87 protein-coding genes and 1 pseudogene (2 of these 88 only partly in view) are annotated in these 115,343 nt (G+C 69.6%); 44 read left to right on the forward strand and 44 right to left on the reverse strand.

Translation table 11 applies throughout. From position 1 onward, the window contains the following. From leuD to nadC, 7 genes are all read left to right on the forward strand, one after another. Positions 1–415: the 3' portion of a 3-isopropylmalate dehydratase small subunit gene (gene leuD, locus ACI7BZ_RS07555; RefSeq protein ID WP_414116541.1), read on the forward strand. Its footprint begins 191 nt before the window's first position; only the last 415 of its 606 coding nucleotides appear in the window; its start codon lies off the left edge, out of view; it ends in the stop codon at positions 413–415. A 19-nt stretch (positions 416–434) separates the two neighbouring features. Continuing rightward, a complete protein-coding gene (locus ACI7BZ_RS07560) occupies positions 435–1,058 on the forward strand; it encodes a chemotaxis protein CheB (RefSeq protein ID WP_414116542.1) in 624 nt (207 codons plus the stop codon). Next, positions 1,055–2,077: a two-component system response regulator gene (locus tag ACI7BZ_RS07565; protein ID WP_414116543.1), complete on the forward strand. Its 1,023-nt coding sequence runs from the start codon at positions 1,055–1,057 to the stop codon at positions 2,075–2,077. Before ACI7BZ_RS07560 ends, ACI7BZ_RS07565 begins: the two co-directional genes overlap by 4 nt. An 85-nt stretch (positions 2,078–2,162) precedes the next feature. Continuing rightward, the gene (locus tag ACI7BZ_RS07570; RefSeq protein WP_414116544.1) at positions 2,163–3,092 is read left to right on the forward strand and encodes an NUDIX hydrolase; all 930 of its coding nucleotides are present in this window, start codon (positions 2,163–2,165) and stop codon (positions 3,090–3,092) included. 58 nt (positions 3,093–3,150) lie between these two features. Continuing rightward, the gene (nadA, locus tag ACI7BZ_RS07575; RefSeq protein WP_414116545.1) at positions 3,151–4,134 is read left to right on the forward strand and encodes a quinolinate synthase NadA; all 984 of its coding nucleotides are present in this window, start codon (positions 3,151–3,153) and stop codon (positions 4,132–4,134) included. Beyond that, positions 4,131–5,672, forward strand: coding sequence for an L-aspartate oxidase (locus ACI7BZ_RS07580; protein ID WP_414116546.1), 1,542 nt, complete (start codon positions 4,131–4,133; stop codon positions 5,670–5,672). Before nadA ends, ACI7BZ_RS07580 begins: the two co-directional genes overlap by 4 nt. A 10-nt stretch (positions 5,673–5,682) precedes the next feature. Continuing rightward, positions 5,683–6,549 (forward strand): carboxylating nicotinate-nucleotide diphosphorylase, encoded by an 867-nt coding sequence (gene nadC, locus ACI7BZ_RS07585; protein WP_414116547.1) that lies wholly within the window; start codon positions 5,683–5,685, stop codon positions 6,547–6,549. A 7-nt stretch (positions 6,550–6,556) separates the two neighbouring features. Here nadC and ACI7BZ_RS07590 read toward each other — a convergent pair whose 3' ends face one another. After that, positions 6,557–9,163 carry a ligase-associated DNA damage response DEXH box helicase gene (locus tag ACI7BZ_RS07590; RefSeq protein ID WP_414116548.1) on the reverse strand — a complete coding sequence of 869 codons (2,607 nt, stop codon included), beginning with the start codon at positions 9,161–9,163 and terminating at the stop codon, positions 6,557–6,559. Positions 9,164–9,282: 119 nt separating this feature from the next. On the opposite strand from ACI7BZ_RS07590, the gene ftsW reads away from it, so the two are divergent. The 3 genes from ftsW (at position 9,283) to murC (ending at position 13,124) form a co-directional block, all read left to right on the forward strand. Continuing rightward, entirely contained in the window at positions 9,283–10,491 is a 1,209-nt protein-coding gene (gene ftsW, locus ACI7BZ_RS07595; protein WP_414116549.1) for a putative lipid II flippase FtsW, read from the forward strand. 90 nt (positions 10,492–10,581) lie between these two features. Then, positions 10,582–11,715 carry an undecaprenyldiphospho-muramoylpentapeptide beta-N-acetylglucosaminyltransferase gene (gene murG, locus ACI7BZ_RS07600; RefSeq protein WP_414116550.1) on the forward strand — a complete coding sequence of 378 codons (1,134 nt, stop codon included), beginning with the start codon at positions 10,582–10,584 and terminating at the stop codon, positions 11,713–11,715. Continuing rightward, positions 11,712–13,124 (forward strand): UDP-N-acetylmuramate--L-alanine ligase, encoded by a 1,413-nt coding sequence (gene murC, locus ACI7BZ_RS07605; RefSeq protein WP_414116551.1) that lies wholly within the window; start codon positions 11,712–11,714, stop codon positions 13,122–13,124. The genes murG and murC overlap by 4 nt, the downstream gene beginning before the upstream one ends. A 213-nt stretch (positions 13,125–13,337) precedes the next feature. Here murC and ccrA read toward each other — a convergent pair whose 3' ends face one another. Continuing rightward, complete coding sequence (ccrA, locus tag ACI7BZ_RS07610) at positions 13,338–14,621, reverse strand: crotonyl-CoA carboxylase/reductase (RefSeq protein ID WP_414116552.1); 1,284 nt, start codon at positions 14,619–14,621, stop codon at positions 13,338–13,340. A gap of 272 nt (positions 14,622–14,893) precedes the next feature. Here ccrA and ACI7BZ_RS07615 point away from each other — a divergent pair, with 272 nt between their 5' ends. Further along, on the forward strand, positions 14,894–15,130 hold the full coding sequence (locus ACI7BZ_RS07615) for a GlsB/YeaQ/YmgE family stress response membrane protein (protein WP_414116553.1): 237 nt from the start codon (positions 14,894–14,896) through the stop codon (positions 15,128–15,130). A gap of 36 nt (positions 15,131–15,166) precedes the next feature. On the opposite strand, the gene ACI7BZ_RS07620 is transcribed toward ACI7BZ_RS07615, so the two are convergent. Continuing rightward, on the reverse strand, positions 15,167–15,538 hold the full coding sequence (locus ACI7BZ_RS07620) for a hypothetical protein (protein WP_414116554.1): 372 nt from the start codon (positions 15,536–15,538) through the stop codon (positions 15,167–15,169). Positions 15,539–15,728: 190 nt separating this feature from the next. Between ACI7BZ_RS07620 and ACI7BZ_RS07625 the strand changes: the two genes are divergently transcribed. From ACI7BZ_RS07625 to ACI7BZ_RS07645, 5 genes are all read left to right on the forward strand, one after another. After that, a complete protein-coding gene (locus tag ACI7BZ_RS07625; RefSeq protein ID WP_414119112.1) occupies positions 15,729–17,756 on the forward strand; it encodes a methylmalonyl-CoA mutase family protein in 2,028 nt (675 codons plus the stop codon). Between the two features lie 206 nt (positions 17,757–17,962). Next, positions 17,963–18,859, forward strand: a complete 897-nt coding sequence (locus ACI7BZ_RS07630; protein ID WP_414116555.1) for a VOC family protein — start codon at positions 17,963–17,965, stop codon at positions 18,857–18,859. Between the two features lie 162 nt (positions 18,860–19,021). Then, positions 19,022–19,177 (forward strand): DUF5993 family protein, encoded by a 156-nt coding sequence (locus tag ACI7BZ_RS07635; RefSeq protein WP_414116556.1) that lies wholly within the window; start codon positions 19,022–19,024, stop codon positions 19,175–19,177. 53 nt (positions 19,178–19,230) lie between these two features. After that, a complete protein-coding gene (locus ACI7BZ_RS07640) occupies positions 19,231–19,863 on the forward strand; it encodes a disulfide bond formation protein B (RefSeq protein WP_414116557.1) in 633 nt (210 codons plus the stop codon). 295 nt (positions 19,864–20,158) lie between these two features. Further along, positions 20,159–21,094 (forward strand): DMT family transporter, encoded by a 936-nt coding sequence (locus ACI7BZ_RS07645; protein ID WP_414116558.1) that lies wholly within the window; start codon positions 20,159–20,161, stop codon positions 21,092–21,094. A 36-nt stretch (positions 21,095–21,130) separates the two neighbouring features. Here ACI7BZ_RS07645 and serA read toward each other — a convergent pair whose 3' ends face one another. The 11 genes from serA to ACI7BZ_RS07700 form a co-directional block, all read right to left on the reverse strand. After that, entirely contained in the window at positions 21,131–22,717 is a 1,587-nt protein-coding gene (gene serA / locus ACI7BZ_RS07650) for a phosphoglycerate dehydrogenase (RefSeq protein ID WP_414116559.1), read from the reverse strand. 237 nt (positions 22,718–22,954) lie between these two features. Continuing rightward, positions 22,955–24,130: a phosphoserine transaminase gene (locus ACI7BZ_RS07655; protein WP_414116560.1), complete on the reverse strand. Its 1,176-nt coding sequence runs from the start codon at positions 24,128–24,130 to the stop codon at positions 22,955–22,957. Between the two features lie 115 nt (positions 24,131–24,245). After that, positions 24,246–24,881 carry a hypothetical protein gene (locus tag ACI7BZ_RS07660; RefSeq protein ID WP_414116561.1) on the reverse strand — a complete coding sequence of 212 codons (636 nt, stop codon included), beginning with the start codon at positions 24,879–24,881 and terminating at the stop codon, positions 24,246–24,248. 17 nt (positions 24,882–24,898) lie between these two features. After that, entirely contained in the window at positions 24,899–25,720 is an 822-nt protein-coding gene (locus tag ACI7BZ_RS07665; protein ID WP_414116562.1) for a metal ABC transporter permease, read from the reverse strand. Next, entirely contained in the window at positions 25,717–26,583 is an 867-nt protein-coding gene (locus ACI7BZ_RS07670; RefSeq protein ID WP_414116563.1) for a metal ABC transporter permease, read from the reverse strand. The genes ACI7BZ_RS07665 and ACI7BZ_RS07670 overlap by 4 nt, the downstream gene beginning before the upstream one ends. Next, a complete protein-coding gene (locus ACI7BZ_RS07675; protein ID WP_414116564.1) occupies positions 26,583–27,476 on the reverse strand; it encodes a manganese/iron ABC transporter ATP-binding protein in 894 nt (297 codons plus the stop codon). Before ACI7BZ_RS07675 ends, ACI7BZ_RS07670 begins: the two co-directional genes overlap by 1 nt. Next, entirely contained in the window at positions 27,473–28,441 is a 969-nt protein-coding gene (locus ACI7BZ_RS07680) for a metal ABC transporter substrate-binding protein (protein ID WP_414116565.1), read from the reverse strand. Before ACI7BZ_RS07680 ends, ACI7BZ_RS07675 begins: the two co-directional genes overlap by 4 nt. A gap of 96 nt (positions 28,442–28,537) precedes the next feature. After that, entirely contained in the window at positions 28,538–30,400 is a 1,863-nt protein-coding gene (ybaL, locus tag ACI7BZ_RS07685) for a YbaL family putative K(+) efflux transporter (protein ID WP_414116566.1), read from the reverse strand. 698 nt (positions 30,401–31,098) lie between these two features. After that, complete coding sequence (locus ACI7BZ_RS07690) at positions 31,099–32,103, reverse strand: Hsp33 family molecular chaperone (protein ID WP_414116567.1); 1,005 nt, start codon at positions 32,101–32,103, stop codon at positions 31,099–31,101. 9 nt (positions 32,104–32,112) lie between these two features. Then, on the reverse strand, positions 32,113–33,039 hold the full coding sequence (gene argF / locus ACI7BZ_RS07695; protein ID WP_414119113.1) for an ornithine carbamoyltransferase: 927 nt from the start codon (positions 33,037–33,039) through the stop codon (positions 32,113–32,115). Then, positions 33,039–34,247: an aspartate aminotransferase family protein gene (locus tag ACI7BZ_RS07700; RefSeq protein ID WP_414116568.1), complete on the reverse strand. Its 1,209-nt coding sequence runs from the start codon at positions 34,245–34,247 to the stop codon at positions 33,039–33,041. Before ACI7BZ_RS07700 ends, argF begins: the two co-directional genes overlap by 1 nt. Positions 34,248–34,741: 494 nt before the next feature. On the opposite strand from ACI7BZ_RS07700, the gene ACI7BZ_RS07705 reads away from it, so the two are divergent. Then, complete coding sequence (locus ACI7BZ_RS07705; RefSeq protein ID WP_414116569.1) at positions 34,742–35,266, forward strand: GcrA family cell cycle regulator; 525 nt, start codon at positions 34,742–34,744, stop codon at positions 35,264–35,266. Between the two features lie 87 nt (positions 35,267–35,353). Here ACI7BZ_RS07705 and hisS read toward each other — a convergent pair whose 3' ends face one another. From hisS to ACI7BZ_RS07740, 7 genes are all read right to left on the reverse strand, one after another. Beyond that, the gene (gene hisS, locus ACI7BZ_RS07710; RefSeq protein ID WP_414116570.1) at positions 35,354–36,883 is read right to left on the reverse strand and encodes a histidine--tRNA ligase; all 1,530 of its coding nucleotides are present in this window, start codon (positions 36,881–36,883) and stop codon (positions 35,354–35,356) included. A 92-nt stretch (positions 36,884–36,975) separates the two neighbouring features. After that, the gene (locus tag ACI7BZ_RS07715; protein ID WP_414116571.1) at positions 36,976–37,734 is read right to left on the reverse strand and encodes a L,D-transpeptidase; all 759 of its coding nucleotides are present in this window, start codon (positions 37,732–37,734) and stop codon (positions 36,976–36,978) included. Between the two features lie 271 nt (positions 37,735–38,005). Beyond that, on the reverse strand, positions 38,006–38,722 hold the full coding sequence (gene arsH, locus ACI7BZ_RS07720) for an arsenical resistance protein ArsH (RefSeq protein ID WP_414116572.1): 717 nt from the start codon (positions 38,720–38,722) through the stop codon (positions 38,006–38,008). Further along, positions 38,719–39,786, reverse strand: a complete 1,068-nt coding sequence (arsB, locus tag ACI7BZ_RS07725; RefSeq protein ID WP_414116573.1) for an ACR3 family arsenite efflux transporter — start codon at positions 39,784–39,786, stop codon at positions 38,719–38,721. The genes arsH and arsB overlap by 4 nt, the downstream gene beginning before the upstream one ends. A 36-nt stretch (positions 39,787–39,822) precedes the next feature. Continuing rightward, positions 39,823–40,248 (reverse strand): arsenate reductase (glutaredoxin), encoded by a 426-nt coding sequence (arsC, locus tag ACI7BZ_RS07730; RefSeq protein WP_414116574.1) that lies wholly within the window; start codon positions 40,246–40,248, stop codon positions 39,823–39,825. A gap of 10 nt (positions 40,249–40,258) precedes the next feature. After that, complete coding sequence (locus tag ACI7BZ_RS07735; RefSeq protein ID WP_414116575.1) at positions 40,259–40,798, reverse strand: arsenate reductase ArsC; 540 nt, start codon at positions 40,796–40,798, stop codon at positions 40,259–40,261. Then, positions 40,791–41,150, reverse strand: coding sequence for an ArsR/SmtB family transcription factor (locus ACI7BZ_RS07740; protein ID WP_414116576.1), 360 nt, complete (start codon positions 41,148–41,150; stop codon positions 40,791–40,793). Before ACI7BZ_RS07740 ends, ACI7BZ_RS07735 begins: the two co-directional genes overlap by 8 nt. Before the next feature lie 956 nt (positions 41,151–42,106). Here ACI7BZ_RS07740 and ACI7BZ_RS07745 point away from each other — a divergent pair. The 3 genes and pseudogenes from ACI7BZ_RS07745 to ACI7BZ_RS07755 all read left to right on the forward strand — a co-directional run. After that, positions 42,107–42,625: pseudogene (locus ACI7BZ_RS07745) on the forward strand (GAF domain-containing protein); the annotation flags it as partial. A 244-nt stretch (positions 42,626–42,869) separates the two neighbouring features. Further along, positions 42,870–45,041, forward strand: a complete 2,172-nt coding sequence (locus ACI7BZ_RS07750; RefSeq protein ID WP_414116577.1) for a response regulator — start codon at positions 42,870–42,872, stop codon at positions 45,039–45,041. Further along, positions 45,038–45,892 (forward strand): CheR family methyltransferase, encoded by an 855-nt coding sequence (locus tag ACI7BZ_RS07755; protein WP_414116578.1) that lies wholly within the window; start codon positions 45,038–45,040, stop codon positions 45,890–45,892. The genes ACI7BZ_RS07750 and ACI7BZ_RS07755 overlap by 4 nt, the downstream gene beginning before the upstream one ends. Before the next feature lie 50 nt (positions 45,893–45,942). Here ACI7BZ_RS07755 and ACI7BZ_RS07760 read toward each other — a convergent pair whose 3' ends face one another. Then, complete coding sequence (locus tag ACI7BZ_RS07760) at positions 45,943–47,172, reverse strand: ArgE/DapE family deacylase (RefSeq protein WP_414116579.1); 1,230 nt, start codon at positions 47,170–47,172, stop codon at positions 45,943–45,945. Between the two features lie 69 nt (positions 47,173–47,241). Then, positions 47,242–48,465 carry a urate hydroxylase PuuD gene (locus ACI7BZ_RS07765; protein ID WP_414116580.1) on the reverse strand — a complete coding sequence of 408 codons (1,224 nt, stop codon included), beginning with the start codon at positions 48,463–48,465 and terminating at the stop codon, positions 47,242–47,244. An 87-nt stretch (positions 48,466–48,552) separates the two neighbouring features. Here ACI7BZ_RS07765 and ACI7BZ_RS07770 point away from each other — a divergent pair, with 87 nt between their 5' ends. Continuing rightward, positions 48,553–49,521 (forward strand): LysR family transcriptional regulator, encoded by a 969-nt coding sequence (locus ACI7BZ_RS07770; RefSeq protein WP_414116581.1) that lies wholly within the window; start codon positions 48,553–48,555, stop codon positions 49,519–49,521. Between the two features lie 93 nt (positions 49,522–49,614). Here ACI7BZ_RS07770 and ACI7BZ_RS07775 read toward each other — a convergent pair whose 3' ends face one another. Then, the gene (locus ACI7BZ_RS07775) at positions 49,615–51,006 is read right to left on the reverse strand and encodes a nucleobase:cation symporter-2 family protein (RefSeq protein ID WP_414116582.1); all 1,392 of its coding nucleotides are present in this window, start codon (positions 51,004–51,006) and stop codon (positions 49,615–49,617) included. A 352-nt stretch (positions 51,007–51,358) separates the two neighbouring features. Between ACI7BZ_RS07775 and uraH the strand changes: the two genes are divergently transcribed. From uraH to ACI7BZ_RS07805, 6 genes are all read left to right on the forward strand, one after another. Then, on the forward strand, positions 51,359–51,712 hold the full coding sequence (uraH, locus tag ACI7BZ_RS07780; protein ID WP_414116583.1) for a hydroxyisourate hydrolase: 354 nt from the start codon (positions 51,359–51,361) through the stop codon (positions 51,710–51,712). Between the two features lie 3 nt (positions 51,713–51,715). Next, positions 51,716–53,179, forward strand: a complete 1,464-nt coding sequence (puuE, locus tag ACI7BZ_RS07785; RefSeq protein ID WP_414116584.1) for an allantoinase PuuE — start codon at positions 51,716–51,718, stop codon at positions 53,177–53,179. After that, complete coding sequence (locus ACI7BZ_RS07790) at positions 53,176–54,468, forward strand: allantoate amidohydrolase (protein WP_414116585.1); 1,293 nt, start codon at positions 53,176–53,178, stop codon at positions 54,466–54,468. Before puuE ends, ACI7BZ_RS07790 begins: the two co-directional genes overlap by 4 nt. 358 nt (positions 54,469–54,826) lie before the next feature. After that, on the forward strand, positions 54,827–55,102 hold the full coding sequence (gene sciP / locus ACI7BZ_RS07795) for a CtrA inhibitor SciP (protein WP_012113328.1): 276 nt from the start codon (positions 54,827–54,829) through the stop codon (positions 55,100–55,102). Next, entirely contained in the window at positions 55,014–56,228 is a 1,215-nt protein-coding gene (locus tag ACI7BZ_RS07800; RefSeq protein ID WP_414116586.1) for an HlyD family type I secretion periplasmic adaptor subunit, read from the forward strand. Before sciP ends, ACI7BZ_RS07800 begins: the two co-directional genes overlap by 89 nt. Positions 56,229–57,319: 1,091 nt before the next feature. Next, entirely contained in the window at positions 57,320–58,996 is a 1,677-nt protein-coding gene (locus tag ACI7BZ_RS07805; protein ID WP_414116587.1) for an SPM autocatalytic domain-containing protein, read from the forward strand. A 4-nt stretch (positions 58,997–59,000) separates the two neighbouring features. On the opposite strand, the gene ACI7BZ_RS07810 is transcribed toward ACI7BZ_RS07805, so the two are convergent. From ACI7BZ_RS07810 to ACI7BZ_RS07820, 3 genes are all read right to left on the reverse strand, one after another. Continuing rightward, the gene (locus ACI7BZ_RS07810; RefSeq protein ID WP_414116588.1) at positions 59,001–61,673 is read right to left on the reverse strand and encodes a bifunctional diguanylate cyclase/phosphodiesterase; all 2,673 of its coding nucleotides are present in this window, start codon (positions 61,671–61,673) and stop codon (positions 59,001–59,003) included. Positions 61,674–61,702: 29 nt separating this feature from the next. Further along, the gene (locus ACI7BZ_RS07815) at positions 61,703–62,803 is read right to left on the reverse strand and encodes a TRAP transporter substrate-binding protein (protein WP_414116589.1); all 1,101 of its coding nucleotides are present in this window, start codon (positions 62,801–62,803) and stop codon (positions 61,703–61,705) included. Positions 62,804–62,998: 195 nt separating this feature from the next. Continuing rightward, the gene (locus tag ACI7BZ_RS07820; RefSeq protein WP_414116590.1) at positions 62,999–64,621 is read right to left on the reverse strand and encodes an ABC-F family ATP-binding cassette domain-containing protein; all 1,623 of its coding nucleotides are present in this window, start codon (positions 64,619–64,621) and stop codon (positions 62,999–63,001) included. Positions 64,622–64,870: 249 nt separating this feature from the next. Between ACI7BZ_RS07820 and ACI7BZ_RS07825 the strand changes: the two genes are divergently transcribed. The 8 genes from ACI7BZ_RS07825 (at position 64,871) to ACI7BZ_RS07860 (ending at position 75,493) form a co-directional block, all read left to right on the forward strand. After that, complete coding sequence (locus ACI7BZ_RS07825; RefSeq protein ID WP_414116591.1) at positions 64,871–67,876, forward strand: DNA translocase FtsK; 3,006 nt, start codon at positions 64,871–64,873, stop codon at positions 67,874–67,876. A 172-nt stretch (positions 67,877–68,048) separates the two neighbouring features. Continuing rightward, positions 68,049–68,327: a transcriptional regulator gene (locus tag ACI7BZ_RS07830; RefSeq protein ID WP_414116592.1), complete on the forward strand. Its 279-nt coding sequence runs from the start codon at positions 68,049–68,051 to the stop codon at positions 68,325–68,327. A 3-nt stretch (positions 68,328–68,330) separates the two neighbouring features. Continuing rightward, positions 68,331–70,388, forward strand: coding sequence for a hydrogenase 4 subunit B (hyfB, locus tag ACI7BZ_RS07835; protein ID WP_414116593.1), 2,058 nt, complete (start codon positions 68,331–68,333; stop codon positions 70,386–70,388). After that, positions 70,379–71,332 (forward strand): respiratory chain complex I subunit 1 family protein, encoded by a 954-nt coding sequence (locus ACI7BZ_RS07840; RefSeq protein ID WP_414116594.1) that lies wholly within the window; start codon positions 70,379–70,381, stop codon positions 71,330–71,332. Before hyfB ends, ACI7BZ_RS07840 begins: the two co-directional genes overlap by 10 nt. Positions 71,333–71,335: 3 nt before the next feature. After that, on the forward strand, positions 71,336–72,013 hold the full coding sequence (locus ACI7BZ_RS07845; RefSeq protein ID WP_414116595.1) for a hydrogenase-4 component E: 678 nt from the start codon (positions 71,336–71,338) through the stop codon (positions 72,011–72,013). 2 nt (positions 72,014–72,015) lie between these two features. Beyond that, positions 72,016–73,458 carry a hydrogenase 4 subunit F gene (locus ACI7BZ_RS07850; protein ID WP_414119114.1) on the forward strand — a complete coding sequence of 481 codons (1,443 nt, stop codon included), beginning with the start codon at positions 72,016–72,018 and terminating at the stop codon, positions 73,456–73,458. Positions 73,459–73,466: 8 nt separating this feature from the next. After that, on the forward strand, positions 73,467–74,972 hold the full coding sequence (locus ACI7BZ_RS07855; protein ID WP_414116596.1) for a hydrogenase large subunit: 1,506 nt from the start codon (positions 73,467–73,469) through the stop codon (positions 74,970–74,972). Positions 74,973–74,980: 8 nt separating this feature from the next. Beyond that, entirely contained in the window at positions 74,981–75,493 is a 513-nt protein-coding gene (locus ACI7BZ_RS07860) for an NADH-quinone oxidoreductase subunit B family protein (RefSeq protein WP_414116597.1), read from the forward strand. Positions 75,494–75,641: 148 nt separating this feature from the next. Here the strand turns inward: ACI7BZ_RS07860 and adh are convergent, their stop codons facing one another. Continuing rightward, positions 75,642–77,162 (reverse strand): aldehyde dehydrogenase, encoded by a 1,521-nt coding sequence (adh, locus tag ACI7BZ_RS07865; RefSeq protein WP_414116598.1) that lies wholly within the window; start codon positions 77,160–77,162, stop codon positions 75,642–75,644. Positions 77,163–77,421: 259 nt separating this feature from the next. On the opposite strand from adh, the gene ACI7BZ_RS07870 reads away from it, so the two are divergent. Beyond that, positions 77,422–79,347, forward strand: a complete 1,926-nt coding sequence (locus ACI7BZ_RS07870; RefSeq protein WP_414116599.1) for a sigma-54-dependent Fis family transcriptional regulator — start codon at positions 77,422–77,424, stop codon at positions 79,345–79,347. 70 nt (positions 79,348–79,417) lie between these two features. Here the strand turns inward: ACI7BZ_RS07870 and ACI7BZ_RS07875 are convergent, their stop codons facing one another. From ACI7BZ_RS07875 to ACI7BZ_RS07895, 5 genes are all read right to left on the reverse strand, one after another. Continuing rightward, entirely contained in the window at positions 79,418–80,551 is a 1,134-nt protein-coding gene (locus ACI7BZ_RS07875; protein ID WP_414116600.1) for a hypothetical protein, read from the reverse strand. Between the two features lie 96 nt (positions 80,552–80,647). Then, positions 80,648–81,181 carry a winged helix DNA-binding protein gene (locus ACI7BZ_RS07880; protein WP_414116601.1) on the reverse strand — a complete coding sequence of 178 codons (534 nt, stop codon included), beginning with the start codon at positions 81,179–81,181 and terminating at the stop codon, positions 80,648–80,650. Between the two features lie 3 nt (positions 81,182–81,184). Continuing rightward, entirely contained in the window at positions 81,185–82,489 is a 1,305-nt protein-coding gene (locus ACI7BZ_RS07885) for a TRAP transporter large permease (protein ID WP_414116602.1), read from the reverse strand. A gap of 3 nt (positions 82,490–82,492) precedes the next feature. Then, complete coding sequence (locus ACI7BZ_RS07890; protein WP_414116603.1) at positions 82,493–83,050, reverse strand: TRAP transporter small permease; 558 nt, start codon at positions 83,048–83,050, stop codon at positions 82,493–82,495. 224 nt (positions 83,051–83,274) lie between these two features. Then, complete coding sequence (locus tag ACI7BZ_RS07895; protein WP_414116604.1) at positions 83,275–84,267, reverse strand: TRAP transporter substrate-binding protein; 993 nt, start codon at positions 84,265–84,267, stop codon at positions 83,275–83,277. A gap of 274 nt (positions 84,268–84,541) precedes the next feature. Here ACI7BZ_RS07895 and ACI7BZ_RS07900 point away from each other — a divergent pair, with 274 nt between their 5' ends. Next, entirely contained in the window at positions 84,542–88,207 is a 3,666-nt protein-coding gene (locus tag ACI7BZ_RS07900) for a hydantoinase B/oxoprolinase family protein (RefSeq protein ID WP_414116605.1), read from the forward strand. Between the two features lie 81 nt (positions 88,208–88,288). On the opposite strand, the gene ACI7BZ_RS07905 is transcribed toward ACI7BZ_RS07900, so the two are convergent. From ACI7BZ_RS07905 to ACI7BZ_RS07915, 3 genes are all read right to left on the reverse strand, one after another. Continuing rightward, the gene (locus ACI7BZ_RS07905) at positions 88,289–88,657 is read right to left on the reverse strand and encodes a hypothetical protein (protein ID WP_414116606.1); all 369 of its coding nucleotides are present in this window, start codon (positions 88,655–88,657) and stop codon (positions 88,289–88,291) included. 157 nt (positions 88,658–88,814) lie between these two features. Continuing rightward, complete coding sequence (locus ACI7BZ_RS07910; protein WP_414116608.1) at positions 88,815–89,651, reverse strand: sterol desaturase family protein; 837 nt, start codon at positions 89,649–89,651, stop codon at positions 88,815–88,817. A gap of 114 nt (positions 89,652–89,765) precedes the next feature. Further along, positions 89,766–90,074, reverse strand: a complete 309-nt coding sequence (locus ACI7BZ_RS07915; RefSeq protein WP_414116609.1) for a hypothetical protein — start codon at positions 90,072–90,074, stop codon at positions 89,766–89,768. 166 nt (positions 90,075–90,240) lie between these two features. On the opposite strand from ACI7BZ_RS07915, the gene ACI7BZ_RS07920 reads away from it, so the two are divergent. Next, positions 90,241–90,954, forward strand: a complete 714-nt coding sequence (locus ACI7BZ_RS07920) for a response regulator (protein WP_414116610.1) — start codon at positions 90,241–90,243, stop codon at positions 90,952–90,954. Further along, positions 90,944–92,356 carry a sensor histidine kinase gene (locus ACI7BZ_RS07925; protein ID WP_414116611.1) on the forward strand — a complete coding sequence of 471 codons (1,413 nt, stop codon included), beginning with the start codon at positions 90,944–90,946 and terminating at the stop codon, positions 92,354–92,356. The genes ACI7BZ_RS07920 and ACI7BZ_RS07925 overlap by 11 nt, the downstream gene beginning before the upstream one ends. Here the strand turns inward: ACI7BZ_RS07925 and ACI7BZ_RS07930 are convergent. From ACI7BZ_RS07930 to ACI7BZ_RS07940, 3 genes are read right to left on the reverse strand one after another with little or no spacing between them, the layout of a single operon-like run. Next, the gene (locus ACI7BZ_RS07930; protein WP_414116612.1) at positions 92,338–92,718 is read right to left on the reverse strand and encodes a cupin; all 381 of its coding nucleotides are present in this window, start codon (positions 92,716–92,718) and stop codon (positions 92,338–92,340) included. The genes ACI7BZ_RS07925 and ACI7BZ_RS07930 overlap by 19 nt on opposite strands. A 32-nt stretch (positions 92,719–92,750) precedes the next feature. Continuing rightward, entirely contained in the window at positions 92,751–94,238 is a 1,488-nt protein-coding gene (locus tag ACI7BZ_RS07935; RefSeq protein WP_414116613.1) for a 4-hydroxyphenylacetate 3-hydroxylase family protein, read from the reverse strand. A gap of 24 nt (positions 94,239–94,262) precedes the next feature. Further along, positions 94,263–94,847, reverse strand: a complete 585-nt coding sequence (locus ACI7BZ_RS07940; RefSeq protein ID WP_414116614.1) for a flavin reductase family protein — start codon at positions 94,845–94,847, stop codon at positions 94,263–94,265. Between the two features lie 160 nt (positions 94,848–95,007). Here ACI7BZ_RS07940 and ACI7BZ_RS07945 point away from each other — a divergent pair, with 160 nt between their 5' ends. Beyond that, complete coding sequence (locus tag ACI7BZ_RS07945; RefSeq protein WP_414116615.1) at positions 95,008–95,556, forward strand: MarR family winged helix-turn-helix transcriptional regulator; 549 nt, start codon at positions 95,008–95,010, stop codon at positions 95,554–95,556. Positions 95,557–95,592: 36 nt separating this feature from the next. Here the strand turns inward: ACI7BZ_RS07945 and ACI7BZ_RS07950 are convergent, their stop codons facing one another. From ACI7BZ_RS07950 to ACI7BZ_RS07970, 5 genes are all read right to left on the reverse strand, one after another. Beyond that, positions 95,593–96,333 carry an ABC transporter ATP-binding protein gene (locus ACI7BZ_RS07950; protein ID WP_414116616.1) on the reverse strand — a complete coding sequence of 247 codons (741 nt, stop codon included), beginning with the start codon at positions 96,331–96,333 and terminating at the stop codon, positions 95,593–95,595. Continuing rightward, positions 96,330–97,475, reverse strand: a complete 1,146-nt coding sequence (locus tag ACI7BZ_RS07955; RefSeq protein ID WP_414116617.1) for an ABC transporter permease — start codon at positions 97,473–97,475, stop codon at positions 96,330–96,332. The genes ACI7BZ_RS07950 and ACI7BZ_RS07955 overlap by 4 nt, the downstream gene beginning before the upstream one ends. Positions 97,476–97,511: 36 nt before the next feature. Further along, positions 97,512–98,702: an efflux RND transporter periplasmic adaptor subunit gene (locus tag ACI7BZ_RS07960; protein WP_414116618.1), complete on the reverse strand. Its 1,191-nt coding sequence runs from the start codon at positions 98,700–98,702 to the stop codon at positions 97,512–97,514. A 52-nt stretch (positions 98,703–98,754) separates the two neighbouring features. Beyond that, on the reverse strand, positions 98,755–108,003 hold the full coding sequence (locus ACI7BZ_RS07965; RefSeq protein ID WP_414116619.1) for an SDR family NAD(P)-dependent oxidoreductase: 9,249 nt from the start codon (positions 108,001–108,003) through the stop codon (positions 98,755–98,757). A 341-nt stretch (positions 108,004–108,344) separates the two neighbouring features. Then, positions 108,345–109,820: a peroxidase family protein gene (locus ACI7BZ_RS07970; protein ID WP_414116620.1), complete on the reverse strand. Its 1,476-nt coding sequence runs from the start codon at positions 109,818–109,820 to the stop codon at positions 108,345–108,347. Positions 109,821–110,241: 421 nt separating this feature from the next. On the opposite strand from ACI7BZ_RS07970, the gene ACI7BZ_RS07975 reads away from it, so the two are divergent. The 4 genes from ACI7BZ_RS07975 to cobT form a co-directional block, all read left to right on the forward strand. Further along, positions 110,242–111,378 (forward strand): helix-turn-helix transcriptional regulator, encoded by a 1,137-nt coding sequence (locus tag ACI7BZ_RS07975; RefSeq protein ID WP_414116621.1) that lies wholly within the window; start codon positions 110,242–110,244, stop codon positions 111,376–111,378. Positions 111,379–111,739: 361 nt separating this feature from the next. Beyond that, positions 111,740–113,506 (forward strand): di-heme-cytochrome C peroxidase, encoded by a 1,767-nt coding sequence (locus tag ACI7BZ_RS07980; RefSeq protein ID WP_414116622.1) that lies wholly within the window; start codon positions 111,740–111,742, stop codon positions 113,504–113,506. Further along, positions 113,490–114,749, forward strand: coding sequence for a cytochrome P450 (locus ACI7BZ_RS07985; RefSeq protein WP_414116623.1), 1,260 nt, complete (start codon positions 113,490–113,492; stop codon positions 114,747–114,749). The genes ACI7BZ_RS07980 and ACI7BZ_RS07985 overlap by 17 nt, the downstream gene beginning before the upstream one ends. Before the next feature lie 98 nt (positions 114,750–114,847). Beyond that, positions 114,848–115,343, forward strand: partial view of a nicotinate-nucleotide--dimethylbenzimidazole phosphoribosyltransferase gene (cobT, locus tag ACI7BZ_RS07990; protein WP_414116624.1) — the 5' end (the start) only. Its footprint extends 530 nt past the window's final position; only the first 496 of its 1,026 coding nucleotides appear in the window; the start codon lies at positions 114,848–114,850; its stop codon lies off the right edge, out of view.

The following is a 115,343-nucleotide window of genomic DNA, read 5'->3' on the forward strand; positions in this document are numbered from 1 at the left end:
CTATCGCAACGCGCGCATCCTGGTGGCCGGCGACAATTTCGGCTGCGGCTCGTCGCGCGAGCATGCGCCCTGGGCGCTGCTGGACTTCGGCATCCGCTGCGTCATCTCGACCTCGTTTGCCGACATTTTCTACAACAACTGCTTCAAGAACGGCATCCTGCCGGTGGTCGTCTCCCAGGAGGACCTCGACAAGCTGTTCGACGACGCCGAGCGCGGCGCCAATGCCACCCTGACGGTGGACCTCGGCGCCCAGGAGATCCGCGGCCCCGACGGCGGTGTGGTGCGCTTCGAGATCGACCCCTTCCGCAAGCGCTGCCTGATGGAGGGGCTGGACGACATCGGCCTCACCCTGGAAAAGGCGGCCTCCATCGCCACCTACGAAACCGCAAAGGGGGTCGAGCGCCCCTGGCTGTGATCCCGGCTGTCGGCTCGCCATGACGCCGCGCTCCGCCACTGCCGAAACGCGCCGCGCCGCGGCCGCCCTGTGCGGACCTGCGCGGCGCGCGGTGGTGATCGGCGCGTCGGCCGGCGGCCCCAGCGCCCTGCAGCGGCTGCTGCCCGACCTCGACCCGGACCTCGATGCCGCGGTGGTGGTGGTGGTGCACCTGGGGCCGGACGGGCCGGACCTCCTGCCCTCGATCCTGGATGCATCCTCCGCCCTGCCCGTGGTGCTTGCGGAGGAGCGCCGGCCGGTCGTCTCCGGTCTGGTGCAGGTCGCGCCGAGCGGCTACCACCTTCTGGTTGACCGTGAGTGGCATTTTAACCTCACAACCGACGAGAGGGTGTGCTACTCGCGTCCCTCCATCGACGTGCTGTTCAAGAGTGCAGGTGAAGCGTATCAGGATCTGGTGGCAGGGGTCGTGCTCACCGGCGCCAGCAGCGACGGGGCGGACGGACTGAGGCGGATCCGGGAACTGGGAGGCGTTGCGCTGATTCAGGAGCCAGCCGAAGCCGAGGTGGACACCATGCCGCGCGCCGCCCTGGAGCGCGCCGGCGCGGATTTCTGCGGCCCCCTGGCGTTGATTGCCGCGCGCATCAACAGGTACGGACGGCGATGACGACGGAGGATCTCCCGAAAATCCTCGTGGTGGACGACGTGAAGGCGAATCTCGCCAGCATGCGCCGCCTGCTGACTCCGGTGCGGGCCGAAATCTTCGAGGCGCGCTCGGGCAACGAGGCGCTGGCCCTGTGCCTCGACCACCGCTTCGCTCTGATCCTGCTGGACGTGCAGATGCCGGACATGGACGGCTTCGAGGTGGCCTCGCTGCTCAACAACGATCCCAATACCTGCGATGTGCCCATCGTCTTCGTCACCGCAGCCTATCTGGACGATATCAACCGCCTGAAGGGCTATACGTTCGGCGCTGTGGACTACATCGCCAAGCCGATCAACGATGCGGTGCTGCTTTCCAAGGTCACGGTCTTTCTCGACCTGCACATCTCCAAGTTGCGCCTCAAGGTGGCGCTGGAGGAGCTGGAGAAGCGCAATCGCCAGCTGGAGGTGGAGATCGAGGAGCGGCGGCGGGTGGAAAAGCAGGTCCGCCACATGGCCACCCACGACGCCCTGACCGGGCTCGGCAACCGCATTCTCTTCGTGGAATATCTCTCGCGCGTGCGCTCGCACGCGGAACGGCACGGCAAGTCGTTCGCGCTGCTCTATATCGACATCGACGGATTCAAGCAGGTCAACGACAAGCACGGCCACGGCATGGGCGACAAGCTGCTGTGCGCCATCGCCCAGCGGCTGCGGGCCAACCTGCGCCATGAGGATTTCGCCGTGCGCCTGTCCGGCGACGAGTTCGCCGTCATCATGGTGGAACTGGCGGATGCCGACGTGGCCCTGCAGCAGGGCGAGCGGCTGTGCGCCACCCTGCGGGAGCCCTATGTCCTCTCCCATGGGTCGCGCAATGCGACGGTCTCGGTCGGTGCCAGCATCGGCGTCGCGATCTATCCCGACCATGGGACGGAGGAGGCCGAGCTCATCCGGCTGGCCGATACCGCCATGTACCAGGTGAAGCAGCAGGGCAAGGACGGGGTGCGGCTCGCCTCGCCGCGCCTGCTCATCCCCGGCAGCTGAGGCCGGCTGCCGCGCTTTCATCGCGTCGCGTCGTCGTGCTATCGGGGAGCGTGCCGGCATCCCCGGCTGTCCTTCCGGGAGCTTCATGACGGGCCTCCAGCGCTCCAGTCGATCCGTTGCGGTGGACCTTATCGCGGTGCTCGCGGCGGTCACGGCCGGCGAGCCGCGCGTCATGACGGTGCAGCAGGGCGGCGCCCTGCCGTCCGGGCCGTTCGAGCTGGCCCATCGCTCGCTCCAGCACGGCCTGCGGGCCTGGGTGGAGGCGCAGACCCACCATCCCCTCGGCTATCTGGAGCAGCTCTATACCTTCGCCGACAAGGACCGGGGGGGAGCCGAAAGCGGCCCGCGCACCATCTCCATCAGCTATCTGGGGCTCACCCGCGAGGAGGGCGCCACCGAAGCGGGCTGGCACGGCTGGTACCTTTACTTCCCCTGGGAGGATCACCGCGCGGGCCCGCCCCCGGTGGTGGCCCGCACCCTTGCCCCGGCCCTCGAAGCCTGGGCCGGGGAGGGGCTGAGCGCGGCGGAGCGGGCGCGGCGGCGCCAGCGGGCGGCCGTCACCTTCGGGCTCGGCGGGGAGGCCTGGAACGAGGAGCTGACGCTGCAGCGCTACGAGCTCCTCTACGAGGCCGGCATCGTTGCCGAGCGGCTGCGGCGGGAGGGGCGGGACGATGCAGGGGGCGCCGGCCGGCCGATGATCGCGGACCACCGCCGCATCCTCGCCACCGCCATCGCCCGGCTGCGGGCCAAGATCAAGTATCGGCCCGTCGTGTTCGAGCTGATGCCGCCCACCTTCACCCTGCTCCAGCTGCAGCGCTGCGTGGAGGCCATCGCCGGACGCACCCTGCACAAGCAGAATTTTCGCCGCCTCATGGAACAGCAGGAACTGGTGGAGGAAGCCGGCGGCGCCACCACGGAAACCCTTGGCCGGCCGGCAAAACTCTTCCGCTTCCGCCATGCGGTGCTGGAGGAGCGCGCCCTTTCGGGAACCAAGCTGCCCCTCGCCCGCTCTTGACAGAACTTATGCTCAGGATAAGCATATGGCCGACATATGCTCAAACTGAGTATAGACAATGGTCGCAGCCGCTGAAACCCTCGCCCGCACCGCCCCCCTCTATGAGCGGGTGCGCCGTGTCGTTCCGCCCGCCGACTGGGCCTTCTTCGCCGACGATGCCGAGGCCATCCTGCGCCTGAAGCGCGAGCGCAACGCGGTGATCCTGGCGCACAATTACCAGACGCCGGAGATTTTCCACTGCGTGGCCGACATCGTTGGCGACAGCCTGGCGCTGGCCCGCGAGGCCATGCGGGTGGATGCCGATGTCATCGTGCTGGCCGGGGTCTACTTCATGGCCGAGACGGCGAAGCTGCTCAACCCGGGCAAGACCGTCCTCATTCCCGATGCGGGCGCCGGCTGCTCCCTGGCGGATTCCATCACGCCGCAGGATGTGCGGCTCATGCGCGCCGCCCATCCCGGCCTGCCAGTCATCGCTTATGTGAACACCTCGGCGGCGGTGAAGGCGGAGGTGGACGTGTGCTGCACCTCGGGCAATGCTGCGCGGGTGGTGAAGTCCTTCGGCGTGCCCAAGGTCATCATGCTGCCGGACCAGTATCTGGCCAAGAACGTGGCGGCCGAGACCGGGGTGGAGATCATCTCCTGGGCCGGCCAGTGCGAGGTGCACGAGCGCTTCACCGCCGCCGACGTGCGCGAGCTGCGCGAAGCCAATCCCGGCGTGACCGTGCTGGTGCACCCCGAATGCCCGCCGGAGGTGGTGGCCGAAGCCGACTTCGCCGGTTCCACCGCCGCCATGAGCGATTATGTGGGCCGCCGCCGCCCGCCCCGGGTGGTGCTGCTCACCGAATGCTCCATGAGCGACAATGTGGCCGTGCATTACCCGGACATCGACTTCGTGCGGCCGTGCAACCTGTGCCCGCACATGAAGAAGATCACCCTGGCCAACATCCGCGCGGCGCTGGAGCAGAACCGCCATGAAGTGACCATCGCGGATGCCGTGGCGGCCCGTGCCCGCGGCTCGGTGGAACGGATGCTGGCGCTGTGACCGCCCTTGAGCAACTGGCGGGGCGTCCCGTCGTCGTCGGCGGCGGCATCGCCGGGCTCACCGCCGCCCTGTTCCTGGCGCCCGAACCGGTGGTGCTGGTGACGCGGGCGCCGCTCGGAACCGACGGCTCCAGCCCGCTGGCCCAGGGCGGCATGGCGGCGAGCGTGGGGGCGGACGACGATGCCGACCTCCATCTCGCCGACACGCTGGCGGCGGGGGATGGCCTGTGCGATCCGCAGGTGGCCCGCCGCATCCTCGCCGCCGGGCCCGAGGCGGTGGCGGAGCTGGAGCGCCTCGGCGTCGCCTTCGACCGGGCGGCCGACGGCGGCCTGATGCTGGGCCTGGAAGCCGCCCACAGCCGGCGCCGCATCGTCCATGCGGATGGCGACGCCACCGGCCGCGCGCTGGTGCGCGCGCTTTCGGCGGCGGCAGCGGCCTGCCCGTCCATCACCGTGGTGGAGGCGGAGGCGCGGCGCATCCTGATAGACGACGGCGGCGTGGCGGGGGTGATGATCGCCGGTGCCGCCGGCGGCGCCATCCTGCCCACGCGGCGCCTGGTGCTGGCCACCGGCGGCATCGGCGCGCTCTATGAGCACACCACCAATCCCGCCGCCTCCTTCGGCATCGGCCTGGCGCTGGCGGCTGAGGCGGGGGCGGAGCTTTCCGACCTCGAATTCGTGCAGTTCCACCCCACGGCGCTGGCGACGCCCGCGCGGCCGCTGGCGCTGATTTCGGAAGCGGTGCGCGGGGAGGGGGCGATCCTGGTGGACGGCGCCGGCCGCCGCTTCCTCGCCGGCGTGCCCGGGGCGGAGCTGGCCCCCCGCGACGTGGTGGCTCGCGCGGTCTGGCGCGAGCTTTCCGCCGGGCGCGAGGTGTATCTGGATGCCCGCGTGAGCCTCGGGGCGCGCTTCTCGGCGCGCTTCCCCTCGGTGGCGGCCGGCTGTCTGGCCGCCGGCATCGACCCCGCCACCGATCTCGTACCCATCCGGCCGGCCGCGCATTATCACATGGGGGGCATCGCCGTGGATGGGGACGGGCGCAGCACCGTTCCCGGCCTGTGGGCCTGCGGCGAGGTGGCGGCCACCGGGCTGCACGGCGCCAACCGGCTCGCCAGCAATTCCCTGCTGGAGGCGGTGGTGTGCGGCCGGGAGGTGGCGCGCAGCATCGCCGGAACCCGCGCCGGCCCGCCCGCCCGCCGCGCACCGGCGGTGATGCCGCCGCAGCCGGACGCGGCTGCCGTGCGGCCCATCGTCTCCCGCCTCATCGGCGTCACCCGCGATGCGGCAGGGCTGGCGGCGGCGGTCTGCGCTCTGCTGCCGCTGGCCGAAGCCGGCGGAGCCGCGCGCGCGCCGGCCCTGGTGGGCCTGATGATGGCGGTGGCGGCCCACGCCCGCACCGAGAGCCGCGGCGCCCATGCCCGCACGGACCATCCCGCCCCGGCCGCGGTGGCGCGGCGCTCGCGCTCCACCCTCGACACGACACTGGCCGCCGCCCGGCGCATCGCCGCGCCCGGCCCCGCCCGCGCCGCCTTCAACTGACGGAGCCCCCATGGCATTCGATGCACCGGTTCACGCCCCGCTGCCGGACCTGATGGTGGAGCCCATCATCCGGGCGGCCCTGCTGGAGGACCTCGGCCGCGCCGGCGACATCACCACCGAGGCGCTGGTTCCGGCCGACCACCGCAGCCGCCTCGTGCTCGCGGCCCGCCAGGCGGGCGTGGCGGCGGGGCTGGATTGCGCCCGCATCGCCTTCGGCCTGCTGTCGCCGGACGTACGCTTCACCCGTCGTGTGGCGGATGGGCAGGCGGTGGCGCCGGGTACCGTGCTGGCGCAGGTGGAGGGGCCTTCCCGCGCGCTGCTGACCGGCGAGCGCACCGGGCTCAACCTCGCCTGCCGCCTCTCCGGCATCGCCACCGCGACCGCCGGGCTGGTGCAGGCGGTGGCCGGCCACAAGGCGCAGATCGTCTGCACCCGCAAGACCACGCCGGGGCTCAGGGCGCTGGAGAAGTACGCGGTGCGGGCCGGCGGCGGCGCCAACCACCGCTTCGGCCTCGATGATGCGGTGCTGGTGAAGGACAATCACGTGGCCATCGCCGGCTCGGTGGCCGAGGCGGTGAAGCGGGTGCGCGAGCGCGCCGGCCATATGGTGAAGATCGAGGTGGAGGTGGATACCCTCGCCCAGCTGGAGGAGCTTTTGCCCCTCGGCGCGGATGCCGTGCTGCTGGACAACATGTCGCCGCCGATGCTGGCGGAGGCGGTAAAGATGGTGGGCGGGCGCATGCTCACCGAGGCGTCGGGCCGGGTCAGCCGGGAAACGGCGCCGGCCATCGCGGCGTCGGGGGTGGATCTCATCTCCGTCGGCTGGCTCACCCACAGCGCGCCCATCCTCGATATCGGGCTGGACTGGGCGGGATAGGGGCGCCTTAACCCATGGCGGTGCGCACCAGCTCTTCCGCCACCTCCGCCAACAGCGCGTCGCTGGCCTCGCCGCCGACGCTCTCCTGCCCGATCTCCAGCAGCACCGGCACCGCCAGCGGCGAAACGCGGTCCAGCGGCTGGTGGACGATGCGGCCGCGGATGCGCGCCAGCATCTCGCCCAGCCGCTTCACGTCGAGCAGGCCGCTCGCCGCGTCCGCCCGTGCGGCCCGCAGCAGCAGGTGGTCGCTCTGGTGCCGGCGCAGCACGTCATAGATGAGGTCGGTGGAGACGGTGACCTGCCGCGAGGTCTTCTCCTTGCCGGGAAAGCGCCGCTCGATGAGCCCGGCGATGATCGCGCAATGGCGGAACGTGCGCTTCATGAGGGCGCTCTCGGCCAGCCAGGCCTCCAGATCGTCCCCCAGCATGTCCTCGTCGAACAGGTCGGCGAGGGATAGCCGCCCCTGCCGGACCGCAAGGCCCATGTCGCCGGCGGCATAGACCGCAAGGGCATAATCATTGGCGACGAAACCCAGGGGCTTCAGCCGCGCCCGCTCCAGCCGCCGGGTCAGGAGCATGCCCAGCGTCTGGTGGGCAAGCCGGCCCTCGAACGGGTAGGTGACCAGATAGTGCCGCCCCGACTGCTCGAAGCTCTCCACCAGGAGATCGTCGCGTCCCGGCAGGCGGGAGCGCAGGCGCTGCAGTTCCAGCCATTCGCGCACCTGCGCCGGCAGCGCCGCCCAGCGCTCGGGTGAGGCCAGGAGGGCGCGCACCCCGGCGGCGAGGAAGGTGGAGAGGGGGAATTTTCCGCCGGCATAGGCCGGCACCCGCGGTTCCTTGGCGGTGGTGCGGGAGACATAGACCTCGTCCTCCACCAGCGCCTCGTAGCGCAGGATCTCGCCGGCGAACACGAAGGTGTCGCCCGGTACCATGGTCTCGACGAAATATTCCTCCACCTCCCCCAGCGTCCGCCCGCCGAAGCGCACGCGCCCCGCCACTCCCGTGCGCGGCGCGCCGCGGGCGGAGACGAGGCGCACCTTGAGCATGGAGGCTTCCACGATGGTGCCGACATTGAGCCGGTAGGCCTGCGCCACCATGGGGTTGGCCACCCGCCACAGGCCCTCTCTGGTGCGGCGGATCCGGGCATAGCGCTCATAGGCGCGCAGCGCGTAGCCGCCGGTGGCCACGAAGTCCACCGCCGCATCGAACTCCGCCCGGGGCAGGGCGCGGTAGGGAGCGGCGGAGCGCACTTCCCGGAACAGCGCGTCCGCATCGAAGGGGGCAGCGCAGGCCATGCCGAGGATATGCTGGGCCAGCACGTCCAGGGCGCCCTGCCGTTCCGGCGGGGTATCCTGCGCCCCCGCCTTCACCGCCTCCAGCGCCGCGCGGCATTCCAGCACCTCGAACCGGTTGGCGGGCACCAGCACGGCGCGGGAGGGCTCGTCGAGCCGGTGGTTGGCGCGGCCGATGCGTTGCATGAGCCGCGAGGCGCCCTTGGGCGCCCCCACATTGACCACCAGGTCCACGTCGCCCCAGTCGATGCCGAGGTCCAGGGACGAGGTGGCCACCACAGCCTTCAGCTTCCCCGCCGCCATGGCCGCTTCCACCCTGCGCCGCTGCTCCACGGCCAGCGAGCCGTGATGCAGGGCGATGGGCAGGTCGAGGTCGTTGATGCGCCACAGCTCCTGGAAGATGAACTCGGCCTGCCGGCGGGTGTTGACGAAGATAAGGGACAGCCGGTTCGCCGCCAGCAGCCCGTAGATGTCGCGCACGGCGTGGAGCGCCATGTGGCTGGCCCAGGGCATGGGGGCGGCGGTTTCCATCATGCGCACGTCGGGCGGGGCGCCGCCCTGCGCCATCACCAGCTCCGCGAGGTCGCCGGCCTCGTCCTGCGGCACCAGGTAGCGGCGCAGGTCGTCGGGGGCCGCCACGGTCGCGGACAGGCCGACGCATTGCAGGCCGGGCGCGATGGCTCGCAGCCGCGCCAGCGCCAGCGCCAGCAGGTCGCCGCGCTTGGAGGTGACGAGGGCGTGCAACTCGTCCAGCACCACGCGCCTGAGGCCGGAAAAGAGGTGCTCGGCATCCTTCGAGGCCAGAAGCAGGGAGATCTGCTCGGGGGTGGTGAGCAGGATGTCCGGCGGGTCGCGGCGCTGCCGCTGGCGCCGGGCGGCGGGGGTGTCGCCGGTGCGGGTCTCCACCCGGATGGGAAGGCCCATCTCGGCGATGGGTGTTTCCAGATTGCGGGCAATGTCCACCGCCAGCGCCTTCAGCGGGGAGATATAGAGCGTGTGCAGCGGCGAGGCCTGGCGTTCCGCCTGCCAGCGGGCGAAGGCGCGGGCGGGCCCGCTGGCGTCGGCAGCCGGGGGAATGAGGAGGGGCGGGGCGGGGTGTTCCGGCCACTTCGCCCGCCCGCCGGCGAGTTCCAGCAATGTGGGCAGGAAGCCGGCCAGGGTCTTGCCGGCGCCGGTGGGGGCGATGAGCAGCGCCGAGCGCCCGGCCTGGGCGGCTGCAAGCAGGTGGAGCTGGTGCGCCCGCGGCGTCCATCCCCGCGCGCGGAACCAGCTCTCGAACGGTTCGGGGAGGGCATCCGCCCCCTTGCGCTTCGCCTTGGCCACCGCCCCAAGATAGGCAGCGGCGGGCGATTGTGCGATGGGTGGGCTTGGCGGTCTTAATCGCCCGTCAACCCTCCCGGACGCATGGTGCGGGCCATGTCTCGTCCCGGAGTTGCCCGCCCATGATGTCGCGCGCCGACCGCACCGTCCTCAGCGAATGGTGGTGGACGGTGGACCGCGCCCTGCTCGCTGCCCTGGTGGGGCTGATGGTGATCGGCATCATCCTGTGCCTCGCCGCCAGCCCGGCCGTGGCCGCCCGCCTGAACATCGCGGACCCGTTCCATTTCGTGAACCGGCAGGTGCTGTTCCTGGTGCCCGCCGTCGTGGTCATGGTGGCCACCTCCTTCCTGTCGCCGCGCGCCATCCGCCGCATAGCGGTGGTGGTGTTCGCGGTCTTCTTCGTGCTGCTGCTGGCCACATTGGTGGCGGGGCCGGAGGTGAAGGGCGCGCGGCGCTGGCTCACCCTTGCCGGCATTACCGTGCAGCCGTCCGAATTCATCAAGCCGGCCTTCGTCATCCTCGCGGCCTGGCTGTTCGCCGAGAGCACCCGGCGGCCGGAGATGCCGGCGCAGCTGTTCGCCTTCGCCCTGCTGGCGAGCGTGCTCGGGCCGCTGGTGAAGCAGCCGGACTTCGGCCAGAGCCTGCTCATCTGCCTGGTGTGGGCCTCGCTCTTCTTCCTCGCCGGCCTCCGCTGGATCTGGATGGTGGGGCTGGTGGGCGTCGGCGCCGGCGGCGGCTTCATCGCCTACATGACCGTGTCCCACGTGCAGAAGCGCATCAACCGCTTCCTCAATCCCGATTCGGGCGACACCTACCAGATCGACGCGGCGCTCAATTCCTTCCGCAATGGCGGCTGGTTCGGCCAGGGGCCGGGCGAAGGCACCATGAAGCGGATGCTGCCCGACGGGCATACGGACTTCGTGTTCGCCGTGGCGGGGGAGGAGTTCGGCATCATCTTGTGCCTCATCATCCTTGCGCTGTTCGCCTTCATCATCCTGCGCGCGCTGTCGCGTGCCACCCGGGAGAGCGACCCCTTCACCCGCTTCGCCATCACCGGCCTGGCGCTGCTGTTCGGGCTGCAGGCGGCCATCAACATGGCGGTGAACGTGCATATCGCCCCGGCCAAGGGCATGACGCTGCCGTTCATTTCCTATGGCGGCTCCTCGCTCATCTCCATCGCCTTCGGCATGGGCATGCTGCTGGCCCTGTCGCGCAAGCGGCCGGGTGCGGCGGCGCTGGCGGCGCTCACCGACACGCGGCCGGCCGCCGAGCCGCTGGCGCGCCCGCGCGTTGTCGCGCCGCCTTCGGATGCGCTGGCCGGCCCGGCCTGATCCCGTCCCCGGAAAGGCCGCATTGGCAGGGCAGCAAGGCCGCGCCCGCACAAGGCTGCCGAACCGGCAATTCCCGCGCGGCCATCGAGGGTGGAAGTGACCAAGCTCGTTCTCCTCGCCGCCGGCGGCACCGGCGGCCATCTGTTTCCGGCCGAGGCCCTCGCCGGCGCCCTCACCGCGCGCGGGGTCAGCGTGGACCTTGCCACCGATGCCCGGGCCGCGCGCTATGCCGGCCACTTTCCCGCCCGTGAACTGCACGTGCTGCCGGCCGATACGGTGCGCGGCCGCTCGCCGGTGGCGCTGGCCCGCACCGGCTTGGCGCTGGCCACCGGCCTCGTGTCCTCCCTCGCCCTGCTGCGCCGGCTGAAGCCGGCGGTGGTGGTGGGGTTCGGCGGCTACCCCACCGTGCCGCCGCTGCTGGCGGCCTCCCTGCTGGGGGTGCCGTGCCTGATCCATGAGGCGAACGGGGTGATGGGCCGGGCGAACCGCATGCTGGCGCGGCGAGTGTCGGCCATCGCCACCGGCTTTCCGGGCCTGGTGAAGGGCGATCCCGCCCTTGCGCCCAAGGCGGTGTGGACCGGCAATCCCCTGCGCCCGGCGGTGATCGCCGCCGCAGCGGCGCCTTATGACCCGCCCGTTCCCGGCGGCGCCCTGCATCTTCTGGTGTTCGGCGGCAGCCAGGGGGCAAGGGTGATGTCGGACGTGGTGCCGCAGGCGGTGGAGCGGCTCGGCGCCGACCTGCGGGCGCGCCTGGTGGTGACCCAGCAGGCCCGCGAGGAGGACCTGGAGCGGGTCACCGCCACCTATGCCCGGCTCGGGGTGCAGGCCCACGTGGCCGCCTTCTTCGACGACCTGCCGGCGCGCATGGCCAGGGCCCATCTCGTCATTGCGCGCTCGGGCGCGGGAACCGTGGCGGAGCTGGCGGCCATGGGCCGGCCCTCCATCCTGGTGCCGCTGCCCCACGCCCTCGACCAGGACCAGGCCGCCAACGCCCGCACCCTTGCCGATGTGGGCGCGGCCCTGGTGCTGCGGCAGGTGGAGTTCGATCCCGATCGGCTCGCCCTGGAACTCAACACTTTTGCCGGCGAGCCCGCGTCATTGACGCGGATGGCCGACAAGGCCAGAAGCCAGAGCGTGCTCGACGCCGCCGGGCGGCTGGCCGATCTGGTCCAGCACCTTTCGGCAGGCGAAACGGTGGAAACCTTCAGGGGAAGCAAGGCATGAAGCTGCCGTCCGGTCTCGGCTCCATCCATTTCGTCGGCATCGGCGGCATCGGCATGAGCGGCATTGCCGAGGTGCTGCACAATCTCGGCTACGAGGTGCAGGGCTCGGACGTGGCGGAGAGCGCCAACGTGAAGCGCCTGCGCGACCGCGGCATCACGGTGGTGGTGGGTCACCAGGCCTCGAATGTGGACGATGCCGACGTGCTGGTGGTGTCCTCCGCCATCAAGCGCGACAATCCCGAGCTGGTCGCCGCCCGCGCCCGCCGCCTGCCGGTGGTGCGCCGGGCCGAGATGCTGGCCGAGCTGATGCGGCTGAAGAGCTGCGTGTCCATTGCCGGCACCCACGGCAAGACCACCACCACGTCGCTGGTGGCGGCGCTGCTGGATGCGGGGGCGTTCGACCCCACCGTCATCAATGGCGGCATCATCAATGCCTATGGCACCAATGCCCGCCTCGGCGAGGGCAACTGGATGGTGGTGGAGGCGGACGAGAGCGACGGCACCTTCCTGAAGCTGCCGACGGAAGTGGCCATCGTCACCAATATCGACCCCGAGCACCTCGACCACTTCAAGACCTTCGACAAGGTTCAGGAGGCCTTCAAGACCTTCGTGGAGAATGTGCCCTTCTACGGCTTCGCGGTCATGTGCATTGACCATCCGGTGGTGCAGGCCCTGGTGGGCCGCATCGAGGACCGGCGCGTCATCACCTATGGCGAGAACCCGCAGGCGGACGTGCGGCTGGTGGACGTGGACCTGAAGGGCGGCATCACCAAGTTCGGTGTGGTGTTCCGCAACCGGGCGGGGGAGACCGTGCACGAAATCCGCGGCCTCAAGCTGCCCATGCCCGGCAAGCACAATGCGCTGAATGCCACCGCCGCCATCGCCGTGGCCCATGAACTGAAGGTGCCGGACGCGAAGATCATCGAGGCCATTTCCCAGTTCGGCGGCGTGAAGCGGCGCTTCACCCGCACGGGCGAGTGGAATGGCGTCGCCGTGTTCGACGATTACGGCCATCATCCGGTGGAGATCGCCGCCGTGCTCAAGGCGGCGCGGGCGGCCAGCGAGGGGCAGGTGATCGCGGTGGTGCAGCCGCACCGCTATACCCGCCTTGCGTCCCTGTTCGACGATTTCTGCACCTGCTTCAACGATGCCGACCATGTGGTGGTGGCGCCGGTCTACACGGCGGGGGAAGCGCCTATCGAGGGGGCGGACCGGGACCATCTGGTCCGCGGCCTCATCGCCCACGGTCACCGCTCGGTGACGGCGCTGGAGGGGCCGGAGCAGCTGGCGGGCGTGGTGGCCGGGCTGGCCAAGCCGGGGGATTATGTGATCTGCCTCGGCGCCGGCTCCATCTCGGGCTGGGCCTATGCCCTGCCGGGGGAACTTCAGGCGCTCAAGCCGGCGGCGTGAGGCAGGAGCCGGAGCGGCCTTTTCAACAAGGGTCAGTCACGGCCGTCATGCTCCGGCTTGACCGGAGCATTCATCTCGCGGCTGGACACGGTGCCCCGGCCCGGCATGGACCCCCGGTCAAGTCGGAGGGCGACGGGGGGAGCGAGGGGCCTCGGGAGGGGAGTGATGCTCTCTCCCCTCCCTCTCCCCTGGCGGTGGCGAAGACCGCCCCTCTCACGTCTTCGCGCAGGCTTCGATCACGTCCTCGAAGGTCCGAAGCCCGGTGCGGGGTGCATTCACCAGCACGGCCATGTTGCCGGGGGCGTGCTGGTTCTTCCACATCTTGGTGTGCGCCTCGGGAATGCGGTCCCAGGGGAACACTTCCGACATGCAGGGGTCCACGCGCCGGTCGATGATGAACTGGTTGGCGGCGGAGGCCTGCTTCAGGTGGGCGAAGTGGGAGCCCTGGATGCGCTTCTGCCGCATCCACACATAGCGGGCGTCGAAGGTGATGTTGAAGCCGGTGGTGCCGGCGCAGAACACGATCATGCCGCCGCGCTTGCCCACCAGGGTGGAGACCGGGAAGGTCTGCTCGCCGGGATGCTCGAACACGATGTCCACGTCGCGCTTGCCGGTGATGTCCCAGATGGCCTTGCCGAACTTGCGCGCTTCCTTGGTCCACTCGGTGTATTCGGGCGAGTTGACCTTGGGCAGCTGGCCCCAGCACTTGAAGTCCTTGCGGTTGATCACGCCCTTGGCGCCGAGGCCGAGCACGTAGTCCCGCTTGGTCTCGTCGGAGATGACGCCGATCACATGCGCGCCGGAGGCGGCGGCAAGCTGCACGCCGAACACGCCGAGCCCGCCCGAGGCGCCCCACACCAGCACATAGTCGCCCGGCTTCACCGTGTGCGGCGGGTGGCCGAACAGCATGCGGTAGGCGGTGGCCATGGTCAGAGTGTAGCAGGCGCTCTCCTCCCAGGTCAGGTGCATGGGGCGCGGCATCAGCTGGCGCGCCTGCACCCGGCAGAACTGGGCGAAGGAGCCGTCCGGCGTCTCATAGCCCCAGATGCGCTGGGAGGGGGAGAACATCGGGTCGCCGCCGTTGCACTCCTCGTCGTCCCCGTCGTCCTGGTTGCAGTGAACGACCACCTCGTCGCCCACCTTCCAGCGCTTCACCTTGGAGCCCACCGCCCAGACGATGCCCGAGGCATCGGAGCCGGCGATGTGATAGGGCACCTTGTGCACGTCGAACACGGAGATGGGCTCGCCCAGGCCGGCCCAGATGCCGTTGTAGTTCACGCCCGCCGCCATCACGAGCACCAGAACGTCCTGCTCGCCCAGCTCCCAGGTGGGCACCACCTCCAGCTGGAACGACTGCTCGGGCGGGCCATGGCGGTCGCGCCGGATGGCCCAGGCATACATTTTCGAGGGGACATGGCCGAGCGGCGGGATCTCGCCCAGCTCGTAGAGGTCCTTAAGGGTGCCGTCGTTTTCGTTAACGGTAGCCGTCTGGCCCATAGCGTCCTGTCCTCTCCTTGTTTGCGGACCGTTCGGTCACGTCGTTCGGGCTTGCTCGCGGGTCTTTCGCGGGTTTTTCTCGCAGTGCAGCGTAGCAGAGAAAAATTCCAATGCGATAGCCCCCCTTCGGAGCATGTGGCCCGGCGGGCACGCAGGCGTGAACCGTTGCGGCCGCGCTCGCGTTGTTGTTCCCGTGCGGCGTGCGCCCGGTTAGATTGAACGTGCCATGGACGGGCGCGGCGGTTCGGCTCGGACAGGAGCGGGAGACGGACATGGGTATCTTGTGGATGGTCATCGTCGGCGCCATCGCCGGCTTTCTCGCCGGCCAGCTCTTCCAGGGCTATGGTTTCGGCATCGTGGGCAACATCGCCGTGGGCATCGTCGGTGCGCTCATCGGCGGCTTTCTCTTCGGCAATGTCTTCCTGGTGGGCGGCGTGCTCGGCCAGATCATCTCCGCCACCATCGGCGCGGTGATCCTGCTGTTCGTGATCTCGCTGGTGAAAAGGTAGAGGCAGCCACAGCCTTTGCGGCCGCCGCCCGGCGCGTCAGGACGCCTTCTGGGCGTCCTCGCGCTGGAAGGAAATGCCGCATTTCTTCTGGATGGACACCTGCTCGATGGCGTCCATCTCCCCCTTCAGCCGGGCCAGCTCCGCGGTCTGGGCATCGTCGCCGCCCACAAGGAAGGCGGCGGGCCAGAAGATGACCACCGCCACGGTGGTGGCCACCGCATCGCTGGTGGCGCGGTTGTTCTGGGCGCCGGTGAGGGCGATGGCGCGGGCCGAAATGCGTTCGGCCTCCTGCGCGAGCTGCTGGCAGCTGTAGCCCTGGAACTGGATGGGAGACACGTAGGCGGCCGACACCCTGTCGGCCGTCTTTGCGCAGGCGCCCAATGCGAGCGCCGCCACGAGAGCCACCATGTACCGCACGTTCAACCCCCGGATGTGAAGCCGGAGGGACGCTAGCACCGATACAATCAAAAAGAGATAGTGCTTAATAATACAATTATGGATGGCGCCGGCGGCGCCGGCCGGCAGGCCCCAAACGGGGCCGCTGCCACGAAAACAAGCCGGCGTCGCCCGAGAAAAATTTCCCATCGACTGGGCGCACATTGCGACGCACAATCACGCCAAACACCCAAAATCGACTGATGGGGATGAGGAAATGGTGGTCCGCGACAAACCCTGGCTTTTCCGCACCTATGCGGGGCACTCGACGGCCACGGAATCCAACAAGCTCTATCGCTCCAACCTCGCCAAGGGCCAGACCGGCCTCTCCGTCGCCTTCGACCTGCCGACCCAGACCGGCTACGATTCGGACCACCCCCTCGCCCGCGGCGAAGTGGGCAAGGTGGGCGTTCCCATCTCCCACCTCGGCGACATGCGCACCCTGTTCGACGGCATCCCGCTGGCCGAGATGAACACGTCCATGACCATCAACGCCTGCGCGGCATGGCTGCTGGCGCTCTACATCGCCGCCGCCGACGAGCAGGGCGCGGACCGGTCCAGGCTGCAGGGCACGACGCAGAACGACATCATCAAGGAATATCTCTCGCGCGGCACCTATGTGTTCCCGCCCGCGCCCTCCATGCGGCTCACCAAGGACACCATCATCTACACCACCGAGCACCTGCCCCGGTGGAACCCCATGAACGTGTGCTCCTACCACCTGCAGGAGGCCGGGGCGACGCCGGTGCAGGAACTGGCCTTCGCGCTCGCCAACGCCATCGCCATCCTCGACACGGTGAAGAAGTCGGGCGAGGCGGAAGGCCCGGTGTTCGGCGAGGTGGTGGGGCGCATCTCCTTCTTCGTGAATGCGGGCATGCGGTTCATCACCGAGATGTGCAAGATGCGCGCGTTCGTGGACCTGTGGGACGAGATCTGCGTCAACCGCTACGGCATCACCGACGCCAAGCAGAAGCTGTTCCGCTACGGCGTGCAGGTGAACTCGCTGGGCCTCACCGAGCAGCAGCCGGAGAACAACGTCTACCGCATCCTGCTTGAGATGCTGGCCGTCACCCTCTCCAAGAAGGCCCGTGCCCGCGCCGTGCAGCTGCCGGCGTGGAACGAGGCGCTCGGCCTGCCGCGTTCGTTCGACCAGCAATGGTCCCTGCGCATGCAGCAGGTGGTGGCCTATGAGACCGACCTGCTCGAATATGGCGACATCTTCGACGGCTCCACCGAGATCGCCAAGAAGGTGGAGGAACTGAAGGAGCAGGCCCGCGCCGAGCTGGCCCGGATCGACGCCATGGGCGGCGCGGTGGCGGCCATCGAGAATTCCTACATGAAGCAGCAGCTGGTGGAATCCAACACCCGCCGGCTGGAGGCCATCGAGCGCGGCGAGCAGGTGGTGGTGGGCGTCAACCGCTGGACCGAGACCGAGCCCTCGCCGCTGACCACGGGGGAGGGCGCCATCCTCACCGTGCCGGAAGGGGTGGAGGCGGAGCAGATCGCCCGGCTCCAGGCCTGGCGCGCGGCGCGTGACCCCAAGGCGGTGGAGGCGGCGCTGGCGGCGCTGAAAAGCGCGGCGCAGGAAGGCCGCAACATCATGGAGCCCTCCATCGTCTGCGCCAAGGCGGGCATCACCACCGGCGAATGGGGCACCTGCCTGCGCGAGGTGTTCGGCGAATACCGCGCCCCCACCGGCGTCGGCCGCGCCGCCCGGGTGGACACCCAGGGCCTCGACGAAGTGCGCAGGAATGTGGATGCGGTGTCCGAGAAGATCGGCCGGCGCATCAAGTTCCTGGTGGGCAAGCCGGGCCTCGACGGCCATTCCAACGGCGCCGAGCAGATCGCCGTGCGCGCCCGCGACTGCGGCATGGAGGTGGTCTATGAGGGCATCCGCCTGACCCCCGCCGAGATCGTCAATGCCGCCCTGGAAGAGAGCGTGCACGTCATCGGCCTGTCCATCCTCTCCGGCTCCCACGTGCCGCTGGTGCGCGACGTGATGGAGCGGCTGCGGGCCGAGGGGCTTTCCGACATTCCCGTGGTGGTGGGCGGCATCATCCCGCCGGAAGACGAGGTGCAGCTGAAGGGCTTCGGCGTCGCCGCGGTCTATACGCCGAAGAATTTCGAGCTGAACCGCATCATGGCCGACATCGTCGCCATCGTGGACCGGGAGAGCCAGAAGGCGGCGTGAGTCCCCGGCCGGAGGGCGGTCAACGCCCTCCGGCCGCGCCATGGACGCGGGACGGCCGAAGGGCACGCCCGCGCCCGTTTGCATTCGTGCAATGGCAAAGGCGGAGGCCGGCGCTCATATTGGGGTCAGCGCCCCGGTGCCCGAGCGATCCCTGCCGGGCGGTGCGAGGGCGAAGATCCCGTCCGGTGATCGCCCGAGTGACCTCCATGACCGTCTCCCCCTTCGGCTTGCCGCGGGCAGATGCGCCGGCTTCCCCCGCCGGGCCTGCCGCGGCGCTGCCCCGCCTCGCGCCCGGCGCCGTGACCCTCGCCAGCGCGAACCCCGACCGCCTCATCCCCTTCTATCGCGACGCCCTCGGGCTCGACCTCATGGCTTCCGGCGACACGACCGTCCTTGGTGCCGGCGGCCGCGCCCTGGTGGAGATCGTCCGCCAGGGCGATGCCGCGCCCTCGCCGCGCCGCGCGCCGGGCCTGTTCCACATGGCCATCCGCGTGCCGGACCGCGCCAGCCTCGGCACCCGCCTGCGGGCGCTGGCCGGCCGCGGCTTGCGCCCCGGGGCCTCCGACCATCTGGTCAGCGAGGCGCTCTATGTGGACGACCCGGACGGCAACGGCGTCGAGATCTACCGCGACCGGCCGCCAGCCGAATGGCCGCGCAATGCCGACGGCTCCATCGCCATGGCCACCCTGCCCCTGGACCTTGCCGCCCTCGCCCGGGAGGCCCCCGCCGATGCCGGTCCTGCCCCAGCCGCCACCGACATGGGCCATGTGCACCTGAAGGTGTCGGACCTCGATGCGGCGCGGCGCTTCTGGGTGGATACGGTGGGGCTCGCCATCATGGCGCGCTATCCCGGCGCCCTGTTCGTCAGCGCCGGCGGCTACCATCACCATCTGGGGCTGAACATCTGGCAGTCGGCCGGCGCGGCCGCCCCGCCCGCCGGCACGGCCGGGCTGCGCCATTTCACCCTGCATGTGCCGGCGGCGGCGCTTGACGGCCTCGGCGAACGGCTGTCGGCGGCGGGCGTGCCGTTCGCCCGCCGTGCCGACGGGGCCATCGCCGCCGCGGACCCGTCCGGCAATCACGCCCTCTTCGCCGCCCTCTGACCGCGGCGGCCGGGGTGCCTTTGCCGCAGCGCAAGGATGACGCCCGGCCCCCCTTCGGCTACGCTTGCGCCAGGTGAGCCGGCGCCGGCGCGGGCGGGTTTCCACCGGCGCGCGGCGTGCCGGCGGGCGTGCCGCGCAAAGGCCCGGGAGGGAGGCGCCGCCATGATGTCCCTGCCGTTCTTCGGGGTCTTCCTTGCCCTTCTCGCCACGCTGACGGGCGAGCGGGTGATCGCGCTCATCCTGTGGGCGGTGTCCATGGCCGCCATGCTGGCCCTGTTCCGCATGCATGCGAGCGATCCGCTCCACATCGTTCTCTGATTCGATCGAGCGCCGGGCCGGTTCAACACGTCAAAAGGCGAGGCAGGAAACCCATGAGCACCCCCATGCCGGCGGCCGAACGCTTCCGCCTCCTCAACGCCCTTGGCCTTCTGGCGGTGGGGGCGGTGCTGGTGGCGGCCTTCGTGGACCAGATCGCCTTCAATGATCTTCCCTGCCCGCTCTGCATCCTGCAGCGGGCGGGCTTCCTCGGGGTGGCGGCGGGCCTCGCCCTCAATGTGAAGTTCGGGCCGCGGCCGTCCCATTATGGGGTGATGCTGCTCTCGGCCCTGGCCGGCGGCGCGGTCTCCATGCGCCAGACGCTGCTGCACATCATTCCCGGCGAGGGGGCCTATGGCGATGCCTTCTTCGGCCTGCATTTCTATGCCTGGGCGCTGATCTTGTTCATCGTCTGCATCGCCGGCACCGCCGTGCTGCTGTTGTTCGACCGGCAGTTCGAGCCGCCGGGGACGGCGCCGGTGCGGCGCCGGGGGCTGCTGCCGTTCGGCGCCGTCACCATCGTTCTGGCCCTGCTGCTGGCCCTCGCCAACGGCGGCTCCACGGTGATCGAATGCGGCGGCGGCCTGTGCCCGGACAATCCCACGAGCTACAGGCTCATCGACGACGGCACCATCGACGCCCTGTTTGGCCCGGTGCTCGGCCCCCTGCGGGACCTTGTGGGGCGGTGATCGCGCCCCGATCCATCACCGGGCGTGATGGATGGACGACGAAATTCGATTTCCCACCTGCGCCCGAACCCGCTACAGGCGTGATCGCCCGTATCTGCGGCGCCGCGGGGCGTGCGGCGGCCCGGATTGCGCGGCACCCTGACCTGAGCCGGCTGCGCTCACGCTGGACCGGCCCGAGGGGGCGCCTGCGGATCGCAGGCGGGACCTCCTTTCCGGTCGGATCGGCAGGCCGTCCGGCCGCCGCCGTCTCCAGAACGAGCCGGGCGCCGCCGACGGGCGCGCGGCGGGAGGAATCATGTCGGCTGCCCCGTCTCGCCCCGCCTACCTGTCCTTCCTCGATGCGCCCTATCTCCTGCTCACGCTCACGGCGCTGTTGTGGGCCATCAACATCGTCATCGGGCGCTACATCGCCGGCCATGTGCCGCCGGTGAGCCTGGCGCTGGTGCGCTGGGTGGGGGCGACCCTCATTCTGCTGCCGTTCGCGCTGAAGCAGATTGTGCGCGACCTGCCCATCATCCGCCGCCACTTCTGGCTGCTGGTGCTGCTGGCGGCCACCGGCATCGCCTCCTACAACGCCATGAGCTATTACGGGCTGCAATATACCGAGGCGGTGAACGGCCTTCTGGTGCAGTCCACGGCGCCCCTGCTGGTGGCGGTGTGGAGCTTCGTGCTGTTCCGCGACAGGTTGAGCATGGGCCAGCTGGCGGGGGTGACGACCTCGTTGGCCGGGGTGGTGGTGATCATCAGCCGGGGCGACCTCGACACGCTGCTGCACCTCAAGCCCAATGTGGGCGACGTGATCATCATCGTGGCGCTGGTGATCTATGCCTTCTACGCGGCGATCCTGCGCAAGCGCCCGCCGCTGGGGCCGCTGTCCTTCCTTGCCGTCATCATGGCGCTGGGGGCGGTGCTGCTGGTGCCCTTCGCCTTGGTGGAACTGGCCCTGGGCCGGGTGCTGCACTTCGACCGGGTGACACTTTCGGTGCTGGCCTATGTGATGATCGGGCCGTCGCTGGTGGCCTATCTCTTCTTCAACCGGGCGGTGGAGCTGGTGGGCGCCAACGCCGCCGCGCCCTTCCTGCACCTGATGCCGGTGTTCGGCACGGCGCTGGCCATCTTGTTCCTTGGCGAGCATATCGCCTGGTACCATTTCGCCGGCTATGCCCTCGTCATCGCCGGCATCGCGCTGGCCACCCTCTCGGCCCGGGCGGCGGCCCGCCGGCGCGGGTGAAAGCGGGGCCGCGTCGGCCCCGCCCCCGGCGTGCCTTCAGAAGGCGAGGGCTTTTGCCGCCTTCACCTGTTCCAGTTCCTGCACCTTGCCGAGCACGCCGGCGGGCACGGCGCCATCCACGGCCACCAGGGCGATGGCGTCGCCGCCCGCATGGTCGCGCCCCAGGGCGAAGGTGGCGATGTTCACCCCCGCATCGCCCAGCAGTCCGGCGAAGCGGCCGATGAAGCCCGGCTTGTCCTTGTTGGTGACATAGATCATGGAGGGTGCGAATTCCGCGTCCACCTTGATGCCCTTGATGGCGACGATGCGTGGCCGGCCATCGGCGAACACCGTGCCGGAGATGGAGCGCTCGTAGGCGTCGGTGACGACGGTGACGGTGATGAGGCTCTCATAGTCGCCGGTGGCGGCGCGGGTGGTCTCCTCGATCACCACGCCGCGTTCCTTGGCGACGGAGGGGGCCGACACCACGTTCACGTCGGCCAGCACCGGGCGCAGCAGGCCGGCCACGGCGGCGCAGGTCAGCGCCTTCACCTTCAGCTCGGCCACCGCGCCCTCATAGACGATGCGGCAGGTCTTAATGTCCGTGTCGGTCAGCTGGCCGGCGAACGAGCCGAGCTTTTCCGCCAGCTCGATGAAGGGCTTCAGCTTCGGCGCTTCCTCGGCGGTGATGGAGGGGAAGTTCACCGCATTGGAGATGGCGCCGGTGTTGAGATAATCGCTCATCTGCTCGGCCACCTGCAGGGCCACATTCTCCTGTGCCTCGGTGGTGGCGGCGCCCAGATGCGGGGTGCACACCACGTTGGCGCGGCCGAACAGCGGGCTGGCTTCGGCCGGCTCCTCCAGGAACACGTCGAGGGCGGCGCCGGCCACATGGCCGGAATCGAGGGCTGCGGCGAGCGCCGCCTCGTCCAAAAGGCCGCCGCGGGCGCAATTGATGATGCGCACGCCCTTCTTCGTGCGGGCGATGTTCTGCGCCGAGAGGATGTTGCGGGTCTTGTCGGTGAGCGGGGTATGCAGGGTGATGAAATCGGCGCGGGCGAGAAGCTCGTCCAGCTCCACCTTCTCCACCCCGAGGTCGAGGGCCCGTTCCACCGAGAGGAAGGGATCGAAGGCGATCACCTTCATCTTCAGCCCCAGGCCGCGCTCGGCGACGATGGAGCCGATGTTGCCGCAGCCGATGATGCCGAGGGTCTTTGCCGTCAGCTCCACGCCCATGAAGCGGTTCTTCTCCCACTTGCCGGCCTGGGTGGAGGCATCCGCCGCAGGGATCTCCCGGGCGAGGGCGAACATCAAGGCGATGGCATGCTCGGCGGTGGTGATGGAATTACCGAACGGCGTGTTCATCACGATCACGCCGCGGGCGGTGGCGGCGGGCAGGTCCACATTGTCCACGCCGATGCCGGCGCGGCCGATGACCTTCAGGCGGGTGGCCTTTTCCAGGATCTTCGGGGTGACCTTGGTGGCCGAGCGGATGGCGAGGCCGTCATAAGTGCCGATGATCTCGGCGAGCTTGTCCTTGTCCTTGCCGAGGTCGGGCTGGAAATCCACCTCGATGCCGCGATCCTTGAAGATCTGGACGGCAGCGGGCGAGAGCTTGTCGGAGATGAGGACGCGGGGTGCCATGGCGGGCTCCGTTTCGCGAATGGGATGGGCCGGGCATGCGCGCTCCATCGCGGCTTCACCGGCGTGAACCCTCTCCCGCCGCTTGCGGGGGAGGGCAGGGAGGGGGACGGCGGTTGGGGCCGGGAGCCGCGGGTTCTTCCGGGGAGGGCGAAGGCCCCCTCCCCACCCCTCCCCCGCAGGCGGGAGAGGGAGCCGGCGGCTCAGGCGCTCACGCGGCCAGACCTCACGCGGGCAACTTTACGCAGCTTGGGGCAGCGCCGCCTTGGCTTCGGTGAAGGCCCAGTCCAACCAGTGGGTCAGGGCTTCCACGTCGGCGCGCTCCACGGTGGCGCCGCACCAGATGCGCAGGCCGGGAGGGGCGTCGCGATACGCACCGATGTCATAGGCGATGCCGCCCTTCTCCAGGCCGGAGGCGATGGCCTTGGCGAAGGCCGCCTGGGCGTCGGCGGGAAGGGTGGTCACGTCCGGGTCCACCACCTTCAGGCACACGGAGGTGTTGGAGCGCGTCACCGGATCGCTGGCCAGGAAGTCCACCCACGCCGTCCGATGCACCCATTGGGCGATGGTCTCGAAATTGCGGTTGGAGCGCTCCTGCAAGGCGGGAAGACCGCCGATGTTCTTCGCCCACTTCAGCGCATCGAGATAGTCTTCCACGCACAGCATGGACGGGGTGTTGATGGTCTCGCCCTCGAAGATGCCTTCAATGAGCTTGCCGCCCTTGGTCATGCGGAAGATCTTGGGCAGCGGCCACGCCGGCTTGTAGCTCTCCAGCCGCTCCACCGCGCGGGGGGAGAGGATGAGCATGCCGTGGGCCGCCTCGCCGCCGAGCACCTTCTGCCAGGAGAAGGTGACCACATCGAGCTTGGCGAAATCGAGCTTCTGCGCGAACGCCGCCGAGGTGGCGTCGCAGATGGTCAGGCCCTCGCGGTCGGCCGGGATCCAGTCCGCGTCCGGCACCATGACGCCGGAGGTGGTGCCGTTCCAGGTGAAGACCACGTCGTGGCTGAAATCGACGCTCTTCAGGTCCGGCAGCGCGCCATAGGGGGCGGTCAGCGTGCGGGCGTCGGCCAGCTTGAGCTGCTTGACGACATCCGTCACCCAGCCCTCGCCGAAGCTTTCCCAGGCCAGCATGTCCACCGGGCGCGCGCCGAGCACGGACCACAGCACCATTTCCACGGCGCCGGTATCGGAAGCGGGGACGATGCCGATGCGGTAGCCGGCGGGAACTTCCAGCACCTCACGGGTGAGGTCGATGGCCTCCTTCAGCTTCACCTTGCCCACCTTGGCGCGGTGCGAACGGCCGAGAGGGGCGTCGGAAAGCCCTTCCAGCGTCCATCCGGGACGCTTGGCGCAGGGGCCGGAGGAAAAATTGGGGTTCTCCGGGCGCATGGCCGGAGCGGGATTCGTCGTCATGTGGTCCATCCTTACAGATGGGCGCCTCCCGTTGGGGGGAGGTGTCCCACGGATGGGGTTACGACTTTCGGCGAGGGGGCGTCAAGGGTGATGCTTGGCTTAGCTCAATATCGCTTCAGGTCGGACGTTTCACCTGTTTCAATAACCAGCTTCGAAATATCTCAAATAATTCCCAACATTCTGAGTCGAAATTCTTGTCTTTTCTGTACCAAGTTGCAATGTCTTTTGGATTGCCTCCAGCTTCGCGATGTCTTGGATTATACACGCGTCCAATCAGAATTACATCTGGAGCATCCAGCCATCTATCAATTTGTCCGTAACACCATAATTGGATTTTTAGATTTGGCCATTTACGCGGAATAGCTGTTGAGCATTTATTTTCGACTATAATAATTTTTCTACTTTCTATATGCTTATAAACAATATCTGGGCCTCCGCGGAGGGGAGAATTGCCAATTTTAAGGCGCGACATCGCAAATGCATCGCCAGTTCCATCTAAGGGGTCGCGATATTCAAGCGTTGCGAATTGATCTGAAATGTCCGCCGCGCGTTCGCGGGCTATTTGTAGCAATCCTTTCTCAAATTCCTCACCCTGCCGCCTTTCATATAAAAACATATCTCGTTTAGATGAAGGTATATATTCATGAGATAAATCAAATATCCAACTTGTAAACGCGGAAACGGTTGGCTCAAGTATGGCAGGCCGATACCTGCTAGCTAGCTCGCAAATTTTGTGATGATCTAGTATCATGCGCCAATAATTTCAGGTTATATTTCAATAGTATGGCTACTCATCCGCACCCCCACGAACGACGCGATGAACACGCCAGTCATCAGCAGCACGATGGTCGGGGCAGGCGCGCTGTCGAGGAAGAAGGAGAGGTAGACGCCGGCGAGCGCGCACCCAACCGCCACCGCCACCGCCGTCACCAGCATCCAGCCGAAGCGCTTCGTCACCAGGAAGGCGATGGCCCCCGGCGCGATCAGCAGGGCCACGGCGAGGATGATGCCCACGGCTTTGAGCGCCGCGACGATGGTCAGCGACAGCATAATCAGCAGCGCATAGTGCAGCAGCTTCACCGGCAGCCCCACGGCCCGCGCCTGGGCGGGATCGAACGCATTCAGCAGCAGGTCGCGCCATTTGGCGAGGATGAAGAGGGTGACGAGGCCGCAGATCGCCGCGCTCTCGGCGATGTCGTCCCAGCCCACCCCCAGAATGTCGCCGAACAAGATGTGGTCGAGGTGCACGTCCGACTGGATCTTGGTGTAGAGCACGAGGCCCAGCCCGAACATGCCGGAGAACACCACGCCCATCACCGTGTCTTCCTTGATACGGCTGTTGTCCTTCAGATATCCGGTGCCCAGCGCGCAGATCATGCCGGCCACGAAGGCGCCGAAGGCCAGCGGCAGGCCGGCCATATAGGCCAGCACCACCCCCGGCAGCACCGCGTGGGAGACGGCATCGCCCATGAGCGACCAGCCCTTCAGCACCAGGAAGCAGGAGAGCAGCGCCATGGGCACCGCCACCAGAGCGGCGATGACGAGGGCGCTCACCATGAAATCGAACTGGAAGGGTGCCAGCAGGCTCATGCCGCGCCCCCTTCCCTCAAGGCCGCCGCCGCCTGCCGCCGCGCCGCCAGCAAGCCATGCTTGGGAGCGAAGACGAAGGCGCACAGGAAGATGAGCGTCTGCAGCACCACGATGATGCCGCCGGTGGCGCCATCGAGGAAATAGGAGAGATAGGCCCCCACGAAGCTCGTTCCCGCGCCGATCATCACGGCAAGGGCGATGAGCCGGGGGAAGCGGTCCGTCAGCAGGTAGGCGGTGGCCCCCGGCGTCACCACCATGGCGATGACCAGGAAGGCCCCCACCGTCTGCAGCGCCGCCACCGTGCAGGCGGACAGCAAGGTGAAGAACATGATCTTCAGGAAGGTGGGGTTGAGGCCGATGGACCGGGCGTGGCTCTCGTCGAAGAAGGTCACCATCAGGTCCTTCCAGAACACCAGCAGCAGCGCCAGCGAGACAAAGCCGATGAGCGCCAGTTGCAGCGTGTCCTCCGGCGAGATGGCGAGGATGTTGCCGAGCACGATGGTCTGCACGTTCACCGAGGTGGGCGAGAGCGAGACCATGAACAGGCCGAGCCCGAAGAAGGAGGTGAAGATGAGGCCGATGACGGCATCTTCCTTCAGCTTGGTGCGCTCCTGCAGAAACAGCATGGCCCCCGCCGCCAGCGCGCCGGAGAAGAAGGCGCCGATGGAGAAGGGCAGGCCCAGCATGTAGGCCCCCGCCACTCCTGGAACGATGGCATGGGACAACGCATCGCCGATGAGCGACCAGCCCTTCAGCATGAGAAAGGCGGAGAGGAAGGCGCACACCGCCCCCACCAGCGCCGACACCCACATGGCGTTGACCATGTAGCCGTAGGAAAAGGGCTCCAGCAGCACAGCGCCCATCAGCCGATTCCTTCGGAGGACCCGGCCGTGCCGCTGGAGGCCGGCCGGTCCTTGTAGAGCACGAGGGGGCGCTCGTCGTCGGTGAGCACGCCGAGCATGCCGGGGGTGGCGGCGTGGGTCTCGTCCAGCACGAAGTGGCGCAGCACGCCGCCGAAGGCCTTTTCCAGATTGGCCTGGGTGAAGATCTCCGAGGTCAGCCCATAGGCCAGCACGGTGCCCTTCAGCAGCACGGTGCGGTCGCAGAATTCCGGCACCGAGCCCAGGTTGTGGGTGGACACCAGCATCACCCGCCCCTCGTCGCGCAGGGCCTTGAGCAGGGTGATGATGGCGTCCTCGGTCTTCACGTCCACGCCGGTGAAGGGCTCGTCCAGAAGGATCACCCGGGCGTCCTGGGCCAGCGCCCGGGCCAGGAACACGCGCTTCCTCTGGCCGCCGGAGAGCTCGCCGATCTGCCGCTTGCGGAAGTCCAGCATGTTGACGCGCGCGAGCGCCGCCGTCACTGCCGCCTGGTCGGCGGCGGCGGGAATGCGCAGCATGTTCATGTGGCCGTAGCGGCCCATCATCACCACGTCTTCCACCAGCACGGGGAAGTTCCAGTCCACCTCCTCGGCCTGGGGCACATAGGCCACCACATTGCGCTTCAGCGCCTGCGGCACGGTGAGGCCGAGGATGGTGACGGCGCCCCGCGCCGCCTTCAGGAAGCCCATGATGGTCTTGAACAGGGTGGACTTGCCGGAGCCGTTCACCCCCACCAGGGCGGTGATGGTGCCGGTGGGGATCTCGAAGCTGGCGTCGCGCAGGGCGGTGTGGCCGTTGCGGTAGGTCACGGTCACATGGGAAACGCAGATGCCGGCGCCGGCAAGGGCGGCCGCGGGGGAGACGGGCGCGTTCATTTTCCCCGTGCCTCCGCCGCCTTGGTGCCTTCGGCGAGGCCCCGGGCGATGGTCCCGGAGGTGACGCGCAGGAGGTCGAGATAGGTGGGCACGGGACCCGTGGCGTCGCTCAGGGAATCCACATAGAGCACGCCGCCATATAGCGCCCCGGTTTCCCGCGCCACCTGCCTGGCCGGCTCGGCGGAGATGGTGCTTTCGGAGAAGATGACGGGGATCTTGTCGGCCCGCATGCGGTCGATCACCCGGCGTACCTGCTGGGGGGTGCCCTGCTGGTCCGCATTGATGGGCCACAGGTAGAGCGGCTTCAGGTCGAAATCCCGCGCCAGATAGGAAAAGGCCCCCTCGCTGGTGACGAGCCAGCGCTTTTCCGGCGGCACGGACTTCAGCTCGTCGCGGATGGGGGCGATGGCGGCGGTGATCTTCTGCTTGTAGGCGTCGGCATTGGCCTTGTAGATCGCGGCATTGGCCGGATCATACTTCACCAAAGCATCGCGGATGTTGTCCACATAGATGAGGGCGGCGGTGGGCGACATCCAGGCATGGGGATTGGGCTTGCCGGAATAGGGCCCCTCGGTGATGCCCATGGGCTCCACGCCGGCCGACACCACCACGCTCGGCACCCCTTTGAGGCGGCGGAAGAACTTCTCGAACCACAATTCCAGATTGAGCCCGTTCCACAAGATGAGGTTGGCGTCCTGGGCCTTGATCAGGTCGCCGGGGGTGGGCTGGTAATTGTGGATCTCCGCCCCGGGCTTGGTGATGGATTCCACCAATGCCGCATCACCCGCCACGTTCTTCGCCATGTCGGCGATGACGGTGAAGGTGGTGACCACCTTGAACTTGGCCCCGGCGGGCGGCGTGGCTGCCGGCGCGGGCGCCGCAAAGAGCGCGGCGAAAACCGCGGCGCCGGCAAGGGTGGCCGCCGCCGAAAACAGGCGGCCGGGGAGACGAATAAAGCAGCGCATGCAGGCGCTCCCATCGGGCTATGCCGTCGTGTTGCGAGACATTCGCAAAATAGGTCGGCCTAACTGCAATTGCAACTTATTTGCATTTAGGTGGATCTACCCAATCTCCTTTTGCGGCGCACCGGCGGTTTCCGCAAGGGCTTCCGGTGCCGCCGCAGGGGCTTCGGACCCCTCGGCGTGCGGCTGCGAAACCGGGGCCTCGCCCGCAGACGGCGCGGGCATTGCCGGCGCCGCTGCGACCGGCGTCGCATGTGCGGCGGGGATGGCGGCGTTGCGGCCCAGCACATGCACCAGCATGCCGCGGGCCACCTCGCGCTCGCCCATGATGATGAAATTGGCCCCGCTCTGCCGCAGGTGCTCCACCTCCGCATCGGAATGGGCGCGGGCGACGATCTCGATGGCGGGATTGGCCTGGCGCGCCTTGCGCAGCAGCCGGCTGGCCTCGAACCCGTCGGGAATGGCGAGGATGAGGCGCCGCGCGCCGGCAAGGTTCGCGGCCTCGATGGTCTGGGCGGCGGCCGCATTGGCGTCGATGGTCTCGATGCCCAGGCCGCGCAGCTCCTCCACCCGGTCGTCCTGGTCCTCGATGACGAGGAAGGGCCATCCGGCCGCTTTCAGCCCTTCCGCCACCAGCCGGCCCACGCGGCCGTAGCCCACCAGAACCGTGTGCGCCTTCAGCGTGGTGAGGGGCAGGCTGGGCGCGGGCGGCGCCGGCTCCGGCTTGCCGGCGGGCGCCGCGGCCATGGCCACCGCGGCCCGCGTGCGGTAGCGGTCGAGGATGAGGAAGAAGAAAGGGTTGATGAGGATCGAGAGGATGGCGGCCGCCAGGATAAGGTCGCGCCCCTCCTGCGGCAGCAGCCGCAGCTCCAGGCCCAGCGCCACCAGGATGAAGGAGAACTCGCCGATCTGCGCCAACGATGCCGAGATGGTCAGCGCCGTGAGGTTGCCGAAGCCGAACGCCCGCACGATCAGGAACGCCGCCAGCGACTTGCCGATGAGTACGATGAGCACGGTGGCGAGGAGCGGCAGCGGGCTCTTGATGACGATGGACGGGTCCACCAGCATGCCCACCGAGACGAAGAACAGCACCGCGAAGGCGTCGCGCAGCGGCAGCGTTTCCTCGGCCGCGCGGTGGGAGAGGGGGGATTCGCTCAGCACCATGCCGGCGAAGAAGGCGCCCAGGGCGAAGGAGACGCCGAACAGCTTGGCCGAGCCGTAGGCGACCCCGAGGGCGATGGCGAGCACGGCGAGGCGGAACAGCTCGCGCGAGCCGATATGCGCCACCCAGTGCATCACCCCGGGGATCACCCGCCGGCCCACCACCAGCATCAGCACCACGAAGCCGGCCACCTTGGCGAGGGTGAAGGCGAGGGTGAGCCACACGTCGTCGCCGCCGAGCCATTCGGCGGTGGGCGTGGTCACCGCCTGTCCGCCCAGCGCCCCGGAGAAGGCGGGCAGCAGCACCAGCGCCAGCACCATGGCGAGGTCTTCCACGATGAGCCAGCCCACCGCGATGCGGCCCTGCTCGCTCTCGATCATGCGGCGCTCCTGCAGGGCGCGCAGCAGCACCACCGTGCTCGCCACCGACAGCGCGATGCCGAACACCAGCCCGGCGCCGACCCCCCAGCCCATCGCCCACGCCAGCCCCATGCCCATGAGGGTGGCCACCGCGATCTGCGCCATGGCGCCGGGAATGGCGATGGCGCGCACGGAAAGCAGGTCGCTTAAGGAGAAGTGCAGGCCCACGCCGAACATCAGCAGGATGACGCCGATCTCCGCCAGCTCCAGCGCCATGTGCGGGTCGGCGACGAAGCCGGGGGTGAAGGGACCCACCATCACGCCGGCCAGCAGGTAGCCCACCAGCGGCGAAAGGCGCAGGCGCTGGGCCAGGGCGCCGAATACGAAGGCCAGGACAAAGGCACCGACGAGTGTCGCGATCAGCGGCGTTTCATGCGGCACCTTCACGTCTCCTTCACGGCAAAAGGGCCCCGTTCTGCGCAGCGCGGCGCAGGCAGGCCCGGGAAAATGGCAGGGCATCAGTCTAGAGCGCGATCCGATCAAATTGAATCAATTTGATCGGTGAATCGCCCTCTCACTTAAGGATAGAGAACGCGTGATCCGACCAGCTTGCGATGCAAGCTGGTCGGCGCGTGCTCTAGGCGCGATCCGATCAAATTGAATCAATTTGATCGGTGAATCGCCCTCTCACTTAAGGATAGAGAACGCGTGATCCGACCAGCTTGCGATGCAAGCTGGTCGGCGCGTGCTCTAGGCGCGATCCGATCAAATTGAATCAATTTGATCGGTGAATCGCCCTCTCACTTAAGGATAGAGAACGCGTGATCCGACCAGCTTGCGATGCAAGCTGGTCGGCGCGTGCTCTAGGCGCGATCCGATCAAATTGAATCAATTTGATCGGTGGGGTCTGTCCCGGCGTGGAAGCGAACGGGGCCACCGGGCGACCTGACGCGCCCCTCTCCCGCTGGCGGGGAAGGGCGTTTCGGCGCCGCCAAATTTTCAAAGTGAGACAGGGCCGGTCGGTGGGGCGCCGTCTTGCTCCGAGAGGGAGCACGCCCCCATCCGTTCCGGCGGAACGCCGCCGCCGCGGCCTTGGCAGCGGTGAAGCGGACCCATGCGGCGGCGCCCGCGCCGCGCGGTCAGGAATCCGTGTGGCCGCCGAGCACGTCCTCGGCCGCGAAGCCATAGACCCGGCCGCAGAATTCGCAGGTGACGGTGATCCGGCCATCGTCCTGGATCATGTCGCGGCGCTCGTCCGCCGAGAAGGCGGCGAGCACGCCGGACACCCGCTCGCGCGAGCAGGAGCAGTGCGCCTCCATCGCCAGCGGATCGAACACGCGCACCCCGCGTTCGTGGAACAGGCGGTAGAGCAGCCGCTCGCTGGACAGCTCGCGGTCGATCAGCTCCACGTCCTCCAGGGTGCCCACGAGGGAACGCGCCTCCACCCAGGCGTCGTCCTCGTCCATCTCGTGCGCGGCGGTGCCTTCGGGCGCGTCCCCCGGCGCAAGGTCGGTCATGCGCGCGCGGGCGGCATCCTGCGGCAGGAACTGGGCGAGCAGGCCGCCGGCCCGCCAGGAGGAGGCCGCCCCGCCGGGGCGCAACTCCTCGCCCACGGCGAGGCGCACCCGGGTGGGGATCTGCTCCGACTGCTGGAAATACTCGTGCGCCGCCGCCTCCAGCCCCGAGCCGTCGAGGGCGACGACGCCCTGGTAGCGGTTGGCCGAGAGACCCTGGTCGATGGTCATGGCGAGGTGCCCGCGCCCGAGCAGGGCCGCCGGCGAGGTGGCGTTGCGGGTTTCCGCTTCCGCCAGCGCATCCTTGTCGAAGCGGGCATAGGCGCGGATCTTGTCGGGGCTGACGAAATCCGCCACCACCATGTCCACCGGCCCGTCGGTCTGGGTCTGCAGGATGAAGCGGCCCTCGAACTTCAGCGAGGAGCCCAGCAGCACGGCGAGCGTCACCGCTTCCCCCACCACGCGCTTCACCGCGGGCGGGTAGTCGTGGTGGGCCAGCACCGCGTCCAGGGTCGCGCCGAGGCGCACGGTGCGGCCGCGCAGGTCGAGCGCATCCACCTGGAAGGCGGTGACGATATCGTCCCGCGCGCCCGCCTCACCCTTCGCCGCGCCCGACCGCCTCGCGCTCATGACGTCTCCTCACTCTCCGGCCGCGTTGAAGCACCAGGCCAGGATGCCCTTCTGGGCATGGAGCCGGTTCTCCGCCTCATCGAACACCACCGACTGCGGGCCGTCCATCACCTCGTCGGTCACTTCCTCGCCGCGATGGGCGGGCAGGCAGTGCATGAAGATGGCGTCCTTGTCGGCGCGGGCCATGAGGGCGGAATTGACCTGGTAGGGCTTGAGCAGATTGTGGCGCCGCTCCGCCTCCTTGTCGCCCATGGAGACCCAGGTGTCGGTGAGCACGCAGTCGGCGCCCTCCACCGCGTCCTCCGGGTCGCGCATGAACTTCACCTTGGCCTTGGTGCGCTTCACGAAATCCTTCAGCGCCTGGCGCGGGCCGAGCTCCTTGGGGGTGGCGACCTTCATGGAGAAGTCGAACCGCTCCGCCGCATGCACCCAGGAGGCGAGCACATTGTTGGCGTCGCCGGTCCAGGCCACCGAGCGGCCGGTGATAGGGCCGCGATGCTCCTCGAAGGTGAGCACGTCCGCCATCACCTGGCAGGGGTGGGAGATGCGGGTAAGGCCGTTGATCACCGGCACGGTGGCATATTCGGCCAGCTCCAGCAGGTCCTCATGGTCGAGGATGCGGATCATGATGGCATCCACGAAGCGCGAGAGCACCCGGGCGGTGTCGGCGATGGTCTCGCCGCGCCCCAGCTGCATCTCCTGCCCCGTGAGCATGATCGTCTCGCCGCCCAGCTGGCGCATGGCGAGGTCGAACGACACGCGGGTGCGCGTCGAGGGCTTGTCGAACACCATGGCCAGGGTCTTGCCGGCGAGCGGCCGGTTTTCCTCCCCGGCCTTGCGCCGCGCCTTGAGGTCCTTGGACAGGTCGATGACCCGGCGCAGCTCGCCGGCCGGGATCTCCGAAAGGTCGAGAAAGTGCCGCACCCCGTTCCCCATCATTCCGCGGCTCCCATCACCGGAGCGGCCGGAAGGCGCTCCTCGATGCGCCGGCAGGCGGCCGCGATCTTTTCGGCCGCGATGCCGATCTCGTCCGCGCTCACGATGAGCGGCGGCAGGAGCCGCACCACATTGTCGCTTGCGCCTGGCGCCAGAAGGCCTTCCTCGCGCAGCGCCACCACCAGGTCCGCCGCCGGCACCTGCGCCTTGATGCCCATCAGCAGGCCCTGTCCGCGCACCTCGGCGATGACCGCCGGGTGGCGGTCGCGGATCTCGGCGAGGCGCTGGACCAGCAGCGTGGACATGGCGTTCACATGGTCGAGGAAGCCCTCGGCCAGCACCAGGTCGAGCACCGCATTGCCCACCGCCATGGCCAGGGGATTGCCGCCATAGGTGGAGCCGTGGGTTCCCAGGGTCATGCCCTTGGCGGCCTCTTCGGTGGCGAGGCACGCGCCCATGGGGAAGCCGCCGCCGATGCCCTTGGCCACCGCCATGATGTCTGGGGTGATGCCGGCCCATTCATGGGCGAACAGCCGGCCGGTGCGCGCCACGCCGCTCTGCACCTCGTCGAGCACGAGGAGGATGCCCTTCTCGTCGGCAAGCGCGCGCAGGCCCTTCAGGAAGGCCGGCGGGGGCACGCGCACCCCGCCTTCGCCCTGCACCGGCTCCACCAGGATGGCGGCGGTCTGCGGCGTCACGGCGGCGCGGGCGGCTTCGAGGTCGCCGAACGGCACCTGGTCGAAGCCCGGCATGGCCGGCTCGAAGCCCTCCAGATACTTGGCGTTGCCGCCGGCGGCGATGGTGGCGAGGGTGCGCCCGTGGAAGGCGCCCTCGAAGGTGATGATGCGGTTCTTCTCCGGGTGGCCGCTCGCATACTGGTATTTGCGGGCCATCTTGATGGCGCATTCCAGCGCTTCCGCGCCGGAATTGGTGAAGAACATGGTGTCCGCGAAGGTGACCGCCTTCAGGCGCGCGGCCAGCGCCTCGCCGCCGGGGATGCGGAACAGGTTGGAGGTGTGCCAGAGCTTGTGCGCCTGCTCGGAGAGCTTTTCGGCGAGGTAGGGGTGGGCGTGGCCCAGCACGTTCACGGCGATGCCGGCGGTGAAATCGAGGAAACGTCGCCCGTCCGTCGTGACGAGCCAGCAGCCCTCTCCCCGCTCGAATTCGAGGTCGATGCGCGCATAGGTCGGCAGAACGGCGGTGATCACGGAACCCTCCTTGCAGGGTACTTCTTCCCCTCGGGCCGAGGCGCGCCACATGGCCGCCTCTTCGACGCACAAACTAAAAAAGGCCGCCCAAGCGGGGGCGGCCCGACGGCGACGGATTCTAATGATCACGCGCGCGAGGTCAACTCATGCGCAACCGCCGCCCGCACCGGGGCCGGATGCGCCGGGGCGCGGAGGCGCGGCCGGTTAACGGAGCCTTAAGGAGCTGGGGAAAACAGGCTTGACGACGCCCCCGACTCTATATTGAGCACCAGCCATATTGTAGGTTCATTCCCGTCAGCCACGAGATGTCGTGCGCCAGAGACGCCAGGACCGAATTTCCAGGACCTTGGACGAGGGTCTTCCCGCACGTGTGCATGTGCGGGATCGGGGAAGGAGTCCGGCGGCCTGTGCAGCCTGGCAGTGTCGCGACGGCGGGCTGGCTTCGGCGTCGTGCATTTCCGGCGCCCCCGAGATGCGGCAAATGGAGAAGAGCGATGAGCTGGAATGACGAGCGCGTCGAACTCTTGAAAAAGCTCTGGAGCGAAGGCCTCTCCGCGAGCCAGATCGCAAGTGAGCTTGGCGAGGTTACCCGCAATGCGGTGATCGGCAAGGTGCACCGGCTGGGCTTGTCCGGGCGCGCCAAGTCGGCCACCCCGGCGGCCGGTGCGGCGCGTGCGCGCAAGGCGCGGCCGGAGGGGCAGGGCCAGCGCCCGCAACGCCCGGCAACCCTTGGCAATACAGCGCTTGCGGCCGATCCCGACGAGATGCCGGAGGAGGCTCCGGCCCCTGCGCCCGCGCCGGCGGCGGCGGACAATGTGGTGACCATGGGCCAGCGCTGCACCATCATGAACCTGACGGAATCCACCTGCCGCTGGCCCCAGGGCGAGCCGGGAACCGACAGCTTCCATTTCTGCGGCGCCAAGAGCAATCCGGGCATGCCCTATTGCGCGCACCATGCCCGCATCGCCTACCAGCCGGTGCAGGACCGGCGCCGCGACCGGCGCATCGCCTATCTCTGAGGCGGTCGTCAACATATTGAGTTTGAACGTGTTTCCGCCATCCCTCCCCTGGGCGGCCCGGGGGAGGGAAGGGGCCGGGGCGCGGGTTCAGTCGGCGAGGCCGAGGGTCGGGGCGGCGCGGCGTTCCAGCACATCGCGGATGGCGCTCACCAGATCCTCCTCCTTCACCGCAAACTGTGCGGGCCGGGCGGCGCGGTATTCGGCATTGTCGGCGATGGATGCGGCAATCTTCGCGCCCTCCACCAGATCCTTGATCTGCACCTCTCCAGCGGCCTTTTCATTGGAGCCCTGGATGATGACTGCGGGCGCGTGGCGCCGGTCGGCATATTTCATCTGCGCCTTCATGCCGGCGCCGCCCAGATACATCTCGGCGCGGATGCCGTTGGCGCGCAGGTCCGCCACCATCTTCATATAATCGGCGATGCGCGCCGGCTCCTTGTCCATGGCAAGCACCACGACCGGGCCAACCTCTTGCGCCGCATCCATTTTTCCAAGGAAGGCGAGGGCGGCCAGCAGCCGCGACACGCCGATGGAGAAGCCGGTGGCCGGCACCTTCTCGCCACGGAAACGGGCCACCAGCCCGTCATAGCGCCCGCCCCCGGCGACCGAGCCGAAGCGCACCGGGCGGCCGTCTTCATCCTTGATTTCAAAGGTTAATTCGGCCTCGTAGACGGGGCCGGTGTAATATTCCAGGCCGCGCACCACGGAGGGGTCGATCTTCACCCGGTCCTCATAGCCGGCGGCGGCCACCAAAGCGGCGATGTCGCGCAGTTCCGCCATGCCTTCCAGGAAGGCGGAATTGGCGGCGAGGGCGGCGGCGAGTTCAACATCACCGCCGAGTTCCACTTCAACGCCCACGTCCGTTGCGCGCAGGCCGGCGCCGGTGAGCATGGCGACCACCACCGCGCTCTGTCGCTCGGTCAGCCCCGCCCCCTTGGTGAAGTCGCCGCTCTCGTCGCGGCGGCCGGGGCCGAGCAGCAGTTCCACGCCTTCGATGCCGAACTTGTCGAACTTGTCGATGGCCCGCAGCACGGTGAGGCGGCGGCCGGAATTTTCATCCCCGCCGAGGCCGATGGCCTCCATCACCCCGTCGAGCACCTTGCGGTTGTTCACCCGGATCAGGAACGAGCCGCGGGGCACCCCCACCGCCTCCAGGGTGTCGGCGGCCATCATGCAGATCTCCGCGTCCGCCGCCACGGAAGGGGCGCCCACCGTGTCGGCGTCGAACTGCATGAACTGGCGGAAGCGGCCGGGGCCGGGCTTTTCGTTGCGGAAGACGTAGCCGGCCCGGTAGGAGCGGTAGGGCTTGGGCAGCGCCTCGAAATGCTCGGCCACGTAGCGGGCCAAAGGCGCGGTGAGGTCGTAGCGCAGGGAGAGCCACTGCTCGTCGTCGTCCTGGAAGGAGAAGACGCCCGCATTGGGCCGGTCCTGGTCGGGCAGGAACTTGCCCAGCGCGTCGGTATATTCGAAGGCCGGGGTTTCCAGCGCCTCGAAGCCGTACAGCTCATAGACGGCGCGGATCTTCTCCAGCATGGCGCGGGTGGCGGAAAGCTCCGCGCCGGTGCGGTCGGCAAGGCCGCGGGGAAGCCGCGCCTTCGGCTTGAAGTCTTTCGCCATGGTACGATAAAACCGCTCTGGAGTGTCGCAAACGTGGCCGCGTCTTAGAGGACGGGGCGCCCCCCCGCAAGGCGCGCCGCCCCTCTCCGCTCTCAGCCCTTCACGAATACCCGGGTGCCCAGGGGCACGCGCTCGTAGAGGTCGATGATGTCCTGGTTGAGCAGGCGGATGCAGCCGGACGACACCTGCTGGCCGATGCTCCACGGCTCGATGGTGCCATGGATGCGGAACAGGGTGTCGCGGTCGCCGTCATAGAGATAGAGCGCGCGCGGGCCGAGCGGGTTCTCCTCCCCGCCCGGCAGGCCGGCGGCATAGGGGCCGTAGCGGGCCGGCTGCAGGCGCACCATGTTGGCGGTGGGCGTCCAGTGGGGCCACTTCTCCTTGCGCTTGATGGTGGCCCAGCCCTTGAAGGAATAGCCCTGCTTGCCCACCCCCACGCCATAGCGGATGGCGCGGCCGTCCTTGCCGATGAGGTAGAGGAAGCGGTCGCCCACATCCACCACGATGGTGCCGGGCGCATAGCCGGCAGGCGCGCTCACCTCCTGCCGCAGGTAGACGGGGTCCACCTCGGAGATGTCCACCCCGTCCACCGGGTGCGGCTCGCCGTCCACCGGCCCATACATCATCGCCGCGCGGCTGGCGGGGGCCGGCGGCGGATTGGTGACGCAGGCGGCCAGCGCCAGCGGCGCGCCGAGCACGAACAGCCGGCGGGACAGCCGTTGCGGCCCGCAGCCCGGGGCGGCCGGCGCCGGGAAGGGGCCGCCCGGCTGGCCGGAAGCGACAGGCTGGTCTGAGACTTGGGGCGTGTCTGAGACTTGGGGCGTGTTCGTCATGGGGGGCTGACTTGCCATGATCTGTCCACTCGGGAACGAAACGGATGTGGTCGTGCATCAACGCACGGCGCAGGCGCGGGGTTTCGCCTGCGGTCCGATGCATTGAAACGGGATGTGGTGGCGTTAAGGTTAACGCCGCCCTTCCGAGGCACCGGAAGGGCGGCTTCACCAGCCATGTACCACCCTTGTTGCGCTGCGGGGTGGCCTTTGCGCCACACTGCGCCCCGGAAAAACATCGCGCGAACGTGATGTCGCGCCGCCATGCAAGATCAGGCGTCCGCCCCTGCGCTCACCGCACGGCGCCGAGGGCGAGCCGCGCTTCCAGCGCTTCCGCCGCTTCCCTGCGCTCGCTGTAGCGTGCGGTCAGCTCGCCGGCCGCGTCGCGGGTGAGCAGGGTGAATTTGACGAGCTCCTCCATCACGTCCACCACGCGGTCGTAATAAGCGGAGGGCTTCATGCGCCCGGCGGGGTCGAACTCGTCATAGGCCCGCGCCACCGACGACTGGTTGGGAATGGTGAACATGCGCATCCACCGCCCCAATATCCGCATCTGGTTGACAGCATTGAAGGATTGCGAGCCGCCGCACACCTGCATCAGCGCCAGCGTGCGCCCCTGGGTGGGGCGGATGGCCCCCAGCGCCAGGGGAATCCAGTCGATCTGCGCCTTGAGCACCGCGCTCATGGCGCCGTGCCGCTCCGGGCTGCACCACACCTGCCCCTCCGACCACGAGGCCAGGTCGCGCAATTCCTGGACCTTGGGGTGCTCCGCCGTCGCGCCGTCGGGCAACGGCAGGTCGTGCGGGTCGAACACCCGGGTCTGCGCGCCCATGTGCTGCAGCAGCCGCTCGGCCTCCAGCACCAGGAGGCGGCTGTAGGAGCGCTCCCGCAGGGAGCCGTAGAGCAGCAGGATGCGCGGGGGATGCCGGGAGGGCGCGGCCGGCAGCAGCCGGTCGAGGGCGGGCAGGGGGAGGAGCTTCTCCTCCAGGTTGGGCAGGGTGGGGTTCATCGCACCGCCTCCGGGGGCTGGGCCGGCGCCGCGCGGCCGGCGGCGCCGCGCTCGTACCACCCCTTGGAGCGGTTCACGATCCACACCACCGAGAGCATCACCGGGACCTCGATGAGCACGCCCACCACCGTGGCCAGCGCCGCGCCCGAGTGGAAGCCGAACAGGCTGATGGCCGCGGCCACCGCCAGCTCGAAGAAATTGGATGCGCCGATGAGGGCCGAGGGGCCGGCGACGCAATGCTGCTCCCCGGCCATGCGGTTCAGGAGATAGGCGAGGCCGGAGTTGAAATAGACCTGGATCAGGATCGGCACCGCCAGCAGGACGATGACCAGGGGCTGGGCGATGATCTGCTCCCCCTGGAAGCCGAACAGCAGCACCAGGGTGGCCAGCAGCGCCACCAGCGAGAGCGGGCCGAGCCGCGCCAGCAGCCGCTCCAGCGCCGCCGGGCCGCCGGTGGCCAGCAGGCGGCGGCGCACCAGCTGCGCCACGATCACCGGGATGATGATGTAGAGCGCCACCGACAGCACCAGCGTGCCCCACGGCACGGTGATGGCGGACAGACCCAGCAGCAGGCCGACGATGGGCGCGAACGCCACCACCATGATGGCATCGTTGAGCGCCACCTGGCTGAGGGTGAAGTGGGGCTCGCCGCGGGTCAGGTTCGACCACACGAACACCATGGCGGTGCACGGCGCGGCGGCCAGGATGATGAGGCCGGCGATGTAGCTGTCGATCTGATCGGCCGGAAGATAGGGCCGGAACAGCCAGCCGATGAACAGCCAGCCCAGCAGTGCCATGGAGAACGGCTTCACCGCCCAGTTCACCAGCAATGTCACGCCGATGCCGCGCCAGTGCCGGCCCACCTCGCCCAAAGCGGCGAAATCGATGCGCAGCAGCATGGGCACCACCATGAGCCAGATGAGCACCGCCACCGGCAGGTTCACCTGCGCGATCTCGGCGGCGCCGATGGCCTGGAACACGGAGGGAAAGACATGGCCGAGGGCGACGCCGGCGACGATGCACAGGGCGACCCAGACGGTGAGGTAGCGCTCGAAGGTGGACATGGTTCTGGCTTTCTGCGGGCAGGATTTCGCGGGGTTTCAGCCGGAGGTGATGCGGTGGCCGGCGGCGTCCATCACGTGCTCGCCATCCTCCTTGGTGAAGGGGCCCAGCTGCGGCGGCAGCAGGTCCGGCACCTTTTCGCAGGGGCGGCACATAGGCGCGCCCAGAGGGGAGACCACGATGGGCCGGTTGATGAGGATGGGGTGGGCCATCATGGCATCCAGCAGCGCATCGTCGCCCAGGGCGGGGCCGGCGCGCCCCGGCTCGGCATAGGGCGTGCCCTTCTGCCGGATCACGTCGCGCACGGTGAGGCCGGCCTTGGCGATCAGCTCCATCAGTCGCGCGCGGGTGGGCGGCGTCTTCAGATATTCGATCACCTGCGGCTCGATGCCCGCATTGCGGATCATGGCCAAAGTGTTGCGCGCGGTGCCGCAGGCCGGGGTGTGATCGACGGTCACGTCCATGGCCGCTCCCTCACGCCACGTCCGGACGCCGGGTGCTGGCGCCGTCGAGGCGGCCGATCTCGTTGAGCTTGGCCCCCAGGGTGAGGTGATCGAGCTTGGCGATGGGCAAAGCGGCGAACACGGAAATCCGGTTCTTCAGATAGCGGAAGGCGGAGACGAAGGCCGCTTCCTTCTCGATGTCGGTGCCCGCCACCGCTGCGGGGTCCTCGATGCCCCAGTGCGCCGTCATGGGCTGGCCCGGCCACAGCGGGCAGGCCTCGCCGGCGGCGTTGTCGCAGACCGTGAACACGAAATCCATCACCGGCGCGTCCGGCGCGGCGAACTCCCCCCAGCTCTTGGAGCGCAGGCCGGCGGTGGGATAGCCGTAGGCCTCCAGCACCTTCAGCGTGAAGGGGTTGACCGCTCCCCTGGGCTGGCTGCCGGCGGAAAAGGCGCGAAAGCGCCCGCCGCCGTCCCGGGTGAGGATGCTCTCGGCCAGCAGGGAGCGGGCCGAATTGCCGGTGCACAGGAACAGCACGTTGTAGACGTGGCCGTGAACGCTCTCAGGCATGGGGGGTCCCTTCTTCGGCACAACAGGTTGAAAGGGCGGCCATGGCCGGGGCGCACACCTCGGGATGGCCGTTGCAGCAGTCCTTCATCAGGAAGGCGACGAGATCGGACAGGGCCGGATAGGCGGCGCTGTAGATGATGGAGCGGCCTTCGCGGCGGGAGCTGACCAGCCCCGCCTGCTCCAGCTGGCTCAGGTGGAAGGACATGCGGGAGGACGACGCCCCCTCCATGGCCTCCCCGATGGCGCCGGCGGCCATGCCCTGCGGCCCGGCCTTCACCAGCAGGCGCACCACGCACAGTCGCGTTTCCTGCGCGAGGGCGGCAAAGGCGGCGAGGGCGAGGGAGTCTTCCATATCTCAATATCTCAACAGATGTTGAAATATAGGTAGCACGCCCCTCCGTGCGCCGCAAGGCCGATGTCGCCCCCCGTGCCTTGGCGGGGGCGTTTCGACGCAGGCCCCCATCCCGCCGCCCAAGCCGCGGCCGCCCGCTCCCCGCCCCCTGTGCAGGGAGCTGCGCCGGCGTGATTTTTCGCTTCAGGTCGGCGCCATTCCCGGGCATTCATGGCGGCGCCGTGCATGCGGGGGGAGGGGAAGCGCCGATGTCCGACCAGCGTTCGAAGGGGCCGGAGCGTTCGTGGTTCGCGGACCTGTCCCTGCAATGGAAGGCGGGGCTCCTCGTCTGCACCCTCATCGGCCTGTTCGTGTTTCTGTTGTCCGTCAACAGCCTCGCCACCCTGGCCGGCGACACGCACCAGCGGCGCGCCGACGAGATGACCCGCGTGATCGATCTTGGGCACGACGTGGCGCGGCTGGCGGGCCACCGGCAGACCGAGCTGGTGAACGCCGCCGTGCTGGACCCGGCCGGCCTTTCCACCCGCCTCGCCGCGGGGGATGCCGCCATCGGCGCCGCCTTCGCCCGCCTCAGGGAGGCGGTGAGCACCGAGCCGGCCCTGCGGGCGGCGGTGGAACGCGCGGTGCGCATCGACACCCGCTGGGACGAGGCGGTGGCCGCCCCGTTCCTGGCCCTGATGGATCGCGGCACCGCCGGCACCACCGACGCCCTCAAGACGCTGCTGGCGGCGGAGGCCGGGCCCGACGGCACCCGCGCCATCGTCGCCGCCCTCGATGACCTCGCCGCCGCCGCCCATGCCGATCTCGCCGCGGCCCGCGCCACGCTCTCGGGCTTCGAGGCGGGCATCTGGATCATCGACATCGTGGCGCTGCTGGCCACCGTCGGTGCTGGCCTTGCCGGCGTGCTTCTCAGCGTGCGCTTCGTCACCGGCCCGCTGCAGCGCCTCTCCGGGCTGATGGAGCAACTGGCGAACCGCGACCTCACCATCGAGGTGCCCTATGCCGAGCGCCGCGACGAGGTGGGCACCATCGCCCGCGCGCTGGCCGTGTTCAAGGCCATGGCGGTGGAAACCCACGACAATGCCTGGGTGAAGGCCGGCGTCGGCGAGGTTTCCGCCCGGCTGCAGGCCTGCACCGATTTGCGCGGCTACGCCGACGCCCTGCTGCGCGAGCTGGCCCCGCGGGTGGAGGCCGGCGTCGGCGTGTTCTACGGCTTCGATGCGGAAGCGGGCACGCTGTCGCTGGAAGGCACCTACGCCTTCACCGAGCGGCGCCACCTTGCCACCACCTACCGCCTGGGGGAGGGGCTGGTGGGGCAGGCGGCGCTGGAGCGCAAGCCGATCCTGCTCTCACCGCTGCCCGACGATTACGTGCGCATCCAGTCCGGCACCGGCGAGGGGCGGCCCCTTGCCGCCATCGCCCTGCCGGTGGTCTCCAAAGACGGGCTCTCGGGGGTGATCGAGCTGGCCAGCTTCGGCCCCATCGGCGGGGTCCGCGCGCGGCTGCTGCAGGAGGTGCTGCCCCTCGTCGCCCTCTCCCTCGACAACCTCACCCGCGCCATCCGCACCCGCGAACTGCTGGAGCGCAGCCAGAAGCAGGCCACCGAGCTGCGCGTCGCCGAGGAGGAGTTGCGCACCCAGCAGGAGGAGCTGCGCGCCACCAACGAGCAGCTCCACGGCCAGCAGCAGAAGCTGGCCGCCTCCGAGGAGGAATTTGCGGGTGCAGGCGGAGGAGCTGCAGGCCTCCAACGACGTGCTGCGCCGCTCCTCCCAGGAGCTGGAGACCCAGAAGGCCCAGCTGGAATCCCTGAACGAGCAGATGCAGGTGCGCGCCGAGGAACTCACCCGCGCCAACCAGTACAAGTCGCAATTCCTCGCCAACATGTCCCACGAGCTGCGCACGCCGCTCAACAGCCTGTTGATCCTGTCCCACGATTTGGCCGAGAACCGCGACGGCAACCTTGCCCCCGACCAGGTGGAGGCGGCCAGCATCATCCATGCCTCCGGCGGCAACCTGCTGCGGCTCATCAACGACATCCTCGACCTGTCCAAGGTCGAGGCCGGGAAGATGGACGTGGTGCGCGAGCCGGTGAGCATCGCCGCCTTCTCCCAAAGGCTGGAGCGCAATTTCCGGCGGCTGGCCCAGGAGCGCAAGCTGCGCTTCTCCGTCACCGCCGCCGAGGCCCCGGAGGAGGTCTATACCGATGCCGGCAAGCTGGAGCAGATCCTCACCAACCTCATCGGCAACGCCCTGAAGTTCACCGTCCAGGGCCGCGTCTCGGTGGTGTTCTCAACGGCCGACGAGGGCCGCACCCTGAAGGCGGCCGTCACCGACAGCGGCATCGGCATTCCCGAGGACAAGCTGGATGCCGTGTTCGAGGCCTTCGAGCAGGTGGATGCCAGCACCCGCCGCCAGTTCGGCGGCACCGGGCTGGGGCTCGCCATCACCCAGCGCCTGGCCAACCTGCTGGGGGGCGAGGTGACGGTGGACAGCAAGCTCGGCCAGGGCTCCACCTTCACCCTGTCCATTCCCGTGGGCGAGCCGCCCGCCCTCGACGACGCGGCGCTCGAGGAGGAACTGGCGGCCGAGGCGCAGGCCGCCGCCCGGGCGCAGGCCCCCGCCCCGGCGCGCCCGGCGCCCGCCAGCCCGGCGGGAGCCGAGCGGGCCGCCTCCGGCCTCTCGCCCCTGTCGCGCGCCTCCGCGCCGGCCGTGGCCGACGACCGCGAGGCGCTCACCCCCGGCGCCACCGTCATCCTGGTGGTGGAGGACGATCCCGTCTTCGCCCGCACCCTGGTGGGCCTCGTCCGCCGCAAGGGCTACCAGGTGCTGGTGGCCGGCGACGGCGAGAGCGCCCTCGACCTTGCCCAGCGCTATCGCCCCACCGGCATCCTCCTGGACGTGATGCTGCCGGGCATGGACGGCTGGACCGTGATCGAGCGCCTGAAGGCGGACCCCGCCACCCGCCACATCCCGGTGCATTTCGTCTCGGCCCTGGACGAGGGACGCCGCGGCCGCGACCTCGGCGCGGTGGGCTTCCTCACCAAGCCGGTGAGCGCCGACCAGCTGGGCGAGGCCCTCTCGCTGCTCACCCACTTCTCCGCCGACCGGCCCCGCCGGGTGCTGGTGGTGGATGACGACGCCGCCGCCCGCCATGCGGTGCGCACCCTGCTCGGCCGCGAGAAGGCGCAGATCATCGAGGCGGCCAGCGGCGAGGAGGCCCTGGAGGTGGTGGCCAAGACCCCCCTCGATTGCATGGTGCTGGACCTCGGCCTGCCGGGCATGTCCGGCTTCGACCTCATCGAGCGCTTGGCGGAAGGCCACCACCACGTGCCGGTGGTGGTCTATTCCGGGCGCGACCTCACCACCGCGGAAAGCCTGCGGCTGCGCGCCTTCACCGACAGTATCGTGGTGAAGGGCGCGCTCTCGCCCGAGCGGCTGCTGGACGAGGTGAGCCTGTTCCTCCACTCGGTGCAGCACGAGCCCAAGGCCCTGCCGGCGGTGCCCGACGGCGACCTGGAGGGCCGCAAGCTGCTGCTGGTGGACGACGACATGCGCAACATCTACGCTCTCGCCAAGGTGCTGCGCGGGCGCGGCATCGATGTGGTGCTGGCGCAGGACGGGCAGAAGGCGCTGGCCCAGCTGGACGAGCAGCCCGACATCGAGATCGTGCTCATGGACGTGATGATGCCGGTGATGGACGGCTACGAGGCCATGACCGAGATCCGCAAGCTGCCGCACCTCGCCAAGCTGCCCATCATCGCCCTCACCGCCAAGGCCATGAAGGACGACCGCGAGAAGTGCCTCGCCGCCGGGGCCAGCGACTATCTGGCCAAGCCGGTGGACGTGCCCAAGCTGCTCTCCATGATCCGCGCCTGGCTGCCGCCCAAATGAACCTCCCGCCCGAGGCGGCGAGGGACGACCTCGCCCTGGAAGAGATCGAGGTGGACCTGTTCGTGGAGGCGCTCAACCGCCGCTACGGCTACGACTTCCGCGACTATTCCCGCGCGTCCCTGACCCGGCGGGTGCGCAACCTCGTCGTCACCTTCGGCGCCGGCTCGGTGGCCGACCTCACCGCCCTTGTGCTGCACACCCCCGGCCGGGTGGGCGAGGTGATCGCCGGCCTGTCCGTGCCGGTGTCGGAATTCTTCCGCGATCCCCACGTCTTCCTGGCGCTGAAGGAAAAGGTGTTTCCGCATCTGGCCTCCTACCCGGAGGTCAATGTGTGGCAGGCGGGCTGCGCCCATGGGGAGGAGGTCTATTCCCTGGCCATCCTGCTCAGCGAGGCGGGGCTCTACGAGCGCACCCGCATCTATGCCACCGACATCTCGGCGGCGGCGCTGGCGCGGGCGCGGGAGGGCATCTTCCCCCTCGCCGATGCCCGCGACGCCGCCCGGCGCTACCTGGCCAGCGGCGGCGCCGGCAGCTTCTCGGACTATTACCACGCCCGCTACGACCTGATGAAGCTGGACGAGCGGCTGATCTCCCGCGTCACCTTCGCCGAGCACAATCTGGTCACCGACGGGGTGTTCTGCGAGGCGCACCTCATCTTGTGCCGCAACGTGCTCATCTATTTCAACACGCCGTTGCAGGACAAGGTGCTGCACGGCTTCGCCCAGAGCCTGGTGCGCGGCGGCTTCCTGTGCGTGGGCACCCGGGAGAACCTGGAATTCTCCTCCGCCCGCAGCCAGTTCCAGGTGGCGGATGCGGCCGCCCAGCTCTACCGGCTGAAGGCCGGCAAATAGCCGGCGGGGGAAGCCCCCGACCGGCTCCGTTCCATGCGTCGCAGCGCGGGTCAGGCCAGCAGCTCGCGGGCGGCGAGGGCGATGACGAGGGTGGCCTTGTCCAGGTCGTCCAGCTTCAGGTTCTCGTCGGCGCGGTGGCCGTTGGCCTCCTCGATGGTGCGCGGCCCGGCGCCGTAGAGCACCACCGGCACGCCGGCTTCCGCATAGAGGCGGGCGTCGGTGTAGAGCGGCACGCCGGTGGGCCTCACCTCTTCCCCCACCACCGCGGCGGCGTTGCGGCAGATGATGTCCGCCAGGCGCAGGGTCGCGTCCCCCGGCACCAGCGGGCGGGCCAGCAGCACGCGGCGCACCTCCACCGTCGCCTTCGGGAAGGCGGCGGCGGCCTGGGCGATCACCGCGCGCACCTGCGCTTCCACCCCCTCCGGCGTCTCGCCGGGCACGATGCGCCGGTCGAGGCGGAAGGTCACCCGGTCGGGCACCACATTGGTGTTGATGCCGCCGGCGATGAGGCCGACCGTGAGCTGCGGCGCGCCGATGCCGGCCACCTCCGACACCTTGTCCTGCAGCGTGTCGCGATAGGCATACAGGGCGCCGAGCACATGGGTCGCCGCCTCCAGCGCGTCGATGCCGGTGAAGGGCAGGGCGGCGTGGGCCGACTTGCCGATCACCTCCACCTCCAGGTGCAGGCAGCCGTTATGGGCCACCACCACCGCATAGGAGAAGCCGGCGGAAACCGCGTAGTCGGGCCGGGTGAGGCCCTGTTCCAGGAGCCAGCCCGGCCCCACCTCGCCGCCGATCTCCTCGTCATAGGTGAAATGCAGCTCCACCGTGCCCTTCAGGGGCAGGCCCGAGCGCTTCAGGGCGTCGAGGGCGAAGGCATAGGTGGCGAAATCGGACTTGGAGACGGCGACGCCGCGGCCATACATGCGCCCGTCCGCCACCTCGGCGCCATAGGGGTCGCGGGTCCAGCCCTCGCCCGGGGGCACCACGTCGCCATGGGCGTTCAGGGCGAGGGTGGGCCCGTCGCCGAAGCGGTGGCGGACGATGAGGTTGGTGACGGAGACCATGCCCGCCGCCTTCACCCGGTCCGCGGGCACCGTGTGGCGCTCCACCTGAAAGCCGAGCCCTTCCAGTAGATCGGCGGCGCGCGCCGCGTGGGGGGCGCAATCGCCGGGGGGATTGTCCGAGGGCACCTTCACCAGCTCGGCAAGGAACCGGTGCTGGGCGTCCGCGCGCTCGGCGATGAGGCGGCGCAGGAGGTCGGCATCGGGGGAGGTCATGGGGTCTTCCTCAGTCTGATACGGGTCGTGGTTCAGGTGCTGGAACGCGGGCCGGGCGGCTGCCGGCCGTCACCGGCCGCTCGCCCAGGCCTTCAGCATGGCCCGGTCCTCCGCGCTCAGCTCGGTGAGGTTGTTGGGGGGCATGGCATGGGTGAGGGCGGATTGCACCAGGATGAGATGGCGGTTGCGGGCGATGGCCTCCGGCGTGTCGAGCATCACCCCGCGCGGGGCGATGACGATGCCTTCATAGACCGGTTCCGCCGCGTGGCACATGGAGCAGCGGCCCATGACGATGTTCTGCACCTCCTCCGGCACCGCCACCGGCGGCCCGCTGCTGGCGAGGGCGGTGGACACCAGCGGCGGCAGGCCGAGGGCGGCGCGCCCCGCCGGGGTGGTGGTGGCCGACAGGACGATGCCCGCCGCCAGGCACAGGGCCGCCACCAGCCAGCACCAGGCCTTGTCGCCCCGGCCCGCGTGCCGCTCGTTGTAGTAATAGCGGATCACCGTTCCCGCCACGAGCGCCAGCGCCACCATGACATAGGCATAGGGCGTGGAATAGGTGAGGGGATAGTGGTTGGAGATCATCAGGAAGACGACCGGCAGGGTGAAGTAGTTGTTGTGCCCGGAGCGCAGCTTGGCGGTCTTGCCGTAATACGGGTCCGGCACCTCGCCCGCCTTCAGCGCCGCCACCACTTTGTGCTGGTTGGGGATGATGACGAAGAAGACGTTGGCGCTCATGATGGTGGCCATCAGCGCGCCGGTATGGATGAAGGCGGCGCGGGGCGAGAACACCTGCTGGAACAGATAGGCCGCCAGCACCACGCCGGCGAACACGATGGCCCCCACCACTGCCGGCGTGTCGCCGAGCTTCGAGCGGCACAGCCGGTCGTAGGCGACCCAGCCCGCCGCCAGCCCGCCGAGGCCGATCAGCAGCGCCACCAGCGGCTTCAGCTCCATCACCGCCGGGTCGATGAGATAGATCGACGACTGGTAGTAATAGATCCAGATCAGCAGGAAGAAGCCGGTGATCCAGGTGGCGTAGGACTGCCACTTGTGCCAGGTGAGGTGCTCGGGCAGGAAATCGGGGGCCACCAGATACTTCTTCACCTGGTAGAAGCCGCCGCCATGCACCTCCCACGCCTCGCCGCCCTTGCCGGCGGGAATGTCGGGAACCTGCCGCAGGCTGGCGTCCAGGTGCATGAAGTAAAAGGACGAGCCGATCCACGCCATGCCGGCGATGATGTGCGTCCAGCGCAGCAGCAGGCTGCCCCATTCGTGGAGGATTGGTTCCATGGCCGTTCAGGTTCCGTAGCGGGAAAAGGAAAGGGCGTCTGCCGTCGAGCACCGCACCGAGCGGCACCATTGGCGCCGCCGTCGGCCTTGCGTATCGTTCAACGGGTGTTCGTCAAGGGGCGCGGCGTCGTGCTGGAGAATATGAAGGCGTTCGTCGCCTCGGTGGAGAGCGAGAGCTTCTCGCAGGCCGCCCGCCGCCTGCGCCTGTCGGCGAACGTGGTGAGCCACCGCATCCAGATGCTGGAGAAGCATCTGGGCTGCCGGCTGTTCAACCGCACCACCCGGCGCATGAGCCTGACCGAGCAGGGGCGGGTCTATTACGAGGCCATCACCGAGGCGCTGCGCCTCATCGACGCCGCCGAAAGCAACGTCTCCGAGCTGGGCGCCCTGCCGCGCGGGGCGCTGCGCGTCACCGCCCCGCTGCATCTGGGCCGGCGGCTGGTGGCGCAGGTGGCGGCGCGCTACCAGGAGGCGCACCCGCAGATCGACGTGCGCCTGCGCCTCTCCGAGCACACCCTCGACCTCGTGGCCGAATCCATCGACGTGGCGCTGCGCCTCGCCACGTTCGAGGATTCCTCCATGATCATGCGCAAGGTGGCGCAGGTGGACCGCATCCTGTGCGCCGCCCCCGCCTATCTGGACCGGGCCGGGGTGCCGGCCCGCCCGCAGGATCTGCTCACCCATCACTGCCTGCTCCTGCGTTTCGCCAGCCTGCGGGAACTGCGCTGGATGCTCACCGACGACGGCCGCGACCTCGCCGTTCCCGTCACCGGGCACCTGGAGGCCGACGACGGCGACGTGCTCACGGTGTGGGCGCTGGAAGGGCGGGGCATCGTGGTGAAGCCCCGCTTCGAGGTGGCGGATGCGCTGGCCGCGGGCCGGCTGGTGCCGGTGCTGGAGACCCATCCGCCGCGCCCGGCCACCCTTGCGGTGCTCTACCCCGCCCGCCAGCTGGTGCCGCTGAAGGTGAAGGCCTTCGCCGACATGCTGGTGGATGAGGGCCGCCGCTACATCGCCCATGAGCTGGGAAAGATCGGGGAAGGGGTGCCGGCCTGAGCGCGTCGCCGCGCCCCGCCGCCCCGGCCCCTCACGTCAGGAGGACGGCCCGGTATCCGCTCCGCTTGCGGTGCAAGCGGATCGGCGCGCGCTCTAATGCGCTTCGGCCTGCTTGGCCGCCGCGACGATCTCCGCGGTGGAGGCCTTGCTCACGCCGTTGAAGAAGACGTTGAGCCCCACCGCCACGATGGCGCACAAAAGGATGCCGCTCTCCAGGAGGGGATGCAGCTCGTGCGGCAGCGCCTTGAAGAAGTTGGGCGACACCAGCGGGATCATGCCGAAGCCCACCGAAACGGCGACGATGAACAGGTTGAAGCGGTTGGTCTTGAAGTCCACCCCGGTGAGGATGCGCGCGCCGGTGGCCGCCACCATGCCGAACATCACCAGTCCCGCCCCGCCCAGCACCACCTGGGGCACCGCCTCCACCAGGGCCGCCATCTTCGGCAGCAGGCCGAGCCCGAGCATGATGATGCCGCCGGTCACCGTCACCCAGCGCGAGCGCACGCCGGTGACCCCCACGAGGCCCACGTTCTGCGAGAAGGAGGTGTAGGGGAAGGTATTGAAGATGCCGCCCAGAAGGGTGCCCACGCCGTCGGCGCGCAGGCCTTTGGTCAGTGCCTTCTCATCCACCGGCTTGCCGGTAATGTCGGAGAGCGCGAGGAACATGCCGGTGGATTCGATCATCACCACCACCATCACGATGCACATGGTGATGATGGGCACGAGGTGGAAGGTGGGCGTGCCGAAGTGGAACGGCACGATCATTCCGAACCACGATGCCGCGGCCACCTTCTCGAAATGCATGATGCCGAGGGCGGTGGCCAGCACGGCGCCGGCGATGATGCCGAGTAGCACCGCCACATTGGCCAAAAAGCCCTTGCCCCACTTGATGAGGCCGAGGATCACCAGCAGCACGAACAAGGCGATGCCGAGGCCCTGGAGCTGCCCGTAGTTCGGGTTGGCCACCTGCACCGACTGGCCGTTGATGGTCTGGGTGAGGGTAGGCAGGCCCCCGCCCGCCCAATTGATGCCCACCCGCATCAGCGAGATGCCGATGATGAGGATGATGGTTCCCGTCACCACCGGCGGGAACAGGGGCAGGAGCCGTGACACGAAGGGGGCGACGATGATGCCGAACAGGCCCGCCGCGATCACCGAGCCATAGATGCCCAGAAGGCCGATCTCCGGGCTTGCGGCCATGGAGAGCATGGGGCCGACCGAGGCGAAGGTGACGCCCATCATCACCGGCAGGCGGATGCCGACGCCGAAGAAGCCCAGGCACTGGGCAAGGGTGGCAAGGCCGCAGGCGAACAGATCGGCGCTGATGAGGAAGGCGATGTCCTCGGGCGGCAGCTTCAGGGCGCGGCCGATGATGAGCGGCACCGCGACGGCGCCGGCATACATCACCAGCACATGCTGGAGGCCGAGCACGGCAAGTTTCGGGGCTGGCAATATTTCGTCTACGGGATGAACGGCTTGAGACATGGCATTCCCCTGGAAAGGCGGTCGGGTGGGGCGGAAGGGCGTTCTGTTCTTGGCGCCGTCACACGGGGTGCGGCACGGGGCCGTTCGGCTGGGTTTGCCCAACGCATCGGCATGCCCAATGAAAGATCAAACCCGCCCCTGTGAAAATGGTTGGTTAATCGGAATATCTTCCGATTTTTTTGGAAAATGAAGCGGCGGCGACCTTGTTATGCTGCCGCGCAGCGGAGCGTTCGCACGCTGGGGACCGGCGCCGGCAGGGCCGGAGCGCGGGGCCCCTTTCAGTTTCGGAGGCGGAGGAACCGCCCGGGCCAGCGGCGCCCGGCGGCACCGGCTCCCGGCTCGCGAGGGAAAGATGGGGCGCCTGTCCACGCATGTTCTCGACACCGTCGCCGGGGGGCCGGCGGCCAATGTGGCGGTTGAACTCTACCGCCTGGAGCCGGACGGCAGGCGCACGCTCCTCACCGCGCGGCGGACCAATGCGGACGGGCGCACCGACGCCCCGCTGCTGGCGGGCGACGATTTCGCCCCCGGCACCTATGAGATCGTGTTCCATATCGGCGACCATTTCCGCGCCACCGGCGCGCCCATGGCCGATCCCGCCTTCCTTGACGTGGTGCCGCTGCGCTTCGCCATGGCGCAGGACGGGCATTATCACGTGCCGCTTTTGTGCTCCCCGTGGAGCTATTCCACCTACCGGGGCTCGTGAGCCATGGCTCCCATCAACGCCGGCACCGCCAACGATCCCGTCACCGGGCGCCCCTATCCGCGCGACCTCGTGGGCTACGGCCGCACCCCGCCCCATCCCCGCTGGCCGGGGGAGGCGCGCATCGCCGTGCAGTTCGTGGTGAATTACGAGGAGGGCGGCGAAAATTCCGTGCTCCATGGCGACAATGCCTCGGAGGCCTTTCTCTCCGAGATCATCGGCGCCGTGCCCTGGCCCCGCCAGCGGCACATGAACATGGAATCCATCTACGAATATGGCGCGCGGGCCGGCTTCTGGCGGCTGCATCGCCTGTTCACCGAGCGCGCCCTGCCGGTCACGGTGTTCGGCGTCGCCACCGCGCTGGCGCGCAATCCGGCCGCCGTGGCGGCCATGGGCGAAGCCGGCTGGGAGATCGCCAGCCACGGCTACAAATGGCTGGAATACAAGGACTTCACCCGCGAGGACGAGCGCGCCCACATCGAGGAGGCGGTTCGCCTGCACCAGGAGGTCACCGGCGCGCGCCCCCTGGGCTTCTACCAGGGCCGCTCCGCCGAGCACACGGTTCCGCTGGTGATGGAGGAGGGCGGCTTCCTCTATTGCGCCGACAGCTATGCCGATGATCTGCCTTACTGGATCTTCGGGCCGAAGGGTCCGCAGCTGGTGGTGCCCTACACGCTGGACGCCAACGACATGCGCTTCTCGGTGGCGGCAGGCTTCGGCTCGGGCACCGAATTCTACGACTACCTGAAGGACAGCTTCGACCTTCTCTATGCCGAGGGCGCCACCGCGCCGAAGATGCTCTCCATCGGCCTGCACCCGCGCCTGGCGGGCCGGCCGGGCCGGGCGGCGGCGCTGGCCCGCTTCCTCGATTACATCGCCGGCCATGACAAGGTGTGGGTGGCGCGGCGGCTGGACATCGCCCGCCACTGGATCGCCCATCACCCGCCGCCGGGGGGCTACCGGCCCTCGTTTCTGCCCCGCGGGCTGTTCGTGGAGCGGTTCGGCGGCGTCTACGAGCATTCCCCCTGGATCGCCGAGGCCGCCTACGACGCCGGCCTCACCACCCGCGAGGATACGGCGGAAGGGCTGAATGCGGCGCTTTCGGCGGTGCTGCGCGCCGCCTCGCCCGAGCGGCAGATGGGCGTCATCCACGCCCATCCCGACCTCGCCGGCAAGCTCGCCGAGGCCAGGCTGCTCACCGCCTCCTCCGCCGCCGAGCAGGCCTCGGCCGGCCTCGACCAGCTCACGGCGCAGGAAAAGGCGCAGTTCACGGCGCTCAACGACGCCTACAAGGCGCGGTTCGGCTTCGTCTTCATCATGGCCATCCGCGGGCGCAGCCGGGCCGAGATTCTCGCCGGCTTCGAGCGGCGGCTCGCCCATGACCGCGACGCGGAAGTGGCCGAAGCCCTCACCCAGATCGAGCGCATCGCCCGGCTCCGGCTCGACCAGATGCTGCCGGAGGCCCCATGAACAAGGTGTGTCCCGTGCCCCAAGCTGCCGCAGCCCCCACCCTTGCGCCCCTCGACGGCGACACCATCACTGCCCGGCTCAAGGAGCTGGCCGCCTTCACCGACGTGCCGGGGGAACTGACCCGCCTCACCCTCACCCCCGCCCACAAGAGGGCGGCGGCGCAGGTGTCGTTCTGGATGCGCGAAGCCGGCCTCACCCAGGTGCACATGGACGGCACCGGCGCCATCGTCGGCCGCTACCCGGCGGACCGGGCCGATGCGAGGACGCTGCTCATCGGCTCCCATATCGACACGGTGCGCAACGCCGGCATCTATGACGGCAACCTGGGGGTGATGACCGCCATTGCCGCGGTGGAGGCGCTCCATTCCCAGGGCGTCCGCCTGCCCTTCGCCATCGAGGTGGCGGCCTTCGCCGACGAAGAGGGGGTGCGCTTCCTCTCCACCCTCACCTCCTCCCGGGCCATGGCCGGCACCTTCGATGCCAGGAGCTTGGACGACGTGGACCAGAGCGGCATCTCCCGCATGGAGGCCCTGCGCTCGTTCGGCGCGCCGGCCGATCGCATCGCCCAGTGCCGGCGGGACCCGGCCGATACCCTCGGCTATGTGGAGGTGCATATCGAGCAGGGGCCGGTGCTGGAGACGGCGGGCGCGCCCCTGGGCATCGTCACCGGCATCGCCGGGGCCTCGCGCGGGCATGTGCGCATCCGCGGCGAGGCGGGCCATTCCGGCACCCTGCCCATGCCCATGCGCCACGACGCCCTGGCCGCCGCCGCCGAGATGATCCTGGCCGTGGAAGCCCGCGGCGCTGCGGATGCGGACGCGCTGGTAGCCACCGTGGGCACGCTGCTCATCGCCGGCGGCGCGGTGAATGTGGTGCCCGGCGAGGTGCAATTCTCCCTCGACGTGCGCGCCCTGAACGACGAATTGCGCCACCGGGCGGTGGCGGACATCCGCGCTGCGGCGGCCGCCATAGCGGCCCGGCGCGGGGTGTCCGCGGTGGTGGATATCGGCCACGACGTGCCCGCCGCCTTGTGCCACGGCCCGCTCAAGGAGCGCATGGCGCAGGTGGTGGAGGGCCTGGGCCTGCCGGTGGTGCGCCTGCCCTCCGGGGCGGGGCACGACGCCATGGTGTTCCGCGACATCCTGCCCATGGCCATGCTGTTCGTGCGCTCGCGCAACGGCAGCCACAATCCGCGCGAGTATGCCGCCCCGGCCGATATCGGCCTTGCCGCCGCCGCGCTCTACGCTTTCCTGCTGAAGACCGCCGCGGAGATGGCGCCGCCCGCCTGAGCGCCGTTGCCGCCGCCGCGCCGCCGCGCCATCGACCCGGCCGGATCGGCCCCGAAACGCCCGGCCGCACGCCGGGCGGGGCCTTCGCGCGCCTTGATTCCCGTGCCGCGCCACCGGCTTGCGCCCGACCTTCCCGAAGGTGTGCAGGCACCTGTGCGCACGGGTCTACGCTCTACTTCAGTCGCCTTCTGTAAATTGCATTTTGCGAAAAATGTTCGCTGTCATTTACTTTTCAAAAACGCACCGTTCACCCGTTGTTAATACAAGTAAAAATCCTGTTCTTCTCGTGCCTTAGCAAAGTTTTCATCGGCGCCTGTCATCTTGTCTTGCGTTGAGACGAGTAACAGGTGGCGTAACGATGACCGATGCCTATCGGCCGAGGGTGAAGTACGTGATCGGGCCGGACGGCGGGCCGTTGACCATTGCCGACCTGCCGCCGCCAGATACGCGGCGCTGGGTCATCCGCCGCAAGGCGGAGGTGGTGGCGGCGGTGCGCGGCGGGCTGCTTTCCCTGGAAGAGGCGTGCAAGCGCTACACCCTTACCGTTGACGAATTTCTGTCCTGGCAGGCCTCCATCGACCGCCACGGGCTGCCCGGCCTGCGCACCACGCGCATCCAGCATTACCGGCAGTAGGCACGGGCCGAGGCTGGCGCCTTCCGCCGGCCTTCGCGGTTTCCCCGCGCTTGCGTTTCCCCGCGTTTCCCTTACAGCGGGGTCGGTCTTCCATGCCGAAACACACATCGCGCGCCTCACCGCCCTCCTCGCGGATGACGCCGGCGCTTTCTCCATACCGGCGGGGATCGACCCGGGAATCGCGGCGACCGCACGGCGGCAGATGGAGGAGCAGCGGGCCGAGCATGCCGCCAAGCTCGCCACGATCGACCGCCAGATCGCCCAGAAGCAGGCCGAGCGGCGCTCCGTGCAGGCGACCATCGCCAAGGGCGAGGCGATGCTGCCCATGCTGCGCGGGCAGTTCGAGATCCGCGAGACCCTGATGAAGAAGGGGTTCGGCACCAAGGTGCTCTATCTCCAGGCCCAGCAGCAGATGGTGGAGCAGGAGCAGCAACTTGTGGTGGATGGTCACCGGGAGCAGGAGACCGCCGAAGCCCTCGGTGCCCTGGAACGCCAGCGGGTGGAAGCCGATTCGGAATATCGCAAAGGTCTCCTCGCCGATCTCGCCAAGGCTCAGGTTGCCGCCTCCGAGCATGGCCAGGAGGCCGTGAAGGCGACCCAGCGCCGGGGCTACCAGACGCTCACCGCACCCGTGGACGGGACGGTGCAGCAGCTCTCCATTCACACCATCGGCGGCGTCGTCACACCGGCGCAGCAACTGCTTGTCATCGTGCCGAGGAACAGCCGCCTCGAGATCGAGGCCAACCTCGCCAACCGGGATGTGGGCTTCGTGCAGAGCGGGCAGGATGTGGAGGTGAAGGTGGAGGCCTTCTCCTTCACCCGCTACGGCCTGCTGCACGGAGCCGTGGACAGCGTGAGCCAGGACGCAGTCGTCTCAGACGCGCGGCTCGACCGGGCCAAGGAGGCGGATGCGCCGGCGGACGAGACCGAGCGCCAGGCGCGCCAGCCGGCTTATGTGGCGCGGATCTCGGTGCGCGAGGGCGGGATTGAGACGGAACAGGGGTGGAAGACGATCGAGCCGGGGATGGCGGTGACGGCTGAGATCAAGACGGGGCAGAGGCGGATCATTGAGTATCTGCTCTCGCCGCTGCTGAGGTGCAGGCATGATGCGGGGAGGGAGCGGTGAATTGAATGATAAATAGACAGGTCTATTAACGCAATTTAAGATATCAAATATCTGTTGATGTGGAAAATGTGACATGAAAGAACTGGAAAAATATACAACATACAGCCGAGTGCCGATAGCGATTTCATGCTTGGCAAATATAATATTTTTATCAATATCTGCTTATTTTTCAATTAATTCGTATGTCGAACACAGGGGGCGCATCTCGTCGGTTTCATTGGAGGGCGGTGATAAACATGTTCGAATCGAGCAGTACTTATTCGCCCCGTCGATAGTGTTATTGATTTTGACTGCAACATTATGTTGGCGTTTCTATCGGTGGACAAATTTCGCTGCACGATTCGACAGACAATTTGACCAGATAGATCGAAAAAATAAACAGTTCACGTATATAAATAGATTTTTTGTTATTAATGCGGTCATGGGTGGCTCCATTGTTTTTGGTGCATTCCTAACGGTCATATCGGTCCATCAAGCGCTTGCAATTAGGTAAAAACTCGTATCAGGATGAGAATCGAATGACAGACATATCTATATAAATTGGACAGGGAACGGCTATTTACTTGGGCACTGGGCCCATTGGCATCGCGCTTAACGCCGGAGGGCAGATTAATTTCACGCTCTCTTGGCCGATAGGTGTAACAATAGATGGATTTGCTTCCGGACAAATATCTTTAGGAGGAATTTCGTTTCAGGGTGGCATTGAGCTGGATACCTCAAGCATTATAAATTATAATTTCGCAGTAGGGGAAGGTGGTGTAATCGGGCGCATTAAGGGCGCCTCATATTTTGTCGGAGTGGGATTTACAAAAACAGATGGGCTTGGACTTGCAACAAGTGCGTCAACAAACTATTTCGAAACGCCCGAGAATGGAGGTGTTGTTGGCGCCAGTCGGGGATATAACTTATTTATTCCAATTGGAGATGTCGTTGACTCCATTGTATCCATAGCAGGTGCGGCGGACTTGCAGCAGTCTAATGACCACACTGTTCACCAAAATGAAAATTCAGAGTATTACGATATCGCAGACTATCCAGCTCCATCGGCGAGTGCGGCCCTCGAATCCGCAGCGGTGACCGCGGTATTAGGAATGACGGGCGGCGAGGTGATTGGCGCAGACGTTGTCAATCCGCTAGATGTGACCTATGCGAGCGCGGAACGGTCCGTCCTTTATCTCTCGTCATCCGACATGGACTTTCACATCAACGATATATACTCGTATAATGATCCAAATTCGTACTATTATAATTATCCCGATTATTCATCGTTTGATTACTTGTATAATTCCGATTTTTCCAACGTGGACATCAACGCCGGATATGGCTTCAGCTCGAACCCATATTATGCTTCGGACGCATATGGTTCCTCCCAAAATAGCTCTGCCGGATATCAGTACTACGGCTCCTTTGATTCATCGGCTGGCTACTATAGCGCCGGCGTCAGCTTCTCGTTCCCCGTCGTCCTCGACCTGAACGGCGACGGCATCAGCATCACCCAGCGCACGGCGTCCAACACCTATAGGGACGTCAACGGCGACGGCACCGAGCACCGCACCGCCTGGGCGGCCGCGGGCGATGGCGTGCTCGTCTACGACTATACCGGCACCGGGGATGTCGATTCCCCGCAGGCCTTCCAGTTCACCACCTGGGACCCGACCGCCACCAGCGACATGCAGGCGCTCGCGAATGTGTTCGACACCAACCAGAACGGCAAGCTCGATTCCGGCGATGCCCAGTGGTCGAGCTTCAAGGTGATGGTCACCAACACGGACGGCACGACCACGCTCAAGACCCTGGCGCAGCTCGGCATCACCTCCATCAACCTCAAGCCGGACAATACGCAGGCCGTTCTCGCCGACGGGTCCCAGATCCTCGGGTCCACCACCTTCACCAGGTCCGACGGATCGACCGGCACAGCGGCCGACGTCGTGCTCGCCTATGACAATGCCGGCTACCTCACCCAGAGCACCACGACGATCAATGGCGACGGCTCCACCTCCATCGACGTCAAGGCCTACAATGCGGATGGCAGCCTTGCGCAGGAGAGCGTCAGCACCACCAGCTCGAATGGCCTCACCCGCACGCTGAACCAGGACCGGGACGGCGACGGCATCTTCGAGGCGACCCAGACCCAGGCCATCGTCGTCAACGGCGACGGCAGCCGCACCACCACCGTCTCCGATACCAATGTGGTCGGTGCGCTGGTCGATCGCACGACCACCGTCCGCAGCGCCGACGGCAAGACGACCACCATCACCTACGACCTCGACGGCAACGGCATTACCGACCAGACCGAGAGCCGGGTGACCACCGCCAGCGGCACCACCGTCACCCTCATCGACCTTGCGCCCAACGGCACGACGATCATCGACAAGAGCGTGGTGACGACGACAGCCGATGGCCTCTCCAAGACCGTGCAGCAGGACCTGGACGGCAACAGCACCTGGGATGCGGTCCAGAGCGACGTCACCGTCGTGCAGGCCGACCAGAGCCGCGTGGAGACCATCCAGAACCGCTCGAACAACAACACCCTGCTCAGTGGCGAAGACATAGGTGTCCGTGCCGCCTCCTCCGGTGAGCGTGTCACTCCCGCCGCTGCACAGCAGAGCGCGATCATCGTCAACGGACTGTCGTCGAACACGGGGCCTTCAGGCGAGTTGGATATGGCCGTCGATCGCGACGACCTCTGGTTCGTCAAAAATGGAAACGACCTCGTCATCGACGTGCGCGGCACCTCCGAGCAGGTGACCATCAAATGCTGCCATTAAACATCTAAAATGACCGGAGCAATGCCGATTCGATGGTGTCGGCGGCGTTCAGGAAGGGCCGGGGGGCGCCGAGGAAATGGCCCTGCACCTCGGTGCAGCCGGCCTTGCGGGCCACCGTCAGCTGCTCGGCGGTTTCGATGCCCTCCGCCGTGGTGGTCATGCCCAGGCGGCAGGCGAGGGCGGCCACCGCTTCCACGATCGCCGCACTGTCCGATTGTTCCGTCATGTCCTGCACGAAAGACCGGTCGATCTTGATCTTGTCCAGCGGGAAGCGGAGCAGGTGGCTCAGGCTGGAATAGCCGGTGCCGAAATCGTCGAGCACGATGCGCACGCCCAGCGACCGCAGCCGCCGCAGCGCGTCCAGATTACGCGGATCATTGGTGAAGAGGGCCGTCTCGGTGATCTCCAGCTCCAGCCGCCCGGGCGCGATGGCGTTTTCGCGCAAGGCGTCGTCCACGGTGCTGACGATGTTGCCGAAGGCGAGCTGGACCGGGGAGAGGTTGATGGCCACCTTCAGGTGCGATGGCAGGGTGCGCGCGTCGATCAAAGCGCGGCGCACCACCCAGGCGCCGATCTCGGCGATCAGCCGGGTCTCCTCGGCCAGCGGAATGAAGGCCGCCGGATTGACGAGGCCGCGCCGGGGATGCCGCCAGCGCAACAGCGCCTCGAACCCGCACAGGTCGCCGGAGGCGAGCGTGTAGATGGGCTGGTAGACCAGCTCGAACTGGTGGCCGGTCATGGCGTGGCGCAAATCGGCTTCCATCTGCAGCCGGGCGTGGAGATGGGCATCCATCTCCGGCTCGAACACGCACACGGTGCCGCGGCCCGCCGCCTTCGCCTGGTAGAGGGCAAGGTCCGCCTGCTTCAACAGCGCGTCCGGGTCCGTATCCTGGTCGTCGGCCACCGCAATGCCGATGCTGACGCTGACGGCGATGGTGAGGCCCAGAATGGTGTAGGGCCGGCTCAGCTCCTCGATGATGCGCGCGCTCAGCCGTCCGGCCTCGTCCGGCTGCGCCGGCGCCATGCTGATGACGGCGAACTCGTCGCCGCTGAGCCGGGCGATGCTCGCAGGGTCCTGCACGCAGGCGCCGAGCCGGGCCGCCACGGCGCGCAGCAGCGCATCGCCCGCCGGATGGCCGAGGGTGTCGTTCACATCCTTGAAGCGATCAAGGTCCAGGTAGAGCAGCGCCGTCCGCATGCCCTGGTCCTGCGCCATGCACAAAGCGGCCTCGATGCGACCGCGGAACAGGACGCGGTTCGGCAGACCGGTCAGCTCGTCGTGGTGGGCCAGGTAGCGGATGCGGCTCTCCTGCTCCATCAGGGCCTCGTTCTGGCGCTGCGCCTCCTCGATGGCCTCCTTCGCCCGCGCATTGGCCTGGGCGAGGTCCGCAACCATGGTCTTGAGGGCGGTGATGTCGGTGCGGTTGCTGACGATGCCGCCGTCTGCCGTGTGCCGGTCCTTCATCAGCAGCCAGCGCCCGTCCGGCAGCCGACGTTCCCGGTCGCCGCGCCCCTTCATGTGCCAGGCGACGAAGGCTGTGACGAAGCCCTCCACATCGCTCGCCTCCTCGGGAAACTCCCCGGCCTCCACGCCCCGCCGCAGCACCTCCTCGAACCGCACGCCCGGGGTGATGAAGGGGGCGCTGGCGCCGGACAGGTCGCGGTAGCGCTGGTTGCAGGTGACGAGGCGGTCGTTCTCGTCCCACATGGCGAAGCCGTCCGACATGGCCTCCACCGCATTGGCGAGCACCGCGGCGGACCGCGCGCGCTCCGCTTCGGCCAGCTCCCGCTGCCGCAGGGCGAAGATGAGCGCGGCGGCGAAGGCGGTGACGAACATGCCGCCCAGGGCGGCGGCCACCACGGCCCGGTCGCGTCCCCGCCGGAAGTCGGCGAGGAGGGTGTGGCGGTCCACTGCGAGGATGACCCGGACATCCTGGTAGAGAGAGGCGCGCACGACGGCGATCTCCGTCACGCTGTCCGTTCTGGTGCTGAAGGCCTTGCCGTCGGGCGTCCGGCGGCCGAGGGCGCTGTCCCGGATCTGGCCGGTCTGGACCTCGTCGTGGGGCAGCGCCGCGATGAGCTGGCCGTTCGGCCGCTCAAGGAAGATGCGGACCCCCGGTGCGATGCCGGTTTCCGCGAGCAGGCCCATGAGGGTGGCCACCGGCACCTCGGCGATGGGGATGATGCCGTCCCAGCCGGGGGCGGCCCGGGCGATGTAGAGGGCCCAGTCGCCGGTGATGCGGTTGCGCACCGGGCCGAGCAGGGCGGTGGGCTCGCCGGCCACGTCGGAGGCCTCCACCGGCAGGCGGCGCTGGGCCGTGCGGGGGCGGGCGGAGGTGAGGATGGCGCTGTCCTCGGTGATGAGCAGCAGGTCGCGAAAGGCCAGGGTCTGGAAGCTGAGGCCGCGCAGGAGCTGGCCGGCCGCCTCGCGATCGTGCGGCGAGGCGCCGGCCGCCGCGAACAGGGTGGGCAGGCTTGCAAGGGCGCCGTTGACCTGAAGGAGCTGGCGGTTGAGCGCATTCTCCACTGCCAAAGCGGAGCGCTCCAGGGCGGTCTCCGCGACCGTGAGGGTGGCGCGTTCGGCGCGCTCGAGAAGAATGGCCGTTCCCGCTACCGTGATCACCAGAAGGAGCGCCGTTCCGACGATGATGATCAGCTTGAGGCGATGCCAGATCATTGGTCACCGTCAGCCGGGGTGCGCACGGCTCATTCCGCCGGAACGGTGATGGCGTGGAGGGGCGCGAGGTAGGCGTTCCACGCCTTGGCGCAGGCCGTGCCGCAGCGCTCGATCCAGCGTGGCAGAACCACCTGCGTCAGCAGCTGCCGGCGGCGCTCGGAATCGGCCGCGGAGGTGGGGACCGGCGCCATGGTCCGGGGTGGCTTGTCGGAGCAGGCGGCGGCTCCGGTATTGCAGGCAAGTCCCCGCGCGGTGTCGGCCGCGGCCTGTTCCCAGATGCGCTGCTCCAGGTCGAGGACGCCGCTGTGAATGGCGTCGCGCACGTCCGGCGGCAGCGACTGCCAGGCGGTGACATTGGCCCCGAAGAAGGATACGCCCCAGCTGACGGCCATGGTGTGGATGTGGGTGGTGAGAGCGGGGAGCCCGATCTCGTAGCCGCTCAGGGTTCCGGTGACGGCGCAATCGGCCACGCCGCCACGCAGGGCCGGGACGATTTCGGCGAACGGCAGCAGCACCGGAACCGCGCCGAGCGCCGACATCAGCTCGGACTGGCCCACCGAGGAGGTGCGGACCTTGCGCCCGGCAAGGTCGTCCAGGCCCCGGAACGGCCGGGCGCAGAACAGCACCTGCGCGGGATAGGTGTAGATGCCGAGCAGCTCGATGTCGTAGCGCTCGCGCAGCACCTGCCGCAGGTGCTCGCGGTACGCCTCCAGGGTGGCGCGCAGGGTGGCCATGTCGGGACTGAGCACCGGCAGGTCCACCGCATTCAGCTCCGGCTCGTCGCCGGCCACCACGGCCAGAAGGGCGGTGCCGAAGGGCACCACGCCGAGGCGCATGAGCTGCAGCATCTCCTGCCCCCGCAGGCCGCCGCCGTCGAGGGGTCGGATGGTGGCGGAGATGCGCCCGCCGGAGCGCTCCAGGATCTCCGAAGTCCAGAACGGCTGCTCGAAGCGGGTGTATTGGGAGACGCCCGCCAGCCCGCCGACGATCTGCAGGCGGATCGCGCCTTCGCCGCGCGCCGGCGTGCCAAGGATGCAGATAAAGACCGCGAATGCCGCCGCCAGGAGGTGTCCGAACAGACGCTCCTGCATGTCGGACGATGCGGTTCCCTCCCCCGAATTCAGCGCCATTTTACGGCCTTGCGGCTTTTTCCTTGTCCCCTGGAAGCATAAGCACGTTCGCGCCACAACGAAATGGTCAATCACGGGCTCGCGCAGGGCGCGCATCCTCCGCGCCACCGGGCAGCGACGGCCAGGCGCCCGCAGCGGGCCCGGGGGCGACGGGAGGGGCGAGGGCAGGATGCGGCCGGCGGGCTCCGGGGCCGCTCAGGTCCTCAGGCCGGGGGCTTCCTGGCCGGTGCGGGCCACATATTCCGTGTAGCCGCCGGCATATTGGTGGATGCCCTCCGGCGTCAGCTCCAGCACCCGGTTGGAGAGCGCGGCGAGGAAGTGCCGGTCGTGGGAGACAAACAGCATGGTGCCCTCATATTCCGCGAGGGCGGCGATGAGCATGTCCTTGGTGGCCATGTCGAGATGGTTGGTGGGCTCGTCCAGCACCAGGAAGTTGGGCGGGTCGAACAGCATCATCGCCATGACGAGGCGGGCCTTCTCGCCGCCCGAGAGCACCCGGCACCGCTTTTCCACATCATCGCCGGAAAAGCCGAAGCAGCCGGAAAGCGCCCGCAGCGAGCCCTGCCCGGCCTGGGGGAAGGTGTCCTCAAGCTGCTGGAACACGGTGCGCTCCCCGTCCAGCACCTCCATGGCGTGCTGGGCGAAATAGCCCATCTTCACGCTGCCCCCCAGCGCCACCGAGCCGGTATCGGGGTCGGTGCTGCCGGTCACCAGCTTCAGCAAGGTGGACTTGCCGGCGCCGTTGACGCCCATGACGCACCAGCGCTCGCGGCGGCGCACGTGGAAGTCGAGGCCGGCATAGATGGTGCGGCTGCCATAGGCCTTGTGCACATTCTTCAGGCTCACCACGTCTTCGCCGGAGCGCGGGGCCGGCGCGAACTCGAAGCTGACGGTCTGGCGGCGGCGGGGCGGCTCCACCCGGTCGATCTTCTCCAGCTTCTTCACCCGGCTCTGCACCTGCGCGGCGTGGGAGGCGCGGGCCTTGAACCGCTCGATGAACTGGATCTCCTTGGCCAGCATGGCCTGCTGGCGCTCGAACTGGGCCTGCTGCTGGCGGTCGGCCTGCGCCCGCTGCTGGGCGTAGAATTCGTAATTGCCGGAATAGGTGGTGAGGGCGCCGCCGTCGATCTCCACCACCTTGGTGACGATGCGGTTCATGAAGGCACGGTCGTGCGAGGTCATCATGAGGGCGCCGTCATAGCCCTTCAGGAAGGCCTCCAGCCAGATCAGGCTTTCAATGTCCAGGTGGTTGGAGGGCTCGTCCAGCAGCATCACGTCCGGGCGCATGAGCAGGATGCGGGCGAGGGCCACGCGCATCTTCCAGCCGCCGGAGAGCTTGCCCACGTCGCCGTCCATCATCTCCTGGCTGAAGCCGAGGCCGGCCAGCACCTCGGCCGCGCGGCCCTCCAGCGCATAGCCGCCCAGCTCCTCGAACCGGGCCTGGACCTCGCCGTAGCGCTCCACCAGCGCGTCCATCTCGTCGGCCCGGTCGGGATCGCCGAGGGCGGCCTCGATCTCCTTCAGTTCGGCGGCGACGACGCTGACCGGGCCGGCGCCGTCCATCACCTCGGAAAGGGAGCTGCGGCCGGCCATCTCGCCCACGTCCTGGCTGAAATAGCCGATGGTGACGCCGCGATCGACGGAGACCTGCCCCTCGTCGGGCAGTTCGCTGCCCGTGATCATGCGGAACAGGGTCGTCTTGCCGGCGCCGTTGGGGCCGACGAGGCCGACCTTCTCGCCCTTCAGCAGCGTGGCGGAGGCCTCGATGAAGACGATCTGCTTGCCGTTCTGCTTGCTGATGTTGTCGAGGCGAATCATGGGAGGCCGGGCTTGTGGGGGACGACGCGCGCCGGACTTAAGCCATGTGGCGCCGCAGCGAAAGAGCCCGCCCGGCCGCAGGTCCCTTCCGCCCCGGCTTGCGGCCGGGCCGGGGCATTGGTCGGGGAGGGGAGAAATCCATCCACAGGGATGGTATCATGAAACCTGTTCGCCGGGGCGCAAACGTCCCCTTAACGCGGCGGGTCTATCCCTCGGACAACGGCGCCGGCCCTGCGGATTTGGATCAAGATGTCTTCCTTCACCCGTCCCCCGCGATCCTTCGGATTTTCCCCCTACCCGGCGGACGATGACGCCTGGCCGGGGTTCGACGCGCCTGGCGGCCTTGCGCCGGAAAGCGCGCCCGGGGACGGCATCGCCCATGACGAGGCGCCCTTCGCCGAAGCCGGCGACATGGTCGTCGCCGCGACGCCGAGCCATTCCTGGCTGGATCTCGAACTCATCCCCAGCTGGCTGAGGCCGTTCACCCTCGACGCCAACACCCGCTTCACCCGGACGCCGGACCATTTCCTGCGTCCACGGGAGGCCGAGGTTGCCCCCGCCGCCACCGTGGACCTGTCCGGCCGGGGCTGGCATTTCGTGCTCGATCCGGCCGACGACGACAGCCTGCCGCCGCAGGACGCCGCCAGTCTTGCGCCGGACGCCGCCGGGACGGAGCCGGAGGCTTTTCCGGCCGCGCCCGCCCTTGCCGACGCTGTGGCCCCGCAGGTTGCAGCTCTGGCGGTGGCGGACTTGCTGGAGGAGGGGCCGGCCTCGGGCATGCTGCTGGCTGAATTTGCCGTGTCGGCAGACCCCATCCAGGCCACCGCGCCGGATGTGGCGTTCATCCCCGGCACGATGGAGATTTTGCCCGGCTCTGCCGATGCGCTCCCCGCTTTCCCCCGCGACGGGGAGGAGACGGCCGGGGCCGTTCCGGCAGACCCTGTTTTAGCGGCACTTGGCAGTGCTGGAGTCACGACGGCTGAAGCCTGGGTGCCTGAAGTCTCGATGCCCGAATTCACGGTCGCTGAAGTCCCGATGCCCGAAGCCTGCCCGCCCGAAGCCGCGATCACCGAGCCGCAGTTCTCGGAGGCCGCGCCTTGCGAAGCCGATGCGCCGCCAGCGCCGGTGGAGGGGGAGGCAGACCTCCCCGAGGCCCTGCGTGCCCTTGGTCGCCTGCTCCTCATCGGCCGGGACGCGGTTCCCCCGCCGGTCGCCGGCGAGCAGGACCTCGCGCCGTCGCATCCCGAGGTGTCGGCAGTATTCCCGCTCCCCGCCGATGCCCTTTGGCTGGAGCCGGCCGCGGACGAGCCGGAAAGCGATGCCGCCGAGGTGGCCGGCCCCGAGGCCATCGCGGCCGCCGACGAGGTGGCGCTCGTCAGCGCCGAGGCCGGGGTGATGACCGACGCCCTGGCCGGCCCCGACCGGTTCGGCGAAGACGCCCCCGAGGCCGCCCTCGATGGCGCCATGGACCCGGATGCGGACGAGTTTGCCGTGACCGATGCCGTCGGGGTCGATCCCGCTCCGGCCCTCGCCCCGTCCCCTGCCGGGGCGGCCGCCGCCGCTGCCGGGATCATGTGGCTGTCCTATCGCCAGAGCGTCACCGCGCGCTTCCTTCACGCCCCCGCCGCGCCTCCGGCACAGCCCGCCCCGGACGCCGGCGAGACGCCCCCCGCCGCTGTGGCGGAGCTGCCCGGCGCCCCGCCGGCCGAAGTGGGCGGCGAAGAGGCGTTCGAAAGCGGCTACGAGCTGCCGCCCCTCGACCTGCTGCGCGAACCGCCGGTGGTGGAGCCGGACTACGAGCTTTCCGAAGAATTCCTCGACCAGTCCTCCACCATGCTGCAGCAGGTGCTGCGTGATTTCGGCGTGCGCGGCGAGGTGATCGACGCCAATCCCGGCCCGGTGGTCACGCTCTATGAGTTCGAGCCGGCGCCGGGGGTGAAGTCCTCCCGCGTCATCGGCCTCTCGCCGGATATCGCCCGCTCCATGAGCGCGGTGTCGGCCCGCGTGGCGGTGGTGGAGGGGCGCAACGTCATCGGCATCGAGCTGCCCAACCGCCGGCGCGAGACCGTGTGGCTGCGCGAGCTTCTGGCCAGCCATGAATTTGCCGACACCCACCCCAAGCTGGGCCTGTGCCTGGGCAAGACCATCGGCGGCGTGCCGGTGATCGCGGACCTTGCCCGCATGCCGCATCTCCTGGTCGCCGGCACCACCGGATCGGGCAAGTCGGTGGCCATCAACACCATGATCCTGAGCCTGCTCTACCGGCACACGCCGGAGGCCTGCCGGCTCATCATGATCGACCCCAAGATGCTGGAGCTCAGTGTCTACGAAGGCATCCCCCACCTGCTCACCCCCGTGGTCACCGACCCCAAGAAGGCGATCATCGCGCTGAAATGGGCGGTGAAGGAGATGGAGGAGCGCTACAAGAAGATGAGCCGCCTCGCCGTGCGCAACATCGACGGCTTCAATGCGCGGGTGCGGGAGGCGGCGGAGAAGGGCGAGATCATCACCCGGCAGGTGCAGGTCGGGTTCGACCGGGAAACCGCGGAGGCCCTGTTCGAGGAACAGGAGATGGACCTCACGCCTTTGCCCTACATCGTCGTCATCGTGGACGAGATGGCCGACCTCATGATGGTGGCCGGCAAGGAGATTGAAGGGGCCATCCAGCGCCTGGCACAGATGGCCCGGGCGGCGGGCATCCATCTGGTGATGGCCACCCAGCGCCCGTCGGTGGATGTCATCACCGGCACCATCAAGGCCAATTTCCCCACCCGCATCTCGTTCCAGGTGACCTCGAAGATCGACAGCCGCACCATCCTCGGCGAAATGGGCGCCGAGACGCTGCTGGGGCAGGGCGACATGCTGTTCATGGCCGGCGGTGGCCGCATCACCCGCGTGCACGGGCCGTTCGTGTCCGACGGCGAGGTCGAGAAGGTGGTGGCCTTCCTGAAGGCCCAGGGCGGGCCGGACTATCTGGATGCCGTCATCCTCGACGAGGCGGAGGAGGCGGTGGAGGAGGACGAGGCGGTGTTCGACCGCTCCAGCCTCGCCGATGCCGGGGGCGATCTCTACGAGCAGGCGGTGGCCATCGTGATGCGCGACCGCAAGGCCTCCACCTCCTACATCCAGCGCCGGCTGCAGGTGGGCTACAACAAGGCGGCGAGCCTGATGGAGCGGATGGAAACCGAAGGCATCGTCGGCCCCGCCAACCACGCGGGCAAGCGCGAGATCCTGACCTTCTCGCGGCCGGATTGAACGGTGGCCCGCACGCCGGCCCGTCGTGGCCGCCGTGCGCCGCCCCTTGGCTCCGGTGCCCGGCTCCGGCGCGTGGCTACCTTTGTATGATGTTTAAGACATTACTAATGAGTGTTGAAATGTGATAATGTGAGGAGTAGGGTGCAAAAATAACGTTCCAGCCTCGGTTGCCATGATCACAGCCGCCCAGCTCCGTGCCGCCCGTGCCCTCCTGGGGCTCGACCAGCGCGCCCTTGCGGCTCTTGCCAGCCTGTCCCTGCCCACCATCCAGCGCATGGAGGCGAGCGACGGGGTGATCCGCGGCAATGTGGATTCGCTCATGAAACTGGTGGGCGCGCTGGAGGCGGCCGGGGTCGAGCTGATCGGCGACGGCACGGCCAGCGACGGCGGCGGACGGGGGGTGCGCCTGCGCGCGCCGGCTGCGTCCCGCGCCCCTGTGGCGGAGGACTAGGCCATGGTGCCCGGCCCCATCCCTGCAAGCCTTGCCGCATCGGTGCAGGTCATCGTGGCGCTGGGCTGCGTCGGCGCCTTCCTGGCGCTGGCGGGGGTGGGCATCGCCGGCGCGCGGCGGCCGGCCGGGCGGGTCCTGGTCTATGGCGGGGCCCTGGCGATCTGCCTCATTGCGGCGCTCTCGGCCCTCACCGCGCTGGCGGCGCCGGCGGGCGGGCTGGTGCTGCCCCTCGGCGTGCCGTGGATCGGCGCCCGCTTCCGCCTCGATGCGTTGAGCGCGGTGTTCCTCGTGGTCATCAACCTGGGGGGTGCGGCGGCGAGCCTCTACGGCCTCGGCTATGGCCGGCACGACCATGCGCCCCAGCGGGTGCTGCCCTTCTTCCCCGCCTTTCTCGCCGGCATGAACCTGGTGCCGCTGGCCGACGACGCCTACGGCTTCCTCTTGGCGTGGGAGTTCATGTCGCTGGCGTCCTGGGCCCTGGTGGTGGCGCACGACAAGGAGGCGGGCAATGTGCGCGCCGGCCTCGTCTATATCCTGATGGCCTCGTTCGGCACCCTGGCGCTGATGCTGGCCTTCGGGCTGCTGGCGGGGGGCGCGGCCGGCGGCTACGCCTTCGATGCCATGCGCGAGGCCGCGCGCGGGGCTCCGCCGTCGGTGCTGGCGGGGGCGCTGGTGCTGGCGCTGGCCATGATGGGGGCGGGCTCCAAGGCCGGCCTCGTGCCGCTCCACGTCTGGCTGCCGCTGGCCCATCCGGCGGCGCCGAGCCACGTGTCCGCCCTCATGAGCGGGGTCATGACCAAGGTGGCGGTCTATGGCTTCATCCGCATCGTCTTTGATCTCGCCGGCCCGCCGCAATGGTGGTTCGGCCTGCCGGTGCTCGCTGCCGGCGGCATCGCCGCGGTGACCGGGGTGCTGCAGGCGCTGCTGCAGAGCGACGTGAAGCGGGTGCTGGCCTACAGCACCATCGAGAATGTCGGCCTCATCTTCGTCGGCCTGGGCCTCGCTTTGGCCTTCGCGGCCAACGGCTTCGCCGACGCCGCGGCGCTGGCCTTCACCGCCGCCCTGTTCCATGTCTTCAACCATGCGGCCATGAAGGGCCTGCTGTTCTTCGGTGCCGGCGCCGTGCTCACCGCCACCGGCACGCGGCAGATGGGGGAGCTGGGTGGGCTCATCCACCGCATGCCCGTCACCAGCGTGGTGGTGCTGGTGGGGTGCGCCGCCATTGCGGCGCTGCCGCCGCTCAACGGCTTTGCCTCCGAATGGCTGGTGTTCCAAGCCATCCTCCTGAGCCCGGACCTGCCGGCCTGGGGCCTCAAGCTGATGGTGCCGGCGGTGGGCGCCCTGCTGGCGCTGGCGGCGGCGCTGGCGGCCGCCTGCTTCGTGCGTCTCTACGGCATCTCCTTCCTCGGCCGGCCGCGCAGCACCGCCGCCGCCGAGGCGCGGGAGGTGGACGGCTTCTCGCGCGCCGCAATGATCGCGCTCGCCGCCGTGTGCGTGCTGGCGGGGCTCCTGCCGGGCTTCGTCATCGACGCGCTCCAGCCGGCGGTGCAAGCCATCATCGGCCATCACATGCCGGCGCAAAGCTCCGTGGCCTGGCTGTCCATCATCCCGGTGGCCGAGAGCCGCAGCTCCTATAATGGTCTCCTGGTGTTCGTCTTCATCGCGGGGTCGGCGCTGGCGGCGGCCTTCATCATCCACCGTCTCGCCGCGCGCGGCGTGCGGCGGGCGCCGGCCTGGGACTGCGGCTTTCCCAATGCGGACCCGGCGACGCAATATTCGGCCGCCTCCTTCGCCCAGCCCATCCGCCGGGTGTTCGCGCGCACCCTGTTCGATGCCCGCGAGCGGGTGGAGATGCCGCCGCCCGGCGCGCTGACGCCGGCGCGGATCACGCTGAGCGCCCGCGACCCCGCCTGGGCCTTCCTGTTCCTGCCCCTCACCCGTGCGGTGGAATTCGTGGCGACACGCGCCAACACGCTGCAATTCCTCACCATCCGCCAGTATCTCGGCCTTGTTTTCGGCACCCTCGTCCTCCTGCTCGCGGTGCTGGCGCTATGGACCTGATGGCCAACCTCCTGGTGCAGGGCACCCAGATGCTTCTGGTGCTGGCCCTCGCCCCGCTGCTCACCGGCTTCGTGCGCAAGGTGAAGGCCCGCCTGCTGCGCCGGCGGGGGGCGTCCATGCTGCAGCCCTACCGCGATCTCGCCCGCCTGCTGCGCAAGGAGGTGGTGCTCGCCGAAAATGCCTCCTGGCTGTTCCGCGCCGTGCCCTATCTCGTCTTCGCCGCCACCTGGGTGGCGGCGGCGCTGGTGCCCACCTTCGCCACCGGCCTCATCTTCAGCTGGACCGCGGACCTCATCGCCATCACGGCCCTGCTCGGCTCGGCCCGCTTCTTCCTGGCGCTGGCCGGCATGGACGTGGGCACCAGCTTCGGCGGCCTGGGATCGAGCCGGGAGGTGATGATCTCGTCGCTGGCCGAGCCGGCGCTGATCATGATCGTCTTCTCCCTCGCCCTGGTGGCCCATTCCACCCAGCTTTCCACCGTGGCGGCGGTGATGCTGTCGGGCGTGGGGCTGCGGGTGTCGCTGGCGCTGGCGCTGGTGGCGCTGCTGCTGGTGGCGGTGGCCGAGAACGGGCGCATCCCCGTGGACAACCCCGCCACGCACCTGGAACTGACCATGGTGCATGAAGCCATGGTGCTGGAATATTCCGGCCGTCACCTCGCGCTCATCGAGCTGGCCGGGCAGATCAAGCTTCTCCTGTTCCTCTCGCTGGTGGCCTGCGTGTTCGTGCCCTGGGGCCTCGCGCCCGCGGGGGCGGGCCTGGGCGCCATGCTGGTGGGGGCGGCGAGCTATGCCGGCAAGCTGGCGGCGGGGGCCGTGCTGCTGGCGCTGTTCGAAACCTCCATCGCCAAGATGCGGGTGTTTCGCGTGCCCGATTTCCTCGGCGCCGCCCTCATGCTGGGGCTGCTGGGAACCCTGCTGCTGTTCGTGTCGGGGGTGCTCTGAGCCATGGACCACGCCATTCCCGCCAGCCTCGTCTTCGATGTGGCTCACCTGTTCGCCGGCGCCCTGGTGCTCATCAGCTTCATGCTGCTCTACCAGGACCGGCTCTATGCCCTGCTGAACGTGTTCGCCCTGCAGGCGGTGGCGCTGTCGCTGGCGGTGGCGTGGCAGGCGTTCACGCAGGACGCCCCGCACCTGTTTCTGACGGCGCTGATCGCCCTCGTCTTCAAGGCGCTCATCATCCCGCTGGCCCTGCATCGCATGGTCGCCCGCCTCGGCATCCACCGGGAGGTGGAGACGGTGGTCTCGGTGGGGCCCACCATGCTTGCGGGCATCGCTCTGGTGGCGCTGTCCATGGTGGTGATGCTCAAGGCCACCGCCACCGCCGATGCCCTCGCCCGCGAGGATCTCGCCTTCGCGCTTTCGGTGGTGCTGCTCGGCCTTCTGATGATGGTGACGCGGCGCAATGCGGTGAGCCAGGTGGTGGGCTTCATGTCGCTGGAGAACGGGCTCATCCTCGCCGCCACCGGGGCACGGGGCATGCCGCTGGTGGTGGAGATTTCGGTGGCCTTCTCGGTGCTCATCGCCTTCATCGTCATCGGCATCTTCCTGTTCCGCATCCGCGAGCGGTTCGACACCGTGGATGTGGACGTGCTCGACCGCTTCCGGGGAGGGCGCTGGTGACGATGCCTTCGCTCGATCCCGTCGCCTTCATCCTCGGCATCCCGGTGCTGGCGGCGGTGCTGCTGGCCTTCATGCCGTCCTACCGGATGGCCGCGCGGGTGAATGTTGCCGCCGCGGGGGCAACCTTCCTGTGCGCGCTCTTCCTCTTCACCGCGCCGCGGGTGCGCGGGCCGTTCATCATCGTGGACGACCTCAACATCGTGTTCGTGGTGCTGAATACCTTCGTGGCCTTCACCACCAGCATCTTCAGCGCCGGCTACATCGCCCACGAGCTGGAGATCGGGCGGCTCACGCCCCTGCACCTGCGCTTCTACCACGCCATGTACCAGGCGCTGCTGGCGGCCATGAACCTGGCGCTCGTGTCCAACAATCTCGGCGTCATGTGGGTGGCCATCGAGGTGGCGACCCTCACCACCGTGCTGATGGTGGGGCTCTACCGCACCGAGGCGGCCATCGAGGCGGCATGGAAATATTTCATGCTCGGCTCGGTGGGCATCGCCCTGGCCCTGTTCGGCACCATCCTGGTCTACATGGTGGCCCAGCCGGTGGTGGGCGAGGGCGCCCAAGGCATGATCTGGAGCGTGCTGATGCGCCGGGCGCGGGATTTCGACCCGGCGCTGCTCAATGTCGCCTTCGTCTTCCTGCTGCTGGGCTACGGCACCAAGGTGGGCCTCGTGCCGCTCCATGCCTGGCTGCCGGACGCCCATTCGGAAGGCCCGACCCCCATTTCCGCGGTGCTGTCGGGGCTGATGCTCAATGTGGCGCTTTATGCGGTGCTGCGCTTCAAGCTGCTGATGGCCGCCCACCCCGGCACCATCGCGCCCGGCCCGCTGATGATGGCCATGGGGCTGGCCTCGCTGCTGCTGGCCGGCTTCATGCTGTACCGCCGGCGCGACATCAAGCGGCTGTTCGCCTATTCGTCCATCGAGCATATGGGCATCATCGCCTTCGCCTTCGGCATCGGCGGCCCCGTCGCCAATTTCGCCGGGCTGCTGCACATGACCATGCACAGCCTCACCAAATCGGCCATCTTCTTCGCCGTGGGCCATATCTGCCAGGTGAAGGGCACCCAGGAACTGGGCCGCATCCATGGGCTCACCACCTCGCATCCCGCCCTCGGCTGGGGGCTGGTGGTGGGGGTCGCCGCCATTGCCGGCCTGCCCCCCTCGGGGGTGTTCCTGAGCGAGTTCCTTCTCGTCACCTCCACCTTCGCGCGGATGCCGGTGGTTGCGGTGCTGCTGGCGGCGGGGTTGCTGGTCGCGTTCGGCGCGCTGATGCTGAAGCTCTCCGGCATCGCCTTCGGCGCACCGAGTCCCGGCTCGGAGCCGGCGCACGGGAGCCTCCTGCCCATGATCGTCCACCTTGCCCTGGTGCTGGTGGCGGGGCTCTACCTGCCGCCGCCGCTGGTGGCCTGGTTCCGGCATATTGCCGGGCTTCTGGGTTAGGGGGCGGCATGCCGGGCCTCGACGAGATCTTCGCCAAAGCCTCCGCCGGCTGCCGTCCGTGGCCGCGGGTCCAGGTGTCCCGCGCCGAATGGGAAGCCCTCGGCGCCGAGCTTGCCGCCGGCCGGCTCGTGCTCATGGGCCTGTGGGGCGAGGCCGGCGCGGTGAGCATGGCGCTGCTGGACGAGGGCACGGCGCGCCTCGCCATCGCCACCTGCCCGTGCCCGGAGGGGCGCTTTGCCTCCATCGCGCGCCTGCATCCGCCCGCCGCGCGGCTGGAACGCACGGTGCGCGACCTCTACGGGCTGGAGCCGGAGGGCGCGCCCGACGCGCGCGCCTGGCTCGACCACGGCCGCTGGGGCGTGCGCCATCCGCTGGGGACGGGGGCGCCGGCGGCGGCGCAGGGCGAGGCCTATGCCTTCCTGCCGGCCGAGGGGGAGGGGCTGCACCAGATCCCGGTGGGGCCGGTCCATGCCGGTATCATCGAGCCCGGCCATTTCCGCTTTTCCGCTTATGGCGAAACGGTGGTGCGGCTGGAGCAGCGGCTCGGCTACGTGCACAAGGGCATCGAGCGCCTCATGCAGGGGCGCGATCCGGCCGCCGCCGCCCGCCTCGCCGCCCGCTACTCCGGCGACAGCACGGTGGCCTATGGCGTCGCCTTCTGCCGGGCCGTGGAGGCGGCGCAAAGCGTGGCGGTGCCGGAGCGCGCCCATGCCCTGCGCGGGCTGATGGCGGAGCTGGAGCGCCTCGCCAACCACCTCGGCGACATCGGCGCCATCTGCAACGACGCGGCCTTCGCCCTCATGCTGGCCCATTGCGGCGCGCTGCGCGAGCAGGTGCTGCGCACCGCCGCTCGGGCCTTCGGCCATCGCCTGATGATGGATGTGACGGTGCCCGGCGGGGTGGCCCGCGACCTTGCGGCAGACGGGGCGGCGGCCATCCGCGCCCTGGTGCAGCGGGTGCGAGCCGCCTTTCCGGCGCTGGTGGAGCTTTACGACAACACCGCCTCGCTGCAGGATCGCACCGTGGGCACGGGGGTGGCGCGGCCGGATTTCGTGCAGCAGTTCGGGGCCGGCGGCTTCGTGGGGCGCGCCTCCGGGCGGGGCTTCGATGCCCGCCGCAACCTGCCCTACGCGCCCTATGACCGCCTGCCCTTCGATGTGCCGGTGCGGCGCGACGCCGACGTGAACGCGCGGGTGTGGATCCGCATCCGCGAGGTGGAGGAGAGCCTCGGCCTGCTGGTGCGGCTTCTGGATACGCTGCCCGGCGGGGCGTTCGCCGCCGAGCTGCCGGGGCGCGGGGCGGGGGAGGGCGTGGCCGTGGTGGAAGGCTTCCGCGGCGACGTGCTGGCCTTCGTGGCGCTGGACAGCGACGGCCGGGTGCGGCGGGCGCACATGCGCGATCCGTCCTGGTTCCAGTGGCCGCTGCTGGAAGCCGCCATCGAGGGCAATATCGTCGCCGATTTCCCCTTGTGCAACAAATCCTTCAACTGCTCTTACTCGGGCGTGGACCTTTAGGGCCGGCGATGCGCAAGCTTCTTCTCCAGGGCCTCCTGAAGGCCCCGCTCACCGAGCCCGCCCCGGATGACGCGGCGGTGGCGAGGCTTGCCGCGGAGCTCGATGCGGCGGCCCGCTCCAGGCTCGGGCGCAGCCTCTCCATCCGCGAGGTGGATGCCGGCTCGTGCAACGGCTGCGAACTGGAAATCCACGCGCTGGGCAATGCCTTCTACGACCTGGAGCGCTTCGGCCTGCGCTTCGTCGCCTCGCCGCGCCATGCGGACGTGCTCTTGGTGACCGGCCCGGTGGCCAAGAACATGGCCGAGGCGCTGAAGCGCACCTTCGACGCCACCCCCGCCCCCAAATGGGTGGTGGCGGCCGGCGACTGCGCCATCAATGGCGGCGTTTTCGCGGGCAGCTATGCGGTGACGGACGGGGTTGCGGCCGTGATCCCGGTGGATCTGAGGATACCGGGCTGCCCGCCGACGCCGGTGGAGCTGCTGACGGGGCTGTTGGCGCTGGTGAGGGCGGGGGAGGGGTGAGCCTGCCCGCCGCCGGAGACCCGGGGGAAGCGGATCTCCGGTCGATGCGCATGCGGCCGGCCCTCCATCTCGCGGGTGATGAAGAAAGACCGGGGGCGGCGGCATCAGGCGTCCGCCACCCCCGGAAGGCCCCCGGGAGGGGGTGTGATCAGAAGAAGCCGAGCGCCTTCGGGCTGTAGCTCACCAGCAAATTCTTGGTCTGCTGGTAGTGGTCCAGCATCATCTTGTGGGTTTCGCGGCCGATGCCCGACTGCTTGTAGCCGCCGAACGCCGCATGGGCGGGGTAGGCGTGGTAGCAATTGGTCCACACGCGGCCGGCCTCGATCTCCCGGCCCATGCGATAGGCGCGCGAGCCGTCCCGCGTCCACACGCCGGCGCCGAGCCCGAACAGGGTGTCGTTGGCGATGTGGAGCGCCTCTTCCTCATCCTTGAAGGTGGTCACCGAGACGACCGGGCCGAAGATCTCCTCCTGGAAGATGCGCATGGAGTTGGTGCCGAGGAACACGGTGGGCTTCACATAGAAGCCGTCGGCAAGGTCGCCCTCCAGCATGTTGCGCTCGCCGCCGGCCAGCACCTGGGCCCCTTCCGCCCGGCCGATGTCGATGTAGGACAGGATCTTGTGCATCTGCTCGGAGGAGGCCTGCGCGCCGATCATGGTGGAGGGGTCCAGCGGCGAGCCCTGCCGGATGGCGGCGACGCGGGCCAGCGCCTTCTCCATGAAGCGGTCGAACATGCTCTCCTGCACCAGCGCGCGGCTGGGGCAGGTGCACACCTCGCCCTGGTTGAGGGCGAACATGACGAAGCCCTCCACCGCCTTGTCGAGGAAGTCGTCGTCCTTCGCCGCCACGTCGTCGAAGAAGATGTTGGGCGACTTGCCGCCCAGTTCCAGCGTCACCGGGATGAGGTTCTGCGAGGCATAGCCCATGATGAGCCGGCCGGTGCCGGTCTCGCCGGTGAAGGCGATCTTGGCGATGCGCGGCGAGGAGGCCAGCGGCTTGCCGGCCTCGATGCCGAAGCCGTTGACGATGTTGAGCACGCCCGGCGGCAGGAGGTCGCCCACGAGCTCGGCGAGCAGCAGGATGCTGGCCGGGGTCTGCTCGGCAGGCTTGAGCACCACGCAATTGCCGGCGGCGAGCGCGGGCGCCAGCTTCCAGACCGCCATCAGGATGGGGAAGTTCCACGGGATGATCTGGCCGACCACGCCCAGGGGCTCGTGATAATGATAGGCGACGGTATCGTGGTCGATCTCGGAGAGCGCGCCTTCCTGCGCCCGCACGCAGGCTGCGAAATAGCGGAAATGGTCGATGGCCAGCGGGATGTCGGCGAGGGTGGTCTCGCGGATCGGCTTGCCGTTGTCCCAGGTTTCGGCGCGGGCGAGGAGGTCGAGGTTGGCCTCCATGCGGTCGGCCATCTTCAGCAGCACCAAAGCGCGATCGGCGGCGGAAGTGCGGCCCCAGGCGCGCTTGGCTGCATGGGCGGCATCCAGCGCGCGCTCGATGTCGTCCGCGTCCGAGCGGGCGATCTCGCAGATCACCTTGCCGGTGACGGGCGAGATATTCTCGAAATAGCGGCCGTTCACCGGCTCCACGAAGGCGCCGCCGATGAAATTGCCGTAGCGCGGCTTGAAGGGGGAGACGTGGGCGCTTGAGAGAAAGGCAGGCTTGTTCATTATTCCCTCCCGTTACAGGTGCCGTCGCCGGGTGCACCCCATGTGCCAGTTTTCATCCGGCCATGGTGCCGGTGTATTTGCAGTGCGGGAAGATGCTGTCAGTAAATGCATTTATCCGCCGCCAGTGGCGCCCGGCAGGGCCGAGGCTGGACGGGCGGCGAATATTCATGCGAGACTGTCGCCCATAAGAACAAGAGCGGCGACACCTGTCGCAAAATGCGACAGGTGCGTCGGGGAGCAAGCGAAACCGAGGTTGGAAATGCCGCCTGCCGTCCCGTTGGGCCTCTCGCCGGAAGCGGTTCTCGCCGCCCGGCGCCGCTTCTTTGCCGGCGCTCCGGTGGCCGATGGCGCGCTGGCCGCGCCCATTCTGCGCTCCTGGACACGCTGCGCCGAGCGTGGCCTGCCGGTGGGGCTGTCGCACGCCGAACCCCTCAGCCAGGGCGAGTTCCGCGCCCGGCGGGAGCGGCACGAAGCCCTGCGCCGCCGCTGCCGCCCGGAGCTGGAGGCCCTGCACGCCAGCGCCAGCGCCGCCGACAGCATCGTCATCCTCACCGATCCCTCCGGGCTGGTGCTGGACACCGTGGGCAGCGCCGACTTCGCCCACCGCGCCGCCCGCGTCGCCCTGCGCCCGGGCGTCAGCTGGAGCGAGGCGGAAACCGGCACCAACGCCATCGGCACCGCGCTGGTGGAGCGCCGCGCCATCGAGGTGCGCGGGGCGGAGCATTATGCCGAGCCCCACAGCATCCTCAGCTGCGCGGCCGCGCCCATTCTGGACCCCTTCGGCGATCTCGTGGGGCTCCTGGACCTTTCCGGCCCCGCCGGCGTGCCGCACCTGCACGCGCTGGCGCTGGTCAAGCTCGCCGTGGACCAGGTGGAGCATCGCCTGTTCGAGGGCGCCTTTCCCGGCCTCAATTTGGTGCGCTTCCATGCCGATCCGAGCTTCCTCGGCACCTTGCGCGAAGGCATCCTGGTGTTCGAGGAGCATCGCCTGATCGCCGCCAACCGGTCCGGCCTCGCCTTGCTGGGCCTCGGCTGGGACGGGCTCGGGGCGCACCGGTTCGGCGACCTGTTCGAGGGCAGCCTCGGCCGGCCCGGGGACGAGCGGCGCGCCCGCACCGCTCGGGGCGTGGTGACCCTTCGCCTCGAACGGCAGAGCGTGCCGGCCGCGGCCCGGGGCGCCGTGCCGCGGGTTGCCGAGGCAGAGGCGCCGCCCGGACCGAGCTTCGATCCGCGGGCCGAGCAGGACCTCGGCCGCGCCGTCCGCCTGCTGGAAGCCGGCGTTCCGGTGCTGATCCAGGGCGAGACCGGCACCGGCAAGGAGGTATTCGCGCGCCAGATGCACCGGCGCGGCAGCCGTGCGGGGCGACCGTTCGCGGCCGTGAACTGCGCGGCGCTGCCCGAGGGGCTCATCGAGTCCGAGCTGTTCGGCTACGAGGAGGGCGCCTTCACCGGCGCCCGGCGCGCCGGCTTCAAGGGCCTGTTCCGGGAGGCCGACGGGGGCGTGCTGTTCCTCGACGAGATCGGCGACATGCCGCTGTCGCTGCAGAGCCGGCTGCTGCGCGTGCTGCAGGAGCGCGAGGTGACGCCCCTGGGCGGGGGCAAAGCGGTGAAGGTGGACTTCGCCTTGGTCTGCGCCTCCCACCGCGACCTCAAGCAGCTGGTGGAGGCGGGCGCCTTCCGGGCCGATCTGTATTTCCGCATCGCCCAATACACCGTGACCCTGCCCGCCCTGCGCACCCTCGCCGATCGCGAAGGCCTGGTGGCGCGCATCTGGGCCGACCTTTGCGCCCAGCATGGCCCGGCCACGGGGGAGGAGGCCCCGTTCCTGTCCGGCCAGTGCCTCGCGGCGCTGGCGGGACACGACTGGCCGGGCAATTTCCGGCAGCTGGCGGGCACCCTGCGGGTGCTGCGTGCCCTTGCGGAGCCGGGCGAGGAGGTGGGCCTGGAGGCGCTGCCGGAAGATGTGCGCGCGCCGTCGCCGCCTGCCGCCTCCGTCGCACCGGCACCGGCGGGCCTGCCCGCCCGGCCGGGACCCGGCGGCGACCTCGATGCGGTGACGCGGGCCGCCATCCGGGCGGCGCTGGACGCCAGCGGGGGAAATGTTTCACAGGCCGCACGGCGCCTCGGCATCCACCGCAGCACCCTGCATCGCCACCTTGCCACCGAAGGCCACGGCCGCAGCTGAGCCGGCCTTTGCTTCCGCCGGTCCGCCCGTCCGTGCGAGGGGAGGTCCTGCCCGCAAAGGCGGGCAGGCGTCAGCGCGCGGCCTCCGCCGCCGCCATCACCTCGGCGATGGCCGGCAGCACCGCCTGGCGCATGGGCCGGCCGTAGAACAAGGAGAAATGCCCGCCGCCCGGCAGCACGAGGCGGCGCCGCAAATGGTCCGGCACGTTCGGACATACCGCATGGGCCGCCTCGGTCTGGGTGAGCGCGGCGATGTCATCGGCCTCTCCCTCCACCGTGAGCAGCGCCGTCGAAGACAAGGCGGCGCCTTGCACCGGGTGGCCCGCCAGTTCCAGCCGGTCGCGCGCCAGCGCGTTCTCGCGGAAGACGGTGCGCACGTTCTCCAGGAAGAACTCGGCCGTCACGTCCATCATGCTCCAGCACAGGCGCGCAAGGGGAAAGCGCAGCGGGTCGTCGCCGTCGTCGAAGGCGAGGCGGAACGGCAGGTCGCCGCCGGAAAGGCCCTGCCGCCAGAGGTAGAGGCCGAAGGCATCCATCTGCCGCCACGCTGGGAACACCCGCCGCCCGGCACCGGGGAAGGCCGTGGAGACGGTTTCGATCACCTGCCGCTCCAGCGCATCGAGCGAGCGTTCCTGCAGCACCCGCCACAGGCGGGTGGGGTTGCGCGAGGGGTCGATGGGCCCGCCCATGAGGGTGAGGCTGAGCGGGGCGGCGCCCGCGTCCGCCAGCAGGCAGGCGGCGGCGAGCGCCGGCAGCGCGCCCTGGCACACGCCGACCATGTGCACCCCGGCGCCCTCCCCGCCGGGGGAGCCGGCAAGGGCACGGGCCATCTGCGCCGTTTCCATGCAGTTCTCGGCGAAGCCGAACCGTCCGGCGGAGAGCGGCACGTAGCGCGCATTGGGCCATTCGGTGATGGCCACCTCGTCGGCATGGTCGAGGAGGGCCACCACGAGGTCGCGCATGAGGAAGGGGAAGCCACCGGCGAGGGGCGCCACCACAAGAATCCGCCGGCGCGGCGCCGGGCCGAGGCGGAAGCTGTGCATGCGGCCGAACGGCAGGAGCGCGCCGATGGCCTCGCGGATTTCGACCCCGCTTTCACCCACGCGACGGCCGGCGAGGCCGAAGGAGCGGAACGCCTCCCCGTCGAGACCCCCGTCTTCGGCAGGCGGCCCGGAACGCAGGGAACACAGGTCGTCGAGCCACATGATGCAAGGTCCGTCAGGGCGACCGGCCGCAGCAGGCATCATAGCGAAAAGCCCCGCGCGCACCATGGCCCGCGATGCGGTGCCGCGGCGCCAGGATCAGAGCGAGGCGGCGGCGCGCGCGGCCTGGTCGTAATGGCCCGAGAGGGTGCGCATCAGGGCGGCGATCTCGGAGAGTTTCTCCGGGGCGATGCCGGTGGCCGCCACCGCATTGGCCAGCAGCGCCTCGCGCACCTCCCGGTAGCGGGCGCAGGCGGCCCGGCCGGTCTCGCTCGCCGCCAGCGTCTTCTCCTTGCCGCGCCGCCCGGCGGTGACCAGCCCGAGGGACTGGAGCTTCTTGGCGGCATAGGTGACGAGGTGGGTGTCCTCCACGTCGAGCACCAGGCACAAATCGGCGATGGTCTTCGGCCGGTCGCGGTGCACCACATGGTGCAGGATCAGCACGTCCAGCGCGGAGAGGTCGGGGACCCCCGCCGCGGCCATGCACCGCACCATCCAGCGGCCATAGGCATGGGTGAGCATGTTGAGCCCGAACTCGAACTCGGACAGCGCCGGCAGCGCCCCGTCGGCGAGGTGGGCGGAGGAGACGATGGAGGGGCCGGAGCGGCCCGCCGTCTTCGGCGCATCGCTCATGGTTCACCCTCCGAACATGGTGGACGGCAGCCACAGGGCGATGCCGGGGAAGGCCACCAGCAGGGCCACCGCCAGCGCCATCAAGAGGAACAGCGGCAGCGCATAAAGGCCGATCTGGAAGATGTTGCGCCCCGTCATGCCCTGCAGCACGAACAGGTTGAAGCCCACCGGCGGGGTGATCTGCGCCATCTCCACCACCAGCACCACATAGATGCCGAACCAGATCAGGTCGAAGCCGGCCTTCTCCACCAGCGGCATGATGATGGAGGTGGTGAGCACCACCATGGAGATGCCGTCGAGGAAGCAGCCGAGCACAACGTAGAACAGCGTCAGCGCGGCCAGCAGCTGCCAGTGGCTGAGGCCGAGGTCGGTGATGAAGCCGGCGAGCGCCCGCGGGATGCCGGTGAAGCCCATGGCCGAGGTGAGGAAGGCGGCCCCGGCGAGGATGAAGGCGATCATGCAGGAGGTGCGCGTCGCCCCCAGCAGCGCGTCGAGGAAGCTCGCCCTGGAGAGCGTGCCCATGAAGAAGGACAGGGCGAGCGCCAGGAACACGCCCACCACCGCCGCCTCGGTGGCCGAGGCGAGCCCGCCGTAGATGGAGCCGATGACGCCGGCGATGAGCAGCACCACCGGCAGAAGCCGCCGCGTGGCGGCGATGCGGTTGCGCAAGGAGATGGGCGGGTCGGCGGGCGGCATCCGCTTGGGGTTGAGCAGGGCCCACAGCGCCACATAGCCCATGAACAGGCCCGCCAGCATGGCGCCGGGGATGATGCCGGCGATGAACAGCCGGGCGATGGACTGGTCGGTGGCCGCCCCGTACACGATCATGATGATGGACGGCGGGATCAGCAGCCCGAGGGTGCCGGAGCCGGCCAGCGTGCCGATGGCCATGCGCTCGTCATAGCCGCGCTTCATCAGCTCGGGCAAGGCGATGCGGCCGATGGTGGCGCAGGTCGCCGCCGAGGAGCCGGACACCGCCGCGAAGATGCCGCAGCCCACCACGTTCACGTGCAGCAGGCGCCCCGGCAGGCGGCTGAGCCAGGGGGCGAGGCCCTCGAAAAGGTCTTCCGAAAGGCGGGTTCGGTAGAGGATCTCGCCCATCCAGATGAACATGGGCAGCGCGGTGAGGTCCCACGAGATGGAGGCGCTCCAGATGGAGGTGCCGAACACCCCCACCGGCCCGGCGGTGGATTTCACCACGATGGCCACGAAGCCGATCATGGCCAGTGCGGCGCCGATCCATACCCCCGTGGCCAGGATGACGAACAGCAGGACGAGGAGGACGATGGAGAGGGTCACGAGGTCCACGGGTCAGCCCTCCTTGCCGAGGCTGATGGCGTCTTCCGCCGCGCTGTAGCTGGGGCGCCCGCGGCGGAGCACCGTGAAGAACTCGTCGCAGATGGCGATGCACAGCACCGCCATGCCCAGGGTCATCACGCTCTGCGGCAGGGCCAGCGGTACCGGCACGAGGCCGTAGGACACTTCGCTGAAGCGGATGGATTCCAGGGTCAGCGCCAGAAGGCTGTAGGTCGCGAAGGCGGTGAGGGCGATCCCCAGCCCGTGGGCGACCAGTTCCAGCGCGCGCCTAAAGGCGGGAGGCGTCGCCTGCAGGAGCATGGTGATGCGGATATGGGCGCCGGCCTTCAGCGTGCCGGCCAAGGCCAGCAGGCTCGATGCGGCGAGCAGGTAGCCGCAGATTTCCGGCAGGCCCTCGACGATGAAGCCGGAGAGGGGCAGGCCGAACAGGCGCACGATGATGTCGTAGAGCCGGCCGGTGACCTGCGCGCCCACCAGCAGGGCGATGGTCACGAGGCAGGCGGCCGCAACGCCGAGGGCGAGGGCGTAGAGGCGGTCGAGCAGAAGGCGCATGGGAGGCTCCGGCAGAGGGGGGCAACCGCCGGCGGTGGGCAACGGCCGGGGGCCGAGCCGGTGCGCGGCGCGGGGCGGGCGTCTCGGTGGCGAGCGCCGCACCCGGCTCTAAATTATTGATAGAGAACGTTTTACCGCTCAGCTTGCGATGCAGGCTGAACGGAACGTGCTCTTGGCGCCGCCACCCGGCGCGTCGCAGCGCCCCGGTGGCGGCGCGTCGCGGCCTATTTGCGATAGGCCTCCAGGAGAGCCTTGCCGTCCGGGCCGGCCTTGGCCACCCATTCCTCGGTGATGCGGGCGCCCACCTGCTCGAAGCCCTTCTTCAGCTCCGGGGTGGGGGCGACGACGGTCATCTTGTTGTCGGCCAGGGCCTTGGTCGCCGAAACGGTGATGTCGGCGGAGGCGGCCCAGCCGCGGGCCTCGGCGGCCTTGGCGGCCTCCAGGAGGGCCTTCTTCTCGTCGGCGGAGAGGGCGTCGAAGGCGGCCTTGTTCACGATCACCACGTTGCGCGGCAGCCAGGCCTGGGTGTCGTGATAGACGGTCACGAAATCCCACATCTTGCTGTCCACGCCGGTGGCCGGCGAGGTGATGGTGGCTTCCACGCGGCCGGTGGAGAAGGCGGTGGCGAGGTCGGCCTGCTCCACCTGGGTGGGAATGGCGCCCACTTCCTTGGCGATGGCCTGGGTGGCGGGATTGTAGGTGCGGAACTTCAGGCCCTTGAGCTCCTCCATGCTCTTGATCTCCTTGCGCGCGAAGATGCCCTGCGGCGGCCACGGCACGGAATAGAGCAGGACGAGCCCCTCATCGGCGAGCTTCTTCTCCAGGAACGGCTTCTGCGCCGCATAGAGCTTCTTGGCGGCGTCGTAGCCGGTGGCGAGGAAGGGGATGGAATCGACGCCGAAGATCGGGCTCTCATTGGCGTGCAGCGAGATGAGGATCTCGCCGATCTGCGCCGTGCCGCGGCGCACCGCCGCCTTGATCTCGGGATGCTTCACCAGCGAGCCGTTGGAATGCAGCTCGATCTTCAGCTTGCCGCTGGTGGCCTTGTCCACGTCGGCGATGAAGGCGATGTCGTTCTTGGTGTGGAAGTTGCCGTCCGGATAGGGGGTCGGCATGGTCCAGGTGGTCTGGGCGGCGGCGGCGCCGGCAAAGGCCACGAAGAGCGTGGCGGCGAGAATGGCGGCGGCGGCGGAACGTCCGCCCTTGAAAGTGCGCATGTGTCCCTCGTCTCTGGCTGCGGCGCCCTTCCGGCCAGCCGGACGGCCAGCCTGAACGCTCGATGGATTGGATGCTACGCGATGCTAGGATTTCGTCAACGAATTGTTGACGTTTTATGCGCGTCGTGACTTCATTCCGGTGCGGACGCATCCGCCGCCGTTCCCGATCCCATGGACGGCATGGCGCGGGTGGTCGCAGCATTGATCCCAGCACGAAACGGGCCAGAGGGCGAGACGCGCGGCAGCGCGGTCTTTCATTTGCGGGAGAGCTTCCATGACGGTCGAGCCGGGCCAGGTGGCCGGACAGCAGCAGCAGGCGGGCGCGGCCGCCTGGGAGTTCTGGATCGACCGGGGCGGCACCTTCACCGATATCGTCGGCCGCAGGCCCGACGGCAGCCTGGTGGCCCACAAGGTGCTCTCGGAAAATCCCGAGGCCTATCGCGATGCCGCGGTGCACGGCATCCGCGAATTGCTCGGCCTCGCCCCCGGCGCCGCCATCCCGCCCGGGCTGGTTTCTGCCGTGAAGATGGGCACCACGGTGGCCACCAATGCCCTTCTGGAGCGCAAGGGCGACCGCACCCTGCTCGTCACCACCCGGGGTTTCCGCGACGCCCTGCGCATCGGCTACCAGGCGCGGCCGAAGATCTTCGCCAAGAAGATCGTGCTGCCGGACATGCTGTTCGAGCAGGTGCTGGAAGTGGACGAGCGGGTGCGCGCCGACGGCACGGTGGAGGCGGCCCCGAACCTTGCCGCGGTGCGCGCTGAGCTGGAGGCGGCCCGGGCGGAAGGCATCGTGGCGGTCGCCATCGCCTTCATGCACGGCTATCGCCACCCCGCGCACGAGCGCCAGGTTGCGGCGCTGGCGCGGCAGGTCGGATTTGCGCAAGTCTCCGTATCCCATGAGGTTTCTCCCCTCATCAAGCTGGTGGGGCGGGGCGATACCACGGTGGCCGACGCCTACCTTTCCCCCATCCTGCGCCGCTATGTGCGGCAGGTGGCGGAGGAAGTATCCGGCGGGGACCCGGCGCGCGCGGACGCCATCCGCCTCATGTTCATGATGTCGTCCGGCGGCCTCACTGCCGCCGACCTGTTCCAGGGCAAGGACGCGCTGCTCTCGGGCCCGGCCGGCGGCGTGGTCGGGGCGGCGCAAACCGGTGCCCTGGCAGGATTTTCCCGCATCATCGGCTTCGACATGGGCGGCACCTCCACGGACGTGTGCCATTATGACGGGGAACTGGAGACCGCCTTCGACACCGAGGTGGCGGGCGTGCGCATCCGTGCGCCCATGATGCGCATCCACACAGTGGCGGCGGGCGGCGGCTCCATCCTGCATTTCGACGGGGCGCGCTTCCGCGTGGGGCCCGATTCGGCCGGCGCCAATCCCGGCCCCGCCTGCTACCGCAGGGGCGGGCCGCTGGCGGTGACCGATGCCAACGTCATGCTGGGCAAGCTCATTCCCGATTTCTTTCCGAAGATCTTCGGTCCGGCCCAGGACCAGCCCCTGGACAGCGACGTGGTGCGGGAAAAATTCGCCGCCCTCGCAGAAGATGTAGGCCAGGGGCGGACCCCGGAGCAGGTGGCGGATGGATTCGTCACCATCGCGGTGGAGAACATGGCCAATGCCATCAAGAGGATTTCGGTGGAGCGCGGCTATGATGTCACCCGCTATGCCCTGAACTGCTTCGGTGGTGCGGGCGGACAACATGCCTGTCTGGTCGCCGATGCGCTGGGCATGACCAAAGTTCTGGTGCATCCCTTCTCCGGCCTGCTCTCGGCCTATGGCATGGGCCTCGCCAGCGTGCGGGCCCAGAGGACCCGGGCCGTGGGCGCCGAGCTGACCCCGGATCTCCTGTCCAGCCTGTTGGAAATAAAGGACGATCTTTCTGCGGAAACCGGCGCCGAGCTGGCCGGGCAGGGCATTGCGGCCGGGGCCGCCACCACCGAGGCCAGGGCGCACCTGCGCTATGCCGGCACCGACACGGCGCTGCCGGTGATGCTGGACGCTCTTGCGGCCATGGTGGCGGAATTCGAGGCCCGGCACCGGGCCCAGTTCGGCTTTGTCTCGCCGGAAAAAACCATTGTCGTGGAAGCGCTTGAGGTGATGTCTGCCGGGGGCGGCACCGGCATAGCCGAACCCGACCTCCCGCTGCGGGAGGGGGCGCCGCAGGAGACCCGCCGCACCCGCTTCTTCGCCCGCGGGGAATGGCACGACGCGCCCGTGGTGGTTCGCGAAAACCTCAATCCGGGCATGAGCTTGTCCGGTCCCGCCATCATCATCGAGCCCAACCAGACGGTGGTGGTGGAAAAGGGCTGGCGGGCGGATGTGTCGGCGAAGGGCCATCTGGTTCTCGTCCGCACCGAAAAACTGCAACGTTCAGAAGCTGTTGGCACTCACGCCGACCCGGTGATGCTGGAGGTGTTCAACAACCTCTTCATGTCCATTGCCGAGCAGATGGGGGTGACGCTCCAGAACACCGCCTATTCTGTCAACATCAAGGAAAGACTGGACTTTTCCTGCGCCGTCTTCTCCGCGGAAGGCGACCTCGTGGCCAATGCGCCGCACATGCCGGTGCATCTGGGCTCCATGGACAAATCGGTGGAGACGGTGATCCGGGAGAATGGCGGGGCCATCCGCCCCGGCGACGTCTTCGCCCTCAACGCGCCGTACAACGGCGGCACCCATCTGCCCGATATCACTGTGGTGACACCGGTTTTTGACGATGCCGGCGCCGAGCTGCTGTTCTGGGTGGCCTCCCGCGGGCACCATGCGGACGTGGGCGGCGTCGCCCCCGGCTCCATGAGCCCGCTCGCCACCCATATCGAGGAGGAGGGCGTCTATATCGACAACTTCAAGCTTGTCGATCAAGGTTCGTTTCAGGAAGCCGGCCTCCTCGCCCTCCTCACCACGGCCCGCTATCCCGCCCGCAACCCGGTGCAGAACATCGCGGATCTCAAGGCGCAGATCGCCGCCAACGAGAAGGGCGTCCGCGAACTCCTCAAGATGATCGACACCTTCGGCCTCGACGTGGTGAAGGCCTACATGGGCCATGTGCAGGACAATGCCGCCGAGAGCGTGCGCCGGGTGCTCGACCGGCTGGAGGATTGCCACTTCACCTATGAGATGGACCAGGGCACGGTCATCAAGGTGAAGATCTCGGTGGACAAGCAGAAGCGGGAGGCGACGGTGGACTTCACCGGCACCTCCGCCCAGCAGGACACCAATTTCAACGCCCCCGCCCCGGTCACCCGCGCCGCGGTGCTCTATGTGTTCCGCGTTATGGTGGAGGACGAGATCCCCATGAATGCCGGCTGCCTGCGGCCCATCCGCATCGTGGTGCCGGAGGGGTCCATGCTGGCGCCGGTCTATCCGGCGGCGGTGGTGGCGGGCAATGTGGAGACCTCGCAGGCGGTCACCAACTGCCTGTTCGGGGCGCTCGGCGCCATGGCGGCCTCGCAGGGCACCATGAACAACCTCACCTTCGGCAACGACACCTACCAATATTACGAGACCATCTGCTCCGGCTCCCCCGCCGGCCCCGGCTTCGACGGCACCGATGCGGTGCATGTGCACATGACCAATTCCCGGCTCACCGACCCGGAGGTGCTGGAGACGCGCTTCCCGGTGCTGCTGGAGGATTTCCATGTGCGCGCCGGTTCCGGCGGGCGGGGGCGGTGGAAGGCGGGGGATGGCACCTACCGGCGCATCCGCTTCCTGGAGGCCATGGAATGCGCGCTGCTCTCCTCCCACCGGCGGGTGCATCCCTTCGCGGTGGACGGCGGCGAGCCGGGCGCCCTCGGGGAAGGCTTCGTGCGCCGGCTGGACGGCTCCACCGAGCTGCTCCAGGGCTGCGATCAGAAGCGGCTGGAGGCGGGGGAGGCGGTCATCATCGTCACCCCCACCGGCGGCGGCTATGGCGATCCGAAGGCGCGGGGGCAATAGCCCCGGCGGCCGGCCGCGGCCGCAAACGCAAAAGGCGCCCCCTTGGGGGCGCCCCTGCTGCAGTGCGGAAGCGGCGAAGGCTCAGTAGGCGAGGGCGCCCACCTTCTCCACCTCGATGCGGTCGTTCACGCGGCTGATGCGCAGGCTGGCGCCCTCGCGGCCCACCGGGCCGGGCAGGGAAACCACCTGCTCCTGGCCGGGCTGGAGCACGGCGGAAACGCGCACCACGGCCGGCGCGGCGCCGGGGGCGGCGGCGGCGTCCAGAGTGGTGAACACCTGGTAGCCCTTGGAATCCTTCACCCAATAGGTGACGGCGGAGGCCTTGCCGCCGAGATAGGTAACGATGGCCTGGCGCTCTGCCGGCAGCACGTCGCCGGCCAGAACCGGGATGGCCACATTGGCGGCGGACGCGAGAACGGCGACGACGCCGGCGGTCTTGAGGATGTTCATGATGTCATTCTCACCGCGCACGCGTGCGGCCGACGGCCCAGGTTTCGGTGCGCTTCATCTGAAGCCACCATAGCGGCGATGCTGCATTGCAGCACGCGCATTTTCCACAATTCAGAAATGCATTCCATTCATGGCTTGCTGCATCAAGATACCGTTTTCAGGCCGGCGGCCCGAACAGGGCGCGCAGCTTGCCGCCCAGGCCGCGGGCATGGCGGGCATCGCGCAGCATCTGCCCCCAGGTGCCGAACACGATGGCGAGGGGGTTGCGGCTCGCCGTCGCCCCGCCGATGCCGAAAATGAGGGGCTCATGCTGCGGGGCCTGCGCGAAGGTGCCGAACAGCCGGTCGAACACGATGAGCACGCCGCCGAAATTGCGGTCGATGACGCTGGCGTTGGCGGCGTGGTGCACCTGGTGGTGCCGCGGCGTGTTCAGCACCCATTCCAGCGGGCCGAGGCCGGGCGGGCGGGCCAGGTGCAGGAAGAACTGGTAGACCAGCCCTGCCCCGAGCATGCCGAACACCGCCAGCGGCGGGAAGCCCGCGACCACCAGCGGCAGATAGAACAGCACGCCGCCGGAGAGGTGCCCGCCCCAGCCGAGCCGCACCGCCGCCGACAGGTTGAGCCGCGTCGCCGAATGGTGCACCGCATGGGTGGCCCACAGCCAGCGCACCTTGTGCATGACCACATGGTGCACGTAATAGCAGAAGTCCACCGCGAGAAAGAGCGCCACCCAGGGCAGAACCCCCTGCATGGGAATGTCGAACAGCCGGTGCTGGAAGATGAACAGCACGGGAATGGCGGCAATGCTCGCGGTGACGGCGCCGATCAGCTTGTTGCCCACCGCCACCACCAGGGAGGCGGCGGTTTCGCCGGCGTCGTGGCTGTCCACATGGTTGATGCGGTGGAAAAGATATTCCGCCGCCATCAGGATCAGCGCCAGGGCGGCAAATCCGGCGCCCTGGAATGGCGCGCCGCCGGCAAGGATGCTGGCCATGGTCTCGCCTCCATCGGGCGCGCCTGTTTCCGCGCGGGGTGGGAAAATTACGATGCCGGACCGCGACATAGGGGCGGCTCGCCGCGGTCCGGCATCCCCTGAGCCGGTGCTGGCTCAGTAGCGGCTGACGCTGCCGGACCGGCTCACGCTGTTGCCATAGGGTCCGGTGGTGGTGCGCGAATAGCTGTAGCTGCCAGGGGCGGTCTGGGTCACGCTGCCGGAGCGCGAGACGCTGCCGCCATAGGCGCCGGTGGCAACGGCGCTGCGGCTGCAGGTGCCGCCGGCGCAGCCGCCGGCCGCGGCGCTGCTGTAGGTGCCGCGCGGCGTGGTGGTGGAACTGGTGCGGGTCCAGGCCGCGGCTTGCGCCACCATGGCGAGGGAGACGAGGCCGGAGAGGGAGAATACGAGGAACGAGCGGTTCATGTCTGCCTCCGATCGCGGGCCGGCGTCGCCAGCCCCGTTTGCGATGGAACCACTTTCGCTTGCACCCTTTGCAGGCCGGTTGCGCGCTGGTGAGGCGGTGTAACGTTTTGTAACCGCGCGGCGCCGCGCCATTGAAGGGCGGCGCGCGCTCCGCAACACTCGGACCATGGCCCAGCGCACCCTTCTTCTCGTCGAGGACGATCGCGAAATCCGCTCCCTGCTTGCCGACTTCCTGGCGCGGGAGGGCTATGGCGTGCTCGCCGCCGAGGATGGGGTGGCCATGGACCGCCTGCTCGCCACCGCGCGCCCCGACCTGGTGGTGCTCGACCTGATGCTGCCGGGGGAGGATGGCCTGTCCATCTGCCGTCGGCTGCGGGCGCGGGGCGGCCTGCCCATCCTCATGCTCACCGCCAAGGGGGACGATGTGGACCGCATCGTCGGCCTTGAGATGGGCGCCGACGATTACCTGCCCAAGCCGTTCAACCCGCGTGAGCTTCTGGCGCGCATCCGCGCCGTGCTGCGGCGCTCGGAGGCCACGGTTGCCACGCACCCTGCGGTGCGCCGGGTGGCCTTCCCCGGCTTCGTGGCCGATCTCGATGCGCGCAGCGTCGCCCTCGCCGACGGGCCGGCCATCGAGCTGACCTCGGCCGAGTTCGACCTTCTGGCCTGCTTCCTGGAGCGGCCGAAGCGGGTGCTCTCCCGCGACCAGCTCCTCGACTGGACCCGCGGCCGCAGCGCCGACCCCTTCGACCGAACCATCGACGTGTCCGTGAGCCGCCTGCGCCGCAAGCTGGTGGCGGCCTATCCCGAGGCCGCCGCCTTCATCAAGACCGTGCGCAACGGCGGCTATCTGTTCGCCGCCGACGTGCATGGCCTCTGACGGCCGGCCGGTGCGCCGCTTCGGCATCGCCGCGCGCATCGCGCTCATCGTCGTCGCCGCTTTGGTGGCGGTGCAGGTGCTGATGCTCGCCGCCTACCTCACCGAGCGCCCGCGGGAGGCGCCGCTGGGCGCCTTCGTGCCGTTGATGCAGCGGGTGGCGGCCCTGGCCCAGCTGATGCAGCAGGTGGGGCCGCAGGAGCGCGCCCTCGCCCTGCGCGCCAGCACCCATTCCGGCTTCTCGCCGAGCGTGGTGGCCGAGCGCCCGGCGGTGCGGACGCAGGCTTTGCTCGGTTTCGCCGCGCGGCGGCTGCAGGCCCTCATGGGCGGCGCGACGGACCGCTTCGTGGCGGTGGCCCTGGTGGGCGGCGAGGGCGGGCGCAGCTCGCCGGTACAGCGGCTGCGCGACCTGCCCGGGGCGCGGCTGCGGGTGGTGGTGGGGCTCGACGGCGGCGGCTATCTGGATGTCTGGGCCGGCGGGGACCTGACCGTGCGCCTGCTGGGCCTGCCGGTGGGGCTCATCGCCGGCACCCTCGGCTTCCTGGTGGCGCTGGCCGCGCTGCTCGCCGTGCGGCGCGAGACCCGCCCCCTCTCCGACCTTGCTGACGCGCTGGAGCGCTTCAGCGCGCGGCTGGAGCCGCAGGCGGTGCGCGAGCGCGGCGCCCCGGACGTGCGGCTGGTGATCCGGGCGGTGAACACCATGCAGGCCCGCATCGCCGAGCTGGTGCGCACCCGCTCCCTGGTGCTGGGCGCCATCAGCCACGATCTGCGCACCTACATCACGCGGCTGCGGCTGCGGCTGGAACTGCTGCCGCCCGACCCTCAGGTGGCCAAGGCGCAGGCGGACCTTTCCGGCATGCAGGCCATGGTGGAGGATGCCCTCGCCTTCGCCCGCGCCTCCTTCTCCCCCGCCTCCGGGGAGACGGTGGACCTCTCCGCCGTGGCCCGGGCCGAGGTGGAGACGCGCCTGGCCGAGGGGGCGCCGGTGCACCTTGCCGGCGCCGACGCGCCGCTGGTGGTGGAGGGCTCGCGCGGGGCGCTGGCGCGGGTGGCGGCCAATCTGGTGGGCAACGCCTTGGCCTACGGGCAGTGCGCCGAGGTTTCCCTTCACCTGCAGGAGGACCGGGTGGAGCTGCGGGTGGAGGATCGCGGCCCGGGCATTGCGCCCGCCGAGCGGGCCAGCGTGTTCGAGCCCTTCTACCGGGTGGAGCCCTCCCGCAACCGGGAGAGCGGCGGGGCGGGCCTCGGCCTCACCATCGTGCGGCAGATCGTGGAGGGCCACGGCGGCACCGTGGCCATCGAGGACCGGCCGGGGGGCGGGGCCCGGCTGCGGGTGTTTCTGCCGAAGGCGCAGCCGCGCCCCGCCCCGGCCGGGGCAGAGGCCCCTCAGGCCGGATCGAAATAGTGGATCTCGAACAGGATGCACCCGCCCTGCGAGCGGAACGGCCCGTGCAGCGCGCCCGGGGGCCGCACCGCATAGGTGAAGGGCTGGAAGGTCTCGCCGCCCGCGCCGGTCTCGTCATTGCCCACGGTGAGGTCGCCGGAGACGAGGAACACCTCCTCCCAATAATCGTGCACGAACGGCTTGGTGGTGAACACGCCGGGATCGAACCGCAGCAGCCGCGAGCGCGAGCCGGCGCGGTTCGCCTCGTCCAGCGCGCCGGAGAGGATCTTCTGCTGGATGCCCTGCGGGTAGCCGGGCGGCACGTCCCAGCCGGTGGACAGGTCGAGGGTGTGGAACTCGTCGTGCAGCTTGTTGATGGCCATGGGCGGGGCAGTCCTCGGGGGGTGGAAAAGGATCACTCGGCGGCGCGGGCGGCGGCCTGCGGCGCCACCTCGTCGGCCAGGCTATAGGAGGCGAGCATCCGGTCGAGCAGGTCCGCCGCGCCGCCCCAGTCGTAGGTGCGCAAGGAATGGCCCTTCACCACGAAGCCGGCGCCCGCATAGAACATCTCGTACTGGGCGTGGCGGGAGGCGAATTCCGAGCCCACCGCGTCCCAGGCGAGCTTGTAGAACTTCACCCTGTCCTCGGCGCTGGCGGCGGGGGACTGCTGGGTCTTGCCGATGAGCGCGGCGATCTCGGGATTGGCATAATCCCTGACCGAGGAGGGCAGCATGATCATGCCGCCGCCGGCCAATTCGCGCAGGGTGGAGATGAACTTGCCGTAGAGCTGCTGGGCCAGGGTCTGCGCCGCATAAAGGGTGTGCCGGTCGGGGATGAAATAGCGCCCGTGACGGCTGCCCTTGGCCTCCATGGCGGCGACGAAGGCATCCACCATGGCGGCTTCGGCGGCGAGCTGGCCCAGCGTCTCGCGCACCTGGGGAAAGCCGGTGGTGCCGTTCACCTCGGTGATGCGGCGGGCGATGGCGAGGAGGAACTTCAGCTTCACCGAGAGGCGGATCTGCGCCTGGTAGTTCTGGTACACATGGGCCGGCGTGGCGTGGAACTGCTTGGCCGTCATGGCGATGTCGCGGGCGATGAACACGCGGTCCCACGGCACCTTCACGTCGTCGAAATAGAGCACCGCGTCATTCTCGTCGAAGCGGCTCGCCAGCGGGTTGTCGAACACCGAGGGGCTCGCCGCCTCATAGGACTTGCGCGACAGGATCTTCAGCCCCTTCGCATTCATGGGAATGGCGAAGGAGAGGGCGTAGGGCTCCTCGCCGGCCTGCAGGGGCTGGATGCAGGTGACGAACACCTCGTTGGCCATGATGCCGCCGGTGGCGAGCATCTTCGCCCCGCGCACGGTGATGCCGCCGGCGTCCTCGTCCACCAAGGCGGCGGAGAGGAAGGGGTCGGCCTGCTCCGCGGCGTTCCTGGAGCGGTCGGCCTGCGGGTTGATGATGACGTAGGTGAGATAAAGATCGTTGTCGCGGGCGTAGGCGTAGTAATCGGCCAGGGCGCGGGCCCGGGCGGGATCGTAGAGCTCGAACTGTTCAAGGCCCATGTACATGCCGGAGATGCAGGAGGCCACATGGTCCGGGGCGCGGCCGAGGAAGCCGGCGTGCAGCTCGGTCCAGGCCTCCAGCCCGCGGCGGCGGGTCTTCAGCTCCTCATAGCTGGTGGGCAGCTGCCAGATGCGGTTGGCCCTTGTGCCGGTGTCGGTCTCGAAGGTCATCAGCTCGCGGTTTTCCGGCGCGCTGTGGAAGTCGAACATGCGGCCCACGGAGGCCACCGCGCGGCGATAGGCGGGATGGCTGGGGGCATCCTCCACCCGCTCCCCGTCGAGGAAGATGGCGCGGCCGTCCCTGAGGCTGGCAATGTGCTGGGCGCCGGTCTTGATCATGGCTGTGCTCCTCGGGAGGTCGGGTCAGGGCGCGGTGCGCTCGCCATGGGCGAGGGAGCGGTAGCGGCCGGCGTGGAAGATGAGGGGATCGGCGGCGGGGCGGGCGCCGTGGGCGCGCACGCGGGCCACGAAGATCTCGTGGTCGCCGCCGTCGTGGATGGCGTGGGGCACGCAGACGAGGTGCGCCGCGGCCCCGGGGATGAGCGGCGCCCCGCCGTCGCCGCGGGCGATGTCGAGGTCCGCCCATTTGGGGGAAAGCGGCCGGGCGAAGCGGGCGGAAAGCGCTTCCTGGTGGCGGGCCAGAACGGAGATGCCATAGGCCGCCGCCGCGCGCAGGACCGGCAGGGATCGCGCCGTGCGCGCCACCGAGAACAGCACCAGAGGCGGGTCCAGGGACACCGCGTTGAACGAGCTCATGGTCATGCCGACCATGGCGCCGTCCGGGCCCTGCGCGGCGACGATGGCGACGCCGGTGGCGAACTGCCCCAGGGTGCGCCGGAAGGCAGCGGGGTCGAGCCCGGCGGTGTCGGTGAGCAGATCGGGCGCCGCGTGCTGGGTCAGGTCTGGCGCCGCATCCGGCGCGGGGCTCGGGTGGGAGTGGGGGGGCATGGACGTGTCCGGGGCCAATTAGCTTTGTAACAAAGCTATTATGAAGTGTTGATGGACGTCAAGGCCAAACGAAGCCTATGAGTTAGGAACGTGAGCCCCACGAAAGAACGCCACAGCGATGCCTGCCCGAAAGCCCACCAGCCCCAGAAGGCGCCTGCCGTTGACCGCTTCCCGCGCCGCCCTCCTGGTGGAGGGGTCCGACCTGGAGTTCCGGGATCTCGTGCACGACATGCTGGCCTTCGCCGCCGCCATCCAGGAGGTGCGCAACCGCCTCGGTGCGCTCATCGGCCTGTCCGGCACCCAATATACGATCCTCACCTCCCTCGCCCGGCTGAACGCGCGCGCGCAGGAGCTGGGCGTGAACACCCTGGCGGAGCACCTGCACCTGTCCGGCGCGTTCGTGACCATCGAGGTGAACAAGCTGGTGGCCGCCGGCCTCGTCACCAAGACCACCAATCCCGACGACCGGCGCCGCGTGGTGCTGGCGGTGACCGAGGAGGCCGAGCGCCGCCTCGCCGAAATGACGCGGGTGCAGGTGCCCGCCAACGACACCCTGTTCGAGCCCCTCTCGGCCCACGAATTCAAGCTGCTGCGCACCATCGTCGCCAAGCTCGCCGGCACCGGTGAGCGCACCTTGCGCCTCATCGACTACCTGGCCCCCAACGGCACCCTCGACGAGGTGGTGCAGCGCCTGCCCCCGGCGGAGTGAGGGCGCGCGCCCGGTTCCGGCTCGCCCGCAACGGCCTCATCCACCGAGCGTCGCGCCGCCGGCCCCGCCCGGGCGCTCGGCCACCATGCGGCCGTCGCTCATTTCCACGATGCGGTCGAAGGTGGCGGACCAGCGCGGATCGTGGGTCACCACGCACACCGCCACCCGCTGCTCGTCGGCGAGGGCGCGGAAGGCGGTCATCACCTGCCGCCCGCGCGGCCCGTCCAGCGCCGCCGTGGGCTCGTCCGCCAGCAGGAGCACCGGGTCGTTGGCCAGCGCCCGGGCGATGGAGACGCGCTGCTGCTCGCCGCCGGACAGCTGGGAGGGGTAATTGTTCTCGCGGTGGTCGAGGCCGAACCGGGCCAGGAGCTCGCGCGCCTGCGCCCGCGCCGCCTTCGGCCGCACGTCGTTCACCTCCAGGGCGATCTGCACATTCTCCAGCGCGGTGAGGAAGGGGATGAGGTTCGCCTTCTGGAAGATGAAGCCCACATGGGTGCGGCGGAAGTCGCGCAGGCTGTTCAGGCGGGTCTGCGGGTCGGCGATGGGCCGGTCGCGGAAGCACACCGCCCCGGCGGATGGCGGCTCCAGCAGCCCGGCGATCATCAAAAAGGTGGTCTTGCCCGAGCCGGACGGCCCGACGATGCCGGTCAGCTCGCCGGCACGCAGGGTCAGGGTCATGTCCGCCAGCGCCGCCACCGTGCTGGCGCCGGACAAATAGAACTTGCTGGCGCCGCGCACCTCCATCACCGCCTGCCCGGGCTGGAATGGCGGGATCATGCCAGCACCTCCTGCGCCCGCACCCGCATGGCGCGGCGGATGGCGAACCAGCTGGCCAGCAGGCTGATGACCAGCAGCGCCGCGCCGATGCCGGCGAGGTCCTGAGGCAGCAGCAGCACCGCCCGCGGGAAATGGGGATAGAGGGTGAAGGAGAGGGTGAGCGCCACGCCGAAGCCCAGCGCCCCGATCCACAGCGCCTGCTGCACGATGAGGCCGATGATGACCCGGTCCCGCGCGCCGATGAGCTTGAGCAAGGCGATCTGGTTTATCTTCTCCAGGGTCAGCATGTAGATGGTGAGGGCGATGATGGAGCCCGCCACCAGCAGCGTCATGGCGGTGAAGGCGAGGATCTGCACCCGCAGGCGCCACAGGCGCCCGTCCAGCAGCATGGCGCGCTCCTCCTCCTGCGTCAGCACCTCCACGTCGCCCCAGGCGCGGATATGGGCCTGCACCTGCCGGGCATCGGCATTGGGCTTCAATTCCACCATCACCGCCGCCAGCGCGCCGCCGTCGCCGAGGCCCATGCGCGAGCGGCCCCGCGCGAGGCGGTTCAGCAGCACCGCCTCCGAGGGGAGCACCCGGTTGATGGCCTGTGCATCCGGGATGGTGACGAAGAACATCCCGTCGCCGCCCATGTCCACCTGCCCCTTGGTGAGGCCCACCACCGTGTAGTCGTCATGGCCGAGGCGGATCACATCCCCCGCCAGGAGCCCGGTGGAGGCGTCCGCCACCGCCTCGTAGCGGGTGGAGCGGAACAGCCGGCCGTCGATGAGGGGAATCCAGCTTCCGCTGTCCTCGGGATAGTCGATGCCGGTGACGGCGAGGCGCACGCTCTTGCCGTTGATCACATATTGCTGGTTGTACTGGATGAAGCGGCGGGTGGCCGCGACCCCCGGCACGCCTTCCACCCGGCGGTCGAGATTGGCCGGCACGGCGGAGGTCTCGGCGAACGGGCCGGAGCGCCCGCCCTCCACCACCCACAGGTCGGCGCCGATGTCGTTGATGATCAGCAGCGCCTCGTGGACGATGCCGCGGTAAAGGCCGATCATCCCCATGGTGGCGCCCAGCAGCAGGCCGATGCCCACCGCCGTCAGGGCGAAGCGCAGCTTGGAGAAGCGCATGTCCTTCATGGCGATGTTCATGGGGATGGCTCCGCCGCGCGCCGCATCTGCGCCGCCTCACGTGCCGCCGGGGGCCGGCGCCACCGGCTGGAACGGGTAGCGCCCGGCGGGGGCGAGCACCTGGTCGCCCGGCTTCAGCCCGCGGGTGATCTCGATCTGCGATCCGCTCACATAGCCCAGCGCCACCGGGGTCCAGGTGGCCCGGCCGCCGCGCGCCAGCCACACCCCGGGCCGGCCGTCGCGCCGGGTGAGGAGGCTTTCCGGCACGCCGATGGCGAGGGCGGGGGACTGCGCCTCCACCGCCACATTGGCGCGCTGGCCCATGGCCCAGCTCTCCGGCAGGGCGTCGAGGGTGATGTCGGCGGTGAATTCGCGCGTCTCCTGGTCCACCTGGCGCGACAGGCGCAGCACCCGCCCGGTCCACAGGCGGGTGGGATCTGAGGCGAAGCGGATGCGCGCCGGCTGGCCCGGCCGGATCGCGGCGCGGGCGGATTCGTCGAAGCGGGCGGCAACGATGATGGTGGAAAGCTCCACCACCTGCATCAGGTTGGCCCCCGGCAGCAGGAGGTCGCCGCGATTGCGCTCGCGGGAGATCACCACGCCGTCGAGGGGGGCGACGATGGTGGCCTCGGCCAGCTTGGCCTCCAGCACCTTCACATTGGCCTGGCGTGACAGGAGCTGCGCCCGCGCCCGTTCCACCGAGGCGTCGGCCCGCGCCCGGTCGGCCTCCGCCTGCTTGAAGCCGGCTTCCGCAGTGGTCAGCTCGGCGGGGGAAATCACATTGCTGCGGGCGAGGGTGCTGCGGCGCTCGAACTCGATCTTCGCCTTGTCGTAGGCGGCGGCCACGCGGGCGCGCTCGCTCTCGGCCTCGACCACGCCGCGGTCGGCGGCCACCGCCTCGGCCGCGGCCACGGCGAGCTGGTTTTCCAGATCGGCGGATTCCAGCCGGGCCAGAACCTGGCCGCGGGTCACCGCATCGTTGCGGTCGGCCTCGATGGATTTCAGGAAGCCCTGGATGCGGCTGGTCACCACCACGCGGTTGATGGCGTCCATGAGGCCCGGGCCGTTGATCTCCAGGCTCATGGGGCGGGCGCGCACCTCGTAATGGGGCACCCGCACCGGCACCACATACCAGTAGCCGATGGCGCCGCCCGCCGCGAGGGCGAGGAGCAGCACCAGCCCAAGGCGGCGCCAGCCGGCGGCGCGGTCGGTGTCGGCCACAAGGTGGGGCGGCGGCTCGTGCTTCATGCGCCGCGCCCGGATGGCGGCGCGCCCGGCGCCGCGCGGCTCGCGCCTCCGCTCATGGTGCCTGCTCCTGGTCCATGTCCACCACGGCCTCGCAGCCGTCGCCGGCGAGGCCCATGCGGTCGAGCACGTCGTCGAGCACGTCGCGGGCCTCCTGCGGGGTCAAGGCGGAAAGGTCGTAGCCCATGCGGTAGGCAAGGCCCCCCGCGCTCTGCAGCGAGCGCAGGTCGATCTCGAACACCGCGTGCCGCATCAGCCGGGCCGAGCCGAAGGGCGAGACCTTCACCAGGCCGAGGTCCAGCACCTCGGCCTTGCCCTGGCGCTGCAGCGCCGAGGTGGTGGCGCCGCGGGTGAAGCGGTCGGGCGCCTGCATGCCGGTCTGGTACAAGGCGAGGTAGGAGCCGGCGGCGACCACCGCGTCATGCACCGGCCCGTCGGCGAAGGCATATTCGAACGGCACATGGGCCATGGCGCGGTTGAGCTGGTCGGACAGGCCGGCGGCCGCCACATCGAGACTGCCCGCGGCCGGGGCGCGCAGCAGCGCCGATCCCGCCACCCAGCCGATGAAATCGGTGAGCCGCCGGTCGGTGCGCATGGCGGCGGGCACGTTCAGCATCACCTCGTCCACGCCGCCGCGGGCGCCCAGCGTCTGGGCATAGGCGGCCATCAGCAGCGCGGTCTCGGTGGTGCCGGCGGCCCGGGCGCGGGCCTTCAGCCGCTCCTGCCCGGCGGGGCTGGTGAAGGCGTAGAGCTCGCCCGCCGGGGCGCCCTGGGTGAGGTCCAGGTTGGGCGCGCGCCCCTTCGCCCGCCGGCCGAAATGCGGCAGGGGCGGCGGGCTGTCGCCGTAGAGGGCGCGCAGATAGGCGTCGCGCGCCGCCATGGCGGCGGGGTCGGTGGCGCGCTCGAAGTCGCGCACATAGGTGGCCACGTCCATCTGCGCCGGCGGCAGGGCGATGCCGAGGAAGGCCTGGAACAGCTCTTCCACGAACACCCCCAGCGACCAGCCGTCGAACACGGTGTGGTGTCCGTGGGCCACCGCCACGTCGCCCGCGGCGCCGCAGCGCAGCACGGTGAAGCGGTAGGGCGGGCTGGTGAAGGGGTCCATCTCCTCGTCCATCAGGGCGGCGACGCGGGCGTCCACCGCCGCGGCGTCGGCGCCGGGCATGTCCTCCACCGCCAGCTGCGGCTCGCCCGGCGGCACGATGAAGGCGCGCGGCCGGCCGTCGTCGCCGACGACGAAGCGGGTGCGCAGGGACTCCTGGCGCTCCTCCACCAGCCGCAGGGCGCGGCGCAGGCGCTCGATGTCCATGCGCGGCGCCACGCGGAAGGCGCGGCCGATGGTCCAGAAGGCGCGGCAGTCGTGGCCGGTCTGCGGCCTCAGGAACGAGCTGAGCAGCAGCCCCTGCTTGAGGGAGAGCGGCACCTCCCGTTCCCCGCCGGCGCGCGCCGCCATGGGCCCGGGTGCGGCAGCGGACCATGCGGTGGTGGCGAGGGGGCCGTGGCGCGGCGCCGCCTGCGGCGGATGCCAGCGCCCGGCGCCTTCGCGCGCCGCCGGCGCCCCCAGCAGATCGGCCAGGGTGGCGGCGAAGGCGTCGGTGAGCTGGCGGCCCTCGGCCTCGCCGAAGGCGGCGGTGTCGAGGGCGAGCCGCAGGCGGATGCCGTCGCCGTCCGCCGCCATGTCCCAGCGCATTTCGTTGAACGGATCGGCCAGCGTGTCGAGGGGGTCGCCCAGGTCGAGGGCGGCAAGGCGGGCGAGGGTGCCGGCATCCAGGAAGGAAAAGCCGGTCTGGCGCAGGGCCGCGCCCGCCGCGGTCAGGTGCGCGGTGAACAGGGATTCAAGGGCGGCGGTGTCCAGCGCCTGGTGGTCGCGGGCCATGGCCAGGCGCGCCCGCGCCCGCCGCACCAGCCGGTCGGCGGGGTCGCCCAGCCGGTCGAGCAGCAGCGGCACGCCCGCGCCCGCCGGCCCGAGGAGGCCGGCCGGGGCGTGCCGGCGCGCCGGATCGTGACATTCCAGTACCACCGCTTCACCCGTGCCGAGGGTGCGGGCCAGGGTGCGGGCCAGGGCGGCGGCCAGCAGCGCCTCCTGCTCGGCTCCGTCGAGGCCGGCGAAGCCCGCCGCGGCGATGCGCGCCGCAAGGTGCCCCACCGGCCCGCGATTGAGGCCGAAGCCGGCGGGGGCCGGCGCCAGCGAGCGGGCGGCGGCGGGAAGGGCGGGCGGCACGGCGCGCAGCGTCTCCTTCCAGAAGGCGAGGTGCTCCACCTGCCGCCCGGCGTGCGCCGCGGCGCCATCCGCCGGCCGCGCGGCGGCGGCGAAGGCACAGAAGGGCGCGCCGGGGGCCGGGGGCTGCTCCACCGCCGCCAGCAGGCCGGCGAGGGCGAGGTGGGGGGAGAGGGCATCCGCCGCCGCCCGGTGCGCCCGGGCGTGCAGGGTCTGGCCGCCGTCCGCCGTCCGCACCACGCCGAAGCGCCACAGCGGCCCGGGCAAGGCGATGGGGGCGAGGGATGCGCCGTCGGCGATCCATTCCAGGTCCGGCGCCACGCCAACGGCGATGGTGCCGTCGGCCGCAGCGGTGAGGCACAGGGCGTCCTGCGCGCCGGCAAGGGCGGCGAGCGCCCGCGCCAGGGCCTCGAAGGGCAGGTCGCCATCGCAGGGCCTGGCCGCGGCCACCTCCAGGGCGCCCCGCGCCACCGCCGAGGTCATGGGCCGCCCGGCCAGCGCCAGCATGGCCTCCTGCCGCACCAGCGGCCGGAAGACGTCGACGCCGGCCGCGGCGGTGCCGCCGGCCACGCCCGCCGCCGCTGCGGCGCTGGCGGCGCGGGCCTTCTGCGCCGTCTCGAAGGTCGCGGCCACCACGCCCGACAGGCCGGTGATGGTGGGCGTCTGCAGGAATTTGGCCACCGGGATGTTCACATCCACATGGGCCTCGATGCGGTTCTTCAGCTCGAAGGAGGAGAGGGAATCCAGCCCCAGCTCGGAGAGGCGCCGGTCGGCCGGGATCTCGGCTGCCGCCACCTTCAGCACCTTGGCCACCTCGGTGCGGATCAGCTCCGCCAGCATGGTGTCCCATGCCTCCCGCGGCGCCGCCAGCAGCTCTGCCTGGATGCGCGAGCGGCCGCCGGAGCGCTGGGCCAGCAGCGGCTTCACCCGGGCGCTGGCGGCGGTGCGCGCCAGGGCCCGGCCGATGGCCGCCCAGTCGGCGCGGGCGAAGGCCAGGTTCTCCGCCTCGGCCCGCAGCAGGGTGCCGAGGGCGGCGGCCACCTCGGTGTCCGGCATGGGCTTCATGCCGATGCTTTCCAGATAATTGCCCAGCGCCTCCGAGCGGGCGACGAAGCCGGCGCCGCCGATGGAGCCCCACGCCGCCGCCGAGCCCGCCAGCCCCCGGCTGCGCCGGTAGGAGGCCAGCGCGTTGAGGAAGGAATTGGCGGCGGTGTAATTGGCCTGCCCGGGGCTGCCCAGCACCTGGGCGAAGGAGGAGAAGCCCACGAAGAAATCCAGCGCCGCCTTGTGCCGCGTCACCGCGCCATGCAGGTTCCAGCCGCCGCCGGCCTTGGGCCGCACCACGCGGGCGATCTGCGCCGCGTCGAGCTGGGCGAGGAAGCCGTCCTCGATCACCGCCGCCCCGTGCACGATGCCCTTCAGCGGCTTGTCCGAATGGGCGTGGGCCTCGATCACCGCGTCCACCGCGTCGGGGTCGGTCACGTCCAGGGCCAGGGGCACCACCTGCGTGCCGCGGGCGATGATGGCGGCGATCACCGGCTCGGCGTCCGCATCCGGCGTGCCGTGGCGGCCGGCGAGCAGCAGCCGGCCGGCGCCCTGCCGGCTGAGGAAATCCGCCACGCTCACGCCGAAGCCGCGCAGCCCGCCGGTGACGAGATAGCTCGCCGCGCCGGACAACTGCATGGGCTGGCCAAGGTCGATCTCCACCTCCACCGCCGGCTCGTCGAAGGTGAGCACCACCTTGCCGATATGCTGCGCCTTGGCGAACAGGCGCAGGGCCTGCGCCGCCTGGGACACCGGGAAGCGGGTGGCGACGAGGGGCCGGTAGCGGCCTTGCGCCACCTCCTGTTCCACCGCGGCCAGGAGGGCGCGCAGCTTGGCCGGGCGCTCGTCGGCGATGGTGGAGAGGTCGATGACCGCATAGGAATTGTTGCAATAGAGGGACTTCAGCCCGATCGGCTTGTCCTGGGCCAGGTCGCGCTTGCCGATCTCCACGAAGCGGCCGAACGGTCCGAGGCATTCCAGCCCCTTGTCGATGCCGGCGCCGGACAGGGCATTCAGCACCACGTCCACGCCGCGCCCGCCGGTGGCGGCGCGCACCTGCTCGGCGAATTCGAGGCTGCGCGAGTTCATCACATGGGTGATGCCGAGGCCGCGCAGGTGGGCGCGCTTGGCGTCCGAGCCGGCCGAGGCGAGGATGCCGGCGCCGACCGCGCGCGCCACCTGGATGGCGGCCAGCCCCACGCCGCCGGTGGCCAGGTGCACGAGCACCTGCTCGTCGGCGGCGAGCCGGCCCACCTCCAGCAGCGCGTAATGGGCGGTCATGAAGGCGGCGGGGAGGGTGGCGGCGTCGCGCAGGTCCACCCCCTGCGGCACCCGCATGAGGAAGCGGGCGTCGGCGGCGGCGAAGCGGCGCAGGAAGCCCTTGCCCATGCCCATCACCCGGTCGCCGGGGGCATAGCCTTCCACGCCCTCGCCCACGCTCAGCACCGTGCCGGCGAATTCGAGGCCGAGGTTGCGCCACCAGGCGCCCGCGCCGTCGGTCTCGTCCGGCAGGATGCCGGTGATGGCCATGATGTCGCGGAAATTGAGGCCCACCGCCGCCACTTCCACCGCCACCTCGCCGGCCCTGGGCTGCGGCATGGGGCATTCGCGCAGCACCACATGGTCGATGAGGCCGGGGCTGGTCATGGTGACCGAGAAATTGCCGCCGTCCGCCTCCTTGCGGATGGTGCGCCGGCGCGGCGCGAGGGCCGAAAGGGCGCCCTGGCGCAGCCGCGGCACGTGCCGCTGGTCCCCGCGCAGGAGCATCTCGGCCTCCTCGCCGCCTTCCAGCACGGCGCGGGCGAGGGCGCCCGCCTCGGCGAGGGCCGCTGTGTCGGCATCCAGGTGGCGCACGGCGAATTCCGGGCATTCGTTGGCGATGGTGCGGGCGACGCCGAGCAAAGCGGAATCCGCCAGTCCCTCCGCCGTCATGGCGCCGTCGCCGGCCAGCCGCCGCCCGGCGCGGCCGATGACCACCAGGGCCGGGCGCACCGGCGCCGCGCGCTGGCGGTCCAGCACCTGGCCGAGGGTGACGAGGCCGCGGGCGCCGGCCTCCAGCGCATCCAGCAGGACGGCGGTGGAAAGCGCTTCCGGCGCACCGAGGCCGGTGGCGAGGGTGGCGGCATAGATAATGCCGGCGAGCCCCTCCGGCGCGGCGAGGCGGTCCTCCACCAGCGCGGCGGCGGCATCGAGGTCCATGGCCACGAAGGGCTCCGCCGCGACGCACGCCACGCTGGCGCCGGCCGCCGCCAGCGCCGCGGCGAGGGGTGCGGCAGGCGCCGCATCGCCGCCGATGAGCAGCCAGCGGCCGAGCCGCAGCGGGGTGTCGGTGTCGGCCGCCGCGGGCTCGAAGGTCTCCTCGATGACCACGGGCGCGCCGTCGCCGCCGCCGCCCGAGCGCAGCGCGCCGAGGGTCTTCACCGCAAGGTTCTCCACCGCCAGAAGCGGCGTGCCGTCGGGCGCATAGACCCGGTAGATGCCGGTGGCGTCCTTCGGATCGACGAAGAATTCGCAGATCACTTCCGGCGGCAGCGGGCCCGCCACCATCACCTTGCGGATGCCCACCGGCAGCATCAGGCGATAGCGGCCGGCGACGCTCTCCTCGTCCGGCAGGGGGGCGCCGGGAATCCACAGGCCGGATTCCGCATCGTCCACGATGAGGCCCGCCTGCAGCACGGAATCGAACAGGCCGGGGAAGGCGATGAAGCCGTCGCGCCGCGCCGCCTCGGCGCTGTTGAGGCGCGCCACCGCATGGCGCGGCCCGGCCAGCCACAGGGCCTCCACCGCCTGGAAGGAGGGGCCGTAATCCAGCCCGTGGCGGGCGGCGAGGCGGTAGAAGTCGTCCCGGCCGATGGCCGGCGGGCGCTCCAGCAGCGCGCGGTCGAAGCGGGCGGCGGGCAGGGTGAAGGCGTGCTGCCAGCCATAGGCCTCCACCCGCAGCCGCCAGTCCTCCTCGGTGTCGCGCTTCATGGAGGAGATGCGCAGGCGGCTGGTGACGGGATCGTAGGAGGTGCGCAGCAGCACCACGTCGTCGGCGCCGATGGACAGGGCATCGAGGATGCGGAAGTCGCGCAGCTCCACGGGGGCGGCGCCGTAAAGCTCGCGCAGGGCCGCCGCCATCATCTCCACATAGCCCACGGTGGGGAACAGGCAGTCGCCGCCGGGGCGGTGGTCGGCGAGGTATTTCAGGCTTTTGAGGGTGATCTCATTGGTCCAGGCCGGCTCCGGCCCCACCTCGCGCCAGCCGAGCAGGGGGTGGCGGTCGGCATCGAACAGGAATTGCCGCGCCTCCAGCGGCAGCTGCACCAGCCGTTCGCCGGCCCAGGGGCGCTGCGGCAGGGCCAGATGCTCGCAGGCGGGCTCGCAGCCGTCGCCCTCGCTCCAGTCGAAGGCGACGCCGCTCACATAGAGCTTGGCCATGGCGCGGGCCATCACCAGCCGGTCGTCGCCCTGCCGCTCCAGGGAGGCGACGGCCACCACCGGCGCATTGCGGTCCTGCGCGATGCCGTGGACCAGGGGGGTGACGGTGCGGTGGGGGCCCAGCTCCAGGAAGGCGTCCATGCCGAGGTCGAGGCAGAAGTCGATGGCCTTCTTGTAGCTCACCGGCCGGCGCAGGTTCTGCCACCAGTATTCGGCGTCGAACCGCGTCTCCAGCACGCCGGTGACGGTGGAGACGATGGGCAGGGACGGGGGCTTCCAGGCCACCGCGCCGAGGCCCTCGCGGAACGCCTTCTCGCAATCGTCGAGGTGGGGCGAGTGCCAGCCGAAATCCATGGTCAGGCGGCGCGCGGTCACGTCCGGGTAGAGCCGGCGCACCTGCGCCAGCACCGCTTCCACCGCCGGCTCCATGCCGGAGATGGTCTGCGCGGTGGGGCCGTTGAAGGCGGCCACCACCACGCTGTCGTCGCCGGGCAGCAGGGGGGCGAGCTGGTCCATGGTGATGCCCAGCGTGGCCATGGCCCCGCGGCGGGTGCTGCCGCGGGGGATCAGGCCGCGATGGTGGATGATCCGCGCGCAGGTCTCAAGGTCGATGCAGCCGGCGATGTGGGTGGCGGCCACCTCGCCGAAGCTGTGGCCCACCAGCAGCTCCGGCGCCAGCCCGCGGGCGCGCCACATGCGGTAGAGCCCCACCTGGCAGGTGAAGATGGCGGCCTGGGTCACGTCCGCGTCGTTGATGCGGCTTGCCGCCTCATCGCGGGTGATCTCCGCCAGCACCGACCAGCCGGCGAGGGGCTTCAGAATGGCGTCGAAGGTTTCCACGAAGCCGCGATAGGTGGCATCCTCGGCCAGCAGCTTGCGGCCCATGGCCCACCATTGGCCGCCCTGGCCGGAGAAGGTGAAGGCCAGCCGCCGGGGCCGGGCGCGGCCGGTGATGATGAAGGGCGCCAGCGCCTCGTCCGGCGGGGCATCGGCGCCGAGGGCGAGGGTGCGCAGCTTCAGCGCCACGTCGCCGCCGGCGGGATCGGCGAGGATGGCGGCGCGCTCGGGGAGGTGGTCGCGGCGCGTCTTCAGGGTGGCGGCGAGGGTGTCGCAGGCCACGCCGGCCAGCGGTCCGCCCGCATCCACCGCGTCGGCCAGCTCCTCCGCCCACAAGGCGAGGCCGGCCTTGCCGTTGGCCGACAGGGGAATGAACACCGGGCTCTCCACCGGCACGGCGCGGGCCCGGGCGGGCACGCGGCCGGCGGTCCGCCCGCCGCCCCGGCTTTCCACCGCCACGCTGGCATTGGTGCCGCCGAAGCCGAAGGAATTGACCACCGCGAGGCGAACCCCGTCCTCGGCGTCGTAGGGCACCGGCTCCACCGGCACGCAGATGCCCAGCGCATCGAACGGGATATGCGGGTTGGGCCGCTCGAAATTGAGGTTCGGCGGCACGATGCCGTGATGGGTCGAAAGCACGATCTTGATCAGCCCGGCGATGCCGGAGGCGGATTCCAGATGGCCGAGATTGGGCTTGAACGAGCCCACCCGCACCGGCCCGTCCACCCGGTGTGCGCCGAACACCCGGCCGATGGCGCTGGCCTCGATGGGGTCGCCTACCGGGGTGCCGGTGCCGTGCGCCTCCACGAAGCCCACGTCCTGCGGGTCGATGCCGGTGCGCGCCACCAGGCTTTCCAGCATGGCCGTCTGGGCCGCGTCGCTGGGGGCGGTGAGGGTGGGGGTGCGCCCGTCCTGGTTCACGGCGGAGCCGCGGATGACGCCATAGATGCGGTCGCCGTCGGCCACGGCGCGGGCCAGCGGCTTCAGCAGCACGAGGCCGCAGCCCTCGCCGCGCACGAAGCCGTCGGCCCGGGCGTCGAAGCTGTAGATGGCGCCGGTGGCCGACAGCATGTTGGCGCTGGAGAAGGCGATGAACGGCCCGGGGTCGAGCATCATGTTGACGCCGCCGGCCAGCGCCACGTCGCAGGTGCCCATGGCCAGGTGGCGCATGGCCTGGTCCACCGCCACCAGGGCCGAGGAGCAGGCGGTGTCCAGCGCCATGCTCGGCCCGGTGAGGTCGAGCCGGTGCGAGATGCGGTTGGCGGCGATGGAATAGGCCGAGCCGGTGCCGGCGAAGATGTCCGTGGCCACCCGCCGGTAGCGCTGGCTGTAGCTGAAATCCGAGGTGGAGATGCCGACGAACACGCCGGCCCGGCCCTTCTGGAGGGTCCGCAGCGCAATGCCGGAATCCTCGATGGCCTCGTAGGCCACCAGCAGCAGCAGGCGTTGCTGGGGGTCCATGGACATGACCTCCCGCGGGGCCATGTCGAAAAAGGCGGGATCGAAGTGGAACACGTCGCCGGACAGAAATCCGCCCCATTTGGAATAGGAGCGCCCGGCGCTTTCCGGGTCGGGATCATAGTAGTTGCGCAGGTTCCAGCGGTCGGCGGGGATTTCCCGGATGCCGCACCTCTTGCCGGTCAGGAACGACCAGTAGCCGGCGGCGCTGGCGATGCCGCCGGGAAACCGGCAGCCGATGCCCACCACCGCGACGGCGGAAGGCTCGATCGTGTGATCGGCGATGGTTGCGCGCACTTCGCCGTCGAGCAGATCCACGCTATCCACGGAAGCGCCCCCTTCCAGATGAATGCCGCAGCGCAAACTATGCGTGGATTTCCGATCATGTCATCAAATTTCTTTGCGTTACGTCAGATGTAGAAGTAATTGCCGGCAATATGTGCATGTATAGGTAAGTCAGTACGGAATTATTTGCTTAGCTTTAACTTAGCCATTGCGACTTTCGTTTCTGTCATGCCGTTGCGCACCCGGGTGCCGCCGGCGCGTTCGTGCCGGCCGGCGTGGGCAAGGGCATGCGCGCCCGCCCGCGCGCCGCCACGGGTGGGGTGGCTGCGCGCGGGTGCGGGGACAAGGCCGGAGAAAGGCGGGAACGGCCGGCCGGGGCCGGGTCAGCCGGCGTCCTGTTCTGCGGCGAGCAGCACCAGGTCGCTCAGCGAGAAGCGCTCGAAATCGGGCAGGGCGCCGGGGGCGAGGATGGAGGCCTGCGAATGGAAGGCGAGGTTCCACAGCGCCTCGGCCACAATGCGGCTGCCCACCGGCCCCAGATGGGCGCCGGCCGGCCCGTCCGGGTCGCCGGCTTCGGCGAGGATGTAGAACCACAGGGGCGTCGCCTCGCAGAAGGGCAGCGCCGCCACCCGCTGCTCCTCCGGCAAGGCGGCCAGCAGGGTGTCGTCCCGCAGCGGCCGCAGTCCGAGGTGGCGGGCCACCGCCTGGCCCGTGGGCAGCCCCAGGCGATACCCGTTCAGCAGGTGGCGCGCGGCGGTGGCCTCCACCGTCTGCGGCGCGCCGGCAAGGCGGGTATCCAGGCGCCGCGCGCGCTGCGGCGCCGTCGCCTGCAGCGGCAGGAAGCCTTCCCAGGCGATCACCATGTGTTCCGGCAGGCTGTCCGGCCCGCGGCCGGCAGCGCCGAGCACGGCGCGGGTGGCGAGGGCGCCGCGCTCCAGGTCGCGGCAATGGCAATTGTAGTCGTAGCTGGCCCGCGCCATGGACGGGGCGAGCACGAACGCCGCAGCGAAGAATTCCACCGGCATGGCCAGCTCGCCGGGCCGGGCCACCCGCCACAGGCGCGGCCCCTCGCACATCACTTCCTGGAATACCTCCGGCGCGCACAGCCGCGGCAGCAGGTCGAACAGCACCATCCAGTGATGGCGCAGCCGCAGGGCGTGGCGTGCCGCCTCGAACGACAGGCCGGAGGCGACGAGGGCGTTGTGGGCCTTCAGATAGGCCACGTGCAGTTGGCCCAGCACCAGCATGTCGTCATTGCGGGTGTCGCCCATGCGGGCGGTGCGGTCGCGGGCGGGGTCGCGGCTGCGGGGGTGGCGGGGCAGATCGTTGCCCGCGCCCTTGCCGGGGGGCCGGGCCGGCGCGCCGGCGCCGCCCGGTGCCAGCCCGCCCAGCAGCATGCGCCGCACCGCGCCCGGATCGCGCGGGGCGTCATAGATGCTGTCGAGGTCGAGGCCGCCCGAGCGCCGGTTCAGCAGGCCGCAGAGGGAGGCAAGCGGGGCGAAGGCGGCGCCGCCCGGCGCGCCGTCCTCAGGGGGGCGGCGTTGCCACACGAGATCGTTGCGCACGAATTCGAGGAGGTAGGTGTAGGCCGCCGGCAGGTCGCTGTCGCCCGCGCAGCGGGTGCGCGGCGGCGCCGGGGCGGCGGGGTCCACCATGGCGGCGGCGAGGCGCAGCAGGTCGCGGCCCAGATGCGCGCCGCCCGGCAGCCGGTGGGGCTCCGCGGCCAGCGCCGGAAACATCCGGCAGAAGCCATGGTCGCTCGGCCGGGCGCCGGCCTCCAGGGCAAGGGAGCGGACGCGCTCGCCGATCGCATCCCGAACGGACGGCCGCGCATCCTCACCCGCCGTGCACATCACCATCGACCTTTCCACGCGCATTCCTTCGTCACTCTCCTCGCGCCGGACACCCGGCCGGCGGGGGCCGGCGAGGGCCGATGCCGGTCCGCGACCCGTGTGCCGGGGCGGGATCACCCCGCGCCCTTCACCGATAGGGCAGCACGGCGCCGCATGGGGCAGCATCCTGCGAATGGGGGATGACCCCTGCTTCCGGCGTCTTGCAGGCTGGGGTGGTTGTGCAATGCTGCAGGCAGGGTCCGGCCCTGCCGTTCCGGCATTGCGTGGCGTGGTGCGGCCGCGCGTTTCCGAGCCCCTGAGGGGTGGAGGCGCGGCCTGCCACGGCGCCGTCCGGTTCTCGCGGGGATGAGCCACGGCGGTCCATCGGATCATGCGTCAGGCCGTGCCGGTCCATCCGGCTGCCACGGCGCGCGGAAATGGGACGAACATGGGCGAAATCGATCATTATTCCCGCCTCATCGGCGACGTGTACGAGCTGAGCGGCGATCCGCAGCAGTGGGGCATCCTCCTGGAAGGCGTCACGCGCTTCATCGACGGGCGGGTGGGCCAGCTCGCGGTCTTCAGCCTGAAGCAGCAGCGCAAGCCCACCTGGCGGGTGTGGGGGCACGACCCGCAGGCCTACAAGACCTTCCTCTACCGCCACGCCACCGAAGACCCCCGCCTCTCCTACATCCTGTCCAATCCCGGCCGCGTCATCTGCGGCGAGGACGGGGTGGACCCCGACCAGTTCCGCGCCTCCGCTTTGTTCCGGGAGGTGGTGGAGCCCATGGACCTGGAGCATTCCCTGGTCTCCTATTTCGCCCAGGAGGCGGACGTGATGGCCACCGTCTGCGCCATGCGCGGGCGCGCCCAGGGGCCGTTCGGCGCCGGCGAGAAGCACAAGCTGGGCCTGGTGGTGCCGCACCTGCGCCGGGCGTTCGAGCTCTATGCGCTGCTGGACGAGGCCAAGGCCAAGGTGGGCGACATCGCCGCCGCCCTCGACATCGTGGATGCGGGCATCTTCCTGGTGGATGCGGAGATGCGCGTGGCCCATGTCAACCGGGCGGGCGACGCCATGATGAAGGAAGGCGACGTGCTTCTGCGCGCCGGCAAGCTCGCCTTCCGCGACGATCGCTCCTCGCGCCAGGTGGCCGGCGCGGTGGCGCTGGCGCTGGCCGCCGCCCGCGGCGAGGCGGAGCTGCCCCATGCCGAGCACATGGAGGTGCCGCGTCCGCAATCCGACGAAGGCTCGTTCCGCGTCTCCCTGCACCCCCTGCCGGCGGCCACGGGCGCCGCGCGCCTCGCCACCCGCTCGCAGATCGCCGTGGTGGTGCGCGCGCCGGGCCGCTCGGGGGCCGATGTGGCGCGGCGGCTGCAGACCACCTTCCGCCTCACCCCTTCCGAGGCGGCGCTGGCGGCGGCGCTGGCCGTGGGCGCCTCGCTCGCCGATTTCGCCCAGCAGCGCAATGTGGCGCTGTCAACAGCCCGTAGCCAGTTGAAGGCACTCTACGAGAAGACCGGCACCGGCCGGCAGGGTGAGCTGGTGGCCCGCCTGCGCGAAAGCCTCGATCTCACCCTCGTCTGAGGGGCCGTTCGCCGCCGCCGGCACGCCGGCCCCGTGCGCACGGGGCCGCGGACGGGCATGGCCGTTTGGGGCTGGCGCCATGCGGGCGCAGCCCGCGAACAAAAGCAGACGGGCGCAGCCCGCGAACAAAAGCAGACGGGCGCAGCCCGCGAACAAAAGCAGACGGGCGCAGCCCGCGAACAAAAGCAGACGGGCGCAGCCCGCGAACAAAAGCAGACGGGCGCAGCCCGCGAGCGAATACGGACGGGCGCAGCCCGCGAATGAAACCAGACGGGCGCAGCCCGCGAACACCACGCGCGCGGGCACTGCCCGCGGACAAAACAGGCGGGCCTGTCCCGCCGGGACGAGACGATTGGGGGCGATGATGCTTGGGCGCAAGGGCTGGATCGTGCTTGGCTGCGTAGCCGGGTTCCTGGGGCTGGCGGCAGCCACCGATGCGTTGATGGCGCGCCGTCCGCCGCCGGCACCGGCGGATGCCGCGCCGCCCCTCCTGCTGCAGCAGGGCTGGTCGAGCGACATGCGCGATCAGTTCTATTACACCACGCAGGGCTCCCGGCTCATGCCCCTCGCCTTCCTGAAGGCGCTGGAGCAGCCGGGCAATGCCGGCCTCTTCCTCGATCCGGGCCACATCGCCGCCACCGGCTTCCTGCCGGCGGACGGCCCCTCCCGCAACAATCCCGACCTCCTGCCCATCGGCTTCGCCCGCGACGGCGCCTCCGACGGCGCCTTCGGCCCCATGGTGGGGCTCACCTGCGCCGCCTGCCACACCAGCGACATCAAGGTGGGCGCCGCGCGCATCCGCATCGACGGCGGCGCCTCGCTGGGCGATTTCCAGCTGCTGATGCGCCGGCTCTCCCGCGCCCTCGACGCCACCCTGGCCCAGCCCGCCAAGTTCCGCCGCTTCGCCGCCCGACTGGGTGCCGACCCCAAGGCGGTGCGCCCGGCGCTGGAGGCGGTGGCCGCCGACATCCGCCGGCTGGAAGCGGCCTCCTGGACCCCGGTGGCCTACGGCCGCGGCCGGCTCGATGCCTTCGGCCACATCCTCAATGCGGTGGCGGCGGAGGCGCTGGCCGAGCCGGCCAACTTCCGCATCCCCGATGCGCCGGTGAGCTATCCCTTCCTGTGGACCACCCCGGCGCAGCGCTATGTGCAGTGGAACGGGGTGGCCGGCAACCCGCTGGGCCGCAACCTGGGCGAGGTGCTGGGGGTGTTCGGCCATCCCAGCTTCGCCAACGGCCAGCTCGCCGCCGCCACCTCCACCACGGCGCTGGACAATCTGGTGGCGCTGGAGGCCTGGGTTGCCCAGCTGAAGCCGCCGCCGTGGCCGCAGAAGGAGCTGGGCAGGCCCAGCGCGGCCAAGGCCCGGCGCGGCGCCGAGCTGTTCAAGGCCCATTGCGCCGGCTGCCACGGCGGGCCCGACTATCGCCTCACCCCCGCCGCCGAGACCGAGGGCGGGCGCCAGTGGCTGGCGGTGACCATGGTGGACCTCGCCACGGTGAAGACCGACCCGAAGATGCTCACCAATTTCGCCGGCCGCACTGCGCGGCCCGGCGCGCTCGCCCCGCTGCTGAAGCCGGTGACGCTGCCCGACGGGCAGGTGCCGGCGGGCCAGCTGCTGCTCGCCGCCGTCTACACCATCACCGAGAACGCCCTGCGCGCCCGGAACATCACCGGCGATGAACGCAAGGCCTATTACGGCTGGCGCTTCGCGCCCGAGCCGCCGCCCGCCCCGGGCGCCCCGCCGCCCCGCCCGCAGCAGGGCTGGACGCGCTCGCTGGCCTACAAGGCCGGCCCGCTGGCCGGCGTGTGGGCCACCGGCCCGTTCCTGCACAACGGCTCGGTGCCCACCATCTACGACCTGCTCTCGCCCGAGGCGGAGCGGCCGAAGACCTTCCTGGTGGGCGCGCAGCGCTTCGACCCGAAGAAGCTCGGCTTCGTCTCCACCGCGGAAGATCTGCCCGAGGCCGAGCGCGCCGGCCTGTTCGTGTTCGACACCCGCCTGCCCGGCAATTCCAATGCCGGCCACGCCTTCCCCGATCCCGCGGTGGCCGTGCTGTCGCCGCAGGACCGCTTCGCCATCATCGAATATCTGAAGATCCTGGAGGGGCCGGATGTCTCCCGTCACTGAGGCCAAGCGGTACACGCCCTATCTCGACCGCCTCGCCGCCTTGCGCCCGGCCGAGCGCTGGCCCCTGGCCCGCGAATGGATTTCCGCCGAGCCGCGGCCATTCTTCGCCGAGCTGCGGGCGCACGCCCCCATCTTCGAGACGCCGGAGGTCACCCTCCTCGCCAAGCGCGCCGACGTCATCGAGGCGCTCTCGATGCCCAAGGTGTTCACGGTGGATCTCTACCGCCCCAAGATGGGCGACTTCATGCTGGCGCAGGACGAGACCGTGGTGAACTACCGCGACAAGGCGGTGATGCGCGCCATCCTCGCCCTCGACGACCTGCCGCGCATCCGCGCCTTCGTGGCCCAGGTGGCCGACGCGGCGCTCGACGCCGCCGGGGGCGAGATCGAAGCGGTGCAGAAGCTCGCCCGCTTCGTGCCCATGCGGGTGGTGCAGGATTTCTTCGGCATCCGGGGCGAGGCCCAGGAACTGCTGGACTGGTCCTATGCCAACCAGATGGACCAGTTCAACAACCTGCCTTACGACGGGCGCCCCGACGCCGACGCCATCCACCAGGCGGCGGAAGACTCGCGGGTGAAGCTGCGGGCGCTGTTCGCCCGCCTCATTCCCGCGCGCATCGCCGAGATCAAGGCCGGCACCGCGCCGGACGACAGCCTCACCCGCATCCTCAGCCTGAACCTGCCCGCCGCCGACCATTTCGGCATGGACCGGGTGGTGATCAACGTGGGCGGCCTGCTCATCGGCGCCATCGAGACCACGGCGGAAGCCGTCATCAACGTGCTGGCGGAGCTGTTCTCCCGGCCGGAGGCGCTCGTCGGCGCGCGGGCGGCCGCGGCGGCGGGGGATGACGCGGCCTTCGATGGCCATGTGTGGGAGGCGCTGCGCTTCTCCCCCATCGTCGCCTTCATGTTCCGCGAGGCGGCCTCGACCATCACCATCGCCCGGGGCACCGGGCGCGAGAAGGTGATCGGCAAGGGCACCGTGGTGCTGCCGCTGAGCCTCTCGGCCATGTTCGATGCCGATTTCGTGCCCCAGCCGGAGGCCTTCCGGCCGGACCGGCCGTTCCACGCCTATCTGCATTTCGGCTACGGGCACCATGAATGCCTGGGCCGTTATGTGGGCGGCGTGATGATACCGGAGATCGTCAAGCGGGTGCTGCGCCGCCCCGCCGCCCATCCGGCGGCGCCGGTGGACATGGCCGGAACGCCGTTCCCGCAGGCCTACCGCATCGCCCTCGCCTGAGCCTTTGCGGGGCGGGTGGCGGCCGCCCCGCATTTGCCCCGGAGCGCCGGGCGCTCTATGGGAGCGGCAGCCCGAAAGCCGCTCACCATCAGGTCGCCATGTACGCTCCCGATACCGCACTGCCCTTCGACGACATCCGCCAGCTCGTCGCCATCCTGCCCGGCCCCAGCGCGGGCGCGCGGGAGGCGGCGCTGGCGCGGCAGGCGCAATTGGTGAAGCCGCCCGGCGCGCTGGGCCGGCTGGAGCAGATCGCGGTCCACATGGCGGCCTGGCAGGGCAATTCCCTGCCCACCGTCAACCGGCCCATGGTGGCGGTGTTCGCCGCCACCCACGGCATCGCCGACCGCGGCGTCTCGCCCTATCCCGGCGCGGTGACGAAGCAGATGATGGCCACCTTCACCGCCGGCAAGGCCGCGGTGAACCAGATCTGCGCCACCTTCGACGCCGGCTTGCGGGTGTTCGACCTCGCTTTGGACTATCCCACCCCGGACATCACGCAGGACGCCGCCCTCGACGAGAAGGCCTGCGCCGCCACCATGGCCTTCGGCATGGAGGCCATCGCCGGCGGGTCGGATCTGCTGTGCCTGGGGGAGA

This window comes from Xanthobacter sp. AM11 (assembly GCF_047444035.1).
Lineage (GTDB): Bacteria > Pseudomonadota > Alphaproteobacteria > Rhizobiales > Xanthobacteraceae > Xanthobacter.

Excerpts from the sequence above, each read along its gene's own strand:
- ACI7BZ_RS07895 (WP_414116604.1), bottom strand. The coding sequence starts at position 84,267 with ATGCGCACTTTCAAGGGCGGACGTTCCGCCGCCGCCGCCATTCTCGCC.
- ACI7BZ_RS07715 (WP_414116571.1), bottom strand. The coding sequence starts at position 37,734 with ATGGCAAGTCAGCCCCCCATGACGAACACGCCCCAAGTCTCAGACACG.
- ACI7BZ_RS07740 (WP_414116576.1), bottom strand. The coding sequence starts at position 41,150 with ATGGAAGACTCCCTCGCCCTCGCCGCCTTTGCCGCCCTCGCGCAGGAA.
- ACI7BZ_RS07815 (WP_414116589.1), bottom strand. The coding sequence starts at position 62,803 with ATGGCGCTGAATTCGGGGGAGGGAACCGCATCGTCCGACATGCAGGAG.
- ACI7BZ_RS07870 (WP_414116599.1), top strand. The coding sequence starts at position 77,422 with ATGCCGCCTGCCGTCCCGTTGGGCCTCTCGCCGGAAGCGGTTCTCGCC.
- ACI7BZ_RS07775 (WP_414116582.1), bottom strand. The coding sequence starts at position 51,006 with ATGTCTCAAGCCGTTCATCCCGTAGACGAAATATTGCCAGCCCCGAAA.
- ACI7BZ_RS07890 (WP_414116603.1), bottom strand. The coding sequence starts at position 83,050 with ATGCGCCTTCTGCTCGACCGCCTCTACGCCCTCGCCCTCGGCGTTGCG.
- ACI7BZ_RS07735 (WP_414116575.1), bottom strand. The coding sequence starts at position 40,798 with ATGCCTGAGAGCGTTCACGGCCACGTCTACAACGTGCTGTTCCTGTGC.
- uraH (WP_414116583.1), top strand. The coding sequence starts at position 51,359 with ATGGGGCGCCTGTCCACGCATGTTCTCGACACCGTCGCCGGGGGGCCG.
- arsC (WP_414116574.1), bottom strand. The coding sequence starts at position 40,248 with ATGGACGTGACCGTCGATCACACCCCGGCCTGCGGCACCGCGCGCAAC.
- ACI7BZ_RS07935 (WP_414116613.1), bottom strand. The coding sequence starts at position 94,238 with ATGATCAAGACCGGCGCCCAGCACATTGCCAGCCTCAGGGACGGCCGC.
- arsH (WP_414116572.1), bottom strand. The coding sequence starts at position 38,722 with ATGAACCCCACCCTGCCCAACCTGGAGGAGAAGCTCCTCCCCCTGCCC.
- ACI7BZ_RS07855 (WP_414116596.1), top strand. The coding sequence starts at position 73,467 with ATGCCGGGCCTCGACGAGATCTTCGCCAAAGCCTCCGCCGGCTGCCGT.
- ACI7BZ_RS07680 (WP_414116565.1), bottom strand. The coding sequence starts at position 28,441 with ATGCGCTGCTTTATTCGTCTCCCCGGCCGCCTGTTTTCGGCGGCGGCC.
- ACI7BZ_RS07940 (WP_414116614.1), bottom strand. The coding sequence starts at position 94,847 with ATGCCCCCCCACTCCCACCCGAGCCCCGCGCCGGATGCGGCGCCAGAC.
- serA (WP_414116559.1), bottom strand. The coding sequence starts at position 22,717 with ATGGCACCCCGCGTCCTCATCTCCGACAAGCTCTCGCCCGCTGCCGTC.
- ACI7BZ_RS07845 (WP_414116595.1), top strand. The coding sequence starts at position 71,336 with ATGGACCACGCCATTCCCGCCAGCCTCGTCTTCGATGTGGCTCACCTG.
- ACI7BZ_RS07560 (WP_414116542.1), top strand. The coding sequence starts at position 435 with ATGACGCCGCGCTCCGCCACTGCCGAAACGCGCCGCGCCGCGGCCGCC.
- ACI7BZ_RS07960 (WP_414116618.1), bottom strand. The coding sequence starts at position 98,702 with ATGAAGCACGAGCCGCCGCCCCACCTTGTGGCCGACACCGACCGCGCC.
- ACI7BZ_RS07985 (WP_414116623.1), top strand. The coding sequence starts at position 113,490 with ATGTCTCCCGTCACTGAGGCCAAGCGGTACACGCCCTATCTCGACCGC.
- ACI7BZ_RS07760 (WP_414116579.1), bottom strand. The coding sequence starts at position 47,172 with ATGACCTCCCCCGATGCCGACCTCCTGCGCCGCCTCATCGCCGAGCGC.
- ACI7BZ_RS07830 (WP_414116592.1), top strand. The coding sequence starts at position 68,049 with ATGATCACAGCCGCCCAGCTCCGTGCCGCCCGTGCCCTCCTGGGGCTC.
- ACI7BZ_RS07905 (WP_414116606.1), bottom strand. The coding sequence starts at position 88,657 with ATGAACATCCTCAAGACCGCCGGCGTCGTCGCCGTTCTCGCGTCCGCC.
- ACI7BZ_RS07570 (WP_414116544.1), top strand. The coding sequence starts at position 2,163 with ATGACGGGCCTCCAGCGCTCCAGTCGATCCGTTGCGGTGGACCTTATC.
- ACI7BZ_RS07850 (WP_414119114.1), top strand. The coding sequence starts at position 72,016 with ATGCCTTCGCTCGATCCCGTCGCCTTCATCCTCGGCATCCCGGTGCTG.
- ACI7BZ_RS07810 (WP_414116588.1), bottom strand. The coding sequence starts at position 61,673 with ATGATCTGGCATCGCCTCAAGCTGATCATCATCGTCGGAACGGCGCTC.
- argF (WP_414119113.1), bottom strand. The coding sequence starts at position 33,039 with ATGGGGAACGGGGTGCGGCACTTTCTCGACCTTTCGGAGATCCCGGCC.
- ACI7BZ_RS07670 (WP_414116563.1), bottom strand. The coding sequence starts at position 26,583 with ATGGGCGCTGTGCTGCTGGAGCCCTTTTCCTACGGCTACATGGTCAAC.
- hyfB (WP_414116593.1), top strand. The coding sequence starts at position 68,331 with ATGGTGCCCGGCCCCATCCCTGCAAGCCTTGCCGCATCGGTGCAGGTC.
- nadA (WP_414116545.1), top strand. The coding sequence starts at position 3,151 with ATGGTCGCAGCCGCTGAAACCCTCGCCCGCACCGCCCCCCTCTATGAG.
- hisS (WP_414116570.1), bottom strand. The coding sequence starts at position 36,883 with ATGGCGAAAGACTTCAAGCCGAAGGCGCGGCTTCCCCGCGGCCTTGCC.
- ACI7BZ_RS07860 (WP_414116597.1), top strand. The coding sequence starts at position 74,981 with ATGCGCAAGCTTCTTCTCCAGGGCCTCCTGAAGGCCCCGCTCACCGAG.
- ACI7BZ_RS07970 (WP_414116620.1), bottom strand. The coding sequence starts at position 109,820 with ATGGTGATGTGCACGGCGGGTGAGGATGCGCGGCCGTCCGTTCGGGAT.
- ACI7BZ_RS07640 (WP_414116557.1), top strand. The coding sequence starts at position 19,231 with ATGAGCACCCCCATGCCGGCGGCCGAACGCTTCCGCCTCCTCAACGCC.
- ACI7BZ_RS07880 (WP_414116601.1), bottom strand. The coding sequence starts at position 81,181 with ATGAGCGATGCGCCGAAGACGGCGGGCCGCTCCGGCCCCTCCATCGTC.
- ACI7BZ_RS07675 (WP_414116564.1), bottom strand. The coding sequence starts at position 27,476 with ATGAACGCGCCCGTCTCCCCCGCGGCCGCCCTTGCCGGCGCCGGCATC.
- ccrA (WP_414116552.1), bottom strand. The coding sequence starts at position 14,621 with ATGGGCCAGACGGCTACCGTTAACGAAAACGACGGCACCCTTAAGGAC.
- ACI7BZ_RS07705 (WP_414116569.1), top strand. The coding sequence starts at position 34,742 with ATGAGCTGGAATGACGAGCGCGTCGAACTCTTGAAAAAGCTCTGGAGC.
- ACI7BZ_RS07635 (WP_414116556.1), top strand. The coding sequence starts at position 19,022 with ATGATGTCCCTGCCGTTCTTCGGGGTCTTCCTTGCCCTTCTCGCCACG.
- adh (WP_414116598.1), bottom strand. The coding sequence starts at position 77,162 with ATGAACAAGCCTGCCTTTCTCTCAAGCGCCCACGTCTCCCCCTTCAAG.
- puuE (WP_414116584.1), top strand. The coding sequence starts at position 51,716 with ATGGCTCCCATCAACGCCGGCACCGCCAACGATCCCGTCACCGGGCGC.
- ACI7BZ_RS07660 (WP_414116561.1), bottom strand. The coding sequence starts at position 24,881 with ATGATACTAGATCATCACAAAATTTGCGAGCTAGCTAGCAGGTATCGG.
- ACI7BZ_RS07645 (WP_414116558.1), top strand. The coding sequence starts at position 20,159 with ATGTCGGCTGCCCCGTCTCGCCCCGCCTACCTGTCCTTCCTCGATGCG.
- murC (WP_414116551.1), top strand. The coding sequence starts at position 11,712 with ATGAAGCTGCCGTCCGGTCTCGGCTCCATCCATTTCGTCGGCATCGGC.
- ACI7BZ_RS07620 (WP_414116554.1), bottom strand. The coding sequence starts at position 15,538 with ATGGTGGCTCTCGTGGCGGCGCTCGCATTGGGCGCCTGCGCAAAGACG.
- ACI7BZ_RS07980 (WP_414116622.1), top strand. The coding sequence starts at position 111,740 with ATGATGCTTGGGCGCAAGGGCTGGATCGTGCTTGGCTGCGTAGCCGGG.
- ACI7BZ_RS07925 (WP_414116611.1), top strand. The coding sequence starts at position 90,944 with ATGGCCTCTGACGGCCGGCCGGTGCGCCGCTTCGGCATCGCCGCGCGC.
- ACI7BZ_RS07790 (WP_414116585.1), top strand. The coding sequence starts at position 53,176 with ATGAACAAGGTGTGTCCCGTGCCCCAAGCTGCCGCAGCCCCCACCCTT.
- ACI7BZ_RS07630 (WP_414116555.1), top strand. The coding sequence starts at position 17,963 with ATGACCGTCTCCCCCTTCGGCTTGCCGCGGGCAGATGCGCCGGCTTCC.
- ACI7BZ_RS07805 (WP_414116587.1), top strand. The coding sequence starts at position 57,320 with ATGACGGGCGGCGAGGTGATTGGCGCAGACGTTGTCAATCCGCTAGAT.
- ACI7BZ_RS07765 (WP_414116580.1), bottom strand. The coding sequence starts at position 48,465 with ATGGAACCAATCCTCCACGAATGGGGCAGCCTGCTGCTGCGCTGGACG.
- ACI7BZ_RS07920 (WP_414116610.1), top strand. The coding sequence starts at position 90,241 with ATGGCCCAGCGCACCCTTCTTCTCGTCGAGGACGATCGCGAAATCCGC.
- ACI7BZ_RS07840 (WP_414116594.1), top strand. The coding sequence starts at position 70,379 with ATGGACCTGATGGCCAACCTCCTGGTGCAGGGCACCCAGATGCTTCTG.
- ACI7BZ_RS07915 (WP_414116609.1), bottom strand. The coding sequence starts at position 90,074 with ATGAACCGCTCGTTCCTCGTATTCTCCCTCTCCGGCCTCGTCTCCCTC.
- ACI7BZ_RS07615 (WP_414116553.1), top strand. The coding sequence starts at position 14,894 with ATGGGTATCTTGTGGATGGTCATCGTCGGCGCCATCGCCGGCTTTCTC.
- ACI7BZ_RS07975 (WP_414116621.1), top strand. The coding sequence starts at position 110,242 with ATGGGCGAAATCGATCATTATTCCCGCCTCATCGGCGACGTGTACGAG.
- ACI7BZ_RS07955 (WP_414116617.1), bottom strand. The coding sequence starts at position 97,475 with ATGAACATCGCCATGAAGGACATGCGCTTCTCCAAGCTGCGCTTCGCC.
- ACI7BZ_RS07910 (WP_414116608.1), bottom strand. The coding sequence starts at position 89,651 with ATGGCCAGCATCCTTGCCGGCGGCGCGCCATTCCAGGGCGCCGGATTT.
- arsB (WP_414116573.1), bottom strand. The coding sequence starts at position 39,786 with ATGTCCACCTTCGAGCGCTACCTCACCGTCTGGGTCGCCCTGTGCATC.
- ftsW (WP_414116549.1), top strand. The coding sequence starts at position 9,283 with ATGATGTCGCGCGCCGACCGCACCGTCCTCAGCGAATGGTGGTGGACG.
- ACI7BZ_RS07690 (WP_414116567.1), bottom strand. The coding sequence starts at position 32,103 with ATGAGCGCGAGGCGGTCGGGCGCGGCGAAGGGTGAGGCGGGCGCGCGG.
- ACI7BZ_RS07655 (WP_414116560.1), bottom strand. The coding sequence starts at position 24,130 with ATGACGACGAATCCCGCTCCGGCCATGCGCCCGGAGAACCCCAATTTT.
- ACI7BZ_RS07565 (WP_414116543.1), top strand. The coding sequence starts at position 1,055 with ATGACGACGGAGGATCTCCCGAAAATCCTCGTGGTGGACGACGTGAAG.
- ACI7BZ_RS07900 (WP_414116605.1), top strand. The coding sequence starts at position 84,542 with ATGACGGTCGAGCCGGGCCAGGTGGCCGGACAGCAGCAGCAGGCGGGC.
- ACI7BZ_RS07875 (WP_414116600.1), bottom strand. The coding sequence starts at position 80,551 with ATGTGGCTCGACGACCTGTGTTCCCTGCGTTCCGGGCCGCCTGCCGAA.
- ACI7BZ_RS07665 (WP_414116562.1), bottom strand. The coding sequence starts at position 25,720 with ATGAGCCTGCTGGCACCCTTCCAGTTCGATTTCATGGTGAGCGCCCTC.
- ACI7BZ_RS07820 (WP_414116590.1), bottom strand. The coding sequence starts at position 64,621 with ATGATTCGCCTCGACAACATCAGCAAGCAGAACGGCAAGCAGATCGTC.
- ACI7BZ_RS07755 (WP_414116578.1), top strand. The coding sequence starts at position 45,038 with ATGAACCTCCCGCCCGAGGCGGCGAGGGACGACCTCGCCCTGGAAGAG.
- ACI7BZ_RS07950 (WP_414116616.1), bottom strand. The coding sequence starts at position 96,333 with ATGATCCCGCCATTCCAGCCCGGGCAGGCGGTGATGGAGGTGCGCGGC.
- nadC (WP_414116547.1), top strand. The coding sequence starts at position 5,683 with ATGGCATTCGATGCACCGGTTCACGCCCCGCTGCCGGACCTGATGGTG.
- ACI7BZ_RS07930 (WP_414116612.1), bottom strand. The coding sequence starts at position 92,718 with ATGGCCATCAACAAGCTGCACGACGAGTTCCACACCCTCGACCTGTCC.
- sciP (WP_012113328.1), top strand. The coding sequence starts at position 54,827 with ATGACCGATGCCTATCGGCCGAGGGTGAAGTACGTGATCGGGCCGGAC.
- ACI7BZ_RS07825 (WP_414116591.1), top strand. The coding sequence starts at position 64,871 with ATGTCTTCCTTCACCCGTCCCCCGCGATCCTTCGGATTTTCCCCCTAC.